The organism is Flavisolibacter ginsengisoli DSM 18119, assembly GCF_900129295.1.
Classification (GTDB): Bacteria; Bacteroidota; Bacteroidia; order Chitinophagales; family Chitinophagaceae; genus Flavisolibacter; species Flavisolibacter ginsengisoli.
The window spans coordinates 57,672-173,014 of sequence record NZ_FQUU01000009.1; the positions used below are offsets into that span (position 1 = coordinate 57,672).

At 40.9% G+C, this 115,343-nt stretch carries 107 protein-coding genes and 2 tRNA genes (2 of these 109 cut by a window edge); 49 read left to right on the forward strand and 60 right to left on the reverse strand.

The window, feature by feature from the left end; genetic code table 11:
* Together BUA53_RS11485 and BUA53_RS11490 are read right to left on the reverse strand one after the other, a co-directional pair.
* On the reverse strand, positions 1 to 719 hold the 5' portion of the coding sequence (locus BUA53_RS11485) for an acetyl-CoA C-acyltransferase (RefSeq protein ID WP_072835521.1). It extends 478 nt beyond the left edge of the window; the window shows 719 of its 1,197 coding nt (coding positions 1-719); its start codon is at positions 717 to 719; its stop codon lies off the left edge, out of view.
* A gap of 96 nt (positions 720 to 815) precedes the next feature.
* Positions 816 to 1,187 (reverse strand): hypothetical protein, encoded by a 372-nt coding sequence (locus BUA53_RS11490; RefSeq protein WP_072835522.1) that lies wholly within the window; start codon positions 1,185 to 1,187, stop codon positions 816 to 818.
* A 93-nt stretch (positions 1,188 to 1,280) separates the two neighbouring features.
* Between BUA53_RS11490 and rlmN the strand changes: the two genes are divergently transcribed.
* From rlmN to BUA53_RS11510, 4 genes are all read left to right on the forward strand, one after another.
* Positions 1,281 to 2,345 carry a dual-specificity RNA methyltransferase RlmN gene (gene rlmN, locus BUA53_RS11495; RefSeq protein WP_072835523.1) on the forward strand — a complete coding sequence of 355 codons (1,065 nt, stop codon included), beginning with the start codon at positions 1,281 to 1,283 and terminating at the stop codon, positions 2,343 to 2,345.
* A gap of 142 nt (positions 2,346 to 2,487) precedes the next feature.
* Positions 2,488 to 3,162, forward strand: a complete 675-nt coding sequence (locus tag BUA53_RS11500) for a Spy/CpxP family protein refolding chaperone (RefSeq protein ID WP_072835524.1) — start codon at positions 2,488 to 2,490, stop codon at positions 3,160 to 3,162.
* A gap of 73 nt (positions 3,163 to 3,235) precedes the next feature.
* Positions 3,236 to 4,159: a pseudouridine synthase gene (locus BUA53_RS11505; protein ID WP_072835525.1), complete on the forward strand. Its 924-nt coding sequence runs from the start codon at positions 3,236 to 3,238 to the stop codon at positions 4,157 to 4,159.
* A 25-nt stretch (positions 4,160 to 4,184) separates the two neighbouring features.
* A complete protein-coding gene (locus BUA53_RS11510) occupies positions 4,185 to 4,958 on the forward strand; it encodes an RluA family pseudouridine synthase (RefSeq protein ID WP_262494398.1) in 774 nt (257 codons plus the stop codon).
* 58 nt (positions 4,959 to 5,016) lie between these two features.
* On the opposite strand, the gene BUA53_RS11515 is transcribed toward BUA53_RS11510, so the two are convergent.
* From BUA53_RS11515 to BUA53_RS11535, 5 genes are read right to left on the reverse strand one after another with little or no spacing between them, the layout of a single operon-like run.
* Positions 5,017 to 5,664, reverse strand: coding sequence for a peroxiredoxin (locus BUA53_RS11515; protein ID WP_072835527.1), 648 nt, complete (start codon positions 5,662 to 5,664; stop codon positions 5,017 to 5,019).
* A gap of 50 nt (positions 5,665 to 5,714) precedes the next feature.
* On the reverse strand, positions 5,715 to 6,104 hold the full coding sequence (locus BUA53_RS11520) for an OsmC family protein (RefSeq protein WP_072835528.1): 390 nt from the start codon (positions 6,102 to 6,104) through the stop codon (positions 5,715 to 5,717).
* Positions 6,101 to 7,120: a cation diffusion facilitator family transporter gene (locus BUA53_RS11525; RefSeq protein WP_072835529.1), complete on the reverse strand. Its 1,020-nt coding sequence runs from the start codon at positions 7,118 to 7,120 to the stop codon at positions 6,101 to 6,103. The genes BUA53_RS11520 and BUA53_RS11525 overlap by 4 nt, the downstream gene beginning before the upstream one ends.
* A gap of 27 nt (positions 7,121 to 7,147) precedes the next feature.
* Complete coding sequence (locus tag BUA53_RS11530) at positions 7,148 to 7,888, reverse strand: superoxide dismutase (RefSeq protein WP_072835530.1); 741 nt, start codon at positions 7,886 to 7,888, stop codon at positions 7,148 to 7,150.
* Between the two features lie 35 nt (positions 7,889 to 7,923).
* On the reverse strand, positions 7,924 to 9,387 hold the full coding sequence (locus BUA53_RS11535) for an LptF/LptG family permease (protein ID WP_245793097.1): 1,464 nt from the start codon (positions 9,385 to 9,387) through the stop codon (positions 7,924 to 7,926).
* Between BUA53_RS11535 and BUA53_RS11540 the strand changes: the two genes are divergently transcribed.
* Positions 9,375 to 9,965, forward strand: a complete 591-nt coding sequence (locus BUA53_RS11540; protein WP_072835531.1) for a hypothetical protein — start codon at positions 9,375 to 9,377, stop codon at positions 9,963 to 9,965. The two genes, BUA53_RS11535 and BUA53_RS11540, sit on opposite strands and share 13 nt — an antisense overlap.
* Here BUA53_RS11540 and BUA53_RS11545 read toward each other — a convergent pair.
* A complete protein-coding gene (locus BUA53_RS11545) occupies positions 9,954 to 10,334 on the reverse strand; it encodes an START-like domain-containing protein (RefSeq protein WP_072835532.1) in 381 nt (126 codons plus the stop codon). The two genes, BUA53_RS11540 and BUA53_RS11545, sit on opposite strands and share 12 nt — an antisense overlap.
* 274 nt (positions 10,335 to 10,608) lie before the next feature.
* Here BUA53_RS11545 and BUA53_RS11550 point away from each other — a divergent pair, with 274 nt between their 5' ends.
* The 7 genes from BUA53_RS11550 (at position 10,609) to BUA53_RS11580 (ending at position 20,718) form a co-directional block, all read left to right on the forward strand.
* Positions 10,609 to 11,478 carry a sigma-70 family RNA polymerase sigma factor gene (locus tag BUA53_RS11550; protein ID WP_072835633.1) on the forward strand — a complete coding sequence of 290 codons (870 nt, stop codon included), beginning with the start codon at positions 10,609 to 10,611 and terminating at the stop codon, positions 11,476 to 11,478.
* A gap of 272 nt (positions 11,479 to 11,750) precedes the next feature.
* A complete protein-coding gene (ffh, locus tag BUA53_RS11555) occupies positions 11,751 to 13,073 on the forward strand; it encodes a signal recognition particle protein (protein ID WP_072835533.1) in 1,323 nt (440 codons plus the stop codon).
* A 314-nt stretch (positions 13,074 to 13,387) separates the two neighbouring features.
* Positions 13,388 to 13,834 carry a 30S ribosomal protein S16 gene (rpsP, locus tag BUA53_RS21710; RefSeq protein WP_072835534.1) on the forward strand — a complete coding sequence of 149 codons (447 nt, stop codon included), beginning with the start codon at positions 13,388 to 13,390 and terminating at the stop codon, positions 13,832 to 13,834.
* A 256-nt stretch (positions 13,835 to 14,090) separates the two neighbouring features.
* Positions 14,091 to 16,943: a class I adenylate-forming enzyme family protein gene (locus BUA53_RS11565; RefSeq protein ID WP_072835535.1), complete on the forward strand. Its 2,853-nt coding sequence runs from the start codon at positions 14,091 to 14,093 to the stop codon at positions 16,941 to 16,943.
* Positions 16,944 to 16,950: 7 nt separating this feature from the next.
* Positions 16,951 to 18,777, forward strand: coding sequence for an AMP-binding protein (locus tag BUA53_RS11570; RefSeq protein ID WP_072835536.1), 1,827 nt, complete (start codon positions 16,951 to 16,953; stop codon positions 18,775 to 18,777).
* A complete protein-coding gene (locus BUA53_RS11575) occupies positions 18,758 to 19,609 on the forward strand; it encodes a hypothetical protein (protein WP_072835537.1) in 852 nt (283 codons plus the stop codon). The genes BUA53_RS11570 and BUA53_RS11575 overlap by 20 nt, the downstream gene beginning before the upstream one ends.
* The gene (locus BUA53_RS11580; RefSeq protein ID WP_072835538.1) at positions 19,606 to 20,718 is read left to right on the forward strand and encodes an MBOAT family O-acyltransferase; all 1,113 of its coding nucleotides are present in this window, start codon (positions 19,606 to 19,608) and stop codon (positions 20,716 to 20,718) included. Before BUA53_RS11575 ends, BUA53_RS11580 begins: the two co-directional genes overlap by 4 nt.
* 163 nt (positions 20,719 to 20,881) lie before the next feature.
* Here the strand turns inward: BUA53_RS11580 and BUA53_RS11585 are convergent.
* From BUA53_RS11585 to BUA53_RS11660, 16 genes are all read right to left on the reverse strand, one after another.
* Positions 20,882 to 20,957 (reverse strand) — tRNA-Lys (locus BUA53_RS11585).
* 73 nt (positions 20,958 to 21,030) lie between these two features.
* Positions 21,031 to 21,990, reverse strand: coding sequence for an alpha/beta hydrolase (locus BUA53_RS11590; RefSeq protein ID WP_072835539.1), 960 nt, complete (start codon positions 21,988 to 21,990; stop codon positions 21,031 to 21,033).
* A gap of 53 nt (positions 21,991 to 22,043) precedes the next feature.
* On the reverse strand, positions 22,044 to 22,682 hold the full coding sequence (locus tag BUA53_RS11595) for a response regulator (RefSeq protein ID WP_072835540.1): 639 nt from the start codon (positions 22,680 to 22,682) through the stop codon (positions 22,044 to 22,046).
* 1 nt (position 22,683) lies between these two features.
* Complete coding sequence (locus tag BUA53_RS11600) at positions 22,684 to 24,612, reverse strand: sensor histidine kinase (protein WP_217652989.1); 1,929 nt, start codon at positions 24,610 to 24,612, stop codon at positions 22,684 to 22,686.
* A gap of 18 nt (positions 24,613 to 24,630) precedes the next feature.
* Complete coding sequence (locus BUA53_RS11605; RefSeq protein ID WP_072835542.1) at positions 24,631 to 25,530, reverse strand: sensor histidine kinase; 900 nt, start codon at positions 25,528 to 25,530, stop codon at positions 24,631 to 24,633.
* 70 nt (positions 25,531 to 25,600) lie between these two features.
* Positions 25,601 to 26,152, reverse strand: a complete 552-nt coding sequence (locus tag BUA53_RS11610) for a hypothetical protein (RefSeq protein WP_072835543.1) — start codon at positions 26,150 to 26,152, stop codon at positions 25,601 to 25,603.
* Between the two features lie 260 nt (positions 26,153 to 26,412).
* Positions 26,413 to 27,687: an OmpA family protein gene (locus BUA53_RS11615; protein WP_072835544.1), complete on the reverse strand. Its 1,275-nt coding sequence runs from the start codon at positions 27,685 to 27,687 to the stop codon at positions 26,413 to 26,415.
* Between the two features lie 35 nt (positions 27,688 to 27,722).
* Positions 27,723 to 28,523, reverse strand: a complete 801-nt coding sequence (locus BUA53_RS11620) for a hypothetical protein (RefSeq protein ID WP_072835545.1) — start codon at positions 28,521 to 28,523, stop codon at positions 27,723 to 27,725.
* Positions 28,524 to 28,627: 104 nt separating this feature from the next.
* Complete coding sequence (locus BUA53_RS11625) at positions 28,628 to 29,005, reverse strand: iron chaperone (RefSeq protein ID WP_072835546.1); 378 nt, start codon at positions 29,003 to 29,005, stop codon at positions 28,628 to 28,630.
* 60 nt (positions 29,006 to 29,065) lie between these two features.
* Positions 29,066 to 29,506: a carboxymuconolactone decarboxylase family protein gene (locus BUA53_RS11630; protein ID WP_072835547.1), complete on the reverse strand. Its 441-nt coding sequence runs from the start codon at positions 29,504 to 29,506 to the stop codon at positions 29,066 to 29,068.
* Positions 29,499 to 30,353, reverse strand: a complete 855-nt coding sequence (locus BUA53_RS11635) for an isocitrate lyase/PEP mutase family protein (protein WP_072835548.1) — start codon at positions 30,351 to 30,353, stop codon at positions 29,499 to 29,501. Before BUA53_RS11635 ends, BUA53_RS11630 begins: the two co-directional genes overlap by 8 nt.
* A 126-nt stretch (positions 30,354 to 30,479) precedes the next feature.
* Positions 30,480 to 30,965, reverse strand: coding sequence for a GyrI-like domain-containing protein (locus BUA53_RS11640; protein WP_072835634.1), 486 nt, complete (start codon positions 30,963 to 30,965; stop codon positions 30,480 to 30,482).
* An 87-nt stretch (positions 30,966 to 31,052) separates the two neighbouring features.
* Positions 31,053 to 31,376, reverse strand: coding sequence for a hypothetical protein (locus BUA53_RS21030; protein ID WP_139256416.1), 324 nt, complete (start codon positions 31,374 to 31,376; stop codon positions 31,053 to 31,055).
* Between the two features lie 224 nt (positions 31,377 to 31,600).
* Positions 31,601 to 31,993 carry a hypothetical protein gene (locus BUA53_RS11650; RefSeq protein WP_084080022.1) on the reverse strand — a complete coding sequence of 131 codons (393 nt, stop codon included), beginning with the start codon at positions 31,991 to 31,993 and terminating at the stop codon, positions 31,601 to 31,603.
* Between the two features lie 123 nt (positions 31,994 to 32,116).
* Positions 32,117 to 32,719 carry a GNAT family N-acetyltransferase gene (locus tag BUA53_RS11655; RefSeq protein WP_072835550.1) on the reverse strand — a complete coding sequence of 201 codons (603 nt, stop codon included), beginning with the start codon at positions 32,717 to 32,719 and terminating at the stop codon, positions 32,117 to 32,119.
* A 90-nt stretch (positions 32,720 to 32,809) separates the two neighbouring features.
* Positions 32,810 to 33,373: a class I SAM-dependent methyltransferase gene (locus BUA53_RS11660; RefSeq protein ID WP_175546065.1), complete on the reverse strand. Its 564-nt coding sequence runs from the start codon at positions 33,371 to 33,373 to the stop codon at positions 32,810 to 32,812.
* A 239-nt stretch (positions 33,374 to 33,612) separates the two neighbouring features.
* Here BUA53_RS11660 and rimM point away from each other — a divergent pair, with 239 nt between their 5' ends.
* Positions 33,613 to 34,191 (forward strand): ribosome maturation factor RimM, encoded by a 579-nt coding sequence (gene rimM / locus BUA53_RS11665; RefSeq protein WP_245793099.1) that lies wholly within the window; start codon positions 33,613 to 33,615, stop codon positions 34,189 to 34,191.
* Here the strand turns inward: rimM and BUA53_RS11670 are convergent.
* Both BUA53_RS11670 and BUA53_RS11675 read right to left on the reverse strand, forming a co-directional pair.
* The gene (locus tag BUA53_RS11670) at positions 34,148 to 34,756 is read right to left on the reverse strand and encodes a DinB family protein (protein WP_072835552.1); all 609 of its coding nucleotides are present in this window, start codon (positions 34,754 to 34,756) and stop codon (positions 34,148 to 34,150) included. The genes rimM and BUA53_RS11670 overlap by 44 nt on opposite strands.
* 63 nt (positions 34,757 to 34,819) lie before the next feature.
* The gene (locus BUA53_RS11675; RefSeq protein WP_072835553.1) at positions 34,820 to 35,407 is read right to left on the reverse strand and encodes a Crp/Fnr family transcriptional regulator; all 588 of its coding nucleotides are present in this window, start codon (positions 35,405 to 35,407) and stop codon (positions 34,820 to 34,822) included.
* Between the two features lie 48 nt (positions 35,408 to 35,455).
* On the opposite strand from BUA53_RS11675, the gene dinB reads away from it, so the two are divergent.
* From dinB to BUA53_RS11695, 3 genes are all read left to right on the forward strand, one after another.
* Positions 35,456 to 36,622: a DNA polymerase IV gene (dinB, locus tag BUA53_RS11680; RefSeq protein WP_072835637.1), complete on the forward strand. Its 1,167-nt coding sequence runs from the start codon at positions 35,456 to 35,458 to the stop codon at positions 36,620 to 36,622.
* Positions 36,623 to 37,238: 616 nt separating this feature from the next.
* Complete coding sequence (locus BUA53_RS11690) at positions 37,239 to 38,606, forward strand: dipeptidase (protein ID WP_072835555.1); 1,368 nt, start codon at positions 37,239 to 37,241, stop codon at positions 38,604 to 38,606.
* A gap of 184 nt (positions 38,607 to 38,790) precedes the next feature.
* On the forward strand, positions 38,791 to 39,177 hold the full coding sequence (locus BUA53_RS11695) for an RNA-binding S4 domain-containing protein (protein WP_072835556.1): 387 nt from the start codon (positions 38,791 to 38,793) through the stop codon (positions 39,175 to 39,177).
* A 257-nt stretch (positions 39,178 to 39,434) separates the two neighbouring features.
* Here BUA53_RS11695 and hemN read toward each other — a convergent pair whose 3' ends face one another.
* Complete coding sequence (gene hemN, locus BUA53_RS11700) at positions 39,435 to 40,805, reverse strand: oxygen-independent coproporphyrinogen III oxidase (RefSeq protein ID WP_072835557.1); 1,371 nt, start codon at positions 40,803 to 40,805, stop codon at positions 39,435 to 39,437.
* Positions 40,806 to 41,092: 287 nt separating this feature from the next.
* Between hemN and ubiE the strand changes: the two genes are divergently transcribed.
* Both ubiE and porT read left to right on the forward strand, forming a co-directional pair.
* Positions 41,093 to 41,842 carry a bifunctional demethylmenaquinone methyltransferase/2-methoxy-6-polyprenyl-1,4-benzoquinol methylase UbiE gene (gene ubiE, locus BUA53_RS11705; RefSeq protein WP_072835558.1) on the forward strand — a complete coding sequence of 250 codons (750 nt, stop codon included), beginning with the start codon at positions 41,093 to 41,095 and terminating at the stop codon, positions 41,840 to 41,842.
* Entirely contained in the window at positions 41,806 to 42,543 is a 738-nt protein-coding gene (gene porT, locus BUA53_RS11710; protein WP_072835559.1) for a type IX secretion/gliding motility protein PorT/SprT, read from the forward strand. Before ubiE ends, porT begins: the two co-directional genes overlap by 37 nt.
* A 43-nt stretch (positions 42,544 to 42,586) precedes the next feature.
* On the opposite strand, the gene BUA53_RS11715 is transcribed toward porT, so the two are convergent.
* Both BUA53_RS11715 and BUA53_RS11720 read right to left on the reverse strand, forming a co-directional pair.
* The gene (locus BUA53_RS11715) at positions 42,587 to 42,997 is read right to left on the reverse strand and encodes a hypothetical protein (protein ID WP_072835560.1); all 411 of its coding nucleotides are present in this window, start codon (positions 42,995 to 42,997) and stop codon (positions 42,587 to 42,589) included.
* A 29-nt stretch (positions 42,998 to 43,026) separates the two neighbouring features.
* Positions 43,027 to 44,400 carry a M20/M25/M40 family metallo-hydrolase gene (locus tag BUA53_RS11720; RefSeq protein WP_072835561.1) on the reverse strand — a complete coding sequence of 458 codons (1,374 nt, stop codon included), beginning with the start codon at positions 44,398 to 44,400 and terminating at the stop codon, positions 43,027 to 43,029.
* Positions 44,401 to 44,506: 106 nt separating this feature from the next.
* Between BUA53_RS11720 and bshA the strand changes: the two genes are divergently transcribed.
* Positions 44,507 to 45,640 carry an N-acetyl-alpha-D-glucosaminyl L-malate synthase BshA gene (gene bshA / locus BUA53_RS11725; RefSeq protein ID WP_072835562.1) on the forward strand — a complete coding sequence of 378 codons (1,134 nt, stop codon included), beginning with the start codon at positions 44,507 to 44,509 and terminating at the stop codon, positions 45,638 to 45,640.
* 147 nt (positions 45,641 to 45,787) lie between these two features.
* Here bshA and BUA53_RS11730 read toward each other — a convergent pair whose 3' ends face one another.
* From BUA53_RS11730 to porU, 6 genes are all read right to left on the reverse strand, one after another.
* Positions 45,788 to 47,080, reverse strand: a complete 1,293-nt coding sequence (locus BUA53_RS11730) for a murein hydrolase activator EnvC family protein (protein ID WP_072835563.1) — start codon at positions 47,078 to 47,080, stop codon at positions 45,788 to 45,790.
* Positions 47,081 to 47,128: 48 nt separating this feature from the next.
* A complete protein-coding gene (locus tag BUA53_RS11735; protein ID WP_072835564.1) occupies positions 47,129 to 47,938 on the reverse strand; it encodes a lipoprotein insertase outer membrane protein LolB1 in 810 nt (269 codons plus the stop codon).
* A gap of 3 nt (positions 47,939 to 47,941) precedes the next feature.
* Positions 47,942 to 48,382, reverse strand: a complete 441-nt coding sequence (dut, locus tag BUA53_RS11740) for a dUTP diphosphatase (RefSeq protein WP_072835565.1) — start codon at positions 48,380 to 48,382, stop codon at positions 47,942 to 47,944.
* Positions 48,383 to 48,417: 35 nt separating this feature from the next.
* Complete coding sequence (gene ispF, locus BUA53_RS11745) at positions 48,418 to 48,897, reverse strand: 2-C-methyl-D-erythritol 2,4-cyclodiphosphate synthase (RefSeq protein WP_072835566.1); 480 nt, start codon at positions 48,895 to 48,897, stop codon at positions 48,418 to 48,420.
* Positions 48,898 to 49,038: 141 nt separating this feature from the next.
* Entirely contained in the window at positions 49,039 to 50,211 is a 1,173-nt protein-coding gene (gene porV / locus BUA53_RS11750) for a type IX secretion system outer membrane channel protein PorV (protein WP_072835567.1), read from the reverse strand.
* 73 nt (positions 50,212 to 50,284) lie between these two features.
* Positions 50,285 to 53,704, reverse strand: coding sequence for a type IX secretion system sortase PorU (gene porU, locus BUA53_RS11755; protein ID WP_072835568.1), 3,420 nt, complete (start codon positions 53,702 to 53,704; stop codon positions 50,285 to 50,287).
* Between the two features lie 214 nt (positions 53,705 to 53,918).
* Here porU and BUA53_RS11760 point away from each other — a divergent pair, with 214 nt between their 5' ends.
* The 4 genes from BUA53_RS11760 to BUA53_RS11775 all read left to right on the forward strand — a co-directional run bounded on the left by BUA53_RS11760 (position 53,919) and on the right by BUA53_RS11775 (position 58,526).
* Complete coding sequence (locus tag BUA53_RS11760) at positions 53,919 to 55,505, forward strand: SUMF1/EgtB/PvdO family nonheme iron enzyme (RefSeq protein WP_072835638.1); 1,587 nt, start codon at positions 53,919 to 53,921, stop codon at positions 55,503 to 55,505.
* A gap of 85 nt (positions 55,506 to 55,590) precedes the next feature.
* Positions 55,591 to 56,865, forward strand: coding sequence for a UDP-N-acetylmuramoyl-tripeptide--D-alanyl-D-alanine ligase (locus tag BUA53_RS11765; protein ID WP_072835569.1), 1,275 nt, complete (start codon positions 55,591 to 55,593; stop codon positions 56,863 to 56,865).
* Between the two features lie 128 nt (positions 56,866 to 56,993).
* Positions 56,994 to 57,326, forward strand: a complete 333-nt coding sequence (locus BUA53_RS11770) for a DUF983 domain-containing protein (RefSeq protein ID WP_245793101.1) — start codon at positions 56,994 to 56,996, stop codon at positions 57,324 to 57,326.
* A 327-nt stretch (positions 57,327 to 57,653) separates the two neighbouring features.
* Complete coding sequence (locus BUA53_RS11775; protein ID WP_072835570.1) at positions 57,654 to 58,526, forward strand: helix-turn-helix domain-containing protein; 873 nt, start codon at positions 57,654 to 57,656, stop codon at positions 58,524 to 58,526.
* 354 nt (positions 58,527 to 58,880) lie between these two features.
* Here BUA53_RS11775 and BUA53_RS11780 read toward each other — a convergent pair whose 3' ends face one another.
* Together BUA53_RS11780 and BUA53_RS11785 are read right to left on the reverse strand one after the other, a co-directional pair.
* Entirely contained in the window at positions 58,881 to 60,311 is a 1,431-nt protein-coding gene (locus tag BUA53_RS11780; protein WP_072835571.1) for a RagB/SusD family nutrient uptake outer membrane protein, read from the reverse strand.
* Positions 60,312 to 60,347: 36 nt separating this feature from the next.
* Positions 60,348 to 63,356, reverse strand: a complete 3,009-nt coding sequence (locus BUA53_RS11785; RefSeq protein WP_084080032.1) for a SusC/RagA family TonB-linked outer membrane protein — start codon at positions 63,354 to 63,356, stop codon at positions 60,348 to 60,350.
* 324 nt (positions 63,357 to 63,680) lie between these two features.
* On the opposite strand from BUA53_RS11785, the gene BUA53_RS11790 reads away from it, so the two are divergent.
* Entirely contained in the window at positions 63,681 to 64,052 is a 372-nt protein-coding gene (locus BUA53_RS11790) for a LytR/AlgR family response regulator transcription factor (protein WP_072835573.1), read from the forward strand.
* A gap of 483 nt (positions 64,053 to 64,535) precedes the next feature.
* On the opposite strand, the gene BUA53_RS11795 is transcribed toward BUA53_RS11790, so the two are convergent.
* A tRNA-Ser gene (locus BUA53_RS11795) sits at positions 64,536 to 64,626 on the reverse strand.
* A gap of 38 nt (positions 64,627 to 64,664) precedes the next feature.
* Entirely contained in the window at positions 64,665 to 65,423 is a 759-nt protein-coding gene (locus BUA53_RS11800; RefSeq protein WP_175546066.1) for a TatD family hydrolase, read from the reverse strand.
* Between the two features lie 113 nt (positions 65,424 to 65,536).
* Between BUA53_RS11800 and BUA53_RS11805 the strand changes: the two genes are divergently transcribed.
* The gene (locus tag BUA53_RS11805; protein ID WP_072835574.1) at positions 65,537 to 66,469 is read left to right on the forward strand and encodes a hypothetical protein; all 933 of its coding nucleotides are present in this window, start codon (positions 65,537 to 65,539) and stop codon (positions 66,467 to 66,469) included.
* A 130-nt stretch (positions 66,470 to 66,599) separates the two neighbouring features.
* Here BUA53_RS11805 and BUA53_RS11810 read toward each other — a convergent pair whose 3' ends face one another.
* The gene (locus tag BUA53_RS11810; RefSeq protein WP_072835575.1) at positions 66,600 to 67,241 is read right to left on the reverse strand and encodes a polysaccharide deacetylase family protein; all 642 of its coding nucleotides are present in this window, start codon (positions 67,239 to 67,241) and stop codon (positions 66,600 to 66,602) included.
* 118 nt (positions 67,242 to 67,359) lie between these two features.
* Between BUA53_RS11810 and gltX the strand changes: the two genes are divergently transcribed.
* Together gltX and BUA53_RS11820 are read left to right on the forward strand one after the other, a co-directional pair.
* A complete protein-coding gene (gene gltX, locus BUA53_RS11815) occupies positions 67,360 to 68,886 on the forward strand; it encodes a glutamate--tRNA ligase (protein WP_072835576.1) in 1,527 nt (508 codons plus the stop codon).
* 20 nt (positions 68,887 to 68,906) lie between these two features.
* Positions 68,907 to 70,439: a glycosyltransferase family 39 protein gene (locus tag BUA53_RS11820; RefSeq protein ID WP_072835577.1), complete on the forward strand. Its 1,533-nt coding sequence runs from the start codon at positions 68,907 to 68,909 to the stop codon at positions 70,437 to 70,439.
* Here BUA53_RS11820 and BUA53_RS11825 read toward each other — a convergent pair.
* Complete coding sequence (locus tag BUA53_RS11825) at positions 70,436 to 71,422, reverse strand: aldo/keto reductase (RefSeq protein ID WP_072835578.1); 987 nt, start codon at positions 71,420 to 71,422, stop codon at positions 70,436 to 70,438. The two genes, BUA53_RS11820 and BUA53_RS11825, sit on opposite strands and share 4 nt — an antisense overlap.
* 46 nt (positions 71,423 to 71,468) lie before the next feature.
* Between BUA53_RS11825 and BUA53_RS11830 the strand changes: the two genes are divergently transcribed.
* Together BUA53_RS11830 and BUA53_RS11835 are read left to right on the forward strand one after the other, a co-directional pair.
* A complete protein-coding gene (locus BUA53_RS11830; RefSeq protein ID WP_072835641.1) occupies positions 71,469 to 71,888 on the forward strand; it encodes a cobalamin B12-binding domain-containing protein in 420 nt (139 codons plus the stop codon).
* A gap of 9 nt (positions 71,889 to 71,897) precedes the next feature.
* Positions 71,898 to 72,671, forward strand: coding sequence for an enoyl-CoA hydratase/isomerase family protein (locus BUA53_RS11835; RefSeq protein ID WP_072835579.1), 774 nt, complete (start codon positions 71,898 to 71,900; stop codon positions 72,669 to 72,671).
* On the opposite strand, the gene BUA53_RS11840 is transcribed toward BUA53_RS11835, so the two are convergent.
* Positions 72,672 to 73,331: a C40 family peptidase gene (locus tag BUA53_RS11840; protein WP_139256417.1), complete on the reverse strand. Its 660-nt coding sequence runs from the start codon at positions 73,329 to 73,331 to the stop codon at positions 72,672 to 72,674.
* 75 nt (positions 73,332 to 73,406) lie between these two features.
* On the opposite strand from BUA53_RS11840, the gene fumC reads away from it, so the two are divergent.
* Both fumC and BUA53_RS11850 read left to right on the forward strand, forming a co-directional pair.
* The gene (gene fumC, locus BUA53_RS11845; RefSeq protein ID WP_072835580.1) at positions 73,407 to 74,813 is read left to right on the forward strand and encodes a class II fumarate hydratase; all 1,407 of its coding nucleotides are present in this window, start codon (positions 73,407 to 73,409) and stop codon (positions 74,811 to 74,813) included.
* Positions 74,814 to 74,967: 154 nt separating this feature from the next.
* Complete coding sequence (locus BUA53_RS11850) at positions 74,968 to 75,165, forward strand: hypothetical protein (RefSeq protein ID WP_072835581.1); 198 nt, start codon at positions 74,968 to 74,970, stop codon at positions 75,163 to 75,165.
* Positions 75,166 to 75,171: 6 nt separating this feature from the next.
* Here BUA53_RS11850 and BUA53_RS11855 read toward each other — a convergent pair whose 3' ends face one another.
* The 7 genes from BUA53_RS11855 to BUA53_RS11885 all read right to left on the reverse strand — a co-directional run bounded on the left by BUA53_RS11855 (position 75,172) and on the right by BUA53_RS11885 (position 83,662).
* Positions 75,172 to 75,840, reverse strand: coding sequence for a lipoprotein signal peptidase (locus BUA53_RS11855; RefSeq protein WP_217652990.1), 669 nt, complete (start codon positions 75,838 to 75,840; stop codon positions 75,172 to 75,174).
* Between the two features lie 177 nt (positions 75,841 to 76,017).
* The gene (locus tag BUA53_RS11860) at positions 76,018 to 78,468 is read right to left on the reverse strand and encodes a bifunctional UDP-N-acetylmuramoyl-tripeptide:D-alanyl-D-alanine ligase/alanine racemase (protein WP_245793103.1); all 2,451 of its coding nucleotides are present in this window, start codon (positions 78,466 to 78,468) and stop codon (positions 76,018 to 76,020) included.
* A gap of 5 nt (positions 78,469 to 78,473) precedes the next feature.
* Positions 78,474 to 79,406, reverse strand: coding sequence for a TerC/Alx family metal homeostasis membrane protein (locus BUA53_RS11865; protein ID WP_072835583.1), 933 nt, complete (start codon positions 79,404 to 79,406; stop codon positions 78,474 to 78,476).
* A 54-nt stretch (positions 79,407 to 79,460) separates the two neighbouring features.
* Positions 79,461 to 81,155: a gliding motility-associated ABC transporter substrate-binding protein GldG gene (gene gldG / locus BUA53_RS11870; RefSeq protein ID WP_175546067.1), complete on the reverse strand. Its 1,695-nt coding sequence runs from the start codon at positions 81,153 to 81,155 to the stop codon at positions 79,461 to 79,463.
* Positions 81,152 to 81,871: a gliding motility-associated ABC transporter permease subunit GldF gene (gldF, locus tag BUA53_RS11875; protein WP_072835644.1), complete on the reverse strand. Its 720-nt coding sequence runs from the start codon at positions 81,869 to 81,871 to the stop codon at positions 81,152 to 81,154. Before gldF ends, gldG begins: the two co-directional genes overlap by 4 nt.
* Positions 81,872 to 82,002: 131 nt before the next feature.
* Positions 82,003 to 82,353, reverse strand: a complete 351-nt coding sequence (locus BUA53_RS11880) for a HesB/IscA family protein (RefSeq protein WP_072835585.1) — start codon at positions 82,351 to 82,353, stop codon at positions 82,003 to 82,005.
* A gap of 124 nt (positions 82,354 to 82,477) precedes the next feature.
* On the reverse strand, positions 82,478 to 83,662 hold the full coding sequence (locus BUA53_RS11885; RefSeq protein WP_317041269.1) for an IscS subfamily cysteine desulfurase: 1,185 nt from the start codon (positions 83,660 to 83,662) through the stop codon (positions 82,478 to 82,480).
* A gap of 111 nt (positions 83,663 to 83,773) precedes the next feature.
* Between BUA53_RS11885 and mce the strand changes: the two genes are divergently transcribed.
* Entirely contained in the window at positions 83,774 to 84,184 is a 411-nt protein-coding gene (gene mce / locus BUA53_RS11890; RefSeq protein ID WP_072835586.1) for a methylmalonyl-CoA epimerase, read from the forward strand.
* A 29-nt stretch (positions 84,185 to 84,213) separates the two neighbouring features.
* Here the strand turns inward: mce and BUA53_RS11895 are convergent, their stop codons facing one another.
* Positions 84,214 to 85,176 carry a G8 domain-containing protein gene (locus BUA53_RS11895; RefSeq protein ID WP_072835587.1) on the reverse strand — a complete coding sequence of 321 codons (963 nt, stop codon included), beginning with the start codon at positions 85,174 to 85,176 and terminating at the stop codon, positions 84,214 to 84,216.
* A gap of 347 nt (positions 85,177 to 85,523) precedes the next feature.
* On the opposite strand from BUA53_RS11895, the gene BUA53_RS11900 reads away from it, so the two are divergent.
* Complete coding sequence (locus tag BUA53_RS11900; protein WP_084080038.1) at positions 85,524 to 86,717, forward strand: PQQ-dependent sugar dehydrogenase; 1,194 nt, start codon at positions 85,524 to 85,526, stop codon at positions 86,715 to 86,717.
* A gap of 25 nt (positions 86,718 to 86,742) precedes the next feature.
* Here BUA53_RS11900 and rnc read toward each other — a convergent pair whose 3' ends face one another.
* The 3 genes from rnc to BUA53_RS11915 form a co-directional block, all read right to left on the reverse strand.
* Positions 86,743 to 87,480, reverse strand: a complete 738-nt coding sequence (rnc, locus tag BUA53_RS11905) for a ribonuclease III (RefSeq protein ID WP_072835588.1) — start codon at positions 87,478 to 87,480, stop codon at positions 86,743 to 86,745.
* Between the two features lie 46 nt (positions 87,481 to 87,526).
* Positions 87,527 to 88,780, reverse strand: coding sequence for a beta-ketoacyl-ACP synthase II (gene fabF, locus BUA53_RS11910; RefSeq protein ID WP_072835647.1), 1,254 nt, complete (start codon positions 88,778 to 88,780; stop codon positions 87,527 to 87,529).
* 99 nt (positions 88,781 to 88,879) lie between these two features.
* A complete protein-coding gene (locus BUA53_RS11915) occupies positions 88,880 to 89,116 on the reverse strand; it encodes an acyl carrier protein (protein ID WP_072835589.1) in 237 nt (78 codons plus the stop codon).
* 180 nt (positions 89,117 to 89,296) lie between these two features.
* Between BUA53_RS11915 and BUA53_RS11920 the strand changes: the two genes are divergently transcribed.
* Positions 89,297 to 89,725, forward strand: a complete 429-nt coding sequence (locus tag BUA53_RS11920; protein ID WP_072835590.1) for a GNAT family N-acetyltransferase — start codon at positions 89,297 to 89,299, stop codon at positions 89,723 to 89,725.
* Positions 89,726 to 90,107: 382 nt separating this feature from the next.
* Here the strand turns inward: BUA53_RS11920 and BUA53_RS11925 are convergent, their stop codons facing one another.
* The 3 genes from BUA53_RS11925 to ileS all read right to left on the reverse strand — a co-directional run bounded on the left by BUA53_RS11925 (position 90,108) and on the right by ileS (position 95,024).
* Positions 90,108 to 90,599: a YcxB family protein gene (locus tag BUA53_RS11925; protein WP_245793104.1), complete on the reverse strand. Its 492-nt coding sequence runs from the start codon at positions 90,597 to 90,599 to the stop codon at positions 90,108 to 90,110.
* A gap of 122 nt (positions 90,600 to 90,721) precedes the next feature.
* The gene (locus BUA53_RS21035) at positions 90,722 to 91,666 is read right to left on the reverse strand and encodes a TraR/DksA family transcriptional regulator (protein WP_139256418.1); all 945 of its coding nucleotides are present in this window, start codon (positions 91,664 to 91,666) and stop codon (positions 90,722 to 90,724) included.
* 7 nt (positions 91,667 to 91,673) lie between these two features.
* Entirely contained in the window at positions 91,674 to 95,024 is a 3,351-nt protein-coding gene (gene ileS / locus BUA53_RS11935; protein ID WP_072835592.1) for an isoleucine--tRNA ligase, read from the reverse strand.
* A gap of 242 nt (positions 95,025 to 95,266) precedes the next feature.
* Here ileS and BUA53_RS11940 point away from each other — a divergent pair, with 242 nt between their 5' ends.
* From BUA53_RS11940 to BUA53_RS11965, 6 genes are all read left to right on the forward strand, one after another.
* Complete coding sequence (locus BUA53_RS11940) at positions 95,267 to 97,732, forward strand: TonB-dependent receptor (protein WP_245793105.1); 2,466 nt, start codon at positions 95,267 to 95,269, stop codon at positions 97,730 to 97,732.
* A gap of 537 nt (positions 97,733 to 98,269) precedes the next feature.
* Positions 98,270 to 99,838: a serine hydrolase gene (locus tag BUA53_RS11945; RefSeq protein ID WP_072835593.1), complete on the forward strand. Its 1,569-nt coding sequence runs from the start codon at positions 98,270 to 98,272 to the stop codon at positions 99,836 to 99,838.
* A 207-nt stretch (positions 99,839 to 100,045) separates the two neighbouring features.
* Positions 100,046 to 100,984 carry a DNRLRE domain-containing protein gene (locus BUA53_RS11950; RefSeq protein WP_072835594.1) on the forward strand — a complete coding sequence of 313 codons (939 nt, stop codon included), beginning with the start codon at positions 100,046 to 100,048 and terminating at the stop codon, positions 100,982 to 100,984.
* A gap of 371 nt (positions 100,985 to 101,355) precedes the next feature.
* On the forward strand, positions 101,356 to 101,826 hold the full coding sequence (locus BUA53_RS11955) for a DUF1801 domain-containing protein (RefSeq protein ID WP_072835595.1): 471 nt from the start codon (positions 101,356 to 101,358) through the stop codon (positions 101,824 to 101,826).
* A gap of 91 nt (positions 101,827 to 101,917) precedes the next feature.
* Positions 101,918 to 102,472 carry a dihydrofolate reductase family protein gene (locus tag BUA53_RS11960; RefSeq protein ID WP_072835596.1) on the forward strand — a complete coding sequence of 185 codons (555 nt, stop codon included), beginning with the start codon at positions 101,918 to 101,920 and terminating at the stop codon, positions 102,470 to 102,472.
* Between the two features lie 169 nt (positions 102,473 to 102,641).
* Complete coding sequence (locus BUA53_RS11965) at positions 102,642 to 103,043, forward strand: hypothetical protein (RefSeq protein WP_072835597.1); 402 nt, start codon at positions 102,642 to 102,644, stop codon at positions 103,041 to 103,043.
* 56 nt (positions 103,044 to 103,099) lie between these two features.
* On the opposite strand, the gene BUA53_RS11970 is transcribed toward BUA53_RS11965, so the two are convergent.
* A complete protein-coding gene (locus tag BUA53_RS11970; protein WP_072835598.1) occupies positions 103,100 to 103,645 on the reverse strand; it encodes a CopD family protein in 546 nt (181 codons plus the stop codon).
* Between the two features lie 34 nt (positions 103,646 to 103,679).
* A complete protein-coding gene (gene hemH / locus BUA53_RS11975; RefSeq protein WP_072835599.1) occupies positions 103,680 to 104,747 on the reverse strand; it encodes a ferrochelatase in 1,068 nt (355 codons plus the stop codon).
* A gap of 171 nt (positions 104,748 to 104,918) precedes the next feature.
* Between hemH and hemA the strand changes: the two genes are divergently transcribed.
* From hemA to hemL, 8 genes are read left to right on the forward strand one after another with little or no spacing between them, the layout of a single operon-like run.
* Positions 104,919 to 106,145: a glutamyl-tRNA reductase gene (gene hemA, locus BUA53_RS11980; protein ID WP_072835600.1), complete on the forward strand. Its 1,227-nt coding sequence runs from the start codon at positions 104,919 to 104,921 to the stop codon at positions 106,143 to 106,145.
* A complete protein-coding gene (hemC, locus tag BUA53_RS11985) occupies positions 106,145 to 107,125 on the forward strand; it encodes a hydroxymethylbilane synthase (protein WP_072835601.1) in 981 nt (326 codons plus the stop codon). Before hemA ends, hemC begins: the two co-directional genes overlap by 1 nt.
* A complete protein-coding gene (locus BUA53_RS11990) occupies positions 107,112 to 107,843 on the forward strand; it encodes a uroporphyrinogen-III synthase (protein ID WP_072835602.1) in 732 nt (243 codons plus the stop codon). Before hemC ends, BUA53_RS11990 begins: the two co-directional genes overlap by 14 nt.
* Before the next feature lie 4 nt (positions 107,844 to 107,847).
* Entirely contained in the window at positions 107,848 to 108,885 is a 1,038-nt protein-coding gene (gene hemE, locus BUA53_RS11995) for a uroporphyrinogen decarboxylase (RefSeq protein WP_072835603.1), read from the forward strand.
* A 41-nt stretch (positions 108,886 to 108,926) separates the two neighbouring features.
* A complete protein-coding gene (hemF, locus tag BUA53_RS12000) occupies positions 108,927 to 109,841 on the forward strand; it encodes an oxygen-dependent coproporphyrinogen oxidase (protein WP_072835604.1) in 915 nt (304 codons plus the stop codon).
* A gap of 11 nt (positions 109,842 to 109,852) precedes the next feature.
* Positions 109,853 to 110,401 (forward strand): cysteine hydrolase family protein, encoded by a 549-nt coding sequence (locus tag BUA53_RS12005; RefSeq protein WP_072835650.1) that lies wholly within the window; start codon positions 109,853 to 109,855, stop codon positions 110,399 to 110,401.
* Positions 110,402 to 110,411: 10 nt separating this feature from the next.
* Positions 110,412 to 111,386, forward strand: coding sequence for a porphobilinogen synthase (gene hemB / locus BUA53_RS12010; RefSeq protein ID WP_072835605.1), 975 nt, complete (start codon positions 110,412 to 110,414; stop codon positions 111,384 to 111,386).
* Between the two features lie 40 nt (positions 111,387 to 111,426).
* Positions 111,427 to 112,713 (forward strand): glutamate-1-semialdehyde 2,1-aminomutase, encoded by a 1,287-nt coding sequence (gene hemL, locus BUA53_RS12015; protein ID WP_072835606.1) that lies wholly within the window; start codon positions 111,427 to 111,429, stop codon positions 112,711 to 112,713.
* A gap of 66 nt (positions 112,714 to 112,779) precedes the next feature.
* On the opposite strand, the gene BUA53_RS12020 is transcribed toward hemL, so the two are convergent.
* Both BUA53_RS12020 and BUA53_RS12025 read right to left on the reverse strand, forming a co-directional pair.
* Positions 112,780 to 113,409, reverse strand: a complete 630-nt coding sequence (locus BUA53_RS12020) for a hypothetical protein (RefSeq protein WP_217652991.1) — start codon at positions 113,407 to 113,409, stop codon at positions 112,780 to 112,782.
* Between the two features lie 25 nt (positions 113,410 to 113,434).
* Positions 113,435 to 114,367, reverse strand: coding sequence for a helix-turn-helix domain-containing protein (locus tag BUA53_RS12025; RefSeq protein WP_072835608.1), 933 nt, complete (start codon positions 114,365 to 114,367; stop codon positions 113,435 to 113,437).
* 139 nt (positions 114,368 to 114,506) lie between these two features.
* Between BUA53_RS12025 and BUA53_RS12030 the strand changes: the two genes are divergently transcribed.
* Positions 114,507 to 115,343, forward strand: partial view of a bifunctional UDP-3-O-[3-hydroxymyristoyl] N-acetylglucosamine deacetylase/3-hydroxyacyl-ACP dehydratase gene (locus BUA53_RS12030; RefSeq protein WP_175546068.1) — the 5' portion only. 585 nt of this gene lie beyond the right edge of the window; 837 of the gene's 1,422 nt are visible here — the first part of the coding sequence; its start codon is at positions 114,507 to 114,509; its stop codon lies beyond the right edge, outside the window.

A 115,343-nucleotide genomic window follows, 5' to 3' on the forward strand; every position in this document is an offset into this window, starting at 1 on the left:
GCTGGCTTTAAGGAGCTTAGCTTCTCCATGGATGTTTGCCGCGGGTGCTCATCTTTCTCTACAAAGTGAATGGCACCCTTTTCGCCTTTTACTTCAACAGGTACAATTTCATCGCGCCATGTTCCTTTTTCCAGGGCAGCAAAATATTTCTGCTGGGAACTTAAGGCAAACTCATCCTGCTTTTGGCGTGATATGCCCCATTTTTTAGCAACGTTTTCGCCGGTTTCACCCATGCTGTAAGGATAATAGGCATCCTTCATTTGTTCATTAACAAACCGCCAGCCCAGTGTTGTATCATATATCTCAGCCTTTCTGTCAAATGGCGATTGGGATTTAGGCATCACAAAAGGCGCCCGGCTCATGCTTTCCACGCCACAGGCTATGATGATCTCAGCATCTTCACAAGCAATCTGCCTGGCACCATCCATAACAGCCTGTAAACCAGAGGCACACAACCGGTTTACGGTAGTGCCGGCAACGGTAACTGGTAACCCGGCCAGCAAGGCTGCCATTCGGGCTACATTCCTGTTGTCCTCTCCCGCCTGGTTGGCATCGCCCGCTATAACATCCTCTATAGCAGAATGATCTATGGTATTATTCCGCGCCAGTAATTCCTTTATAATATATGCTAACAGATCGTCCGGGCGTACAGCACTCAGTGCACCCCCATATTTTCCAATAGGTGTTCTTACTGCGTCAATTACAAATACATCTCTCATATTCATCTGTTTCAATAAATCTATGACCGGGAAGTAATAAAAGGTTAATGCCCGGGCCTAAAGCCAGCGCAATATACTATAAGCGGAAAATTGAAATTATTTGGAGAGATAGTACACTCTTTTTCGCCTGTTGATGGCCAGCGCAGGATCCTGCTTATCTCCTTCAAGAACAAGGTCTGCCACCTCCACCTTAATACTGTTTACCAATCCCTTATCACTGCGGTAGAAATAGGCCATACCATTATGGTCAGGGATACTGAAAGTATCCTTGCTTACCCATTTCATGGAAGCGGATCCAATACTGGAATTAGCATATAAGGCACCATTTTCAATAGTGATATCAACTGAAGGTGTTGGACTGCCTTCCCTGAATTTATACAAGCCTTTGTATTCATTTAGCGTTGAGTCCTGTGCAAACAGGGAAACACAGGAAATACATAAAAGCAGCAGCAGTGAAGTTATTTTCATGGCAATAAAATATTAAGTGAATATACTTAAAAGCATGGGTTCAAAACAGGGCTTTTAACAAAGCCATCGGGACAATAAATCTATCTTTGCGCGATGGCTGAAACAGCAACCCTCAAGATAAATGGTAGTAATAATATCCGCCAGCTCAGTCTGCCTGACCTGGAGCAATATTTCATTGCCATGAGAGAAAAGAAATTCAGGGCGCACCAGGTATGGGAATGGCTATGGCAAAAGCATGCACATTCGTTTGCCGACATGACCAACCTAAGTAAGGAACTGCGCCAGAAACTAGGTGAGAATTTTTCTCTTCCCGCCCTTATGGTTGATGCTTCACAGTACAGTGCCGATGGAACGGTGAAGTCACGCTTCAAAACGCATGAAGGCCATCTTTGCGAAGGCGTGTTAATACCTACGGATAATCGTTATACTGCCTGCGTTTCATCACAGATCGGCTGCTCATTAAGCTGTAAATTCTGCGCAACGGGATACATAGAAAGAAAGCGCAACCTTGATTTTGACGAGATCTACGATGAGGTAGTAATCCTTAACCAGCAATGTGAAAAGGTATACGATAAGAAGCTAAGTAATATCGTGTTCATGGGCATGGGGGAACCTTTGCTGAACTATAAGAATGTATTAAAAGCAATAGAACGCATTACCTCTCCTGATGGACTCGGCATGAGTCCAAAACGCATTACTGTGTCTACTGCCGGGGTGGCCAAGCAAATCAGGCAACTGGGGGATGATAAGGTGAAATTTAAGTTAGCCTTGTCCCTTCACGCTGCTAATGATAAAAAACGCCATGATATTATGCCCATCAATGACTCCAACAATATCCAGTCATTAGTGGAGGCGCTGAATCATTTTTATGCACAAACCAAGAACGAGATCACCTTTGAATACATTCTTTTTAAGGATTTTAATGATTCACTGAAAGATGCAGACGAGCTGATAAAGCTCTACCGTCGTGTGCCTGCAGATCTTATCAACCTGATAGAATACAACCCTATAGATGCGGCTAAGTTTGAGAAGCCGGAAGAATCAAAAGTGGAAGCATTTATGGAATACCTGGGCAGGCATAAAGTGAACGCACGTTTGCGTCGCAGCCGGGGAAAGGATATTGATGCTGCCTGCGGTCAACTGGCCAATAAAAACTAGTATCCTGCCTGACAATGGCTTTACTTCATATACATAATTTTACTTCTTTAAGAAGCTTCTAACCTTAATTAACCTACCTAGTTTAAACTACGCTTTCATACGCTGGTCTTTAATACAACAACAAAAAAAAGAACCAGGAAATATGAAAAAATTTATCACTTCAGCACTTGTTTTAGCATTAACAATAGGTGCTGCCCAGGCGCAAACTACTTCCACCCAGGAAGGTAAGAAACACGATAAGAAAGAACACAAAGGAGAAGCATTCAGGCAATTAAACCTTACAGCAGAGCAAAAAGCTAAATTGAAAACACTTCATCAAGAGCAGAAAAAAGAAATGCAGGCTTTAAAGAGCGGGGACCAGGCAAACAAAGAGCAAAGGAAAGCCATCCATGAAAAGTATAAAGCACAAATGGAGTCGATTCTTACTGCCGACCAGAAGCAGAAGTTAGCCAAACTGAAGGAAGAAAGAAAAGCTTCCTGGAAAAACGGCAACTACAAGAAAGAGGGCAAGTTTCGCCACAATGGAGATAGCACCCAAATGGGCGATAGAGGCAGATTTAAAAAAGGTGATGGCATGAGCAAAGAGCTTGGCCTTACGGCTACACAACAGGAGCAAATGAGCAAGATCAGGGCTGAATATTCCAGCCAGTTCCAGTCACTGCACAATGATAACAGCCTGACCAAAGATCAAAAGAAAGCTAAGATGCAGGAATTGAGAAAAGCACAGATGGATAAAATGAAAACCGTGCTTACTCCTGACCAAATTGATAAAATGAAATCCTTTAGAAAGGAGCATGCAAATAAGAACACAAAGTAATTATTGAGATAAGAATCTCAGCCTATTGGAAACAAAAGACCGTGTGCTGCACGGTCTTTTCTATTTTTGTACCATGAAGAAAAAATCAGGGTTTGAAAAGTTCATGTCCAAAGAGAAGTCCGGGGCAGCTAAAAAAGAGCAATTCAGGCAGGAGAAAAAGAAGCTGACAAAGGAAAGGAAGGAATATTTCGAAAAGAAAAGAGCTGAAGGCAGAAGCGAGGTGGTAGCCGGTGAAAAAGTTGGCAAAAAGCCCTTAATTACCAGGCCTGTGGAAGAAAAAATGCCCCTGAACAAATTCATTGCCCATAGCGGTGTTTGCTCGCGCCGGGATGCAGTTGATATTATCAAAAACGGAAAGGTTAAAGTAAATGGCACCATTGTTACGGAGCCAGGCTTTAAAATCTCACCCAATGATACAGTCAACTTCAATGGTAAAAAGCTTTTCCCTGTCAAAGACCTGGTATATATCCTGATCAACAAACCCAAAGATTACATTACCACCACGGAAGATGAAAAAGGACGTAAGACCGTACTGGACCTGATAAAGAATGCTACAAAAGAAAAAGTATACCCGGTAGGCCGCCTGGACAGGAATACATCTGGTGTGCTTTTACTGACCAATGATGGAGAGTTAACACAAAAGCTTACCCATCCCAGTAACGAAGTAAAGAAACTGTATGCAGTAACGTTGGACAAACCCTTAACGAAGGCTCATTTTGATGCTATACTGAAAGGGGTGCCACTTGAAGACGGGATAGCCAATGTAGACGTATTAGCCTTCACAGACAATGCTGACAAGACACAGGTGGGAATTGAAATACATAGTGGCCGCAACCGCATTGTTCGCCGGATATTTGAACATTATGGCTACGATGTAAAAAATCTCGATAGGGTGATCTTTGCAGGACTTACTAAAAAGAACGTTGAGCGTGGCAAATGGCGCTTTTTATCAGAAAAAGAAGTCAGGGACCTGAAATATTTCAAGAAAGGAAAGTAAGAGCTTCCCCCAATCCTGGCTTTTAATTTTTCATTCGCTTTTTACAGCAAACAATCACGAATACATGACCTTCAAGATCGATGAGCATATTATAATGGAAGATGCTGACCTGGTAGCTATTAACAAGCCCTCGGGCCTATTGACCATACCAGACAGGGAAGGAAAAGATATCTCTTTAAAACAATTGCTGAAAAACAAATACGGTGATATCTATACTGTTCACCGTTTAGATAAAGGCACCAGTGGCGTGGTAGTTTTTGCGAAACATGAAGCTGCCCACAAACAACTATCCCAGCAGTTTGAATCAAGAGAAACCAATAAGGTCTATAATGGACTGGTGATGGGTGTGCCAGCCGAAGTTTCGGGGGTTATCAATGAACCCATTTCAGAACATCCCTCCAAAAAGGGGGTAATGACTGTTTATAAAAAAGGCAAAGAAAGCATTACAGAGTATGAAGTGCTACAGCCATTCAGGATCTTTTCCTGGATGCAGTTCAGGATATTAACAGGCAGAACCCACCAGATCAGGGTGCATATGAAACATCTTGGACATCCTATAGTTTGTGATGACCTGTATGGTGACGGCAAACCAGTTTTTATTTCCCAGCTTAAATCTAATTACAAACTATCCCAATCTATGGATGAAGAACGGCCATTGTTAAATCGATTGGCTTTGCATTCGGCACAATTAAGCTTTACGGGCTTGCTGGGGAAGCCATATGTGCTTGAAGCACCACTTCCAAAAGACCTGAGAGCTATCCTGCAACAGTTGACCAAATGGTCTGAGCGAAGAAGATAAAAGTTTACACATAAAAAAAGAGTCTTCCATTTGGGGAAGACTCTTTAGTATTTTGAGATCATTTTTTAGCATCACCTTCAGGTACAGGTGTATATCTAAGGTAAGGTTTTACCTCTCTCACACCTTTAGGAAATCTCTTAATAGCATCTTCTGTGGAAATTGAAGGAACTACAATAACGTCTTCACCACGCTCCCAGTTGGCAGGGGTAGCTACGCTGTGATTGGCAGTTAACTGCAGTGAATCAATTACGCGTAATACCTCGTTGAAATTTCTTCCCGTGGAAGCAGGGTAAGTGATCGTTAATTTAAGCGTTTTATCTGGTCCAATTACATACAATGAACGCACTGTAGCTGTTGCTGATGCATTGGGGTGGATCATATCATATAATGTGGCTACTTCCCTGTTCTCATCTGCAATGATAGGGAAATCCACCTGGCAATTTTGAGTTTCATTGATATCCTTGACCCAGCCTTTATGTTTATCCAACGGATCAACACTAACGGCAAGCACCTTCACGTTACGCTTTGCAAATTCTTCTTTCAATAAAGCAGTTCTTCCCAGCTCGGTTGTGCACACAGGTGTATAGTCGGCAGGGTGAGAAAATAAAACGCCCCAGCTGTCACCGAGGTATTCATAAAAATCAATGTCTCCTTCTGTAGTTGATGCTTTGAAGTTGGGGACTTTGTCTCCAAGATGTAAACTCATAAAAAATAAATGTTTGGGCCTGCCATGTGCAGGCTGGTTAATAAAATAAATTACTCCGTAATCAGGATTTCATAATCGATACGGGAATTCTTATTTAGCATAGCAGCAACCCCACAATATTTTTCCAGTGACAAATCTATGGCCTTCTTTATCTTTTCCCTGTATTCTTCTTCCGTTTTTAACTTATACGTAAGATGAATGGTTTTAAAAACTCTTGGATGCTCATCAGTTTGCTCGGCTTCAGCATCTATTTCAAGGCTTGCGAATGGTACCCGCATTTTCTCGAGGATATCTACTACATCAATGCCGGTACATCCTGCCAGCCCGGTTAATAATAAAGCTTTCGGGCTAAAGCCTGTTGAGCCATCTATTTGAATGGTGGAACTATTCTGAACACTATCAAAAGCATGGGCTGTTTTCCAGGTAGTTATTGTTTTCATTTTGAAGCTTCCTCAAGGTCTTTTAAAGTATGTTTTTCATTCTGCAGGGAATTATCCAGGGTCCATTCAACAGTTTGTTTAAAGCTATGCTGCCTTACAGGACAATCATTCTTTTTACAGATATGACACTGAAAATATAGACAACCATCATTGTGAACAAAAAGTTCAAGCGATTCTCCAAAATTACCACGGATGAGTTTTCCCAATTCATCTATTTCAAAGTGCGCCTGGTGAATATTAAAATACCAGGGAACGGTAAGGTGACAGTCAAGGTGCAGCACATTACCATATTTAATGACCCTGAGGTTATGCAGGTCTACCCAATTGTCACGACGGTTCTTTTCAAGCAGTTCTACCATTTTATCCAGCAATTTCATATCTGCTTCATCCATGATGCCGGCAAGTGAAGCCCTAATGATCTTATACCCTGTATAAACTATAAAGATACCAAAGCCAATAGCTACCACACCGTCAATCCAAAGGAAATGAGTTACTGAAATAAGTATTAAACCTGCAATGATGCCTGCGGTTGAATAAGTGTCTGATTGAAGATGTTTCCCACTGGCGATCAGGGCCAAAGAATTATTTCTCTTTCCCTGGCTCAGCGATAAGTATCCTAATATCCAGTTGATGATAGCTGTACCTCCAATTAAATAGATACCAACATCAAGCTTTTGAATAGGTACAGGTGCAATAAAGTTTTTGGCAGCACTGTAGATGATCAGAATTCCGGCAGACAATACCAATGTTCCCTCTACTGCGGCTGAAATAAATTCTGCTTTACCATGGCCATAAGGATGGTCTATATCACGTGGTTTGGCAGAGACATATAAACTGTATAAACCAATAAATCCAGCCACTACATTCACAATACTTTCCAATGCATCTGTAAGCACCGAAACAGAATTGGTAAGGTAGTAAGCAACAAACTTGGCAACCAGTAATATTGAGGAAGCAATAGCTATAAGGCGTTGCAACCTGAGGTTGCTGTTACCAGTCTTCTGTGTTTCAGGCAAAATGGAAGCTTAAAAAGTTTCTAAAGATTAAATAGCACTTTGATACCTGTCCTGTATGTAATTCCAGTTTACCACTTTCCACCAATTATTGATATAATCAGCTCTTTTATTCTGATAACGCAGGTAATAGGCATGCTCCCAAACATCAAGACCTAATAATGGATATCCTTTTATTTCAGCTATATCCATTATGGGATTATCCTGGTTAGGCGTAGATCCTATGCGAAGTTTTTTATCATGGTCAAGAAAAAGCCAGGCCCATCCACTTCCGAATCGGTTCTTACCCGCATCTGAAAACTGGGTTCTAAAAGTCTCAAAGGAGCCAAAACTGTCTGCAATAGCAGCCCCCAATTTTCCTTCTGGGTTTCCACCACCCTTTGGTGACATGGATTTCCAGAATAATTCATGGTTGTAATGACCACCTGCATTGTTGCGCATCTTGGTGGAATATTTTTTTATGTTAGCCAGCACATCTTCCAATGGCTTATTCATATTCACTCCTTCTGTCTGTGCCGCATCCTGGAGGTTTTTGGCATATCCTGCCGCATGCTTCGTATAATGAATCTCCATTGTTTGTGCATCAATGGCTTCGGTCAAGGCATTGTAACCATAAGGCAATGGCTCCTGGTTGAATCCTATATTGTCCTTGCGGGAAGAATTTTTGGATAAAACGGAGCAGGCGGATAAAATGGTTGAACCCACACAAATTCCTAATCCTGCTTTTCCGGTTGTACTGATGAAATCTCGTCTTGTGGATAAGGGTGCCATAATTTTTTTTGTGAAATTACTAAAATTAGAAGAGGTCAGTTTTTTTCACGAAGCGCTTTTATTTTCCTGCTGATCCTGTTGTAAAATTCCTTACTGAATAATTGCGAATCACGCATAGCTTTATACGTAAGGAAGATTCCAATAGGAACAAGGAAAAAAGTTGACATCCACATGCCGATCCTTGGATCCATACTGCCTTCCTTTGCAAATTTTTCTCCCGTAGTGCTACTAAAATAAAATAGCATGAAGAAGATAATAGCGAAAACAAGTGGGCTACCTAAGCCACCTTTCCTGATGATGGAACCCAGGGGCGCACCGATGAGGAAAAGCACCAGGCAGGCAACAGAAAGAGATATTTTCCGGTGCCATTCTATCTGGTGCTGACGCAGGTTGCGCTGCAGATCTTCATATTGTGCTAAAATGATTTCATTGCTTCCTTTCAAAGAATTGATACGATTGCCTGCCTTTTGATGAACCAGCGCCTTGATGCTATCTGGAATTAGTTGTTCAAAACTGCGGGCCTTAACAGGTGTTGCTTTGCCTTTCCAGTTGCTGTCAAGAAACCTACTGAAAGGAAGAAAGCCAAAAACATCTGTCTTTACCCTGCCCGCCATTAGTTTGTTCACCTTTTCGATAGAATCAATAGCCACGCCCAATTGGCGCATACTAAGCATACGGGCATTATTCTTATTTACACTGTCGGCCGTTCGTTGCTGTAGTCCGAATGAGCCAAGGTCAAATTGTCTTTTATATTCTTTAAATCCCAGGCGTATAAAGTCAGAAGTTGCAGATGTGCCTGACCCCCTTTCTTCATAACGCCAGCCATTTTTAAGGATAAACTCCATATACCGCTTGTTTTCCGATATACGCATGACCCCATCTGAGGCAATAATGAAGTTATCCTGGATTCCATTGGATTGTTCGTAAATGATAATATTCTTAATGATACTGTCATTCTTTTCCTTTTGTCCAATTTTGATGGCAAAGCCACTTAGCTTATCATAAAATACTCCTTCCTTCAGATCAAAAGAAGGTTTTGCATATACAATATCAGCCAAAAGAGTACGTGATTTCAGGTTGGCTACCGGTATGATATAGTTGGAAAACAAGAAGGCTATGCCGCAAATAAAAAGCGTTACAACAAACAATGGTCTCATAAACCGAAGCAGTGATATGCCCGCAGACTTGATGGCTATAAGCTCATAGCTTTCCCCAAGGTTTCCAAATGTCATCAGGGAAGAGAGCAATACGGCCAGGGGAAGCGCTAACGGCACCAGCACTGCACTTTGGTACCAGATGAATTCGAGGATAATGCCAGTGCTCAGCCCTTTACCAACAAAATCATCTATATAAAGCCAGAAGAATTGCATGACCAACACCAGTACCGTAATAAAGAAGGTAGCGACAAAAGGGCCAATGAATGCCTTAATAATAAGTTTGTCAAGTTTTTTGATCACTATGGCAACTGGTTTAAATAATTTTATAGATGCAAGGTTCAAAAATACAGCTTTCAGAGAGTGAGTTAGAACTGGCTTGTAATGCAGGTATCATCTTAACAAAAAATAGTATCATCAGCAAGACCATTGCATTACTTGGATCAGTAGAGGAATCTATCGCAGAACAAACGGACAGGGGGAGATTGTTCAGCATATCACCCAAGATCTCACGTGGTGAATATTATGAGGGCCTTCCTTATGTGGTTTTGGATTACCCGCGTTACTCAAGATCTCCGGACCTGTGTTTTATAAGGGCCATGTTCTGGTGGGGTCATTTTTTCAGCAGCACATTGCAACTTTCAGGCAATATCAAAACAAAATATATCCAGGCTATTGAAGCGTCATATGGTATACTGGCAGAAAAGGAATATTATATAGGCATCAACACTGACCCCTGGCAACATCACTTTGAGGATAACAATTATGTACCGATCCGAACCTTGTCTGCGGGTGCCTTCCAGGCAATACTTATGGAACAGGAACATATAAAAATTGCTGCAAAATTGCCATTATTGGAATGGCAACATGCAGCAGGCTTCATGATCAATAGCTGGAACCTCTTGGCTGGATTAATTACCTAAACGGTGAAAGAGGTCCTTCACCTGGTGATCCCATAACATGCTTTGATCCTTGATCTCTTTTTTCTCAGCGAAATCTTTAATGACCAAAATCGTCTGGTTGGTTACCTCAGATTTTTCTATAGCGAATTCAAAATATTCGTCCTTAGGTGCATGCGACCAATGAAAGCGTATAAATTTTTCTTCTTCCTGGTCTAATACTTCAGCCGTATCTTCTGAACCATTCCAGGAAAAGCTAAAAGTCCCATCTTCATCATCCACTTTATCAGCAAACCACTCCTGTAATCCGGAGGAGGTGGCCAGAAAGTCATAAAGGATAGTTGGTGAACATCTCACAGGATATTCTAAGGTGTAAAGTTGTTTTTTGCTCATCTTGCTTATCTAAGGCTGCAATAATAGAGAATTAATCAATTAAGCAAAATTTTTTTACCCCTATTTGGACTAGTTTACACAGTAATAATTTGGACAAATCCAAAAAAACTTGAAAAAATATTTTTTTCATATAGGCCTTTTTGTTAATTTGGATGAATAGATCAGCAATAGGCTGATATGAAGAACCAGAACTGTGATGGATATTTTGGGATAATTCCAAAACTAACTAAAACCTAAATCTTAAAAATAACCATCTAAAACCAATCCTATGAGTATGCGTCAACTCAAGATCACGAAGTCTATTACGAATCGTGAATCTCAAAGCCTCGAGAAGTACCTCCAAGAAATTGGCAAGGTAGAACTCATCACACCGGAAGAAGAAGTCCGACTAGCAAGATTGATCAAACAAGGCGACCAGCCTGCACTGGATCGTTTGACAAAAGCAAACCTGCGTTTCGTCGTGTCTGTTGCAAAACAGTATCAAAACCAGGGGCTGTCTCTTCCCGATCTCATCAATGAAGGAAACCTGGGACTGATCAAAGCAGCACAACGCTTTGATGAAACCAAGGGTTTCAAGTTTATCTCTTATGCTGTTTGGTGGATCCGTCAATCCATTCTCCAGGCATTGGCTGAGCAAGCCCGGATTGTTCGCCTTCCTTTAAACAAGGTAGGTTTGACCAATCGTATTCAAAAGGCTTTCTCCCAACTGGAACAGGAATTTGAACGTGAGCCCTCAGCTGAAGAATTAGCAGACCTGCTCAATATGGAGCTGGAGGAAGTTACTTCTTCACTGGGTATCAATGCACGTCACGTAAGTGTTGACACTCCTTTATCTGAAGGCGAGGAAAGCACTTTACTGGATGTGTTGGAAAACACCAATGCTGAAAAAACAGATGCCGCGCTTGATCACCACCAGTCTTTAAAAACTGAGATCGACCGCTCCCTTACAACACTTACCGAAAGGCAAAAGGAAGTCATCTGCTATTTCTTTGGTATTGGAGTAGACCATCCACTGAGCCTTGAAGACATTGGTGAGAAATTTAACCTGACCAGGGAAAGAGTTCGCCAGATCAAGGACAAGGCCATTACCAAACTTAGGTCTACCCAAAAGTGCAATTTATTGCGTAGTTATTTAGGGGCTTAAGCGTTTTCCATCCATCATCCTTGTTATCTTTGCGCAAACTTGTTTAGAGTGAACTTAGGTTCACTCTTTTTTTATCACTTAAATCCCCGATTTTACCGGGGTAGTAAGTTGATAAAAAGCTCTTTTAACCAAATTGTTAATTACTTAAAAATATTTGATTTAGAGTAAGGATTGTTATTATGCTTTACAACTGGGGGCTGTATTTCCAAAAGGTTTAAGAACATGCATAAGGATAACCTAATAATCTATCCTAAATCATTAAATACACGATTATGTTTGAAAGTTTAAGTGACCGGCTCGACTCGGCGTTTAAGAATCTGAAAGGTGAAGGGCGAATTACAGACCTGAATATAGCTGCCACCGTGAAGGAGATCCGAAGAGCCCTTGTAGATGCAGACGTAAACTATAAGATTGCCAAAGAATTCACGGACACGGTAAAGGATAAAGCCCTGGGTGAAAAAGTGCTTACTGCCATTAGTCCCAGCCAGTTGATGGTAAAGATCGTGAAGGACGAACTGGTACACCTTATGGGCGACGATGCGGCGGACTTTAATGCAAAGGGAGCCCCGGCAGTTATCCTGATAGCAGGTTTACAAGGTAGCGGTAAGACCACTTTTAGCGGTAAACTTGCCAATTATCTTAAAAAGCAGAAAAAATTATCTCCATTGTTGGTAGCAGCCGATGTGTACCGCCCAGCGGCCATGGAGCAGCTTAGAGTGCTGGGTGAGCAGATCGGTGTGGAAGTATACCTGGAACTTGAAAATAAGAACCCTGTAGAAATAGCTCAAAATGCTATTAGGGATGCGCGCAGCAAGAATAAGAATGTGGTTATTATTGACACAGCAGGTCGACTGGCTATCGATGAAGCCATGATGACCGAGGTGGCAAACATTAAAAATGCTGTAAACCCGCAGGAAATCCTGTTTGTGGTCGATAGCATGACAGGGCAGGATGCTGTAAACACTGCCAAGGCATTCAATGACCGCCTGGATTTCAGCGGTGTGGTATTGACCAAGTTAGATGGTGATACACGGGGCGGGGCCGCTCTTTCTATCAAATACACGGTCAATAAGCCCATTAAATTCATCAGCAGCGGTGAAAAGCTTGATACACTGGATGTCTTTTACCCTGAGCGGATGGCCCAGCGGATATTAGGGATGGGAGATATAACCACTCTTGTGGAGAAAGCCCAGGCCCAGTTTGATGAAGAACAGGCCCGAAAGCTGGAAAAGAAGATCCGCAAGAACCAGTTTGACTTTGCTGATTTCAAGCAGCAATTGGAGCAGATCAAAAAAATGGGAAATATCAAGGATTTAATGGCCATGATCCCAGGGGTAGGTAAAGCCATAAAGGATATAGATATTAGTGATGATGCCTTTAAAGGCATTGAAGCAATCATTAACTCCATGACACCGGAAGAGAGAGCCAATCCAGACCTGATTGATGGAAGCCGCCGTAAGCGGATATCCAAAGGAAGTGGCAAAGACATTACTGAGGTCAATGCCTTCATGAAACAGTTTGAGCAAATGAGGGAAATGATGAAAATGATGAACAAAATGCCTATGGGGCGCATGATGCCTGGCATGCGCAAGTAAAATGGCCATCTTTATTTATAAAAGCTCCTAAATATTGAATTTTGGGAGCTTTTTAGTTTAGGAATATATTGAACCATACTGGCAACCGGGGTAATATCCGGAAAAAGGGGTAGCTATTGGCATTCATTCAATAGAAGGTGCCTTATGCTTACTTATTTCCGGGAAAATAGCTTACTTATGGCTGGAAAGGCTTTTTATACATGGAATATTGGCCACTTAACCTTTTTATCAATTCTTTATTGCCTTTTTCCGATCCAACACTTAGATTTGCAGCTTAATAATTATTGTTTCACGCATTTAAATTTCTATTTAAGATGCCAGTTAAAATCCGTTTACAAAGGCACGGGTCTAAGAAAAGACCCTTCTACTTCATTGTTGTTGCAGATGCACGCAGTCCCCGCGATGGTAAATTCATTCAAAAGTTAGGAACCTACAATCCTTTGACAACACCTGCCACTGTGCAGCTGGATCGTCAAAAGTCATTGGAGTGGTTGCACAAAGGTGCGCAGCCTACCGATACTGTTCGTAAGATTTTATCGTACAAAGGTGTTTTATTCCTTAAGCATTTATTGCGCGGAGTATCACTGGGCTTGTTTGACGAAGCTACGGCTATGACAAAATTCCAAAGTTGGCATTCTGAGCATGAAGCTCAAATCAGAAAACGCCAGGAAGAAGCTCAACGTGAAAGAAGAGGCAGAAGAAATCCTCCTTACCAGCGCCGTGAAAGAAGACCGGCTCCTGGTGCAGGTTCTGAAGGCTAATTCCTCATCCAAGACCTTCAAAAGATTAAGGTGGTCCGTTTGTCGGATCACCTTTTTTTATGCCTTGAATTTTTCTGTTACTCTTTTCTTATTCAATTATTGTTCTTATTTTACCCCCCGGCTTACACTTACCAGTTCCTTAATTACCAATGCTTATGACGACCCGCCCTACCAGTTAAGGTGAAATATTATTTTGTTTTCCTTGCTGTTGTTTATCCTTCCCTCCTTTTGAAAAACAATAACCATAACTGACCATATGAATAATTCAAACCAATTTTCATCCTTATATAATCAGTGTAGTTTAAATGTCCAGGGTTATAAAGCCTTTCCAACCCAGTGTGCTTCCATACCGTACTATGGACATTTATATTTTGGAGATAAGAAAGACCTGATACTTCCTAATCAACAGGACAAACTGGAAAAAGTAGTTGAGTACCTTTCTTCCAGCCGGCATAAGTATCAACAATTCTTAAGACAAAAAGGGCGCTATCCTTCTTTAGATATTTATGCTTGTTTTCAACCTTTTAATGAGGCCTTTAAAGCATTTTACCCATTTATCAATTTGATAAAAGCATCAGTAAAGGATGGTGATGTGATAGTCAACCTATGGGACAGGAGTGGCTGGACCGCAAATTTTTTAGCCGGGCTGTTTCCTAAACAACATATCATAACTGTATGGGAAGGTGATAAAGATATCCTTGGCTACAGGGGATTTGATTACTGGATGTCGCCTCTAAGACAAACGAACCAAACTGTTTTGTTTGCTGATTTCTTAAGACCGTTACCTATTGAAGATGGTATTGCTGCAGCAGTAATTGGCTTTGACCTCTTGCATAGGTTTCACCAGCCTGAATTATTAAGTGATATTAATAGAATTGCACAACCTGATGCACCTGTTATTTTCCCCCATGTGCACTTGACCAATAATATGCCTGAACCTTTCTTTGAAAGAGGATGTCGTCAATTACATGGAAACGATTACCAGCATCTGTTTGACACGCTATCAAAAACTACCAACAGGAAAGGTTACATTTTTTCAGAACCATTTCTATTTAATTGGAATGACAAGAGCCTGGAATTGGAAATGAAGGCCCAATCAGAGCCTGCACATACTGATTACAATGCATGTATTGCCTGGTTACCCAAAGGTGAAATTGTGCTCGAGGCCTGGCGAGGCCATTTAGAACCCGGATGGGAAAAAATGTATCTGTTGCAAAATCCTTTATTGGAAATAAACAACAGCTCTAAAACTATTGAACTAAATGAAAGGTCATTTGATAATACATTACTTTCCTTCCTGGACCGGCATCCGGTGTACGCCAATAGGATAAAAGAAACAATAGGCAGTTCAGTTACAACGCAAGTTATAGAGGTACTTTACTGGTCAAAACATGGCTTGCCACTCTGCGACATTATACAGAAAACAGGTGTGACAAAAGAAGAAATGATCCAGATGCTTCAAAAGTTCTGGGATATGGACCTTGCACAGGCTGTACCTGTCAATGAAGCTGGATTCAGATTACAAACACTGCTGGGACAACAACAATACATCTTAGAAAGGTCTGAAGACAACTTACAAGCTTTTTGGAAGCAATCTGTAAACTTTTATGGACAGCAGCAATGGGTTCAGGTTGCAGGTGAAGAAGGGCTAACCTATGATCAGGCGGATGAACTAATAGAGTTGCTCAAGAAAGCTTTAACAGCCCAGGGGTTGAAAAAAGGCGACCGTTTATTACTTTGCACAGGTCTTCATACAGAAACACTGCTATTATTTTGGGCAGCTGTTTCTATAGGCATTGTTGTAATCCCTATCTCTCCAAAAGAATCGCCTTATCGCATAAAAGCTTTTATAGATTCACTTAAACCTTCATTCGCTTTAGTAGATCCAGGTCTATTGGATACATTCTCAGGTGCAGGATGTAATTCAGTGATAATGACAGACCTTATTGCTGACCCATTATATAAGGAAGAAACATCTTTTCAAACCTGGCTGGAGCTTTCCATGGTAAAAGAAGTGCAGGTAGATGTTATTGATCCCTTATATAATGATGTTGCGGTTATATTGTGGACGACAGGATCCACCGGCAATCCCAAGGGTATACCTCTTACCCATCAACAGTTGATCCGGTCTGGCCGGTTAATGACTGAAACCTACCACTGGAAGAAAAATGACCGTTATTATGCGCTAGGTGGATTGGAAGCTATGAGCGGATTACGACATGCAACTGTAAGCGTAGCTGAAGCAGGAGCCTGTTGCGTCATACCCAATAAGCATGAAACCATTTTTGATCATCTTGATACTATTATACAAGAAAAGATATCAATCATTACAGGCAACCCTGTTTTCTTCAGGCAATTGCTGTTAAGCGCAAAAGGCAAATTGAATAACAAGTCAATACGACTGGCTCTTTGCACAGGCAATCAGCTATCAGCAGAATTAAGAGCATCCTGGAAAAAGGATACTGGCATACACATGTATAATTATTATGGGTTGACCGAAACTTCCGGAATTTGTATTGCAGAACCTCTGAAATCTGAAATAATACATAAGGATAGTATTGGCATTCCGATAGACTCATTGATAAAGATCATTGATGAAAATGGACAAACAGTAGAAAATGAACAGGTCGGGGAACTGTGTATCTATGGTGAAGGTGTATTCAATGGATATTACGAAAATGAAGAAGCAACCAACAATGCATTAAAGGATGGCTGGTTCTATACTAAGGATATGGCAATTCAACATAAGGATGGTACCATAAGCCTTTGCGGCCGTATATCAAATATGGTTAAACTTCCTACTGGTGAACGGGTTGATATTTCAGCCATAGAGGAAACATTAGTAAATCTAAAACAGCTTAAGGACTGGGCAGTTTGTGTTATTTCAAAAGAAGAGAAGGAAGACATTGGAGTTTTCTTTGTCCCGGAGGATGGCACTCAATACAAAGAGCAAACTGACATTATAAAAGAGCTCATAAGAAGTAAAATTGGCCAATATGCAGTTCCTGCTTTAATACAACCTGTCAATTTCATCCCCAGGGGCAATCATAACAAGGTGCTCCATAAACAATTGATTGATCAATATTTTCAAAATATCAAAATAAAATAGACCCCTGATGTTTCAACAGTTATTTGTACAACCGCCTGCAAAAACTTTCCTTCAGACAGAAGATAAAACTTATTCTTATAAATGGCTGCAGCAAAGGATACTTCAAATAGCAGGGTTGTTTGATTCCCTTTCTCTTAAACAAGGTCAGCGCCTTGTATTGGCAATTTCAGACGACGTAGAAATGAGTACCCTTTTCTTAGCAGCACTGGCCAATGGTATTACAGTGGTAGTAGCTGATCCTGAATGGAAAGCTGCCAGGGCAAATGCAATCATAGGAAGGAGTGAACCTGCATGTATTATTGCAGACAAATCTTCGCTTGATACTTGGAAATTGCAGTTAAACAGTAACTGCATTATTATACCTTTTTCAAAAACAAATGCAAACCGGCCAGCCTTATTATCAAGGTTTCTTCAAAAGAATAAAGCAGAAGCCAAAGAAGATAGCTTTAGCACTTTATTAGAGAAATCAGTTCCTGTTGCATCCCTACCCGCCTCTATAGATCCTGAAACAATAGCCTATATAATATTCACGTCGGGAACTACTGCAGATTCAAAAGGCGTTGCTATTTCGCACAACAATCTTAACGCACATCTATCTACTCTTCAAAAAGTTTATGGACTAACACAGGAAAGCAGCATACTGAATCAACTTTTATTATGCCATGCTGATGGGTGCATCCAGGGACCGCTGTTATCCGTATATGCAGGTTGCACATGGCACCGGCCATTCAGATTCACAATTGAAAAAATACCTGCGCTCCTTGACTACTGCTATGCCAATAACGTATCTCATCTATTCATGGTACCTGCCATGCTTAATATGCTAATACAGTTTTCTGAAAATTATGAAGACAGCTTTAGTTACCCGGCCTTTAATGCCTTAATATCAGTATCTGCACATCTTGAAGGTCCGCTATGGGATAAATTTGAATCCATTTTTAAAGTACCCGTTTCCAATGTCTACGGGCTAACCGAAACGGTTGCTGGAAGCCTTTTTTCAGGCCCTTTACAAGAAACTTCATGCAAGTATACAGTAGGCAAGCCTGTTGACTGTGAAATAAGGATAATTAATGAACAGGGTGAGGATGTTGGCAATGGAACGCCAGGTGAACTTCTTTTAAAAGGCCCCCATATTATGAAGTCCTACTGGCAGGATGAGAACCTTACGAATAATTATATAAAAGATGGCTGGTTCTATACAGGTGACCTAGCCGCCATTGACGCCGAAGGATTTGTAAAAATCTGTGGACGTAAAAAGAATCTCATTATTTCAGGGGGGATAAATATTCAACCGGAAGAAGTTACAGAATGTCTTTTACGTCATCCTTCTGTTTCAGAAGCCTGTGCTATAGGGCTACCTGACCATGTTTTTGGCGAAAAGCTGATAGCTGCAATAGTATTGAAACCAGGCAGCAATGATTCATCCTTAGACCTGGTTAACTTCTGCAGGGAATACCTTGAAGAAAAAAAGGTACCTACTAAAATATTTATAGTCCCGGAATTACCTAAAGGTGTCTCTGGCAAGGTTCAATTAAATGTATTGAAAGAGCAGCTTCTCCAGCTACATCCAAAAACGCATGAGATAAATGGTGAATACCTTGACCAGGTATTAAACATTGCTTCAGAAGTCTTCCAGGTTCCAGTTTCTAATTTATCAGTGAATGATAATTCCAATACGGTAGCTGGCTGGGATTCAATGGCACACCTGGTATTTATAACAACATTGGAAGAAAATTTCAGCATCAGCTTTTCAACAGCAGAAGTCATAACTATGAACAGTATTCAAAAAGCCCTCAAACTTATAGAGCAAAAACATGTACCGGCCACAGCGTGATACTATGCCACCTTTAGGGTTATGGGCATTAGTAGGGGTGGCAACCATATTGATCTTTTTAGCAACCTATCGTTTTATTGTTCTGGAGAAAGAAAAAGATTTTGACTCCAGGATAGCCTATATACAACACAAATCGGAAACTGCAGGAAACAGACCAGTAGTATTAATGCTGGGCACATCTTTATCAGAATACGGACTGGATAGTACAACGGAAATAGAAAAGCAAGTTAGCTGTATTAACAGGCAAAACCCCGTGATCATCAAGATCTGGAAGCCAGCGATACAGGTAAACCAAATGGTTGACAACCTTAATTATATAGCTTCTAAGCCTCCGCAATTATTGGTTATTGAAGCTAACATGTTTTGCTATGCTCCACGCATAACCATGCTGAATCAAACCCTGAGAGCGTTTTACAGCGCTTTCAGATTCGAACCTTTACATGAACCTTATTTTCCCGATAAAACACCAGAAGTTTACACACCTCATACAGGGAACATCGGGGACTTCCGGGATAAAACAGTTGACACCCTCCAATTGATCTCATTCAGAAAATGGGCCAACCAACTACAGGCTTCAGGAACAAAGATCCTCCTGGTAAATTTTCCAATTGAAATGCAGGAGGAAATAAAGAAATGGAACAGCAGTGATACTATTGCATTCAACCGGAACATCAGGTTTTTACAACAACAGTTAAAGTTTTTCTATTACAAACCATCATGTTACCTGGATTCAACAAACTTTATAGACAAGGCACATATGAATAAAAAAGGATCAAAGTTGTTCACTGCCATGATATGTAACTCTATAGCAAAAGCCCTGCAAGATCAATGAATATTGAGTTTGTCTTACTCGCCATTATCTTAATAACTGCTCCAGTACTATGGAATGTATCCAGGTTCTGGCAAGGGAAGGTTATGATGATCTGCACCCTTCTTGTTTTTGCCTGGCTTGCTCCCTGGTCATTGCTCATCATGGTGCTTACCGCTTGCGCACAATGGCTAATCTGGAAGTATATGCCACCGGCATTAAAAACTACCGGGGTTCTATTAACTATATGCCTTCCGCTGCTGGTGTTGTTATCATATAAGTTAGGACATAAGACTATCAATTGGATCATCCCCCTGGGTCTTTCCTATTATACTTTCAGACAAATACATGCGGCATTTGAATGTTACAAAGGCATAATAAAGGTGCCCACCTTAGAGGAATACCTGCAGTACCTGCTGTTTTTACCAGTCATCCTTGTTGGCCCCATTCATCGCATGCCTGAATTTCAGCGCAGCCTGCGCCGCTTAAAATGGCAGCCCTCTGTTTTTTCAGATGGTATGGAGCGCATTTTGTATGGATTGATTAAGATTAGTTTCCTTGGCAATTATTTATTTAGTGTCAAGTTCCCTCAATTAGCAGAGCATACTGACTCTGTTTTTATTAAACTATATATACAAACCATCGCCTTTACCGGTAATGCTTATGTGCAGTTTGCAGGGTTCTCCGACCTTGCCATTGGAATGGGATTAATATGGGGCATCAGGGTGATTGAAAATTTCAACCGTCCTTTTCTCGCTACTAATATGCAGGATTTCTGGACACGTTGGCATATCTCTTTATCTAGCTGGTGCAGGGATTATATCTTCCAGCCTATTATAGCTTTGTCCCGTAATCGCTGGATAGCCCTTATAATTTCAATGCTTGTACTTTCATTATGGCATGAAATATCACTTCGTTATATTATCTGGGGCATGGTACAGGCAGCGCTTGTTTTATTAACTGTTCAATCCAGGAAAACATTTCCCTCTCTTTCACGCTTTGTTAACCAACATCCAATAGGAAAATGGATGGGCCGTATATGGGTATTTCATTTATTTGCCTTTAGCTGTATTTTCATCGGGTATGAAAACATACATGCTGCAGGTGCACTGTTTAAACAACTATTTGGATAATGTATAGCTGGCTATTAAAACATACTTCAAAAAGAATGGCTAACCTGCTCATATTTGCATGGTACCTGTTATTGGTATTGCTGGTACTTTTCTCCTTAAACTTTGAACCAGGAAGGTTCCGTTATTTGCAGTGGTAACAGATAAAAATTGATTATAATTGTTTTGGTGACCCCGCAGGGACTCGAACCCTGGACCCGCTGATTAAGAGTCAGCTGCTCTACCAGCTGAGCTACGGAGTCTTATAAATTTGCACAAGCAGCAATCATTATTCAGGAACCTTCTAGTAATTGTTTTCAGTTAAAGTTAGCAGTTCTATGGTTTCAATTTCCTGATAAAACTCACTATGCTATTAGTCAATGCTTCTGCTATGGGAAGTAATGCATCATTGTAGGTGGCAATATTAGCATTCCTGTCACCATACACAATTCTGAAAATATGGTTCATGTTTTGTATCTCCACTAATTGTGCTCTACCATTTGCTTTTTCAAGCGACCTGGCATCTTCCAGTGATACCTGTATATCATTGGTGCCCTGGATGATCAATACAGGGATCGTAAGCTTTTTGATCTCCACAGATGGATCATACTTAAACCAGGAGATTATATAAGGTTGTACACTAGGCCTGAATAATGAAAACAACATGGGATTGACATTGGAAACTGTCTTACCCGCTACAAGGCTATCAATAATGGGAAATGAGAGATCTTTAACAGCCTGTGGTTGTTTGTCCAATTGTTCTTTTAATATTTTATCTGCAGGTCTTCCCGCCCCGGCTATAGATACATAGCCATCTGCATTATTGTTAGCAGCCATCATACCAATAAGAGAACCTTCGCTATGACCAATTACAATTAACTTAGAAAACCTCTTATCCTTTCTTAACAAACCGACCCAGCCCTTTGCATCATTTACATAATCATCAAACCTGAGATCGGCTTCGGATTTAGCAGCAGCTTTGCTTTCAGCTATTGCTCTTTTATCATACCGCAATGATGCAATCCCACTGTCTGCCAATGCAATAGCCAACTTATGGAGGCTTTCATTCTTCATCATAGGATTATTACCATTCCGGTCAGTAGGTCCCGAGCCCGCAATGATGAGTGCTACAGGAACAGCGCCATTACTTTTTGGCAACGTTAAGGTTCCAAAAATATCGCCTGTTGATGTATGAAGTGTAAGAGGTGATTCCTGGTAGCTACTATCCTGCAATGGTGCAGCCTTCATAATTGTACAGCACAATACTACAAAACAGCTGAAAATGATATTTTTCATAACCTCAAAGTAATCAATAAGAAGCTTAAAGAAGATGAGTGCCCTTAATTAGGTTAAATCAGTCCTCTTTTAATTGCTTCTTTTACAAGTCCTGCAGTATTCTTTACATCAAGTTTCTGGTTAATGTTTAACCGGTGGGTTTCTACGGTACGGAGGCTTATAAAAAGCTTGTCAGCTATTTCCTGGCTGGAGAATCCTTCTGCAATCAATTGAACCAATTCCTTTTCTCTCTTGGTCAACGGCACTTCGTAGATAGAACGACGCTGCCCGGTCAGGCTTTCCTGCAACAATATTTTTTTAATGGTCTCATCCATATAATCTTCGCCATTCATTACAGTTTCAATGGCGGTTAAAATGGTTTGCTTATCTGCATTCTTTAATAAATAACCCTTTGCCCCACTTCGAAAGATCTGCTTTACATAATTACTATCATCAAAGCTGCTGAAAGCAATAACTTTTGTTTGAGGGTAATGCCTTGTTATTTGTTTGCATAAATCAATGCCATTAGTTTCCGGCATCTGGATATCCATTAGCAACACATCCAGGCAAGATGCTTGCAGGAAATTCAAAAGTTCGTTACCATATTGCGTGGTATATGCCACCTGCAAATGAGGGTAAGTCCCAAGCATTGTTTTCAATCCATCAATGACCACAGCATGGTCATCAACTATCCCTAAGCGGATCTGGTTCATATTAGATGGTTCGTATTTTAAGTTCAGCAATTTCAAACTCCAGGTATGCACTTACTCCTTTTCCCGGCGCAGACTCGATCTCCATTTTGCCATTGATAGATTCTACCCTGGATCGCAAGCTCTTTAAGCCCATTCCATCCTTTTCCAGGGAATTAACATTAAATCCCACACCATTATCTTCCAATGTGATGGTTAAAAGATCTGCCTGTTGGCAGACTTGTACAATTGCCTTCTTTGCCTGTGAATGCTTCAGTATATTATTCAACAATTCCTGTACTATACGATAAACAGTTAATTCAAAACTTTCAATGAATCTATCTATTTTCCCCAACGAATCATATTGAATAGTAATTGAATTATTACTAATGGATCTACAATACCGATCAAGGGCTTCATCCAATCCATGCATGATCAAAACTTCGGGCATTAAGTTGTGAGAAGTTTTCCTAATCTCACCTGAGGCAATATCAAGAAGCTCCATTCCACGCCGGAAGCTATCATCCTGATAAATATTTATAGCTTTGACATCCACACTACTGAAATGCATTTTAACTGCTGCAAGCAGCCCGGCTACTCCATCATGCAGATCTTTCGCAATGCGACTTCTTTCCTTTTCCTCACCATGCATTAATGCCTGAATCAGTTGTAATTCTTTCTCTTTTTGAATAGTATCAAGTTTTCTTTTATGAACTTGCCTTTTATACCTGAAGTTGACGAATACAAGCGCTGCTACTAACAAAGCAGCTAATGTGGCCCCAATACTATACAAGGTGTATTGCCTTGCCTTTTGTAATTCAAGGTTCTTTCTTGTAATCTGCAATTCCTGTATGGATATTTCCTTTTCTTTTTGGGCAGTATTGAACTTTACTTCTAATTCCTGTGCTGCCAGTTGTATCTTTTCGCTGCTGATACTGTCCCTATATACCTGTGCCAATCGCATATACTGTAAAGCACTTTTATAATCCCCTGCTTCATTTTTCAGGAGACTCAGCGTGTCATAGCACCTTTGTAATACAGAGATTAGATGTAATCGTTTAGCCAGGGGAAGTGCTGCTTTTAGGCTTTGCTCGGCTAATACTGGCAGATGTATTTCCCGGTACAAGAAACCTGAAACCATTAATGACTCAGTCGCAAAGGATTGGTCATTTGACAGGGTTACATCCCTTTCCAGCAATTTTATGTTTCGAATTGTATTAACACGATTCTGTTTCATGGCATAACAGGCTGCAAGGTTCATATGTATATATCCTCTTATCGTCCGGTCATTGATCTTTTCAGCTGCTGGGAGAATGGACTGATGTAGCGCTATAGCCTCGTCTGGTCTTTGTTCCCAACTGTAAGCCATCGCTTTATTTCCAATGGCCTTTATCAACAATAGTTCATTATGTGCCCTTTTGGCACGCTCAATACCCTTATCCAGGTAATGATACGACTGATCGAATTTTCTTTTTACTTTATAATAGCTACCAAGTCCCTGGCAAGCCATTGATATCAAACTATCATTCTTTAACTGCTCACCTATAGATAGTGCCTTAAAGAAATAAAACAAACAAGAATCACCATTTCCCTGCTTAAAGAAGAGGAGGCCCAATTTTATTGATATATTGCTTTGCCAACCTGGTAATGAATGGACCTGGCTTAACTGGTATGCCTCGCTAAATACCAATCTTGCATTGACCAGGTCCGATCTGTGCTGATAATACATGCCGTATTGGAACAGAGCATTTACCAGTGCTTCATTATTTTGCTCAGCCCTGTATCTTGAAATATTGTTTTTGTAAATACCTTCTTCGGCATTACCAGGATCATTTTTACCAATCTGGCTATAGCAAACATTGCATAAAAGAGATGGTAAGAAATAAAAAATAAGCAAGAATAAGTAATGCTTCATCCTGGTTGGTAGCTTGGTATTACAAATGTAGCTTGCCACAGCTTTTTTTCCTATAGCCTAAAGAGTAGTGGCCGCTTTATCAGTCATTTTCAATTCTGAAACATCAAATTCAAGGTAAGCGTTAACACCTTTTTGTAACGAAACTTCTATATCTATTTTCCCACTTATAGCAAGGATCCAGGTTTTCAGACGCATCAATTCCCTCTCATCATCCAAATTATTACCGGTCATAAGTCCAACGCCATCATCTTCAATGGAGACAGAGAGGTAATCTTCCTGCTGTGTTAATTGCACAATTACCTGGGAGGCTTTAGAATGTTTTACTGCATAATTCAGTATTTGTGATACAATACGAAATACAGATAGTTCAAAACTACCTTCATACTTGTCAATCTCACCCCAGGAATCATATTCCACCCTGATAGTTTTATTATTGTTGAAGCTTCTGCATAATCTGCATAGGGCATCATCAAGGCCACCTTGCATTAATGCTTCAGGCACCAGGTTATGAGCAGTTCTGCGAATCTCATGGGCTACCTCATTAAGAAGATGCATCCCTTGTTGACCTTCTGCTGTATGTCCCAAAAGATCACTTTGTGTTCCGGTACTGAAATGCATTTTTACAGCCGCCAGCATTCCTGCTATGCCATCATGTAGTTCCTTTGCAATGCGGGTTCGTTCCTTTTGTTCTGCCTGTATCATCACCTGCAGCAATTTGAGTTCCTTCTCTTTCCGCAAGTTGGTGAGCTCTTTAGCTTGCATTCTTTTATTTAGCCGGTATTGCATAGTAAAAATTACCGCAACCAACGCAACTATCAGTGCCAATAAACCATAATACATATAATAGTTGCTCTTTAAATTTAAAATAAAAGAATTGGTAATGGCTTGCCAGCAATAGTATTGGCGTTCATAATTATTTTCCTTTAGTCGGCATACATCTGTAATAACTAATGCCAAACAATAATTAATACCGGGCTTTCTGTTTAATATAAGAAGGGTAGTACCAAATGCACTACCCTTCTTTAACTTAAAATTTAAAAGTCAAACCCAATTGAAGCGGAGAGATCCCATAACCTAATTCAGCGTATGCACCTATGTTTGTGCCAAACAGGTATCGTGCCCCGGCATGTAGTTCAAAATCCAGGTCTCCACCAGATGAATTATAATTGAAATCACCCTCGCCTGTCGCATCTGTATACTTAAAACTGAAATGCCTGTAAAAAAGCCCAGCTCCACCATAAACATCCAGCTTAGGATTACTTACTTTCAATGCTTCATTGAAATGGTAAGAACCCCTTGCTCCAAATAGCAGGTAAGTGTACTTCCAGTCACTCACATACTTCTTCTGGATAAAACCTAATCCTAAACCGGCAGTGATGTTTTTAGTGAATCCATGCTCAAAAGAAGCTGTAACAGGAAGGCCCCCTGTACCCGAAAGCCCATAGCTTCCCAGGCCAATACCTGCATTAAAAAAGTTCACACCTTTAACATCTGTAAATCCGGTTACTTTGGCACCCTGCGCTAACAAACTGCCTTGCATTACAACTGTGATCAGTAATCCTAATAATAACTTTTTCATTTTCTAATAATTCGTATTTAGTTGGTTAATGATGATGTAAAACTAACATGCCGTTTGTAGGAGTTTCTTTGTACAACTACCGGTATTTAAATATCAGTAGTAGTACTTACCCTGCTTGTAAAAACCGTGAAACATTTGACCTTACATAAAAAGCCCGCAAATGCGGGCCTTTTCTGATAAGAGTAACACTGCTAATGATGAACTGTGCATGAGTACACAGCAGGCAATAGCTTAATTATTGCTTGCTGTGTCTATCGCATCTATAGTTTAATAAATTCCACACGCCTGTTTTTTGCCCGTCCTTCTTTAGTCAAATTATCTGCTACAGGTAAAGCTTCTCCCATACCATCACTTTGCATCCTTGATCCTTCCACCTGGAAATCATGTATGAGTGCTTGCTTCACGGCAGCCGCCCTGCGTTTTGAAAGTTCTTTGTTGGCAACATCCGCTCCTTCATTATCTGTGTGTCCAACGATATTCACCTTAACTGTAGGATTTTCATTTAATATGCCGGCAATTTCTCTCAATACTCCCGCAGATTCCGGTTTTAGATGATCAGAACCGCTATCAAATAAAATTCCGTTAGTTACCCATTTTCCTTCTGTCAGCAACTTGTGCCGGGCATCTGCTGCACCTTCCGCTACCCGTATATTTGAAATATATACACCAACTTTTTCTTCATCATAATATGAATTGGCTACTTCAAGGGCCAGGCGGTTATAACTTCCGGTTGCTGGTATAGCCTGTGGTACATCATAGATCTTTTCACCATTGATCCAAAGCCGTAGCCTCGTTTTTTGTACCCACATGGCAACGTGAAAAGGGGTACCATAATTTGCATCCAGTTTTTTTAAATTCTTTTGACCTGAGTTAAAATAATTCTCTCCATTATGATCTGTGGATAGGTTAATAGTAGAATTGCCTCCCTCCGCTGGAGCAATGGTTATTCCGGTATTTGCAAAGGCATTAGGATCGGCCAGGTATTTGCGTCCATCTTTACCTTGCTCAATAGGCTCCAGCAATTTGAATAGTATGGAGGGATAGACATATCCTTCTTCAGCAAAATTGAGCACCATATCAAATTCAACGGTGAAATTGTCTGGAAGCTTTTTGACTTCAGGCGCTATAAAATGCCCGCCCTGGAACATACGCAACCATTTACCAGGCTGGCTTTTAATAGTAACTACTTCGCCGCGGTTATTGGTACTCCACAACAAAGGAAACTCACCAACTATATCTTGAGAAAAATCTTCCGTATATACTAACTGTGCACCAGGTAAGAAGTCATAACGACTATAGCTTTCAAAAGCTGGTGCATCTTTAGCTCCCCGCTGTTTCTCTTCCACTGTTACATTAACATCAGGCGTATCAACAGGGTTCCTGTTTTTGCCGGCGACATCAATTTCTTTATCCATTCCTTCATTTGTACGCTGCTCCAATCGGTCCTTTACTTTCTGTTTAAACTTGTTTAAAGCTCCCTGGGAGAATCCCTGGAAGGGAATGGCAATGAGCATGCAAAAAAGGATCTTCTTCATATCGTATGGTTTAGGGTGCTATTTGAGTTTATCGATTATTGCATACCGGACAACCATTGTTGGGCATATTGCCTTGCTGCGGTGATGGTTTCTTTTCCGGACCGGAAGCAATACTTCCAGTAGCCGTCTTTAGCCTCCAATGCCGGGTCAGCAAATACCATCTTGCTACCTCTTTTGACCAGTTTTGCATTGAAATCTATATCCTTAGTAAATTCCAGGAATTGCACCAGCCTTTTATGGATCAATTCTTTTACTGTTGGAGGAAATTCTTCTTTCCAGGATTTAATGTCTTCTGCATACATATTCTTTTCCGACTCCTTCAATTCCGTAGCTTCCTGCATATAATATTTATGAGCTGGGTCATTGGGGTTCTTTAGGGCTTTGAGTTCTTTATTTAATTCAAGCAGGCTGGCTTCATAAAGTTTCTTCATGTCACCAGTTTTTGATTTCATATCAGCTTTCGTAGTTTCGATATCAGCCTCGATCTCGCTTATTCTCGATTTCAATTTTTCTTCATTACTGGCTAATCCCTGCGGTTTTGCCTGTTCCCTTGCCACCTTGTACTTTTCTGCAAATTCATTACCTGAGGTGTAGGCTTTAATATAATCTCCTATTTCCTTTACAGCATCGGCCCGTTTATTTAACGCTAGCTTCCTGATCACGGTTGAATAGGGAAAGTTTAGCGTACCATCCTGGAAATTGAAGAATATGGTCTCCGTAGCCTCCGCTTTTTCTATTCCCAGCTGACCAAATATGTCTGTATACTTTTTTATGGTTGTAAAGGCAAAGATGCCTGTCAATAATGAGATTGTAATTACTGCTAACAGCTTTTTCATGGCAGCAAATCTAGCCTGCCCTAAATGCCTGTTTCTAAGTAGAGATACTTAATTTTAAAAATACGTGGGGTTTGAAGGAATTGCGTTTTGCTATGCTTGAATCACTATTTAACACCCTTCTTGTTTTTAGCCTTTGCAATATTTTGCGCCACCCTGTATTTCACAATCTTGCTTATCAATTGCAGTGGCATGGGTTGATCGAGTGGAAACTGCACTGAACCCTTAGCACCTTTATAAGCTGACAATTCTTTTTCAAAAGCCTCAATACCATGTGGTGTAGGATAAAAGCCGATATGATTTTTGAATGCAGCAAAATGAACCAGGTTTGCTCCATTAAGTGTAAATGTGGGCATGGCATATTTTATCGTTTCTTCAGCTTCCGGGGCTGCAGTTTTAATGGTTGATCTTACCTCCTTCAGCAGCTTTTGAATTCCTGGTGGAAAGCCTTTAATATATTCATCAATGCTGCTTGCTCTTTCCATAATTCTATTACGATTATTGTATTTAGAAAAAGGATAACACGGTTATAAATTGATACTGCCTCATTTTTTATAAATAGCCTTAGTGGTTACAGCTATACGGTTCCATGCATTTATAACCACTATTTGCATGATCAGTTTGGCTGTTTGCTGCTCACCAAAAATAGCAACCACATGATCATAGGTTTCATCAGTCACACCTTCTTTTGATAACAGCGTCACTTCCTCCGTTAATTGTAAAGCTGCCCGCTCAGCTTCTGAAAAAAGATGGGACTCTTTCCACACAGCCAAAGCAAATAAACGCCTTTCAGATTCACCCAGCTTTATCGCATCCTCTGTATGCATATCAACACAATAGGCACACCCATTTAACTGTGAAGCCCTGGTCTTTATCAATTCTTTCAACAAAGGATCTATGGTGGTTTCCTTAGTATAATTCTCCAGGGCCATCATAGCCTTATAGGCCCCGGGCTCTTTTTCATACATTGATAATCTTTTATTCATCTGTTTTACTTGATTTACTGATCAAAGCTTTAAGGTAATCGCTGGTCACTTCATTAGCTGTTATTGTTTCCAGGCCTTTATAACTTTTTAATTCTTCGGCCAGGTTTTTCATAGCACGCAGAGCGACCTTTAAAAATGAAGGTCCAAGACTGAGCCTGGCTACTCCCATAGACTGCAGGACTTCAATTTCCGGAATTCCAGGTATAGTAATAATATTTATTGGCAATTGCACATGTCTCACTACTTGTTCAATATCTCCTGGCTGACTCATTACAATAGGATAGAAACCATCTGCACCCGCATCTTTATAGGCCTTCCCTCTTTCTATTGTTTCTTTCAGTTTTTCTTCCGCAGTGGAAAATAAACCGGCATGAATAAAAACATCCGTCCTGGCATTTATAAAAAGAGGAATGCCCTTTTCATCCGCCAGTTTTCGAATAAGCGAGATCTTCCTGCATTGCACATCTGTACCATTCAGTGTATGTGTCCTGGTATCAGTATCTTCTATGTTGATGCCAACAATTCCTGTATCCAATAACTGTATGATATTCTCTTGCAATTGCTCCTCATTGCTAGCGTAGCCCGATTCAAAGTCGGCGGTAACAGGCACGCTCACACTGTTAACTATTTTGCGGAAGAGGTCTAAGAGGGCTGTCAGAGGAATATGTTCACCATCGTAATATCCATTGCTATAAGCAATAGAGGCGCTGGCTGTGGCTACAGCCTTATACCCTATTGATTCCAATAAAAGTGCCCCTAAAGGATCCCATATATTAGGCAGTATTAGCAGCTCCCCATTATGGTGCAGTTGATGAAATATGACAGCTTTTTCTTTTTGTGTAACCATTAGTATAACCTGTTACATGGATTAACTTTTAGAACTCCTGCGTGGAAGAAAAATCCCAATCTTAAGATGGCACAAGCAATTAAAGGTACAATGATTAACACCACGCGCCAACGCAGGTAAATGAGCCTATGAAGCCAGTGGCCGTACTGGTATCCATATCTCCTCTTCAGATGCATCGTCATCACGCTTGTAGTTTTCTCCCATCACCGCAAAATGCGGCCTGTTATCCAACTCATATCCTGATCCAGGCAACCAGTCCATAAAAATATACCGGTAGGTTTCAGCACCCTTTGACGCAGTGCCCTTATGAATAAAAACAGCATACAAACCAGCTGGAAATACAATTGCTTCCATTCCAGGAGGTATGCTATCGTGGTCTGCAACTTCCACAGCCGCCCATTTTTCAAAGTTCGTATTGACGTTGTAATGCTGAAAGAATAAAGGAGGGTATACTTCAGCAGAAAACAACTCCATACCTATCCTGTTGGTGACCTGTTTTAATCCTGGCATAAAAGATTGCCATAATTCCTTTGTTGTGTTGATGGCAAATGACATTTGAACCCGCTTACCCACTAATTTCTTCTCGTTCAGGATTTCTATTCTAGCATTCACTTGTACAAACAATTAGTTGAAGGCCAAAAATAATAATGAATAAAGGGCCTCACGAGAAATCTTTAATCCTACAAACCATTCATTATTTTACATCATCGAGAAAAGATCCAGAAATCCAATGAGTGATCCGGCAATGACAATCAACCATGAGATTGACCTCAAACCCAGGTTTGGATTTTTAAGGTTATTTGCATTTAGACTGATAGCCGCAATGCAAAACACTACGGATACTATAGACGTAAGAGAATTTCCTCTTAAGGAATCAGGCAAAAAGCTATTATACAATTTTACATTTTCAGGATACCCATCAGCCACCTGGCAAGCGTACACCCACAATACAAATAATATTACAGGAAGAGTAATTAAAATCAATCCAATTATTAGTTTGGTCCTGGAAGTTGAATGATTCATGGAAGATGGTTTTGTTTGTGTTAGATTAATAACAAATAGGTTCAGGGCAAGGAAACTTTTATAAATATATAAAATAATAATATATTATTATTCTCTTTATTAAGATATCATCCAAAGCTCTAAGCTTTTGATCTATAGCTTTTTACAAATCAATAAATTAAGTGCAGGAAAATAATACTTGATACCTGCATTTATGGAAGGGATGTTATTGCTTTTACATGCTTCTAAGAAGGTACCGGGTTGCGGTAAAAAATAAATCCATATAGAAAAGCAAAAATCAAATAAAATGCTGCAAGTATCCAAAACACCATAGGAAGATCCGCTTTTCCCAATAAAAGCTTCCCTGATGCCAGTGTGCCGATGAGATAATGTGTGTAATTAGTAATAGACACAGGCCTGTTATATATTCCACCTATCACGCTTGTCCTTTTCATCCAGTTCAATAATGCCATGGCAAAATATTGAGCACCTGCAATCTGCAATATCAATTGAATGGTTTTGGAACTTTGTAGCCCAATGAATTCAGCCACCTCATTTGGCATAAAGCTTAATATAATTCCCATAAGTGCAAGAAAAATTGCACTAACGGTCATAATTACACGTGTATTCAGTATCATTTTGGCGTTTTTTAATAGCCGGCTAATATACTAATTTACATATCTCATCAATTATTAAACTGGTTCTATGACCAAATATCTATGGCAGTCAATATTCATCTCCTGGCAGTGAAATCATACCTGTTATTTTCCCGTATAATAGCGAACCATTGGCCGGTGTTTAGAAGTAGTATCAACGATTTTAAAGCCTGCCCGTTCAAAAGATTTATATAAACCAATCCAGGCAAATGAATCAGGAATGGTATCAGTAGTAGGTATGGTTGGGTAGGCTTCTATAATACTTATCCCTTTCGTTTTGGCATACCTTATCACTCCTTTTAAAAGTTCAACCGATACACCCTGCCGCCTGAAATGCTTATCTATAAATAAACAGGGAATCGACCATACAGGTTTATCATCAATGCGTTTATGTACCCTGGAGTTTTCCAACTTTATAAAGTCCTCTCTTGGTGCAAATGCACACCAGGCTATAGGCTGTCCATCATAAATGGCCATAAGCCCTGCTGGCCTGTCATCAAAAATGATCTCCTTTAGTGCATGCTTATTTATATCATTTATTTTGCCTTCCTGGAAGTCTGCCTTTTTCAACCTGAAATACATACACCAGCAATTACCACATGCACCTCTTTCACCAAAAAGCTGAACCAGTTTATTCCAGTTACTCCTGGTTACAGGCTCAATGGATAGTTCTTTTAAAAAAATGAAGTCTATAGGTTCACTTTTCATAGCATTAGTAATTGATTAACATTGATCGGGCAAATATCCCAATTAATAAAAAGCACGAACAATTTGTTCCCAAAAACAGCGAAGCAATAGTTAATTCTTTCTGGCAATAAATATCATTTCTGTAAATGGCCTGCCATTTATATTTGAATTTTTGTATAGCACTTTTAATAAACTGAACCTATTTTCAAATAGCAATGCCTGAAGGATATCTTCGTCATAGTAATAAACGTACGCTTCATCACCACTACTTCCCTTCATATATCCTGAAGTATGATAGTCCCCTTTTATTGCGCTGAAGTAAAGAACACCTTCTGGTAGTAGCAATTTGGCGCAATCTTTAAAAAACCCTGAAGTTTCTTCACGAGATAAATAAGGAATACAAAAACCGGAAATAACCGCATCAAATATTGCTTGTATTTCGCCCATATATCTGCAATCCATAATACTACATTGAACACCCGGATTATTTATTCGTGCCAGTTCAACCATTTTAGGGGCATAGTCAATAGCATGAATCTGGAAGTCTGGACGTTTGTTCATTAAATACCTGGTAATATTTCCTGGTCCGCAACCTACTTCAAACACGGCTGCACCTTGTTTCTCTACTAATTCACAAAATTTGTCATAGCTGTCATTGTATTGTTCCAGGTTCATGAACTTCTCATGGTAAAGTGAAGCTACCTTATTCCACGTCTCAAATGTTACCTGGTTTCTATCCATATTAATGACAAATTATTTGGGGTTATTCACCACAATTTTACATTACTAAACTATACCTGACTGAAAAATTTGCAACAACTAATCTGATTAAGTCATAGATCCTAATCAGCCTATATTAAAATATTCGCCTCCGGAATTAATGCTATTTGGTTAGTGATCCATTAATGCATATTATGCCTGTATTTACCTGTCTACATGAGCGCTCTCCCTATTTCCTGCCTATTTTTGCCAACTGCATGACAGAATATTTTAAAATAGGAAAACTCGTGGCTGCCTTTGGATTAACGGGTGAATTAATACTGAAGCATAACCTTGGAAAGAAAACTTCTCTTAAAGATTTGAAAGCAATTTTTATAGAAGAAAAAAAAGAAAGCTTCATTCCCTGGTTTATCGAACGCACCCGGATAAAGAACGAAGAAGAGATCTACATCAAGCTGGAAAGTGTAAGCTCAAGGGAGGCAGCGATCAGGCTTACCCAAAAAGAGGTATGGCTGCCTGAGGCAGACTTTAAGAAATTTGCAGCTTCCTCCTCACCTATCAACCTCCTTGGTTACGAGATAGTAGAAGAAGGTAACATCCTGGGCAAGATCTTGGAAGTGATAGAACAGCCGCACCAGCTTCTTTGCCGCATAGAAGTTAAGGGCAAAGAAGCCTTGATACCGCTGCACGAAGAAACCATCGTGAAGATCGATAAGAAAAAACAGCAGGTTATAGTCGAGCTGCCTCCAGGATTACTGGAAATTTATCTGTAGATACACCTGTAGCTTTTATCGCATTCCTCGCCTGGATCATGTGCCTTTGTTCATGTGCCACCAGGAAGCGGAATACATCTCCCAACTTCAGGCGGATCATTTTACTGATAGTAGTAGGTATGCGAATCTGCTCCAGGTTGCGTTTACGGGCCATCTCCAGCAATTGCAATAACTTTTGCTGGTGCTCTTTGAATTCTTTGAAAACACCTTCCACACTCACCCCCCTTTCAGGACGATAGCCCTTCATGGTCTTCATTTTATTCTTCACCTCGTACACGTTCTTAGGCATCATGGCATTGGTGAAATAATTACCAAAGAATCCTGGAACAAACCAGGCATTGACCTCTTTAGGAATATGCACCATTGCTTTTTCTATAGCGGGCAAATAGTAGCGGTTATACATATTTAAATGTTCCAATGCCTGGGCTGCACTCCACTTGCCTTCGGCAGGAGGATAACCCAGTTTTACATTATCTGCCATTTGCAGGTGGTCGGCAGCAGCCATCAATTGCCTGACATCCGCTTCTAATTGATTTATAAGTTCTTCGGTTTTAAACTTTTTCATTGTCGGTTGTTTTTTCAAAACTATTTCTATACCTGTTGCAAAATCTTTGCCTGCACCAAGATTTTATAACCGCACCCTGCCAAGCAGCTTACTGAATGTAGTAGCATCAAGGCCCAGGTAGGAAGCCAGGTACTTATGAGGAATAAGGTTTAACACTTGTGGACTTCGGGTCAATAATTGGCGAAACTTTTCCTCTGCACTAAAGCTTTGCAGCTCCACCTGTCTTTCAAGCACCCCTTTTAAAGCCCAGGACGTAGATTTTAATACCATCCGGTGAATACCAGGATGTTGGTCCATTAGCCGCTCCAGCTGTTTATAAGTTGTTCTCAAAAAACTGGAAGCAGTAAGCGTTTCAAGGAAATAGAAAGAAGGAGTTTGGGTAAGAAAAGAATCAGCTACCCCGGAAAAAGAATAAGGATAGGTGAAAACAATAGTTACCTCAGCTCCGTTTTTGTCAAGGTAATAGCTGCGCTGCACACCTTCCAATACAAAATACAGGTATCGTTCTGTTTCACCGGCTGAAGTAAGTATGATTTTTCGCTTGCATGTAAATGGCTCCCATATTTCCACAAAAGATTCCCACTCCTTGTCCTTCAAAGGATAAATAGCAGTAATGAACTTGTGTAGTAACTCCTCCTCTGGTAGTTGCATTTGGTTAAAGTTAGGGGCAAAGCGGGCAATAAGATTAATTTTGAATATATGGCTGAAACGCCACGTCATATTGCCCATTTCGACCTCGATGCCTTCTTTGTTTCGGTAGAATTATTAAAGCGCCCGGAACTGAGAGGAAAACCGCTCATTGTGGGGGGCGATGGGCAACGGGGCATAGTAGCTGCCTGTAGTTATGAAGCCAGGAAATTTGGTATACAAAGCGCTATGCCGGCCATGACTGCAAAAAAGCTATGTCCACAGGCCATCTTCCTCAAAGGAAGCTACCATGAATACAGTAAGTACTCACGCATGGTCACAGATATCATTGCCGCGGCGGTACCAGTGTATGAAAAAGCTTCTATAGACGAATTTTATGTTGACCTTACGGGAATGGATAAGTTCTTTGGTGTAAGCCAATATACCCGTGAACTAAGGACAAGGATCATAAAAGAAACAGGCCTGCCAATATCTTATGGCCTGTCTACCAGTAAGCTGGTAAGCAAAATGGCCACCAACGAAGCCAAACCCAATGGTTACCTGGAAATACCAGCCGGAAGGGAAACTGCCTTTCTCTGGCCCCTTACTGTAGATAAAATACCCATGGTGGGTAAGCAAACGCAACAGCAATTGTATAGCATGGGCATACATACCATTGAGCAACTGGCAAAAACACCCGTTGAGCAACTGGAATATGCTTTTGGCAAATGGGGTAAAAGCCTTTGGGAAAAAGCACATGGCCTGTCTGATTCGCCAGTAGAACCTTACAGTGAACAAAAGTCCCTGTCGCACGAAAACACTTTCCAGGAGGACCATAATGATATTTCCTTTCTTAAAAAGGAACTGGTACGCCTAACAGAAGAAACAGCCTACGACCTGCGCCAGGAAGAAAAGCTTACCGGCTGCGTTACCATTAAATTACGCTACTCAGACTTCAAAACTGTATCACGCCAGGAAGTAATTGACTACACAGCGCTTGACAATGTGCTGATGCAAAAGGTTCATGACCTTTTTGATAAATTATACCACAAGGGGGAAAAAGTTCGCTTATTGGGTGTACGCTTCAGCCATCTTGTTCCCATGACCATTCAAATGAGTCTTTTTGATGATTCTGTGGAAAAGCTGGAACTATTCAAGGCTGTTGATGGCATTAAAAACCAGTTTGGATCCGGCGCTGTAATGAAGGCCACTTCGCTTGGCAATAAGAAGAAGAACTAAGATGGAGAGGATTTATTAGGATTTTTGAGGAGAATGAAGCAGCTACCAATGGTATTGATTTTACTTTAGATCCATATAATTATTTCTTAATACCTGCTCTTTTACCCTTATTTTGAACCATTATTTCAGCCAGGCTCCTTGTGTTATGCAACGGCTATGTAACGCCTATGTGCCGCCTATGTAACGGCTCTGCAACGGCTCTTTAAAGAGGCGGAACAAAGCCGGTATATACATGAAAGAAACATATAATACAGGCAGGTATTAAAAGAACTTACCCCGAATGATGCATGTATTGTGGCGAGCCTATGGAATTATATCCTTTCAATTAACCAGGGATCAAAGAAAAGAGATTAAGATTAAGGATGTTACCTATCAGGCTTCAAAGCCTGGAAGGCTCGTGTATAAAAGAACGGGTTTTATAAGGAAAGCCCTGCTCCATTCCTGTCAACTCATTAACCTTTCAACTTTTTATCTTACTTCTCTACCCATCTCTCTTTTTTAGTTTTGATTTTTGTGTTTTGCCTAATCCATCCTTCCTAATCATTAATTTTACGAACTTTCAAAGCAGGGAGGCCTGCTGAATAGAGAAATTTATCCATTCAACTAAATAACGATTATGCAAACAGCCTGGAAAGAGTATCAGGAGAAAAATCAACAACGCTTTTTGGATGAGATGCTTGAATTATTGCGAATACCTTCTATCAGCGCAAAGAGTGAATGTAAAGATGATATGCGGAAATGCGCGGAAATGGTGAAGCAACGCCTGCTGGATTCGGGAGCCGACAAGGCTGAGGTTATGGAAACTGAAGGGCACCCGGTAGTTTATGGTGAAAAGATCATTGACCCTTCCAAACCAACTGTTTTAGTGTATGGCCATTATGATGTGCAACCTCCGGAACCTCTTGAGCTCTGGCACAGCGGGCCTTTTGACCCCGTAATAAAGGATGGTAAGGTATATGCCCGTGGCAGTGCTGATGACAAAGGCCAGTTTTACATGCATGTAAAAGCTCTAGAGACCATGGTTAAGACCAATACCATGGCTACAAATATTAAATTCCTGATTGAAGGTGAAGAAGAAGTAGGATCACCCAACCTGGGAAAATTTGTTAGCCAGCATAAAGAAAAGCTAAAGGCGGATGTTATTCTTATCTCCGATAGTTCCATGATCTCTATGGAAAATCCTTCCCTTGATATTGGCGTCAGGGGTCTTTCTTATATAGAGGTGGAAGTAACGGGTGCTAATCGTGACCTGCATAGTGGAACTTATGGCGGAGCAGTAGCCAACCCCATCATTATACTGGCTAAAATGATCGCATCATTGCATGATGAGAATAATCATGTGACCATCCCGGGATTTTATGATGATGTAGTAAATGCATCAAAAGAAGAAAGGGAACTGATGGCCAAGGCTCCTTACAATGAACAGGAATATAAAGATGAATTGGGCATTAAGGAAACCTGGGGAGAAAAAGGTTTTACTACAGGTGAAAGAACAGGAATACGCCCAACTATTGAAGTTAATGGCATCTGGGGTGGTTATTTAGGCGAAGGTGCTAAAACAGTATTGCCCTCAAAAGCTACCGCTAAGATATCTGCACGCCTGGTACCTAACCAGTCATCCAGGAAGATCACGGATATGCTGCTGGAGCATTTTAAAAAGATAGCCCCGCCTTCAGTGAAAGTGGAAGCTTTTGAACACCATGGAGGCGAACCATATATGACCCCTATTGACAGCAAGGGTTATAAGGCTGCAGCCAAGGCAGTTCAAACCACGTTTGGCAAAGAACCTATTCCTGTGCGGGGTGGTGGCAGTATTCCCATTTGTTCTATACTTGAAAAAGAGCTTGGTATCAAGATCGTATTTATGGGCTTTGGACTGGACAATGATAACCTGCACTCACCAAACGAGAAATATAACCTGGAGAATTACTATAAAGGCATTGAAACAATTCCTTATTTCCATAAGTTCTTTGCACAAGAATAGAAAGGTTTCTGGTTTATTGAATTTTGTTACTGGTTCTTTAGGTCAAAATGGCCTAAAGAACTTTTTATATACGGCATAAAGGTTGAAGGAGAAAAGTGGAAAAAGCTTTCTGAGTTTGCGAGATAGTCAGAAGGTTGAGTAACACCTTTGATAATTTGATGTTTTTATATTTTGCTTTTGCAATATGGCTGAAAAAGAAAAGCTACGCATAGATAAATACCTCTGGGCCATTCGTCTTTTTAAAACAAGGACGCTGGCTGCGGCTGCCTGCGATTCGGGGAAAGTAAAGCAAAATGGCACCGCAGTAAAGGCAGCAAAAAATGTGAGTGTTGGTGACGAATACGAAGTAAAAACAGAAGCTAAGAAATGGCGTATTAAGGTTACCGATCTTTTACATAACAGGCAGGCATATGCTGAAGCCATCAAATACTACCTGGATATTACGCCGCAGGAAGAACTGGACCGTATGCAATTTCATGCTGCCTCCTTCCATACCGGTAAGCGGCAGAGCAAGATAGGACGCCCGACAAAGAAACAAAGAAGAGAACTGGATGAATTCAAGGAAGACTAATTGAGAACTATGATTGAAAGGATTGTATAGGATTTTTGAGGAGGAGGGGAATTACGAACATTTGAACAAGGAATATCGAATTTGGAAGTATTTAGGTTGGCAAGGCTTTTTGATAGCAGATGTTCTTTGGTTGAGGGCTGAAAAATTTTCAATGATCAACACGCAATGCTCAATTTTCAGGTGAGAGAATGATGGGCACAAATAATTCTCTTCAACCTAAAGAACAAGAAACAATAAACAAGAAACTATAAACCTCCCTATATGGCTTTACTGAATATCTGCTTTCCAGGTGCAGAGCGGTGCAGGTAAAGGTCGAAAGCACTGCAGATATTGCGAAGGAAATAATGTCCCTGGTCTGTAAGGCTTAATCCTTTCCTGTTCCATTCTATGAGGCCATCTTTGGCCAGGTCGGCAAGAACCGGAAAAGTATATTGTTCCAATAAAGGAATGTGCTCTTCCTTAAAACTCGTTTCGCCCTTACAACAGATATCCAGGATATATTTTCTGAAAGCAATGTCTTCATCAGTTAAGATATAACCCCTTTTTATAGCAAATTTCCCTTCATTGATACTGGTGTAATAATCGTGTAATGCCTTTTGATTCTGGGCAAAAGCATTTCCTGTATCGCTAATGCTTGAAACACCCAATCCCAATAACAAGCCTGAATTTTGTGTTGTATATCCCATAAAATTCCTGTGCAGTCTTCCTGCCTTCCATGCAAGGTATAATTCGTCAGTAGGAAGGGCAAAATGATCCATGCCGATATCTACATAACCATTCTTCATCAACAGCTCTTTTCCTTTCAGGTACAACAATATCTTTTCTTCTGCACCAGGCAGGTCAGATTCATCAAACAGGCGTTGGGCCTTACTGGTCCAGGGGACATGAGCATAACTATAAAAAGCAATGCGGTCAGGCTTTAATTCAATGATCTTGTTGATGGTCCTTTCAATGCTTTCCAATGTTTGTTTGGGAAGCCCATAAATAAGGTCAAAATTGATGGAAGTAAATCCAATTGAACGGGCATTTTCTGTTGCAGCCTTTACATTTTCAAAAGGTTGGATGCGGTTGATGATACGTTGTACTTCAGGGTCATTATCCTGAACCCCATAGCTTATGCGCCTGAAGCCATTGTTATATAATGTTTTCAGGTGTTCAGGTGTTGTATTATTAGGATGACCTTCAATACTGAATTCATGTTTGGGATGAAGAATACTGGATTTTAAAATAAACTTCAGAAGCCGTTGAAGATTGCGGGGAGAGAAAAATGTAGGTGTGCCACCTCCCAGGTGAAGCTCCCTGATCACAGGGGTCTGCTTCATCAGCTTGCGATACATAGCCCACTCCTTTTCCAGTACATCAATGTACTCTTCCTCTACCTTATGATTGGTGGTTATTTTTTTGTTGCAGCCACAATAAGTACATAATGATTCACAAAATGGCAAGTGTATATAAAGGCTGATCCCGTTAATATGATTTTGTTCACTGAATTTATTCCTGAATGCTTCTTTCCATTGCTCAATATCAAGCTCATCTTTCCAGAAAGGTACAGTTGGATAGCTGGTATACCTGGGCACCGGCTGGTTGTACTTTCGTATGAGTATGGAATTGACTGCTTCACTTTTCATATTACGAAAGTATCAAGATGCCAAAGGGTTAAATATGACCTTTGTTAGAAAATCACAGGAGTTTTATCAGTGGTAAACTTGATAACCAACCCATTTATATAGAATAATGGCAAGGTGCTACCCTACTTAGTTAAAAAATAATAAAATGTCATAAAACTGTAAGTCTATTGGGATAAAATCCCATTGACATTTTAAATGAATACATGTGGACAAGGAACTGATTCCTGGTTTGAATAAGACCTAAATCATAAATATGTAATTCCTCTCCCGGTTACCTTTGCAGCCTTATGACCGAATTTTCACATGACAGGATCAAGCCCTTTTCTGAACAGGGCTCCAAGAAAGAACAGGTAAGTGAGATGTTTGACCATATAGCACCGCGTTATGATTTCATGAACCGTTTTCTCAGTGCTGGTATTGATGTAAGCTGGCGAAAGAAAGCCATTAAACGCTTTCAAAAGGATAATCCAAAGATCCTGTTAGATGTGGCAACGGGAACAGCAGATATGTCCATCATGGCAATGAGGATATTGCACCCGGAAAAGATCATAGGCATAGATATTTCAGAAAAAATGCTGGAGATAGGCCGCAAAAAGATTGATAAAGAAGGGCTTGGAACGAAAATTGAGTTGTTCAGTGGCGATGGTGAAACAATAAATTTCCCAAAGGATTCGTTTGATGGCGTGATGGTGGCCTTTGGGGTAAGGAATTTTGAAAACCTGGAGAAAGGGATGGCTGAGATATTAAGGGTTATGAGGCCCGGATCTCAGTTGATCGTCCTGGAATTCAGCAAACCAAAATTACCTGGTGTGAAAACCCTGTATAATTTTTATATGGGTGTGATAGCACCGCAAATGGCTAAATGGTTTAATCAAAATAAGAAGGCTTACCAGTATTTGAATGAATCTGCAAAGGCCTTCCCCGACCGCCAGTTATTTATTGATGTACTAAACAAAACAGGTTATTCCGATACCTCATTTAAACCACTAAGCTTAGGAATATGTTGCATATACAGCGGACGAAAGCCAAAAACCTGAAAAGCCGGGCCTTTTTCTTAGTGCTCTTTTTTACTGTTTCCTATACTTCCTTTTCTCAAAAAGTATTATACCAGGAGGACCATGATAATAAGGCCTATTATTTTGGTATTTCTTTAGGCATAAGCAAAGCCAGTTTCCATACACACCTGAGCCCTGGCTTTATGGAGCAGGATAGCATTATGGTAGCTGAACCCATGAACAATGGTGGTTTTAACCTTGGCTTACTGGCCACTATGAATCTTACCCGCAGGTTTGAACTCCGGTTCAATCCACAGTTGATGTTCACGGAAAGGAATATACGCTACCAGCTAAAATATAAGGACCAGGATTTTGGCTACCAGGTTGATAAAAAAGTTGAGTCTGTTATCACCAGTTTTCCATTACAGGTGAAGTTCAATTCCGACCGCATAGGTAACTTTCGTGTATATATGCTGGGCGGCGGCAAGGTGGATATTGACCTTGCATCTAATGCAAAGGCCAGGAAGGCAGATGATATGATCCGCATCAATCGTTTTGATTATGGTATTGAAGCGGGAGTAGGTTTTAACTTTTACTTTCCCAGCTTTATTCTTTCTCCGGAGATCAAGATCAGTAATGGCTTAAGCAACCTGCATGACCGCAATGAAAATTTGAATTACAGCCGCATACTGGAAGCCATTCAATCAAGGATGATCGTATTTACCATTCACCTGGAAGGATAAAAATAATTCACTTACTACATAAGTGAATTATTCATGTTGGCACTTATTTATCTACCTGCACGCTATCAACTATATATTCTGTGTCTCCTCGCCATGAAAGCGTTCCATTCTTTTGTTTATAATGTACAGTAACAAATTTTCCCTGTGCATTCATTAGTTCATCCGCAACATTTTTCTTAGTAACAGAAAAGAAAAACTTTTCTGAAGCCAGGGATACGTTGGCATTACTTCTAATGCTGCTGAGTACCATCTCTCCTTCATAGGTCTTAAAAAGATTGCCCTTGTGGGAAAATTTCTGGAGAAGTCCATACCTGTTACCACTGCTATAAGTAAAGTAATACTTCCAGTAGAAATAAATGCCCCCTCCTAGTAAAAGAAAGAGAATAATAACGGTAAATACTTTTCCAAACCCGCTTCGCTTTCTTTGAACGAAGGAACCAGAACTGTTATCCATATTCCTAAGTTAGTTATGATTGCCAAGATTTACAATCCATATTTATCTACCAGGTAGATGAGGCCTGCCATGTTCACTGCCCCTAATTCCAGTTCACGCTTGTTCACCGCCTCGAAAACATCATTTCGGGCATGGTGGTAATCAAAATAGCGTTGTGAATCAGGCATGAAGCCGGCAAGCGGTGTCTTTTGGGTTTTAGCCAATGGTCCTATGTCAGAACCACCACCACCCCGAATCCATTCGCAGGAACCATATGGCGCCAGGAGGTCCTTCCATCCCTGCATCTTTTGGAACTGGCTATCAGAAACAGTGGCACTGAATCCCCGGGGTGTAAAGCCACCTTCATCGCTTTCCAGAGCAAAAATGTGTTTTTCTCCCTTAGACAAAGCTTCTTCGGCATATTTTGCACCTCCACGTCCTCCATTCTCTTCGTTAGCAAAAAGCACGAAGCGGATGGTTCTTTTGGGTTTATATCCTAATGCCTTGAATGTGCGTAGCAACTCGATGGTTTGTACACAACCGGCACCATCATCATGCGCTCCTTCTGCAGGATCCCATGAATCAAGATGACCGCCGATGGTGATAAATTCATTAGGGAATTCTGAGCCCCGCAATTCACCAATAACATTATGACCTATGGTATCAGGTAAGAATTTACCATGAGTATGTATGGTTACAGATACCTTACCATTCGCAGCCTGGCTACTTAACCAATCTGCATCTTTTAATCCAATAGCTACGGCAGGTATTTTAGCAAGGGAATCAACATAATTGGTAGCACCGGTGTGTGGATTGTTGTCCGTACTGTGAGACATACTCCTGACTATCACCCCAACAGCACCATAAGCGGCAGCATGACTTGGTCCGCCTCCGCGGTAACGTACTGCGTCACCATAAGAACCGAAAGTATGAATGAACGTGGGAACGAATTTGTAATTATAGAAAACGATCTTGCCTTTTACCTCATCCTTTCTTTTGTCCAGCTCGTCAAAACTGTTCACAACAATTACAGGTGCTGTAAGTGGCTTCATTGATCCCACAGAATTTCCAAGAGCTATCACATCAAGTTTATGTACCTGCTTTTTGTCGCCAGATGTATAAGAAGCACTTGCTTCATCCGTGCCACCCCTTACCCAATGAGGCACCATACATTCTTGTAACCATGCCTTATCTGCCCCTGCATCCTGCATGGCTTTCAGGCCCCATTTTTCGGCCTTTACCATTTGGGGTGAACCTGATAAACGACCGCCAACCTGCTTGGTTAAAACACGGAGGTCATCGTAGGCCTTACCATTGGTTAAGATTTGGTTAGATATTCTGTTGATAAAAAGAGAGTCTGAATCCTGGGAAAATGATACAAAAGCTTGTAAACTAAAGGAAAGGAATAGGATAAATGTCTTCATTGTTTAAAAATAAAAGTAATCTGGTTTCCAAAGCCAATTTTTTAACGTTACCCGCAAAGAAGCAAACGCTTTTTTGTAACTACCTTCATTTATCTAAATTGATTTAATGAGAATAGGTATAGTTTGTTACCCTACGTTTGGGGGTAGCGGTGTATTAGCAACAGAATTGGGAAAGGCGTTAGCGCAGCTTGGGCACCAGGTGCACTTTATCACTTACCAGCAACCGGTAAGATTAAATGGATTTATTCCTAATATATTCTACCACGAGGTACAGGTTCCAACCTACCCTTTGTTTGATTATCCTCCGTATGAAACAGCACTTGCCAGCACCATGGTGGACGTGATAAAAAATAACCATTTGCAATTGCTGCATGTGCATTATGCCATTCCACATGCTTCCGCAGCCTATATGGCAAAGAAGATCTTAGAACAGGAAGGGATACATATTCCTTTTATCACCACATTACATGGTACTGATATTACCCTGGTGGGCAGGGATAAAATGTATGCACCCGTTGTTGCTTTTTCTATCAACCAGAGTGATGCCATCACGGCCGTATCGCATAACCTGAGGGATGAAACATTTACTCACTTCAAAATAGAAAAGAACATCGAAGTGATCCACAACTTTGTAGATGTACAAAGGTTCTCACGAAAACCTATAGATGCTTTTAGAAAGGTGATTGCCCCTGAGGGTGAACGCATTCTTTTACATGCTTCCAATTTTAGAAAAATTAAACGTGTAGAAGATGTGGTGCTGATATTTAACGAGGTGAAAAAAGAAATACCGAGCAAATTGTTGTTTGTGGGTGATGGACCCGAAAGAGGCACTGCAGAAGAATTATCGCGTAAGTTGGGTATATGCGATGATATTCGCTTTGTTGGAAAGCAGGAACAAATGGAAGATATATTAGCCATTGCAGATCTGTTCCTGTTGACATCAGAATATGAAAGCTTCGGATTGGCAGCTCTTGAAGCTATGGCTTCGGGTGTGCCTGTAATATCTACCAATGCGGGTGGTTTGCCTGAAATAATGATACAAGGCGTTACCGGTTATATGGGTAATGTGGGTGATGTTGATACTATGAGTAAACAGGCTATTGATATTTTGAAAGATGATGACCGATTGCAACAATTTAAGGCCAATGCATTTGAGCAGGCGAAAGCCTTTGATATTTCAAGCATTGTACCCATGTATGTGAAATTGTATGAAGAAGTGTTGAGCAGTGTGATGGTATGAAAAGGTTTTAAGTGAATGCCTGGTTTTGTTTCACTAAAATTCACTAACCAAATATATTATAGAATAGCCTCCTGGTGGAGGCTATTCTGGCTTTATAGATGTAGACTGTTAAGAGACAAGATTATGGATTCACCACGAGCATACTGGCTATCTTCTTAGCCACGGCTGGGGGTTCACATTCTGAGATTCTATCATGAGCATGAAGTCGAGCTGGCCTCCACTGCCATCATCAGCTTGAGCAGTTCTTCCGATAGCCTGGCCTGTACGCACATTATCGCCCCTGCTTACTGAAGCACTGGAAAGATTGCTGTATACAGTAAAGTATTTACCATGGCGGATCATCACCATCATTCCATCACCGGTATTGGATACAGCACTTACTTCACCATCAAACACTGCTTTAACGGTAGCACCTGCATTGGGAGTACTTATGGTAATACCAGGGTTATCCATACTGAGGCCCTCCACCCTGCTGGTACCAAAAGGAATACTGACATTTCCATTATCTACCGGCCAGGGAAGACTACCCCTGTTACTTGCAAAATTGGCCGCCAGCTTAGCCTGGCCTTCATTCAATACCAGGTAATCCTGTTTTTTAGCGGGGGCAGACTTTTTTACCGGTGCTGAAACGGTACCAGAAGATGCGTTAGACTTACTGGCATCTGCTTCCTTTTTCCGAATGGCAGCCAGTCTTGCTTCTTCTTCCTTCTTTGCCTTTTCTATCTCACGGCGCACAATAGCCGCAATCTGACCCCTTAATATCTTGTCACGTTTACGCTTAATGGCCATTTGCTGTGCCAGGTCTTTTTCCTGCGACTTTAGCTTAGATACTACTGCATCCTTTTCTTTTTTCTGAACCTCCAGTGATGCCATTTCATGGCGTTGGTTCTCCAATGCAGATTTCTTTTGGGATTGCTTGCCTAATAGTTGTTGCTTACGATCCTGTATCAGCTTTTGGGTTTCTTCAATATTTGCTACCTGCTGCTGACGGTAAGAACGGTAAGCTTTGAGATAGGAAACCCTCTTTAGGGCATCATTAAAGCTACTCGCAGAGAAAATAAAGTTCAGGTAGTCATAGCTGCTTTTATTCTTATAAGCATAAACCACACTTTTGGCATATTCTATCTTGAGGGTATCCAATTGTTTTTGCAGCCGGTTGATCTCAAGGTTACTTGTATAGATATCCCCGGATATAATATTGATTTCTTTATTGATATTCGCAATGAGCCTGTCCTGCAACTCCAGTTTACGTTCCAGCATCCTCAGCTTTGCCAAATTAGCCTTGGTTTGACCTTTGACCTTACTCAAACTATTTTGTAAATCCCTGATCTCCTGTTGAATTTCCTTACGTTCACTTTCCATTTTGGCTTTGTCGGCGGATTGTGCGAAGCCACTGTGAACGCAGAAAAAAAGAATGAATACAAACAGAAGTTTTTGCATGGCCGGTCTTATTAGGATTGTATCTAACGCTTTCAACTAAAATAAATTTTAATTACGATCATAATTTTTAGGTATGGAGAATGGGAAACTCACCTGTTCATTCAATTCGTACTGTTTAAAATCAAGAATGATATCCAGGCGTGTTTTCTCCGTTACGCTTACTCGTCTTTTGGTTGAAAATAAAAAACCTTTTTTGTTTTCATATTCACTGTAGTTAAGATCAGCAGTTCTGTTCCTGGCTATATTGACATCATCAAGCTTCAGATGCAGCAGGCTATTATTGCCAGCATCAAGTGTAGCGAGGTTTTTAAACCAGTTGCCTATACTCAATAAAGTGATCGTATTATTCTTTTTAGAAAATGCCACTACATTAGGATCAATATATACAGGATTGCCTATGATAATATCCTGCAATGTAAAGAGGTCAAGGGGTAGTGATGTTATCTCCTGCAGGTAGTCCACACTGCGGGCAGTATAAGTCTTTTCCAGCTTATTTAAGAGTTTGACCGAATCCTTTGTAATGAGCACTCGCATAGCTTCAATGCCCAATAAGGCATTGGCAGAGATCCAGATAGCACTATCCCTATACATTCTGATATTGGCATTGATGTTATACTTCTTACCATCGCTGCCTTCATAATCAATGTTTACCTTACTGGTGAAAGTATTATACTGGATTCTGTTAGCATTGATCTCAGAAACCATTTTCCGGAAGTACTGCATTGAATCTTCCCTCACGCCCTGCAGCACAACCTTTGCTGAAGTATCTTTTTTTGAAATGGCCGTTTGTATCTTTTTAGTGGAACGACAGGAAGCTATCAATACAATAGAAAGTATAATAATTAAAAGTCTGTGCATTCATTAATTTTTTCCGGTTGAACCAAAGCCACCTTCACTGCGTGAAGTTTCCGACAATATCTCTACCTGGTGCCAGGAAATCTTTTCTATCTTTTGAACCACCAGCTGTGCGATCCTGTCACCATGTTGTATGACCTGCAGTTCACCTGACAGGTTTATCAATAGAATCTTAATTTCTCCCCTGTAATCACTGTCAATTGTTCCAGGTGTATTCAGGCAGGTCAATCCTTGTTTAATGGCCAGCCCACTTCGTGGCCTTACCTGTGCTTCAAATCCCTGGGGCAATTCTATAAATAATCCCGTTGGGATCATTTGCCTTTCCATCGGTTTTAATACCATTGTGCCTTGGAGATTGGCCCTGAGATCCAGCCCTGAAGAACCTTCCGTAGCATAGGTAGGTAAAGGATTGGAAGATGTATTAATGATCTTAACTGCAATGCTCATTGTTTCAAAGATAGGTTTGGGAGGTTCCAAAGATGTTAAATAGTTTCCAATAAAGCTGAGGCATAGGCAACCACACCTTCTTTCCGGCCCACAAAACCCATTTGCTCGGTAGTGGTGGCTTTTACTGAAATATCTCTTTTCCCAATGCCCGCAATAGTAGAAATTACCTCTTGCATCTGTTCTATATAAGGTTTAATCTTTGGCTCCTGGAGGCATAAAGTACTGTCGATATTTATAACGCGGTAGCCTTCAGCCCTGATCAACTCAATGCTTTGCTGCAACAATATCTTGCTGTCAATGTTTTTATATTGCTGGTCTGTATCCGGAAAGTGCACGCCAATATCACCCAGGCAAGCTGCACCCAGCAAAGCATCGCAAATGGCATGTAATAAGACATCAGCATCGCTGTGCCCAAGACCTCCTTTATGATAAGGTATTAAAACACCACCTATCCATAATTCCCTGCCTTCTGCCAATTGATGAAAATCAACTCCTAAACCTATACGGATGCCCATATTATTTTTTGGCAAATGTAGGAAGGCTATGTGATGATAATACGACCTGCTCAATAGACAATTACCGCTACTGTACCTGGCAATAAATAAAAAAGCGGCCTGAATAAACAGAGCCGCTTGTATGATTATAATGATTTCTTATTATTCTGTTGTAGTTCCTTCACCACTAAGATCAAATACAAGTGAGAAACGAAGTGTATTGGCTAATGGGTTTTGGTTCACACCACTATTAACAGGAATAAGGTAAGAGAAGTTCAATCCAAAAACATTGTACTTGATACCTACACCTGTTGTAAAATAACGGCGGTTACCCTTTGTTTTATCTTCATAAAAATAGCCGGCACGCAGTGCGAACTGGTTATTATACCAATATTCTGCACCTAGAGAAGCCTGGAATTCTTTGATCTCTTCAGACATGCCGCCTGGAGCATCTCCAAACGAACTAAACCAGCTACCAACTACACTCTTGGTCCGGTAGTTATTAAAGTTGATCGTATCCTGTTGTGTTGGCGGATTGGAAGGTACTGGTGGAGTAGGAACCATCAATTTATTCAAATCAACACCAAATGTGATCTTATTGCTTTCATCTATGACCTTAGTATAAGTGGTACCAATGCCAAAGTTGGCAGGAATGAAATCTTTCTGTTCTGCATTATCCGTGTAAGATATTTTTGAACCCAGGTTGGTCAATGCCAATCCAAAGGCCCATCCCTGGCCAGCTTCAGTAAGTGCCCTGTAATACAAACCAATATCACCAGCTACAGCACTTCCTGCCTTATATGTATTGCCATTGCCACTGTAACCACTGGCAAGATTGGAATAGATATATTTTAATCCAACACCTATACCCATCTTTTCAGAAAGCTTACGGGAATACCCAAGGTCAAATCCAAATTCGCGTGGATTTGAAGTATTTAAAGGATTGCCATTATTATCGGTGAACTGGATACTACCTAAATTGAAATAACGCAATGAACCAGAAACCGCCTGGTTTTCGTCTAATTTATAATAACCGGCTAGTGAAGCCAGGTACACATCATTAACCAGTTTTTTCAACCATGGAGTGTAGGTTACATTCACACCTGCTACCGATTCATTAAATGGAACTTTTCCGAGATTGAAAAACGAAGCACTTGCATCAGGACTGGTAGCCAGTGATAATTCACCCATTGCACCTGCCCGGCCATCAGGTGAGATTCTTAAAAAAGGTACAGCGGTGGTTACAACATTAATTCTTTCCTGGGCATATGTGGGAAGGACGCCTGCGATCAATAGCGTAAGAGCAGTTGTCAGTCGTAATGCAGTTGATTTCATAGTTCTTGTTTATAAAGTGCGTGAAAATATACAGTTTTGGTTATAAAAGGAAAATGTTTGGTTGTTTATACAGCTAAAGAATGACGAGTCGTTCCCACTTTTCGGCCGTAGTTCCATATGATGTTCTGATCTTAATACGGTATACATAGACACCTCTTCCTAATTTATTACCGTACTCATCCCGGCCATCCCATAGAATGTCATTGGAACGGTTTCCTTCAGAATTTATTGTCTGTGTGAGGGTTTTTATAAGCTTGCCACTGATGGTAAAGACCTCAACTTTAGCATACAGATCTTCGAATGGATGGTTATGTTCAAACCAAAAACTGGTGGAAGTAGTAAAAGGATTAGGATAATTCAATACGTGTTCCAATTTTAGTTCACCTGTTGCAATGACAGTAAATTCCAGTACATATTCGCTGGAGTTATTGGTAACATCCCATGCTTTTATTTTTAATGTATGATGCCCCGCAGCAAGTTCAGGTAATTGAAAGCGAACAGTTCCTTTTTGGAAGTTATCTAGGTCTGTTTCATAAAAGTTGTTTAATACATAGTATTTATTGTTATCATTATCCAGGGTAGCTACCAGGTCATGGCCTATTCCGGAACTTACCGTATTAATACCAGATGAATCCACCAGCTTCACCAACAATATAGGTATTGCATTGGTAATGCTGCCATTGACAAACTTTTCATCATTAAGATAAGCCCTGATCTCTGGTCCCTCGTGATCTTTATTAGCTGTTGTATCTATTCCACCTATGATAACATTAGAAGAATAGCCACCTCCCCCTATGTTACCATTTTCCGCATAGAGACTTAGCTTACCCTTTCCATATTGGTAATTAATATCCTTTGGCAGCCTGAAGCGAAAAAAGAAACGCCCATTCTCTACTGAAGCCTTTCCTTTAAAAAGAATGTTGGCCTGCTGTGTAAAACCTACGGGAAAACTACCAGGGTCATTGCCAAGAGTAGTAATGGTTTCCGGCTTATCAAATAAAGATAAATAAGCTGTACCACTAAAGCTGCTTAAAGGATCATCATGCAGGTCAGTAATAAAGCCTTCGACAGACACAAACTCTCCGGCACTTAAAGTATCTATGGAGCCCTGGATATCCCTGCCATTAATGGCTTTGACTACAGGTTTCAATTCCGGGAATCCCAAACGCATGGCCGGATCCCCTAGTAATACAAACTTCCTGTTATTAATCACATCTCCGGAATTTAAATAGGTGAAATTCTTGGCATCCATTAAGGCTGCTCCCAAAGATTTGTAATGACCATTGCTATCAGGTTTAAGGGCTGCCTTGAGGTAGTTTTCATTAATGATCCTGTTGCTATAGGCAAACACTACCCTTGATGTGGTCATTAACCCTATTCCACCTGTTTTAGGCCTCACAAGAATATTTTCTCCCAGGGAGTTTACCAGTGGATTATCATAAGGCGCAAAATCACAAGTAGCCGTAATAAACAAGGGCAGTTTAGTTGAGTTTTCCCATTTATTAACTATAGACTGGTCAAGCACCACTTCTTCTGCCAGCCTTTGAGACCCTCCATGTCCGCTATAATTCCATATCAGGGTGCCAGTATAAATGGAATTGTCCACCTGGATGTTGGCTTGTGGATAACGCCCTCCTGCTGACCCACTCTCCTGCCTGAATGCATCAAGGTAAATCTTCTGTGTATTAAAAAGGGGAGCTTCAGTAGCGATGGCAGTTGCAAGGGTTTCAGCATCCTGCAGGTGCAGGTTATTATCCTCATCGTCCGCTACAAGGTCTATATTATTTCGCCAGGGACCCAGGGAGGCAGCGGAATGATAAGTGAATACCTTTTCTACAAAATTCTTTGCTTCAACTAAATTCTTTGCAGGTACTCTCCCAATTCCAATATCAAGGGTATTGATGATCAAACCCGAGTTTATATCCTCATTCTCATCTAAAAAACCGTAAAAATCATCTGATGTATAGGTGCTCAAAGGATCTAAAGAGGAATTACTTTCATACACCGGAACTAAGGCCGTATTATTAGGTACCCGGTTTTTATAATCGAAAGATCCTTTCCCAAAAAGTAAGAGATACTTTCCGGAATCTTTCCAGGAAGTCCTGTAACGGTCATAGAACATCTTGACGAAATTGCGCAACGCAGACGGGTCAGGAGATCCACCAGAGAATTCATTGTATACCTGCTCTGTAGTAACCACAATGGTCTTTAATTGATCATGCTGCTCATGAAATGCCGCTAAACGCTTTGCTTCGGACAGGAATTCTGGGGGAGTAATGATGAAATAGTCCGCGGGACCGCTAGCATGAAGGTTTTGATTGGCCACCTTTCCTTCCACCAATGGCGACAAATAATTATTTGAAAAGGCAAAATATTCTTTTAATTGTATGGCATCATTCGTAAACCACAATTGATTACCTGATAAGACACTTTTCATAGTTACGGGCTGGGCCATGTCGGTAACATCCCAAACCTGTGTACGCGCATCTGTATTGGATATTACATATTCAACAGAAGGTGTCCCTACACTTCCCAGGTCTCTGAATGGCAATTGTCCGGAGGGGGGCATTTCCAGGCTGCGCCGGTAAAATAGTTCAAACCAGTTCAGCCATCCCTGGCTATTGAAACTCCCGGGCGTAAAGTTGAGTGTCACAACCGGGTTGGGAGAGGCAGTGAAATTATCTTTTTTCTCCACCTGCTGGGCAAAAGGGTCTAAGATACCAGTACCTACTCCTGGAACAGGTATTTGTTGGACAGGTATGCCATTTACAGATATTGAAAATGATGAGCCAACGTTTAAAGAACGGGCCACTACATTAGATGTTATCCTTGCAGGTTGGCCTGGAATAATGCCTGGTATGGCAATATTATAGTTTAGTGCCAGGGTTTTACCCGGGGCGTTGGCCATTTCTTCTCCAAACCATTCCTTACCACTTGCCAGGAAATTGATCGTGTCAAGCTCATGAAAATAATGGTCATCAAATGAACTTATAGTCTTCTGTGGAACAGGAGAACTGATTTGCTGTTTGACCCTTTTACCAACTCCACCTACAGTGATAAAAAAATAAGCCTTATCGCTGTATAGGTTCTTAATATGGTGATATTGCCCGCTAGTGGAATCCAGTGACCACGGGTTGGGACCCCTGGTATAGAATAATATTTGATCCTGGGCATCAAACACTCCATCTCCTCCATCATTAACCATAATGGCTATTTCCTCCAGGTCGTCAATTGAACTTCCGGCATTTGATTCCGGAAGCATACCTCCCCCATTCCCAAAAATTCTTACCTGGCCAGAGGGGATGGAACCCTGGATGCCTAAAGCTGCCAGGAATGAGGGGTCAATCTTATAAATTCCCTCCCTGTCAACGCTGAATTTATACCAGTTTCCAGTAGCTAAAACAGATGAAGATTTGTACGTTCTTTGGGCCTTTACCCATAGCATTGAAGCTGTCAAAACACTCAGGATCAGTAGCTTTGGAATGGAGAACATGGTGGTGGCTATCGTAGAATTAACATGTAAAAAACGTAAAACCCCTTAAACAATTCATATCATTCTATCTATATTCGCACATCTGTCTTATAAAACTATTTGGGTTTACAATAATTCCAATCAGATGGCGTTAAAGTTATTCCAAACAATGGTTAAACCAAGGCAGACACATGAAAAATCCATGTGTTCCTTTAGAAAGACAAAAAACGCAACCATGCAAGTAAGAAATTTTTTAATCCTATTATCCTGTGCCGCAGCGCTCACCTCGTGTAAAAACGGCCTATTCGGCAAAAACAAAAAAGACAAATCCGATGTAACAGGTTGGAACTACAATGACAAAAACCAGGGTGGCTACCAGGTAGCTAAATCCCAGGAACAGGGCCTTGGGCCAGGTTTGGTGTTTGTTCAGGGTGGTACCTTTACTATGGGTCAAACTGAAGAAGACGTGATGGGCAACTGGGATAATATCCCCCGCCGGGTTACGGTTCCATCATTTTATATTGACCGTACCGAGGTAGCCAATGTGCACTACCGCGAGTATATCTTCTGGCTTAACAGGGTTTTCAATCCGGAAGACGATCCCAACAACCAAAAAATAATTGATGCTGCTCTGCCCGATACGCTGGTATGGCGTAGCGAGTTAAGCTATAATGAACCGCTGGTTGAATATTACTTCCGCCACCCCGGTTTTAATTACTATCCAGTAGTAGGTGTTAGCTGGAAGCAGGCCCACGATTTTTGTCTTTGGAGAAGCGATAGGGTTAATGAAGGTATCCTGATGCAAAAAGGATATGTTTCTACCCAGGGCGTACAGGGTCAGCAAGGACAGGAAAACTTTACTACTAAATCTTACTTACTTGGACTTTACCAGGCTCAGCCAGGCAAAGGAGCTACTTCTAAAAAGAATCCTTTAAAAACTCCACAGGGCACGCCGCGTACAACGGTGACTATGGAAGATGGTTTATTATTACCTGATTACCGTTTGCCCTTTGAAGCTGAGTGGGAATATGCAGCCTATGGTTTAATCAATCAAAACCCTCGTCCTTCTACCAAAGAAGGTAAAAGAGGAGAGGAATTGCAATCCAATAAGCAGGTTTACCCTTGGACGCATAATATGAACTCAAGTGGCTTGCGTGATACGAAACATGGCAGCTGGCAAGGTCAGTTCCTGGCCAACTTTAAAAGAGGATCAGGTGACAATGCTGGTGTGGCTGGTGGTTTGAACGACCGTGCAGTTTATACCTCTGAGGTAACTTCTTTCTATCCTAATGGTTTCGGCATATACAATATGGCTGGTAACGTTAGTGAGTGGGTGGCTGATGTGTACAGACCTCTTACGGGTCTGGATGTTGCAGGCAACCAGGATGATGTAGCCCCTTACCGTGGTAATAAATACCAGAAACTATATGTTAAGGATCCTGCTGCTACTGATCCAAACGAAAGATATGAAAGAGACAGCACAGGTCGTGTAAAGATGACCGATGTAACTGACGAAGAAAGCAAGAACCGCCGTAACTACCAGCGTGGTAACGTTATCAACTTCCTTGATGGTGATAGCCTGTCAAACGCTTCTTATGGTTATGGAGTTACTACCCTGATCTCTGATAAGTCAAGAGTTTATAAGGGTGGAAGCTGGAATGACCGTGCCTACTGGCTGGTACCAGGAACCCGCAGGTACCTCGAAGAAGACCAGGCGTCCAGCACCATTGGATTCCGTTGCGCTATGGATCGCATGGGTAGCCCTGAAGGCAACAAGAGGAAAACCGGTAACTTCTGGAAAACTAAAAAGCAAAAAAGATAATCCTGAAAAACATCATAGACACCCCTTCCAGTCATACTGGAGGGGGTTTTTTATTCAATAGACTTTCACCTATTACTTTTGCCAAATGAATATAGAAGAACTATATACTCTATACCTGCAAAATCCTTCTATCCAGACAGATACCCGCAAACTGAAGAAAGGAGATTTGTTTTTTGCCCTGAAAGGTCCAAGCTTTAATGGCAACGAGTTCGCGGCCAAAGCCATTGATGCAGGCGCGTCTTATGTTATAATAGATGATCCAAAGTATGCAATGGACCGTACCATTGTAGTAGGCGATGTATTGAAAACATTACAGGAACTGGCACGTCATCACAGGTTACAATTTGATATACCTTTTATAGCCATCACAGGCAGTAATGGCAAAACAACTACAAAAGAGCTGATACATGCTGTTCTATCTTCTTCTTTTACAACCTATACTACAGAAGGCAATCTAAACAACCACATAGGTGTTCCACTAACAATATTAAAGATCAGGAAGGATGCTCAAATGGCTGTAATAGAAATGGGAGCAAACCACCAAAAAGAGATAGATTCCTATTGCCAATATGCAATGCCTACGCATGGATTAATAACCAATGTAGGAAAGGCACACCTGGAAGGTTTTGGCGGTGAAGAAGGAGTTAAAAAAGGTAAAGGCGAACTATTTGATTATTTAAGGCAGCATAAGGGAACTGTCTTTATAATGTCAGACTATGATTACCTGCAGGAAATGAGCAAAGGAATACCTGTTGTATATACTTATGGAACAAAAGAGGCTCAAGTAACAGGTAATATTTACCAGACAGACCCTTTTGTAGCGGTTCAATTTAGCAAAGGCTATGAAGGAATAATACAAACTCACCTTGTAGGTAGTTACAACCTGCCTAATATATTATCGGCTGTGGCTATAGGCCATTACTTTAAAGTACCACCTGGAAAAATAAGAGCTGCCATTGAAAGCTATATGCCTTCTAATAGTCGTTCACAATTGATGCAAAAAGGGAACAACCAGATCATTTTGGATGCTTACAATGCAAATCCCAGTAGCATGAAGGCAGCCATTGAAAACTTTGGCAGCATGAAAGCGGATGATAAGGTGCTGGCCCTTGGAGCTATGGCCGAGTTGGGAACCAGCAGTATAAAAGAACATGAAATGCTAATTGAACAAATCCAAAAGTACCCCTGGAAAGATGTCATCCTGGTTGGTGGCGATTTCATGCAAATAAAACACCCTTTTCATCAATTTACTTCGTCAAAAGAAGCGGGTGAATGGATGAAAGGAAAATACAAAAACGCCTGCCTGTTGATCAAAGGATCAAGGAGTATTCAAATGGAGAAAGTATTAGATTATTTATAATGATCATGTCCACTGAAATACCCCATAGGAATTATTTAATTACCATAATTACCTGTCGTTGCCCAAGATGCAGAGAAGGAAAACTTTTTAAATACCCCCTCACCTTTCGCTTTAACAAAAACATGGAAATGAATGAAAGCTGTCCTGTATGTGGACAGGTGACAGACATAGAAGTAGGATTTTATTATGGTACAGGATATGTAAGTTACCTGGTTGCCTTATTGCTCACTGTTATCAGTTTTATTTTGTGGCTATTGATCATTGGATTCTCTTTTAAGGATAGACGTTTTTTATATTGGATCAGTTTTAATTCCCTATCTCTTTTATTGCTACAGCCCTGGCTCATGCGTTTTGCTCGTAGCTTATGGTTATCCTGTTTTGTAAGTTATGATCCTGAATGGCCTGATCATAAACCTGATGACCCAGAGCGTGTCATTAAGGAACAAATGAATAATTGGTAGTTATCCAATCAAAATAAAGCAGGTCCTGTAGAAACAGGACCTGGATATGTACATTTAAACATGCACATGAGAAAAATATCTTAATGCTGCAAAATTACCTTATTGTCCCGGGAGGAATTAAAACTAAAATCACAAAATTTTACCTCTTTACATGATCCATCTCATCAATTAATTGATACCAGAAATGAAATTAGTGATTATGTAGTTCAGGAGCTTTCTAGTGTAAGGAGAAACCATCATATTAATTGATAGGTGGTCAAATGCCATTATAGGGAATGCAGCAATAGATGGATTTAAATCTATCTTAAAGATGGAAACCAACAGCTAATGTTCCAGAAAATAACCGAATCAAATAAACTGGTTTTAAACAAACCAATGGATATAGACATGATCTATTATTCAGAACTGGAAGAATGGTACACCACGAATGCATTCAGAAGTTTTAGCGTTAAATATGTCGTAGATAATTGCATATATTATAAGATAGATGGGAAAGAACATGCTGTGAATGCAGGCACTTATATGACTGCCTGTAAATATGATAATGTATATGCTTATAATAAACTGCCTATAAAAAGTATCTGTATTGACATTTGTCCTGATACAGTTTTAGAGACCTTCACTGTTCTTACTACCGGACACGAAGATTTTGATAACTTTCTTTCCGGGCACTTTAAATATCCTGAGTTTTTTGAGAGCCTGCATTCGGTAACCAATACTACCATTGGTGCAAAACTCCAGCAACTACTTTCCAGGATAGAAAAGGAAAAAACGCCTGATATCAACAAGGAATGGTTCATGGACCTGTCAGAAAGGATCATCTACCAGGAATATGGCAATTACCTGGCACTAAACGAAATAAATTCTGTGAAAGCAACTACCAGAAAAGAAGTGCTGCACCGATTGCAGCTGGCTAAAGAATTTATGGATTCCAACTACCTTGAGATAGCAGAGATCAAGGAAATTGCAGATCACTGTAACATGTCAGAATACCATTTCTTCCGCAGGTTTAAGGAAGTGTATAAAAAAACGCCTTACCAGTATATCACTGAACATAAAATGCAGAAAGCCCGGCAACTTTTATCAGAGAAGAAACATACTGTTTCTGAAGTAGCCCTTCTTTGCAGCTTTCCTGATGTATTTACTTTTAGCAAAAGCTTTAAAAAATTCTTTGGCATCCCTCCTTCCCTGGTAAAATAGCATTGTAGGATATTTTTCCTGTATCAGAAAAGATTACAGATCTCCGCTTATATACTTCAACCACCTTCAAAAACAAGCAGGCGGTAGAAACCGCCTGCGACTACTTAATAATTTTTTTATCTATTGACAGACTGAGAACAGTCTCTCGCACATGAGAATAATTCAATAACAAATTAAGATATTTATCACCCACTAATTGGTCATGATATGCGAGGCATGAAGTATCTGTTTTGAAACGTGAATAACCTTAATAAATGTGTATACGAATGAATTTGAATTTGCACTTTGCAAGAAAAAAAGCAGTGATCTTCCACTGCTTTTTTTTGATTCCTCCATTCAACAAATGTCATGCATTCAATATCCTGGATTTTGTTGTTCTCTTATTGCGGGGTTTGCATCCAGTTCTTCCTGGGGTATTGGCAATATCCGTCTAAAACTATTGGCAGCAATAACAAGTGGAACATTTCCGGGATAGTTACCAGCCAGGTTTACCCTTACAACGTCCATATTATACCTTGCCAGGTCCCAATAACGATGCCCTTCAAAAGCAAGCTCCTTTCTCCTTTCCAGAAGTATATCCGATAAGAGTGCAGCTCCTGAAGATGAATAGCCAGCAAACGATGGATCTCTTTCTTTAGCTACAGCATTTAGATAATCAAGAGCAAGCGATTCATTTCCTGTCTGGTAGGCAGCTTCTGCAGCAATCAAATAAACTTCCGACATCCTGATAACCTTGTATTCATCCTTATCTGCAGATCCTGCATTTGGAAATTTATTTACCACTTTAGCGTTGGCACCCCTGGTTGGACTTCCTACTACTATCAGATCTTTTCTTACATCTGTATTACTGTAGGTATTATACAACGATTCAGTTGCCAGGGCATCTCCATATCCATTTTGATCATAGAAATAAGCAAGGGATGAATTGCCTGCATTATTATTGGCATCAAATACCACTTCGAACAGGACCTCCATTTTATCATTCCGATCTTTATTGTTTTCCCAGAAAGACAATACCTCGTTCAACTTCAACAAGGAATAACCGCTGTTATTGATCACATCTTCTGCTGTGTTTAAGGCCTTTGGCCAGTCACCTTTATACTCATATACCCTGGCAAGCAATGCCTTTGCGGCATATTTTGTAAAAAATCCGGAGGATTTCTCAATGGTCAACAAACCTGTTGCTTCGGTAAGATCTTTCTCTATCTGCGCATAGACCTCTTTTAGCGTATTCCTTGGTGGCTTCACTATTGGATTATATTCAAGTATTACAGGCACTCCAGGAGCATTAGGATCTACTGTGTATGGCTTAGCAAAATGCCTGGCCAATTCAAAATACATAAGGGCCCTGATAGATAGCGCTTCTCCCCTTATTTGATCAATTTCTGCTGTCCCCTTCAATGGACTATTTATAACATTATTGGAACGAAGTATCGTACTATAGGCAGATTCCCAAACACCCTGTGCATTGGAATTAGTGACAGTATAATTGACCTGGAAAAAATCAAGGTAACGATTACTGTTAACCGTGGAAATATATACGTTATCTGCAAGCAGATCGGCAAACAAGGGAATAGTTCTTCCATATAGATTTACACTTCCCAGGTTTGCATAGGCCCCGCTCAATGCCGCTTTCATGTCAGATACATTGGAAATTGCTACATCTGAACCTATACTATCATAAGGTCTCAGGTCAAGGAAATCCTTTTTGCAGGATGTGATGACCAATCCAATCATCAATACTCCCAACGTTGCAGCTTTATTGAAATAACTTCTTGTAGTCATATAGAAAGATAATTTTATTATAAAAGAATGAATACCCTATAACTGGATGTTAACTCCTACTGTAAAAGACTTAGGTATAAAGAACTGCAGGTCGTTAGCACCATTGATGCCTTGCTCGGGATCCATAGTTATGTTTTTATCAAAAGTCTTGGTCCACAGGTTGGTCCCACGCACATATAAGCTGAATTGCGAAAGCATCAATTTTTCTGCAATGGAAGCAGGCAAATCAAATCGCAACGTGAGGTTTCGCAAGCGTATAAAATCACCCTTATAGAAGTACCGGCTTGATGCAGCGTTAGATGTTGTTGAATTAAAGAAATCATAGCGTGGTACATCTGTTATATCACCAGGTTTCTGCCAACGCTGCAATTGTTTGCGGTTGTGGTTCAAGGATGCAAAAGCTCCATCGCCTGTAAATAAAAAACCCCATTGATCATACAGCAAATTGCCGTATTGGTAGTTTAGCTGGGCATCAAGACTTATAAATTTATATGACAACGTGGTATTGAAGCCACCGAAACCCTTTGGTGATGCTGAACCAATAATGGTGCGGTTAGCCTTACTGAAATCAGAGGTAGTTTCATTCTTGCTCTCATTTGTATACCATAAAGGATCACCAGTCTGTGGATCAGCACCGGCCCATAAACGCGTGAATATGGATTGTACATCTTCACCCACGCGGATGATATATGGCAATGAGCGTATCTCTGTTTGGCCTTCTCTCAGGCGGGTTACCTTATTCTTATTCCAGCTTCCGTTTAAAGAAAGAGACCAGGTAAAATCTTTAGTTTTAACAGGTGTGGCATTCAAAGTAACCTCATATCCCTTATTTTCCATTGCACCCACATTGTTGTTGAATGAAGTAAACCCACTGGTAGGAGATAATGGCTCATTGAGCAACAATTGGTCTGTTTTCCTTTTGTAATAATCAGCTTCAATAGAGATTCGATTCTTTAGCAATCCAATTTCAATACCGATATCCAATGGTTTGTTTTGCTCCCATGTAAGATCAGGATTGCCAACATTATTAGGAAAGCTTGCAGGCAAACTATTATAGGTGCCAGTAAAAGAATAGGTTGCACGCCAGTTGTAATTACCAATTCCAGCATTACCATTAACCCCATAAGATCCCCTTAACTTTAACAGGGAGATCACATCAACTCCATCCATAAATGCTTCCTGGTCAATATTCCAGGCTGCTCCCACACTCCAGAAAGTGCCATAACGACTATTTGCTCCAAACCGTGAAGAACCATCCCTGCGCAGACTTCCGGATATTGTATACTTATTTAAAAAACTGACATCAGCTTTTGACAACCATGAAACAAAAGAATAATCAGATCCGGCAAATACAGGTGTCAATGGAGTGACTGGTGAAGGATATTTAATTGATGTTGTTAAAGGAAATCCATTCCCGGAACCATTCTGTGTCAGCAACTGTGATTTCTGAGCCTCATAACCACCTGTTACATGAACATCCAGTTTATCCCGGAGCGTACGAAAGCTATAATCTGCAAGGTTGGTCCATACCCAATTGAATAAACGGTTGTAACTATTAAAGAATAAGCCTGTAGTGGCTGGATCATTGGTGGAATAATCACCAAAGAAAGGATTGTAATAGGCATTCTCTTCAATATTACTATAGTCTATACCATACCGTGAGGATATCTTCAAATTATCCAGGATCTTAAACTCGCCATTTACTGAGCCTAATAATTTAGAGGTTTGATTATGAAGCCTGTCATATTTTCTTATGGCCAGTGGATTAAATATCTGGTTGAATATTGCAGGATCATAATTAGGTGTGCCGTCAGCATTATAAGCTTCAAGTGTAGGAAGTAAGGCCATCCCGGCAATGATTGGGTTTCTGAAATTGGAGCTTTCCGATTCGCCTTCCTGGTTAAAAGAAGATAGATTTAAATTAGAACCAATTGTTAAACGTTTACTCACCTGGTGCTTCAGGCTTGTATTGAAGCTATATCGTTTGAAGCTTGACCCAATGATCTCGCTTAACTGTTTGAAATATCCCCCCGAAACAAAGAACTGGGTTTTAGCATCTCCGCCAGAAGCAGAAAGATTCACCTGCTGTTGTTGTCCTTTTCTTTTCACAAGATCAAGCCAGTTATAATTCGCTGTTGAGTTGTAGCCCAATTGTCCTAATATATCTTCCACATCAGCTTGTGTACCTCCAACATGCAGAATGCCTTCTGTCGTCAACTCTTTGAATTCATCTTTTGTCAATGGCTTCGCCAGGTCAGGGAAGTACGCTATATCATTTTTCCCAAATTCTCCATCCACCCTTATTTTGGTTTTACCTGCAGCACCCTTTTTAGTGTTTATAAGTATCACCCCATTTGCTGCACGGGATCCATATATGGAAGCAGAAGATGCGTCCTTTAACACACTGATGCTTTCAATATCATTAGGATTTATTCCGGCCAATAGATTGCTCGAATTGGTTGCATTGGAAAAATCTCCAGTGTTCACCGGAATTCCGTCAATCACAAATAAAGGGGAGGATGTGGCATTGATAGATCCTATTCCCCTTATTCTTATTTCCTGGAAGCTTCCGGGTTGACCACTGGGTGATACTGATTGCAAACCAGCTATCTTTCCCTGCAGCATTTGATCTACAGATGGCATTGGGATATTTTCCACCGCACTACCGGATATCTTGCTTACAGCCCCGGTCACCTTTCTTCGTTGCTGAGTGCCATAGGCCACAACAACTACCTCATCCAACCCGGTTTTGACACCCGGAACAAGAGCCACGCTATAATTGGACTCATTGGTAAGGGCCACTTCCCTGTCACTAAGACCTATATAAGAAATGACAAGTGCTGTAGCATTTGAAGGAAGTGATAAAGAGAATGATCCATCTGCGGAAGTGCTTGTTCCAATGTTGGTACCCTTAACAATAACTGAAGCATTGGCAAGACCGTTACCCTTGTCATCTGTAACTCTGCCGCTAATATTCCTGGCCTGGGCCATTACCTGCATACTAACAAGGAACAATCCGAAGCATAGTAAAAATAATTTTCTCATCAGCTTTACATTTAACTGCAAGACCAATAAAAGCAGGATATTGCTTCAGTAATTGCTGATTGAAATAATGAAGCATGAATATTAAAATGTAAAGCCCTGAAAATAACTTCTGAAGTGACGACCGATTTAACAATAGAATATTCGTTTAAAGCAGAAAGAATAATAGTAAAAATGCAGGCTCCTATTTAGCCAAACTGTTTCTACTACCCACCTGCACCTTGTAGCCGGTGCATTTAACCATGATAGTTTCCGTTCATCATTTTAGCAATCATTGACAAACGCTTTAAAGGTTTAATATATAATTTACGAAACAAATCGTGGATCATGGAAGCACTAACAACTATGAAGAAAAAGAAAACCCGCCTGGTCGTACGGAAAGGCAATGAGAACATTGCTTTAAAAGTGGAAGATATTGCCTTTATATACAGGGATAATACCATTATTGTTGCTGTGGACAAAGAAGAGAAAAAGTATCTCTGCGACAGGAATCTTTCGGCTCTTGAAGAAGAATTGGATGAATCCATGTTTTTTAGGGCTAATCGCAAATACCTGGTTAATATTCAATATATAAGAGGATTCAAAAGCTTTGAGAAAGTAAAGCTGGAAGTCAGCCTGTTAATACCTACCTGCAATCATAGCATCATAATCAGCCAGGAGACAGCCCCTCTCTTCAAAAAATGGATCAACGAGGAATAGCTCGTTATGGGCTGGAAATCTCCCTCAGCTTCCGTAATGGGAAGATTTTTATCCAATATATTATATTTTTATTTACAGCCTGGAACACGCCCTTTTGATATAAATGTCAGTCTGCCAACCTACTTATCAACTGAATGGCTTCTTCTGTGCTTATCCCTATCCACCCCCTATCTACTCCCTAGCTACTGTATAGATACTGCGTGATGATCACGCACTATCTATAGCGCAGGTAGGCAGGAAGTCGGGAGAAGGTAAGGAGGAGGTAGGGAAAAGTAATAACATATACAGAACGAAAGAACCTACAGTTTAACTTATTCATTTAGGTGGGAACTGAAGAGTGTTATAAACCTCCTTTTTGCCCACACTACACCATTGGTTATAGGTTTTAGCCCCTTCGGCACGCTGCGTCTGCTAAAACCTACAGGGATTACAAATAAAGTGTAAATAAAAGAAGCCCGCCTAAGCTTTTGCTTAGGCGGGCTTTGGCGGAGACTGAGGGATTCGAACCCTCGATACCCTTTAGAGGTATACACACTTTCCAGGCGTGCTCCTTCAACCACTCGGACAAGTCTCCTGTTATTTTGAAAGAGGCAGCAAATTTAGGCTTTAGAGCTATAGCTTGAACAGCTGCCTGGCATTTTCTGTGGTTATTTCTGCAACCTGGTCTAAACTTAGACCGGTAATGTCAGCCAATTTCTCAGCAACAAGCCTGGTATAGGCAGGCTCGTTGCGTTTCCCCCTGAAAGGAACCGGGGCTAAGTAAGGGGCATCTGTTTCAAGGATCACTCTTTCGATGCCCGTCTTTTCCAGGATCTTATCCAACCCGCCATTTTTAAAGGTAGCTACTCCCCCTATTCCCATCATAAAATGGGTATCCATTAAAGAAACAGCTTGCTCATAAGTACCGGAGAAACAATGAAATACTCCTTTCAATGCTGGATATTGCCGAATAACCTCTATACATTCGTCGGTGGCATTGCGGGAATGGATGGCAATAGGAATGTCATATTGTAAAGCCAGTTCTACCTGGGCATGAAAGCATTGGAATTGCTGGTCAGTATATGTTTTATCCCAATAAAAGTCCAGTCCTATTTCACCGATAGCACAAAATTTTCTTCTCTGGAGGTATTCCCTAACGATGGCCAGTTCCTTTTCAAAAGTTTCATTAACGGAACAGGGATGCAACCCTATCATTGCCAAACATTGGGTATACGTAGATTCCGTTAGCAACATAGCCTCGTGCGTAGTGCTGTCAATAGCAGGCATAAGGATAGAGTCTACCCCAGCCTCTAAAGCTCTTTTAATACAATCATCCCTGTCACTATCAAATTCTTGCAAATAAATATGGGCATGAGTATCAATCAAATACATTGTAAAGAAGAATTACAGGGCAAAACTGGTTAAAAAAAGATTAAGAAGGTTTTAAACTTACAGCAAAACTACCGTTCTTAGGTGTGTTAAAAGGCCGCAATCAAAACTAAGTCATGAAAACTACTCCTTTCCTTACCCGGGTGATCACTTTAGCCTACCTGGCAGTATTTATAATCTCTGGTTGTAAAAAAGAAACCAGCAGTTCTAATCTTACTTCTCAACAGGAAGAAGAAATAGCCAGCTTTTCCGCTGAGTCAGAAACTAATAACGAAGTGATTTTCAATGATGTATTTGATAATGTCCTTGGTGTGAATAATGAGGTGGGAATGGCCGGGCTGGGAGTTTTTGGCAGGAAAAGTAATACACTCACAGGAGGCCGTGAGTCGGGTATGGATTCCATTACCTGTTATACCATTTCAATAACCCATTTAAATGCTCCTGATATATTCCCTATGAAAATAGAAATTGATTTTCGTGGCGGATGCCAGGGAAAGGATGGCCATATAAGATCGGGTAAAATGATCAGCACCTATACTGGTCGCTTAACCATACCTGGGAAATCAGTAACTACAGTATTTGAAGGGTTCAGGTTTGATAGTCTTACCGTAGAAGGCATTCAAACGATCACTAATAGTACAAATGCAGGCTCAATCAGGAGACAATTCACAATTGATATTAAGGATGGAAAACTTACAACTCCTTCGGGCTCCTATTCTGCCTGGACCAGCCACCGGGTAATTACTCAAATAGAAGGAAATGGGACCCCGGACCTTCCCCTTGATGATATTTTCTCCATTACCGGGAATGCCCATGGAAAGCTAAAACGTGGGGATATTTTAAATGCCTGGCAATCCGAGATCCTTGATCCATTGATCAAGAGGTTCACCTGCCACTGGATATCCAAGGGTACTTTGAAAGTGTGGAGAGAAACCTTACAAAGCACATCCCCATGGGCAGGAACCCTGAACTATGGAGACGGAACCTGTGATTACATTGGGATGCTGACCATAAATGGCATTTCACGGACTGTGAAGCTTCCTCATTAAATTATTTATTGACAAAGCCGAAATAGAATTTTATATTCCAAAAAAGTTTTTACCTTTAAACCAGTTTTCATAGGGTACGGATTAAAAACGGGCCAGGGTTTCTACCCAGGCCCTAATTATTTATAGCCATTTATCTTACATATTCAATATTTCTGCATGTATAACCCCGGCTATGCAGATGTTTTAACACTAACGGTAAAGTATATTTTAAATGCGTGAAGGCTTTTTCACTATCATGAAAAACGATAACAGAGCCTTGAGTATAATGTTGTAAAACATTTTGAAGGCATTGTTCAGCGCTAATAGAAAGATCAAAGTCTGCACTTAAAACATCCCACATGACTATTCTTGCTTTTTGCAGATGCATGGCTGAGGAAATTTGCCTGGATTGTGAAAGTTTTATTTTACCATAAGGGGGCCTAAACAAATTGCTGTGGATGAATTTGCTTGCTTTACTAACATCACCAATATATTCCTGGGTAGTAACTTTCCATCCATTCATATGGTTGTGAGTATGATTACCTACAGCATGTCCTTCAGCTAATATCCGATCATAAATATCAGGATGCGCCACTACATTCTTACCAATGCAAAAAAATGTAGCCCTTGCATTGTATTGTTTTAACTGATCCAGAACCCAGGGAGTTACTACTTCATGTGGACCATCATCAAAAGTCAGGTACACTTCTTTTTGTTTGGTATTTACCCGCCATAAAAAAGAAGGAAATAATACCCTTGCCAACCATGGAGTTTTGATAAAATACCTGTGCATACTTAACGAAGGTAAAAAGCACAATGGATGTTATGGTAATCAAATTAATTTATTGATAGTAGTTGCAAGTTGTAGCTGGATTTATCCAGTTGGTTAAGTACGTTGTATTTTTGCCAATATGAACAATAAAGTTAGAGTACGCTTTGCGCCAAGTCCGACAGGAGGATTGCACCTGGGTGGAGTACGTACAGTGTTGTATAATTATTTATTTGCGAAGCATCATGGCGGTGAATTTATATTGCGCATTGAAGATACAGATCAAAGCAGGTATGTATCAGGTGCTGAGGAATATATATTTGAAACATTGAAATGGTGTGGTCTGGAGCCTGATGAAAGTGCAGTACATGGTGGAAACTTTGGGCCTTACCGTCAAAGCGAAAGAAAAGAATTATACAGGAAATATGGCGAAGAACTGGTGAATAAAGGGCTGGCCTATTATGCTTTTGATACTGCACAGGAGCTGGATGAAATGCGTAATCGTTTGCGTACAGACACCAACCCAAACCCACAATACGACCACAGTGTGCGCATGCAAATGCGAAACTCTCTTTCACTTTCAAAAGAAGAAACTGATTCGTTATTACAGTCAAATACACCTCACGTTATCAGAATAAAAATACCCGATAATGAAACAATAAGTTTTACAGACATGATAAGAGGTGAGGTGAGTTTTGACACTTCAATTGTAGATGATAAGGTCCTATTAAAAGGTGATGGTATGCCAACGTACCACCTGGCAGTTGTGGTAGATGATTACCTGATGCAGATAACCCATGCTTTCAGGGGAGAAGAATGGTTACCAAGTTCCCCGGTACACATATTACTCTGGCGCTATTTATTTGGGGAAGAAGCTATGCCACAATGGGCACACCTCCCACTGATATTGGGCCCTAATGGAAAACTGAGCAAACGGGATGGCGCCAAATATGGATTCCCGGTATTTTCGATGAACTGGCAGGATCCCAAAACAGGAGAAGTGACTGAAGGTTTTAAAGAAAGAGGTTTTCTTCCACAGGCCTTCATCAATATGCTTGCAGTGTTGGGATGGAATGATGGCACAGAACAGGAAATATTTACATTGGATGAACTGGCTGCTAAATTTACCATTGAAAAAGTACATAAGGGAGGCGCTAAATTCGACTACGAAAAAGCTAAATGGTTCAACCATGAGTGGATTAAAAAACTACCCGCTTCACAGTATATAAATGAGGTAAAGAAAGAATTTGAAAACAAGGGCCTGAGTAATATCAACCATGACTATTTTGAAAGGATATTAAACCTGGTAAAAGAACGCTGCACACTGCTTTCCGATTTCTATCCCCAATCTTATTTCTTTTTTAAAAGTCCAGTAGAAATTGACAATACACCAATAAAAGCAAAATGGAACCAGGACAAATCTGCTTTCTTTTCAACATTTGCTAAAGCACTGACCAGTATAAGTGATTGGAATGCTACTTCTATTGAAACGCTATTTAAACAGTTAGCAGAGCAGGCCTCTATAAAAGCAGGTGAATTACAGCTACCTCTTCGACTAATGTTGGTTGGTGGCAAGTTTGGTCCGCCGGTTTTTGAAATTGCCGACATATTGGGTAAAGAAGAAACAGTTGCAAGAATTCATTACGCAGTTGATCTATTTGACAAATAATAGTAGTTTTAAAAACTGCTATGACGAAAAAAACAGACCCCGTAATTATATTCCTGGCAGTACTAAAATTAGTACTGCCTTTTTTGTTGATCAACTCTACGTATGAACTACAACGTGATGAATATTTATATTTCGAGCAGGGTCAACACCTTGACCTTGGATTCCTGGAGAACCCCCCACTTATAGGCCTGCTTTCATGGGTCTCTTCTTTAGCTGGAGGTTCTATCATTACCATAAAATTCTGGCCTGCCCTGTTTGGCGCTTTAACATTGCTGCTTACGGCCGGCATTACAAAGGAATTAGGAGGTGGCAGATTTGCGCAATTCCTGGCAGCACTTTCCATGTTGCTAACAGCCTACCTGCGCATACATATTCTTTATCAACCCAATTGCCTGGAAATATTTGCATGGTGCTTAAGCATCTATTTCCTGGTGCGGTATTGCAACAGTAAACAGGATATATACCTTTATTTTATTGCCATTGCAATGGCTTTGGGATGGTGGGGTAAATATTCTATCCTTTTTCTTGTCATCGCCTTTTTGCTGGCAGTCTTATTAAGCAATTACAGGAAGCTTTATTTGAATAAACATTTTTGGTTTGCTTTTGCACTGGGTATTTTTCTTATTCTTCCCAATATTATTTGGCAATGGAATCACAACTGGCCATTGGTACATCACATGGATGAACTACGTGACACACAATTAAAATATATTAACAAGGCTGATTTTATCAAGGACCAGCTATTAATGTTGTTACCTTATTTGCCGGTGTGGATATGGGGATTGATATGGCTGCTAAGGCACAAGACGTATGCGATCATCGCTTATATCTATATCCTGTTTATTTCATTATTAATGTTTGGCAGTGGTAAAGGTTATTACGCCTTAGGAGCTTACCCTATGCTTATAGCGGCTGGTGGTGTGGCAATTGAAAGATTTAGTTTCAACAAATACTGGTTCAGGTATGGTATAACTGCTTTAGTATTGGTTCTGGGATTACCGGTTATTCCATTATTGTTACCCATGTATCCTCCTATGGAAATGGCGCAGTTCAACAAAAAGTATAATATAGAAGCACTGGGTTTATTGAAATGGGAGGACCAGCAAAATCATCCTTTGCAGCAGGACTATGCAGACATGATCGGCTGGAAAGAATTAGCAACTAAAGCCAATAGAGCGTACCAGCAATTGCCGGATAGTACCAGGGCTGCTACTGTGATCTATTGCCGAAATTACGGACAGGCAGGAGCATTAAAATTCTATGGACCTGAAGACTTCAGTAAGAAAGTGATCAGCGATAACGGAACATTTTTATTATGGATACCTGATCATCTTTCATTCCAAAACCTGCTTTTTATAGGAAGCCATATGCCCGAAAAAGATGATGTGGTATTTCAACATTTTAAAAAAGTAAGTACAATAGATTCAGTTACCAATACGCTGTTCAGGCAATTGGGTGATAAGATCATATTATTTGAGCAGGCAGATTCTTTAGTATCCCCTTTAGCCAACAAGGGTCTTAAAGAAATGAAAAAGAATTATTCAAGACATTAGCCCTGTTTTTCAATAACTGAAAGTAATGAAGCCAGGGTTGCCTGTCCTTCCCTTTCTATGAAGTTTATATCCTCCGGTGCCAGCTTTACCAGCCCCGAGGTATTAAGCTGAACATGTTCAGGAGTGCGGATACCAGGAATGACTGTCGAAACCTGGTTATAGCTTAAGATATAACTTAAGGCCAATTGAGTCTTTGATACCTGGTACTTATTGCATAATTCCCATGTATTTTGCAAAGCTTCATTACTGCTTTTAATGATAGCCGGTGTCAACCTGTTGCGACGGTGGTCTGTAATCTCAAAATGACTATCGACAGAAAACTTTCCTGTGAGCAGGCCAAACTGCAATGGCATACGGGCTATGATACCATAACCCCTGGCAGCAGCATTTTTAACCAATGATAAACTACGTTGGTTGATAAGATTCAATACCAGCTGGAAACCACTTCCTAAATTATTATTTAAAAAGAAATCCGCCTCGGGAAAGGGGTCAAAAGTATTAAGGGAAATGCCCCAATACCGGATCTTTCCTTGATGTTGCAGCAACTGCATGGCTTCTATACAGGCCCCATTCTCGAGATGCTGTACCCTTGCTGTATGAAGCTGGTAATAATCAATTACATCTCGCTTCAGCCTTTTCAAACTTTGCTCACAAGCTGACAGGATATGTTCTTTACTATAGTCTACAGTGAACTGATCATTCCTTGAAACATTTCCAACCTTTGAGGCAATAATCACATTACTTCCCTGTAGGGCAGCCCCTAACAATTCTTCTGAATGCCCAAGGCCGTAAATATCAGCAGTATCAAAAAAATTAATGCCTGCATCGAGGGCAGCTTTAATTGCCTGCTTCGAAGTGGCATCATCAGCGGGTCCCCAGCCAATAGCTGTGCTGCCAATGGTGGCGTCACCACCTATGGCCCAGGCGCCAAATCCCACCTCGCTTACCTGCAGGTCAGTAGTTCCAAAGTTTCTGTATTGCATGTTCTTCCTGAAGTTTAGTAAAGTAAGTTATTTTTGGATTCAGGTTATGGATAAAAAAATCAAAAGGCCAATAAGAGTATTGGTTGCCAAAGTAGGACTGGATGGACATGACAGGGGAGCGAAAGTTATTGCTACTGCGCTTAGAGATGCCGGAATGGAAGTGATCTATACAGGCCTGCGGCAAACACCGGAAATGGTAGTCAACGCTGCACTGCAGGAAGATGTAGATGCCATAGGCATAAGTATTCTCTCCGGTGCCCATATGACCGTATTTCCCAAAGTTGCCCACCTGATGAAAGAGAAAGGAATGGATGATGTACTGCTCACAGGCGGAGGTATCATACCGGAAGAAGATATGAAGCAACTACAGCAAAAAGGTGTAGGCAATTTATTTCCACCTGGCACTTCAACAAACGAAATAGCTTCCTATATTAATAACTGGGTGCAAGAGCACCGATCATTTTAATAAGCCACTATGTATACTACCTTATTGACCTCTCTTGAGAATGGAATATTCATTGTTACCATAAATCGTCCTGATAAACTAAATGCCTTAAATAAAGATGTATTCACTGACCTGGATGCTATGCTCAAAGAGGTGGAAAACAATGCTGGAATCAGGGGAGTAATTATTACAGGGGCAGGTCAAAAAGCATTCGTGGCAGGAGCAGATATCACTGAATTTTTAGGATTACATGGCAGCCAGGGAATGGAACTTGCCAGGAGGGGACAGGAAATATTTTCCAGGATCGAGGGCTGTACGAAACCAGTCATTGCTGCAGTAAATGGTTTTGCTCTTGGGGGCGGATGCGAACTGGCTATGGCCTGCCATATCAGGATTGCCAGTGAAAATGCAAAGTTTGGTCAACCGGAAGTAAACCTTGGTTTAATCCCAGGTTATGGTGGCACACAGCGACTGGTCCAGTTAATTGGAAAAGGAAGGGCGCTTGAGTTGTTAATGACTGCCGGAATGATCGATGCTACTACTGCTTTGCAATTTGGCCTGGTCAATCACATGGTACAGCAGGAACAACTATTACCTAAAGCTATAGAGATTCTCAGTGTCATCACTTCAAAAGCACCATTGGCTATCAGCAGGTGTATCACTGCAGCTAATGCAGTATTTGGACAGGAGAATGGTTACCAGGTAGAGTTGGAATCATTTGGGCAATGCTTTGACACAGAAGATATGAAAGAGGGTACTACTGCCTTCCTTGAAAAGCGAAAAGCCAACTTCAAGGGGAAGTAGTTACTTATCATTTTGTGGGAAGACACGAATGGTTTTCACAAACCTTCCCAGGTAATACTTATTTAGTGGGGTAATGGTTACACCATTGGCTTTACCGGAACTGGAGTGAATAAAACGTAAACTATCTGAATTGGAAACAACTATACCCATATGCCCTACAAATCTTTCTTTGGGATTAGTACCTGTAAATAAAATGATATCACCTCTCCTGGCATTGGCTACCAGTATTTCCTTTCCCACCCCAGTAAAGTCAATAGAAGACCTGGGCACAGGAATACCAAAATGATTGAATACATAAGTAATGAAACCGGAACAGTCAAACCCTTTATTGGGATTGGTAGAACCATATAAATAAGGAGTACCTACAAGGCTTTGGGCAAAGTTTACAAGCTTATTGGGGTCAACATTCTTTGTATTGATATTCCTGGAAGGGATCAAAGCCAGCGTATCGTTATTTTTTGTCTGGTCCTTTCTGAAACTGTCCACCGTAAGGTTATCCTTCAGTAAACTATCAGGCAATCTTTGCGCATTGTCCCTTTTAGCCTGCAACGAATCTGAGGAAATTGTTTCCACCAGGCCTTCATTGCTGGTTTTAGGTTCCCAATTGCAGGCATATAGTCCTCCGGCAATGGCAATTAATATCATTACAATAGATCTCACAGGGTTTAACAATCAAAAACAAAACCAACCTTGCTTTTTAAGGCTGCGTATCTTTGCCCCGCAAAATTTAAGCTTATGGACTATCGTATAGAAAAAGACACAATGGGCGAAGTGCAGGTACCTGTAAATGCCTTATTTGGCGCTCAAACCCAACGGAGTATTGAGAATTTTAAGATCGCACAGGACATTAACAGAATGCCAAAAGAGATCATCCGTGCTTTTGCTTATTTAAAAAAAGCGGCTGCATTGACCAATTTCGATGCAGGCGTGTTACCCAAAGAAAAACTAGATCTTATCTCCAGGGTTTGTGATGAAATACTTGAGGGAAAACTGGATGAAGCTTTTCCATTAGTGGTTTGGCAAACAGGTAGTGGCACCCAAAGCAATATGAATGTAAATGAAGTAATAGCTTACCGTGCTCATGTGCTGAATGGCGGACAACTTTCTGATAAAGACAAGGTATTACATCCAAACGATGACGTAAATAAATCTCAATCTTCCAACGATACGTTCCCAACTGCCATGCACATCGCTGCTTACAAGATGCTGGTAGAAACAACAATTCCAGGATTGGAAAAACTAAGAAATACACTTGCTCAAAAAAGCAAGGATTTCATGAGTGTGGTTAAAATAGGACGCACCCATTTTATGGATGCCACACCTCTTACCCTCGGCCAGGAATTCAGTGGTTATGTTTCCCAATTGGACCATGGCATTAAGGCCATTAAAAATACACTTGAGCATTTATCAGAATTAGCCTTGGGTGGAACTGCAGTGGGAACAGGCATCAACACGCCTCCAGGTTATTCTGAAAACGTGGCTAAACACATTGCACAATTAACCGGCCTTCCTTTTATAACAGCAAAGAACAAGTTTGAATCACTGGCAGCACATGATGCCATAGTAGAAGCCCATGGTGCCTTAAAGACAGTTGCAGTAAGCCTGATGAAAATTGCTAATGACATACGTATGCTATCTTCAGGACCCCGCAGTGGTATTGGCGAGATATTCATTCCGGACAATGAACCAGGATCATCCATTATGCCCGGCAAAGTCAACCCTACACAGTGTGAAGCCATGACCATGATTTCTGCACAGGTTATGGGCAATGATGTCAGTATCAATATCGGTGGTTCCATGGGCCATTTTGAATTGAATGTTTTTAAGCCCATGATGATCTATAATTTCCTCCATAGTGCCCGGCTTATTGGTGAAGGATGTGTAAGCTTTAATGATAAATGCGCAGTTGGTATTGAACCCATTGAGGCCAATATCAAAAAACACGTAGACAATTCATTGATGCTTGTCACTTCATTGAATACTAAAATTGGTTATTATAAAGCAGCGGAAATAGCACAGAAAGCACATAAGGAAGGAACCACATTAAAGGAAATGGCTGTCAAACTGGGATATGTAACTCCAGAGCAATTTGACGAATGGGTGATCCCGGCAAAAATGGTGGGTGAGTTACCTAAAAATTAAACATATATAATCTTGATTCATAAAAGGCCATTCTTAAGGGAATGGCCTTTTTGCTTGTATAAGTATCGTGTTTACCCTATTGCAATTAAAGAACAGAAGTTATATTTTAACACTGGCTTTGTAACCTAAATCCATTATCCTAAATCCAACCAGTATGAAACACTCTGCCAATGAATCACTCTATTTTAGTGGATACCCTCTAAAAGTAGCTAAAGAAGAAACAATTGTAGTTGATAATACAAAAGCTCTTCTTGTTGTGGTAAAACACAACACTTCTATCCGCGATGCTATTAAGGAAATAACGGATAACCCGTTGAACTGGGACCTTCACTGGTTTAGTAACTACGAATAAACCTTGTTACATCACCTGGGCCTGGTCACTGATTCCGGTACTTGTAGTAACCGTGTGAGGCTCTTCTGTATGATCTTTCTTCAATAAGCGCTTTTGGAATAGCAATAATGCTATCACTCCAATGGAAATGGATGCATCTGCAATATTGAAAATTGGGCTGAAGAATTCAAATTCATTCCCCCCAATAAAAGGTATCCAAGTCGGAAATGTAGAATGAATCATAGGGAAGTATAACATATCCACTACTTTTCCATGGAGAAAGCTGCCGTATCCATGAGCAGGAAAAATGGCTGCGATATGTGAATAAGTGCTTTCCTCAAAAATAAGCCCATAGAAAAGACTATCAATTAAGTTTCCCAATGCACCTGCATATATCAGTGAGGCGCAAATGATAAAACCCCGGGAGTAATTTTGCTTTACGATCCTTCCCAGGTACCAGGAACCAAATATTACCGCAGCAAGACGAAATAATGTAAGCAACATTTTACCCCACTCTCCTCCCAGCTTCCATCCCCAGGCCATGCCTTCATTTTCAATAAAATATAATTTAGCCCAGGGCAAGCCCAGGATATTGGTAACAGGTCCTAAAGGATAGTTGGTCTTTATCCAGATCTTAAGTACCTGGTCAATAATGATCACTACAGCGATTATAAGTATAGAAGAACGGAGCTTCACAATTATTTTTTTAAAGGCAACAAAGATAAGGGGCCAATGCTCAAACCCAACTGAATAGCCCTGGTAAGCGCATGACAAAGAGAGAGTTTAAAGAATCTTTATAATATAGGGTTTCAGATCTGTGGTAGCGGCTGAGTAAATGTATAAAACCTGCCATACTCAATTCCCGGGGTGGTATTACTCATGAAAATAGATGCGTTTCACTCTTTGCGATACTCCCGTCATGATCTCATATGGGATTGTATTGGCCCAGGAAGCCACTTTTTCTACATCCAGGCCTGGCCCGAATATGATCACCTCATCTCCTTCTTTCACACCAGGAATATCGGTAACATCAACCATGGTCATATCCATACATATTGTTCCTATTACAGGTGCCAGTTTCCCCCTAATCAGCATATTACCTTTCCCATTTCCAAATTGCCTGGAATATCCATCTGCATAACCCACCCTTATGGTAGCAATTAAAGAGTCGCGATGGACTACTCCTCGCCTGTTATAGCTAATGGAATCGCCGGCCTTTACCTTTTTCAATTGGGCAATGGTTGAACGCAAAGTGGCAACTACCTGCAGGTTTAATACTTCCTTATGACCAGTTTCAATTCCATACAACCCAATCCCAAGTCGCACCATATCCATTTGCAGACCCGGATGCCTTACAATGGCAGCAGAATTTGAAATATGCCGGAGGAATGAATAGGATATATGATGCTGCAGAATAGTACATGCCTCATCAAATCTTTGCGCCTGCAAAAATGTAAAGGCATCCTGCTCCTGTTCTTCGCTGGCAGCTAAGTGACTAAAAACAGAGGCTACATAAAACCTATTGTCCCCTGCCAGCTTACTGCCAAGTTCCTCCAGTTCTGTCAGTGCAAAGCCCAGGCGGTTCATACCTGTTTCAATTTCTATGTGCACAGGATATTCAATCATAGCCTGCTGCTCCAGGTAGGCTTTGAATTTCGACAGAAGCTCAAAGGAAAAAATAACAGGTTGCAGGTTATAATCAACAATAGACTGAAAAGAAGACTCCTCTGCATTCATCACCATTACCGGTGTATTGATACCTGCTTTGATCAACTCCACCCCTTCATCAGCATATGCTACCCCCAAATAATCAATATTATGATACTGTAGAACACTGGCTATTTCGGCTCCTCCACTTCCATAAGCAAAGGCCTTAACCATGGCCATTATTTTAGTTCCAGGGTTTATAATATGTTTATATTCCTTAAGGTTATGAGCCAGCGCATTCAAATTGATTTCCAGTACTGTTTGATGCATTTTCTTTTCGAATAGCTGTACAATACGCTCAAATCCAAACTTCCGCGCCCCTTTAATTAATATGATCTCTTTATAAAATAAGGAAGAGCGGAATTCGAGGAGAAAATCCTCAACAGTAGCAAAAGACCGTATATCAATATTCCTGGTAAAGGCTGGCAACAGCTCACCCATCTCCTTACCTATCGTGATCAGTTTTTCTACTTTATATTCCTGCAACAGCCGGGCAATAACCTCATACAGATCTTCTTTTGAACGTCCCGTTTCAAAAAAATCTGACAGAATAGCTGTACGCCTCAATCCCGAGCTTTGCTGTTGCATAAAGTCCAGGGCTATTTTAAGGGATACGGTATCCGCACTGTAGCTATCGTTGACCACCAGGCATTCGTTGATGCCATGCATTAACTGGAGACGCATGTCAACGGGGTGAAGATGAACAAATCTCTTTTTAATGACTGCCTCGTCTATTCCCAAATGCAGCAATACACCCAGGCAGCTTATAGCATTTTCTATAGAAGCATCATCAGTAAAAGGAATATCAATATTCACTTCTTTACCCTTGTACTTTGCTGTAATAGCCGTTCTTATTGCAAATCGCTGAATGCTACTTATAAAAAGATCTGCCTCTTCCTGGTATCCCCAGGTGAATAATAAACTGTCATCCAATTTCCCTTTCAACAAGTCCAAAGGGCCAAATACTATTTTCGCGTCCTCAAAAAGCTTAAGCTTTTCTGATAATTTTTGATCTCTTGAGGTAAAACCCTCATCATGTGCTTCACCCAAATTGGTGATAAGGCCAATGGTAGGCTGGATCATTGCCTTAAGCTGCTCCATCTCCCCGGGCTTTGAAATACCAGCCTCAAACAATCCCAGGTTATTATCATGCCTCATCAGCCACACACTCAGTGCAACACCTATTTGAGAATTAAAACTTTTAGGGCTTCTGACTAAATTATATTCTTCATGCAGCAATTGGTACAGCCATTCTTTGACAATGGTTTTGCCATTACTACCTGTAATGCCGATGACAGGGTAATGAAAATGTTTCCTGTGGTGTGCTGCTATTTGCTGCAGTGCTGCAAGTACATCTTCAACGATCAGAATGTTGGAATGAGTGAACTGTATAGTATCAACCGCTGTTGAAACAATAAAGTTTCGCACTCCTTTTTTGTAGGCTGTAACCAGGAATTTATGGCCGTCATTGTGTTCAGTCTTCAGTGCAAAGAACAAAGAAGTAGCGGGTTGTTGCAGGCGCCTGGTATCAAAAGCCAGGTGCTCAATATTTGCTTCACCTTCCTGCAGCAGGAAAGTGCCGTTGATGACATTGCAAAGTTCTTGAACAGTGTACACGATAATTATTTTTTCTCTTCCCTGTCATTATCCATCTGGATGGAATAAATAACTGAACCAACCAGGCAAACTACGATTACTATCAGTGAAATATAAACAGGTACCTTGATGCCAAAATATTCTGCAAGCATCTTTCCCCCAATAAAGATCAGTACTATCGCGATGCCCTGTTGCAAATAGTCGAACTTATTGACCGCCCCCTTCAACAAAAAGAATAAGGATCGCAATCCTAACACAGCAAAAATATTACTGGTATAAATGACCAGTTTATTCTGCGAAATGGCAAAAACAGCTGGAATACTATCCAGTGCAAATACGATATCAGTTGTGGCCAATAACACCACTACGACAAACATATTGGTATAAAACCTTTTGCCATCTTTCCTTACGGTTAATTTGCCGCTGACATCATGGTGAATGATCGGAAAGAACCTGTTAAGGAATTTATATACGGGGTTATTGCCCGGGTCAAATCCATCATCATGTTTTACAGTAAATATTTTAATGCCTGTATATACAAGGAAAGCCCCGAATAAATACAATATCCAGTGAAAGTTTTCTACCAGCGCCACCCCGATGGATATAAAAATGATCCTGAAAACAATAGCCATCATTATACCAATCATCAACGCCCTTGCCACATGGTCTTTACGAATCCTGAAGAATGTGAAAATGAGTATGAAAACAAATATATTATCAATACTAAGGCTCCATTCCATGAGGTAAGCACTTATGTATTCAATGGCAACATTGGTTCTTTCATAGAACCACAAAAAGCCAAAGAAAGCAAATGCAAGCGAAACCCAGAAAGCTGTTTGAATCAAGGCTTTTTTGATAGTGATCTCAGTAGAAGTCTTACTAACTAACCCCAGGTCAATAATCACAGCGATCAATAAAACAATTCCAAACACCAGGTAAGTTATCTGATCCGTCGTCATACTTCTTTAATATCCTTTAAACCGATAAAGATAATGAAGGCAAAATATAGCCTGCTATGAAGCGAACCGCCTTTTACGCACAAGCTGGTATAACCATCCGAATATGATCACCAGCAAAATGGGCAATACTATAGTGATAAGCTGCCATTTGGTCTTTTCGGCTTCCACTTTTTTACTATCCAGCAATCTTAAAACGATCTCTTTATTGCGTGTAGCAATAATGGTGCTTTTACTGGTAAGGTATTCAAGACTATTCAATAAAAAATCGCGGTTGGCAAACTGGTATTCATACTGTGAGCCCATGGTATAAAGATTCATTCCCATTGGCAAAGGCCCCTGTTTTGGAGAAACATCATTCAAAACAATATCACCATCAGCTACAACGATCATTTTATTCTCGGTAGCATTGGCATCCCTGAATCCACCGTAAGCAGCAAGGCTGTCTCTTTGCACCTTTCCTACCCGGCCCCGGTAAAAGGAGGTAAATCTTCCTTCCAGCAGTACGGCAGCCGGAACATCCTTCATCTTATACTGGGCATCCTCTGGGGCATTTCGGTTCTCATTGGGGCTTATCAAAACCGGGGTGGCCATGATACGTGAATTGGCAGAACTCTGTAATAAAAAGGTTTTCCTTATACCCGCTGTTTCTATAGTATCTATTGTATTCACAAACCTGCCGGCCACAAGCCCCAGGTTCTTATTAATGATATGGTTGTTATGTGATTCAAATAATGGATAGTAATTCCAATGCAGGAATTCATACTGAGGATTAGAAGCGTTGCCTCCTACAGCAAAAGGCATGAAATCGCACTGCAGGTCCATCAACAGGTCAGGATTGATGCGCACCCCATAATTAAACAGCAGATCCTGTATGTTCAGGTTGCGGTCGTAGGCTATCAATTCAGATTTAAAGCTCAGGCTATCTTGTTCTGCATGCAGCGCGTCAATGAACCAAAGCACTTTTCCACCCCTCATAATGTATTGATCGATCTTCAGTTTCTCCGCATCAGTGAAAGATTCCTGGGGCTTTACCACCATTAAGGCCTTCATGGTATCAGGAATAGATGCCTGGCTTTTGAGGTCAAATGTGAAAAGCTTATACCCATTATTGACCACCTGTTGCAGGTCATAGGTACGTGCATCAACAGGTTCACCATTTCCTGTAGCATAGGCAATAAATGGCTTTTCGGGGTGTATCATTTTGTCAATTGTTTTGACAAACTGGTATTCCATCATGGCCTCTGCATTATTTAATTCTGCAGGAGAAATATTTCTTTTGCTGCTTTGAAACAGGTTTACAAGAGCGCTTTCACCATTATAGTGCAATAACGCATACGGATAAACGATCTTGTTCTCTTCTCCCGATTTCACCTGTACATTCAAATTTATTGGTGCAGCGCCCATAGCCTGGAGGGAATCTCCCCAGCTTTTCCCCGTCCCTGCTTCAGTTTCAGGAGATATAAAATGATATTGAAGTTTGGAGCCGCTGTTATCCCTAAGTACACTTAAAAACTCATTGGTGGAAGTGCTTAATCTTCGGAATTCAGCCGGAAAATCACCCTTTAAAAAAACATCCACAGTGAGTGGCTTCTCCAATCCGCGAAGAAGTTCCTTTGTAGTAGGTGTTACCGAATACCTTTTATCTTCCGTCAGGTCAACACGAAAATGTGCAAAAGCTGCTATAATGTTGATGACCACTACACTTAACACCAGTCCTATCCACCAGGCTATATGTCTGTTATTTCTCACCGCTTTTGTAAGTTTTGTCTTGTAACCAATAAAAAGAATATGACCAGGCTGGCAAAATAAACTATGTCTCTGGTATCTATCACACCCCTGCTGATGCTTTGATAGTGGCTGTTGATCCCTACCAGGCTGATATAATATCCGGCACTTCCACTAAACATTGGCAGTTGACTGATGGCATCAAACCCAAAGTATAGTAAAATGCAGGCTACCAGGGTTATAATGAATGACACCACAGAGTTGGTAGTAAAACTGCTCACGCAAATACCGATTGAAGTAAAAACAGCTGTAAGCAATAAAAGCCCAATGTAAGATCCTGCCGCCGCACCCGAATCAATGCCTGTAGAAGAGGCAAGGTGATTGATGGTAAAATAATACACCAGCGTTGGAATAAGTGCTATCACTGCTACTACCAGGCTTCCCAGGAACTTCCCGGAAACAATTTGCCATTGGCTTAATGGACGTGTTTGCAGAATCTCAAAAGTACCCCCCTTAAATTCTTCCGAAAAGCTGCGCATGGTAATGGCGGCCACCAAAAAAAGGAGTATCCACGGCGCAAAAGAAAAGAAATCGTCCAGCGTTGCATACCCACTTTCAAATATGTTATTTCTAAAAACAAATAGCACCAGTCCGTTCACCAGCAAAAAAACTATGATGGCAATATAGCCGGTCAGGCTACTAAAAAACTGTCGTAATTCCTTTTTACAAATTGGCCACATGTAAATGAAAATGAAAAATGTAAAATGCAAAATAAGCATTCTGCCTTAACTCTACCGTAAATTAGGAGGTATAAAAAAAGCTCCCGGGAGGAGCTTATAATTTTTTTAATAACAGGAATACAAAGTACATACTAGACAGCAAAGCTTTCCCCACAACCACAGGTCCTGGTGGCATTTGGATTATTAAAGTAAAATCCTTTGCCATTTAATCCTTCTGAAAATTCAAGCGTTGTATTTACCAGGTATAAAAAACTTTTCAGGTCAGTCACCACTTTCACACCTTCATTATCAAACACCTGGTCCATAGGCTTTGATACATTATCAAAATCAAGCTTATAGCTTAGTCCAGAACAACCACCACCTACCACGCTCACCCTGATGAAATAGGAAGGGTCTTTATCATAACCTTCTTCTTTCATGATCTGTGCTATTCTTTCCTTAGCCTTTTCACTTATAAATATTGCATTATCCGTGTTTACCATAATTCGTATTCAGTATGTAAAATTAGAAAACGCTGCAACAATTAAACCTATTTCTCTATTTTTTAACGTAACAGTAGCTCTTACCTGTATTATATTACTAATTCCAGGTAATTAGCCGATTTTATTATCTGGAATTCCTGTTTTCCCATAGCGGGCTCATTTCACGAAGGTTATTGACTACTCCGGAAACTTTTTCTATCGTGTATGCGATTTCCTCTTCGGTGGTATTCCTTCCAAGCCCAAATCTTAAGGAACTATGGGCCAGTTCATCACTTAATCCCAAAGCCTTTAATACATAAGATGGTTCAATAGAAGCAGAAGTACAGGCAGATCCGGAAGAAATAGCAATTTCCTTATTGATTCCCATCAAAAGGGCTTCTCCTTCCACATGCTGAAATGAAATATTCGTCATATGAGGTAACCTGTTTTCAGTATCCCCATTTACAAAAGTTTGATCCAGTAGCAGCAATTCATGTTCTAAAAGGTCTCTCATTTTCCTGAGTCGATTACTTTCTTCCAGCATTTCCAACTGCGCTAGTTCAGCCGCCTTGCCGAGACCTACAATGCCGGGCACATTCAGTGTTCCGCTTCGCATACCCCGCTCATGCCCACCACCATCCATTTGACACGCCAGCCGAACTCTTGGGTCCCTCCTCCTTACATACAAAGCCCCTACACCCTTTGGACCATACATTTTATGAGCAGTTAAAGCCAACAGGTCTATTTGATCCTTATTGACATCAACAGGTATTTTTCCTACGGCTTGCGTGGCATCCGTAAAAAATAATATACCGTGCTTTCTTGCCAGTTCGCTGATGGCTTTTACAGGCATTATTGTACCAATTTCATTATTGGCATACATAATAGATATAAGTATGGTACCTGGCCTTATAGCAGCTTCCAGGTCCTTTAGGTCTATGGACCCGTTAGGAAGCACGGGCAAATAACTTACCTCAATGCCAAGCTTTTCCAGGTGCTTACAGGTATCGAGTACCGCTTTATGTTCAATAGCGCATGTAATGATATGGTTACCTTTTGAAGCATACATTTCGCAGGCTCCTTTAATTGCCAGGTTATCTGCCTCCGTGGCTCCAGAGGTAAATACAATCTCCTTTGGTTCTGCCCCTATCAAATTTGCCACTTGCTCCCTGGCATAGTCCACCGCTGCTTCTGCCCGCCAGCCAAATGCATGGTGACGGCTTGCGGCATTGCCAAAATGTTCTGAAAAATAAGGCAACATGGCTTCCACCACCCGTGGATCACAGGGTGTAGTTGCATTATGGTCAAGGTATATGGGCAATTCCAGCATAAGTTATTCTCTCTTTACAAATTTACCGCATCTCCTGTTTAACCATAATCAACTTAAATATATACTTTTAAAAAGCCTTGCTTACTTAACAATAAAATCCTGCAAAGTATCATGTTGAAAGTTGAACATATAGGAATTGCTGTACAATCACTCTCCGGTTCCATCCCATTATTTGAAAGCCTGCTGAACACTGAATGCTACAAAAAAGAAAATGTTGCCTCCGAAAAAGTGATCACGGCCTTTTTCAGGCAGGGAGACACGAAGATCGAATTACTGGAATCTGAAACAGAGGACGGGGTCATCAAAAAATTTATTGATAAAAAAGGAGAAGGCATCCACCATATCGCCTTTGAGGTGACAGATATTAACCAGGAGATGGAGAGGCTTGAGAAGGCCGGGTTTATATTATTGAATCAAACCCCTAAACGTGGCGCGGATAATAAACTGGTTTGCTTCATTCATCCTAAAACTGCCAATGGTGTTTTAATTGAACTGTGCCAGGAAATAAAGGATCCTTTATAATATAGGGATCACATTCCGTTCAGAGCTCTTTATAAAACCACTTGTTTAGCTATATTGATATCTTGCCCGTTAGAAATGGAAACTATATAATTGCCTTTTATAGAGGTTGACACTAATACCTGGCCTTGAGGCTGATTGATGGTTTTCTCTTTTAATATTTGCCCCGAAAGTGATACAATACGCACAGATACAGCATTATTGATTCCTCCGGGAAATTGCAGTACAATATTGTTTGACATGGAGGCAACCCTGATCATTTCAGTATCCCTGCCTTTTATGGACTGTATAGATGTAAAGGCAAAACGACCATCGCGATCTACTTCTTTTATCCTGTAATACACTACCCTTGAACCAACAGCTCTATCAGTGTAAGAATAATTGTTTACTGACTGGGAAGTACCTGCAGCCTTCATTTGAGCAATAGATGCCCATGCGTTTCCATCGAAGCTGCGTTCTATCTCAAAATGATCTGAATTTATTTCAGTAGCTGTTGACCATTGCACCAGCACATTCCCTGACTTATAAGTAACATTAAAAGACAGGTTAGTAACAGGAAGGGGTGTTGCATTTACCCAGGAAAAGTAAGGCGCTGCAGCACTGGCGACCTGGAATCCTGATATAGAAGGCTCATTGCCCTTGAACACAATAGAATTTCCAATGAATATTTTTTGGGAGGCCGAACCACCACCATTAATGAAACCACCTGCGACCTCTATTGTACCCGCCGCCATCTTAAGGGTTGAATTATTTCCTTCAAAGTTAAGTACACCTTCTACCTTGATATAAACTGTGCCGCTAATCACTTCATCATCATTGATAATAACAGTTATGCCTTTTGGTATATTGATCGTATCTCCGGATTTAGGCAAACGGTTCAAGTCCCAGCTACTGGAAAGGTTCCAGTTAGCATTTGCTTTAGCTTTAATAACAGGAGTTGCAAAAGAGGAGGCACAAAAAAGGCTGAATACGAGCAGTGTGTATAAGTTTCTCATTGTTACGGATTAGTTAGTTCCTTTAGGGTTGCTAAATGAAAAGACTAAGGATTCATAAGTAATACCACTTAGTTATTTTCAGTAGCGGGAGCAAAACTAATCAGCATTTTTTTAAAATGCAAGTAGTAGTACGAATATTCTTCAGTAAAAACCACATATACAGAACAACACCTATAGGTAATAAACTATAAACCCCTTAGTAGTTTTCATTAATTCAGTTAAGAAAATCCCTCGTATTCACTTGTTTTCCACGCTGTTTATATATAATACCAAAGGATCTCATTTAAGATTCCCGGCTTGTATAAATAAGAATCTTACTAATTTCAGTCCTTCAATCCTTTACCAACATGTCTATAGTTTTGAATTCACGTCTTTTTTTAAAGGCTTGCCTGGCAAGTACTTTATTTCTTTTCCTGTTTTCATGTAAAGAAAAAGAAGCCTCTACTTCAATAAAGACTGCTGATACAACACAGGCAGCCATCACTTCTCCTGACAGCTTATTTGCTAAATACAGTCTTGATAAGATCAAGCTGCAACCAGGCTTTAAGATCAATGTATTTGCGGAAGTGCCCAATGCTCGCAGCATGTGCTGGGGTGCCAAAGGAACTTTATTTGTGGGCAATATGGGTGGCGGTAAGGTCTTTGCCGCAGTGGACAACGATAAAAACGGCGTAGCTGAAAAGGTATATACCATTGCTTCCGGATTGAACACACCTTGTGGGGTTGCCTTCAAAAACGGCAATTTATACGTCGCAGAGATCAATCGCATCCTGCGATATGATGATATTGAAAACCATCTTGATAATCCTCCTTCCTACAAGGTTATTTATGATAAGTATCCTACAGAAGGTTGGCATGGTTGGAAGTTCATTGCCTTTGGCCCTGATGGCAAATTATACGTACCCGTGGGTGCCCCGTGCAATGTTTGTGAACCCGATTCCATTCATGCATGTATTACCAGGATCAACGATGATGGCACCGGCCTGGAAGTATTCGCTAAAGGCATCCGCAACAGCGTCGGCTTAGCCTGGCATCCCCAAACAGGCCAGTTATGGTTCACCGATAATGGACGTGATGAATTAGGTGATAATGTACCCAGCGATGAACTCAATACAGCCCCTCAAAAAGGAATGCATTTCGGATTTCCTTATTGCCACCAGGGCGATATTCCTGACCCTAAATTCGGGCAAGGCAAGAATTGTGCTGATTATACACCCCCCGCTTTAAAACTTGGGCCTCACGTGGCATCTTTAGGCTTAAGATTCTATACAGGAAATATGTTCCCTGCTGAATATAAGAACCAGATGTTCATTGCTGAACATGGAAGCTGGAACCGGTCGCAGAAAATAGGCTACCAGGTTGTTATGGTAAAGCTGGAAAATAACAAAGTGGTTCAAAGTACACCATTTGCTTCTGGCTGGTTACAACCAGGCGACTCCGTTATAGGACGTCCAGTAGATGTGGAAGTAGCCGCTGATGGTGCCCTGCTGGTGAGCGATGATAGCAAGGGAGCCATCTACCGCATCAGCTATTCAAAATAATAATTAGGGAAAAGGTGTAAAGAATTTAATCTTCTGCCACAGTGGAATCTGAGTTGACTATGCCCAGCTTTTCCACTGCCAGTTGTGCAGCTATCTGGGAAGCATCTTTTTTATTGAAGGCCTTGCCCTGGGCAATTACTTTTCCATTGATCACGGCGCCTATGGTAAATAACCGGCGGCCGTTTTCCAGCTTTTCGTTGAGGGTCTCAAATTCCAGTTGCTTGCCATTTTTGTTGGCCCAGCCATAGAGTTTGTTCTTGTGGTTGATCTCCAGGTTCTCCAGGTCCTCCACAAACATATGCGGGATGATGATGCGCTCACTCACCCATTTACTTGTTTTCTTATATCCTTTGTCCAGGTACACAGCGCCTACCAGGGCTTCCAGTGTATTGCCAAAGATCTGGCTGGTCTTCAGTGAAGCATCCGCCTTATTATATACCGTTACTTTTTTAAGTCCCATTTTCACAGCAATATCATTCAATTGCTGGCGGTTCACCATTTTGCTTCTCATCTCGGTGAGAAAGCCTTCTTCCTTATAAGGATATCGTTTGAAAAGATAATCAGCAACAAGGGCGCTTAAAATGGCATCACCAAGGTATTCAAGACGTTCATTGTTCTCGTCAAGTGTTTCTTTTACGGAGCGGTGGGTTAAGGCAGTTTTATACAAAGCAGCATTTCCGGGCGAGTAGCCCAAAACACCTTTCAATTGTTTTTTGAAAGAAGGATCAGTATGATTTTTATAGAATGCTTTCCAAAAATCCACAAACTGTAAACTACAACTTTTTATGTGCAGAAAAAAAGACTATCCCTTAGGCTGAATATTTTTTAAATATGGTGCAGGCATTATGTCCTCCAAATCCAAAGGTGTTACTCAGGGCCGCATTAACTTCTCTTTTCTGAGCTTCCCAGAATGTAAAGTTCAACCTTGAGTCCAGTTCAGGATCGTCTGTAAAATGATTGATGGTAGGTGGAACAATGTCGTTCTGCACAGCCATGATACAGGCAATACCTTCAATGACACCAGCCGCACCCAGGCAATGCCCTGTCATGGATTTGGTGGAGCTGATATTGAGGTCAAAAGCATGTTCACCAAAGACATCTATGATGGCTTTCACTTCAGCAATATCACCTAATGGCGTAGAGGTACCATGCGTGTTAATGTAATCAATATCGGAGGGTTGCATTTCAGCATCTGCCAGGGCCTGTATCATCACATTTTTAGCGCCCAGTCCTTCCGGATGGGGTGCAGTGATGTGATGTGCATCAGCAGTGGCACCGCAGCCAGCTATTTCGCAATAGATCTTGGCGCCTCTTTTAATAGCATGCTCCAGTTCTTCAAAGATCAGGACACCTGCAGCTTCACCCATCACAAAGCCATCCCTGTCCTTATCATAAGGCCTGGAAGCAGTTTTAGGATCGTCATTACGCTCACTCAGGGCCTTCATGGCATTAAAACCACCCACACCTGCTTCGCTTACCACGCTTTCTGCACCACCCGTTACAATAACATCTGCCTTCCCCATTCGGATGAGGTTAAAAGCTTCCATCATAGCGTTCGTAGAAGAGGCGCAGGCACTTACTACAGCAAAGTTGGGTCCCCTGAAGCCATGCCTCATGGAAATATGTCCTGCTGCAATATCCAGGATCATCTTGGGAATAAAGAAAGGATTGAAGCGTGGAGTACCATCGCCATTGGCAAAATTGGTCACTTCTTCCTGGAAGGTGATCAAACCGCCAATACCACTGGCGAATATTACGCCTACTCGGTCCACATCCACATTGTCCCGGTCAATACCAGCATCCTTGACGGCCTGGTCACTGGCAACAACCGCAGTTTGGGTAAAGCGGTCAAGCTTACGGGCTTCTTTTCTATCTAAAAAATTAGTGGCGTCAAAATTCTTTATCTCGCAGGCAAACCGGGTTTTGAATTTTGATGCATCGAAATTGGTAATAAAGTCACAACCACTTACTCCATTGCGTAAATTATTCCAATACTCTGTTATCGAATTTCCCAAAGGCGTAATGGCCCCCATGCCCGTTACAACCACTCGTTTTAGCTCAATATGACGACCCACAATAATATTTTATGTAAGATAAAACCGCCTTCGCTGCCTAAACAGCCTGAAGGCGGATTTTTTATAGTGCTCCATAAGGAACAACAATTACTTTGCGTGCTCTTCAAGGTAAGATACAGCCTGGCCTACAGTGGTGATGGTTTCAGCCTGCTCATCCGGAATTGAAATATTGAATTCTTTTTCAAACTCCATGATCAATTCTACCGTGTCTAAAGAATCAGCTCCCAAATCGTTTGTGAAAGAAGCTTCGTTGGTAACCTCCGCTTCATCAACTCCTAATTTGTCTACGATGATCTTTTTTACTCTTGCTGCAATGTCTGACATTTTGTAAAAGTTTGGTTATAGTGGTGCAAAAATATAAGTTTTTGGTTTATCTATCGTTTTGATCATTCTTTATACCCAAATACAAAAACTTTTCTTTTTTTCTCCAAATACCATATAAAATTGGCATCTTGCCATCTGCACCAATATTTGTAAATTGAAACCATTCAACCCCAACTCCTAATGGCATTAAAGATTATAGATCATGGTACGAAGGAATATGAGCAGATGATCAAGCTGCGTGATACCATTTTGCGCAAACCGCTTGGACTGGGTTTTACTCAAGAAGAACTGGATTCTGAAAAGAATAATTTATTAATGGGGGCCTACGAAGACGACCAAATGCTGGGATGCTGTATGCTGGTGGAAGAAGAACCAGATACTGTCAGGCTACGCCAGATGGCCGTTTTGAACGACCTGCAGGGTAAAGGTATTGGTAAAGCCCTGATGCAGTTTGCCGAAAACCTGGCCAGGGATAGGGGTTATAAAAGAATCACTATGCATGCCCGCAAGAATGCACTGGGCTTCTACGAAAAAATGGGCTACAAAAAAACCGGTACTGAGTTTGAAGAAATCACAATACCGCATTATGTGATGGAAAAAGAATTGTAAGGGATAAGTAAAAAATCAAATAAAAAGTCAAAAGAGTAAACAGGTTAACGGGTTGACAAGTTGTCAAGGAGGGATTACAGCACCTAAAGGAGCAACAATCACCAATACAAACCTTCCCTATCTATAATTCCACAATAACCGCCATGAGTATCTAGGGCATGCTAAGTCATTCGCCATTACTTGTTCGATATTCTGCAGTTCTCTCCTTCTCTGCCTTGAACATTGAGCATTGAAAATTGATTATTGAAAATTTTCTTCCTTCAACCTAAGAAAGGACTGCTATCAAATGCCTATTCATCCAAAACACTTCGACATTCTATATTCCTTGTTCTATTGTTCGATATTCCCACCTCCTCAATAAACCTATTTAATCCTGCAAATCCTAGTTCTTTATCTTCTCCTTCAGCATATGCCGCATCTGGTATATTTCATCAGAATTGGAAAAACTATCCTTGGGCACCAGGAAAAAAGAACGGCTGTCAAAATAGAGATGGAAGAAATGAGGTGTTTCCAGGAAATTGCTAACGGCTTTCCATGGATAGCTTCGTGATCCTCTTTCATTGCCAACTGAAAAAGAATCCGGGTCGAAGGTCATTATAAAATGATCCTTAAATGTGGTGGCACGCCTGTAAACCATGCCTGGCAGGAAAAACCAAAAGCTCAGCATCAATATAAACCATAGAAAGGATCCAACTAAGAAGGCAAGCGGAAGTATCTTTTTAAAATAAAATAAAAAAGCTGATCCCAATGCAAAAACGTTGACCAGGATGATCATTAACCGTATCTCTTTCCTGCTCAGGAAATGATAGCGCAGGGCCTGCAATACCTGTTTCTTGTCGTATGTAAATGAAACCTTCATTGAACTTGTTTCCATATATCCTGCCTATAAAATTAATACTCTTGTTCTCCACCTGTAAAATAGCAGAAAATTTCCTTGATAATAAAAAAGCCTTGCTCCTCTTTAAGGGAACAAGGCTTTTAAACTATAAATTCCAATTATTTATTCATCATTTGCTTGGCTTCAATGCTAAGGGTAGCATGAGGCACAGCACGTAAACGCGCTTTGTCTATCAGCTTTCCTGTAACTCGGCAAATGCCATAGGTTTTATTTTCAATGCGCATCATTGCCTTCTCCAGGTGATCTATGAACTGAATCTGCCTGCTGGCCATCTGGCTCAATTGTTCTCTTTCCATGCTCATGCTGCCGTCTTCCATTGTCATATAGCGGCCATCTTCCATATCACCACCTTCATCTTTACGTGTGATCAATCCTTGCAAATAAGCAAGTTCCTTTTTGGCTGTTTCAAGTTTTTTTCCAATCAACTCACGAAACTCCATCAATTCTGCATCTGAATACCTCATAGTAGGACCAGTTTGTTCTTTTTGTTGTGAATCCAATACCGATTTTGTGAAATCTGGTTCGTACTTAACAGCCTTTGTTGTTGATGTTTTGGGGATCACCACCTTGGTAGGTTTAGGTGCTTCCTTTTTTGGTGCTTGTTGCAAAGGTTTAATTGCCGGCTTCACTTCCTGGTGCGATGGCCCTGTAACAGCCGGCTTTTTTACCGGGTCAGGGTGCTTTGCAGGCGCAGCCTTGGTGGGGGCAGGCGCTGCTTTCTTAGCAGGAACTTCAGCTTTCTTAGCCACTATGGGGGCAGTTTTTACAGAAGCGGCCTTTGGAGCAGGCTTCGCAGGAGCTTTGACTCCTTTTTTTGGGGTTACTTCTTTCACTGCTGATTTTTTAGTTGCCGGGGCAGACTTTTTTGGCGCTGCTTTTTTGGGCGCTGCCTTAGCAGCAGCTTTTTTAGGTGCGGTTTTTACCGCATTTTTGGCAGTCGCTTTAGCCACCGGGCGGGTAGCAGTTTTGGTTGGTTTTGATGCTTTCACAGCTTTCCCGCCATTGGCGCGGGCAGGTTTTGACGCTTGCTTTTTAGTAGCCATACAATTTTTACCCCTTTTTTAAGACGATGACCTTCAATGGGTTGTCATTAACCTCTATTTCAGTGCCCTCATCAATGTTTGATGTTAACTCTAGCTTATCTGCCAGAATTTCCGCGCAAATATAGTCATTATACTTAGCTAAAGATGAAGAGATACCATTATTGGCAGCTACTTTTACCTCGATCCTGTCCGTAACATCAAAGCCACTATCCTTCCTTATTTTTTGAATCCGGTTCACGAATTCACGGGCATCTCCTTCCTGTATTAATTCAGGTGTGATATTTATATCTAATGCAACCGTTAGTGGTCCTTTACTTGCTACTGTCCAGCCGGGAATATCTTCACTGCTAATCTCTACCTCACTTAATGCCAGGTCAACGAACTCATCATTGCCTACAGGGATTGAATATCTGCCTTCTTTTTCAAATAAAGAAATTTCATGCTGGGAAAAATTTGAAAGAGCAGTATTTACAGCTTTCATCAGGGGGCCAAGCTTCTTTCCTAAGGCTCCAAAATTGGGCTTGATCTTCTTTTTAATGAACCCTTCCGTATCAGATAGATATTCCAGTTCTTTTATATTCACTTCCGCTGTAATAAGATCTTCTACCTTGTGCAATTGTTGTTCCATCAAAGGGTTCAACACAGGTATCAGTGCTTTTTGAAGCGGCTGGCGCACCTTGATATTCGCTTTTTTACGCAGGGACAATATCAATGAAGAAGCATCCTGGGCGAGTCCCATCCTTTCCTCCAGTAGTATATCAATATATTCTTCTTTAGGAGTTGGGAACAGGATATGATGCACAGATTCTTCTTTATGCTTTTGGGTCACTGCATTCAGGTTAATGAACAGCTCATCACTGAAGAAAGGAGAAATGGGGGCCATCAGGCGCACCACTGTTTCCAGGCATTCATACAGTGTCTGGTAGGCCGCTATTTTATCCTGCTCATACTCCCCTTTCCAGAACCGGCGGCGGCAAAGCCTTACGTACCAGTTGCTGAGGTGTTCATCCACAAAATCTTCTATTAAACGACCTGCCTGTGTAGGTTCATAGTCATTAAAGGCAGCAGTCACTTTTTTGATCAGTGTCTGCAGCGAGGAAAGGATCCACCTGTCTATTTCAGGCCTTTCTTCCAATGGAATATAGGCCTCCTTAAAGCTAAACCTATCCACATTGGCATACAGCGCAAAGAACTGGTAGGTATTATATAAGGTACCAAAGAATTTACGCTGCACCTCCTTTATACCTTCCAGGTCAAACTTCAGGTTATCCCATGGTGAAGCATTGGTGATCAGGTACCACCTGGTAGCGTCGGCTCCAAATTTTTCAATAGTTTGAAATGGATCAACAACGTTTCCCAGTCGTTTGCTCATCTTATTGCCATTCTTATCCAGTACCAGCCCATTGGAAACGCAGGTTTTATAAGCCACGCTGTCAAAAAGCATCACACCAAGCGCATGGAGGGTATAAAACCAGCCACGGGTTTGGTCCACACCCTCGGCTATAAAGTCGGCAGGGAAATTTTCTTGGAATATTTCTTTATTCTCAAAGGGGAAATGCCATTGGGCATAAGGCATTGCACCACTGTCAAACCATACGTCAATTAGGTCGGGCTCCCTTTTCATAGGTTTGCCTGATTCAGATACCAGGATCACCTCATCCACATATGGCTTGTGCAGGTCCAGGATGCCGTCATGCAGGTAATGTGTATTAACATCACCCCCTAGAACCTGGCTGGCCTTTTTAATCTCGGCATTCAGTTCCTCAATAGATCCAATGCATTTCTCCTCAGATCCATCCTCTGTTCTCCATATTGGCAATGGCGTACCCCAATAACGGCTGCGGCTCAGGTTCCAATCCACCATGTTCTCTAACCAGTTACCAAAACGCCCTGTACCTGTAGATTCAGGTTTCCAGTTGATGGTCTTATTCAGCTCCACCATTCTTTCCCGCTTTGCAGTAGTCTTAATGAACCATGCATCCAGCGGGTAATACACTACCGGTTTGTCCGTTCTCCAGCAATGGGGATAGCTGTGCTCGTATTTTTCCACCTTAAAGGCGCGGTTCTCTTTCTTCAGTTTAACAGAGATGTCTACGTTGACATCCACGTAATCGGGCTCGTTCTTATAATCCTTGATAAAACGGCGGGAAAACTCTCCCAGTCCATCTACGAACTTCCCTTCCCTGTCCACCAGAGTGAGTATCCCTATATTATATTTCTTACCAACCTTATAGTCATCCGCGCCAAAGGCAGGAGCTGTGTGAACGATACCTGTACCATCTTCCGTGGTCACAAAATCGCCTAACAATACCCTGAACGGCTGGGCATCTGGCGTGATGGCCTGTATAGCTTCCAGCGAGTTAGCCTCATATGGCAGCAAGCGCTCATATTCCAGGCCTTCAAGTTCTTTTCCTTTAAATTCTGTAAGGATCTTCCAGGGAAGTAGCTTTTGATCCGGTGAATATTCTTCAAGATCTCCATTCTCCCCTTCTGGCTTAAAATACCTGTTGACAAGTGATTTAGCCAGTACTACATTCACGGGTAAGTGAGTATAAGGGTTGAAAGTTTTTACTAATACATAGTCTATGTTAGGGCCTACGGTAAGCCCCAGGTTGGAAGGAAGCGTCCAGGGAGTTGTGGTCCACGCCAGGAAAAATACCTCGTCATCTCCTGCAGCATCAAATAAAAATTGTGACCTGCCTGATTTAACAGCCTTAAACATGGCTACGGCACTGGTGTCCTTTACATTACGGTATGTTCCGGGCTGATTCAACTCATGTGAGCTCAAACCGGTACCGGCAGCCGGTGAATAAGGCTGAATGGAAACACTTTTATACAGCAGGCCTTTGTTGTAAAGCTCTTTCAGGCACCACCACAGTGTTTCTATATATTCATTAGTAAAGGTCACATAGGGATGTTCAAGGTCAACCCAATAACCCATTTTGGTGGTCAGGTCATCCCATTTGTCCTTATAACGCAAAACCGCCTCCCGGCACTTTTGATTGTACTCGGCCACCGATATTTTTTTGCCAATATCTTCCTTGGTAATACCCAATTCCTTCTCCACACCCAGCTCAATAGGCAATCCATGGGTATCCCATCCGCCCTTGCGCTGCACTTTATATCCCTGCATGGTCTTATACCGGCAGACAAGATCTTTCAATGTCCTGGATATAACATGGTGAATTCCAGGCATACCATTGGCGCTGGGCGGTCCTTCGTAAAAAACAAAAGGCTCAGCACCTTCTCTTACTTCTATACTTTTTTTAAAGGCATTTTCCCTTTCCCACCGCTGCAAAACCTCTTTTTCAATGGCAGGTAAATTCAGATGTTTAAACTCTTTATATCGATTGGCCATAAGGGGGCTTCTAAACTTGATTTGAAAATGGCTGCAAAGGTATGAAAATATAGCCCTTAAGGGCAAAACCCAATCGTTAGTGTTTATCGAAGCTTTCAATTATTACCAGGCCTGTAACCTGGAGCAAATCCTGGTGTTTCTTTGTATTTGACCTTGAGTTTTCCTCCATTCGTAACTGCTTTTCCCGATTCCGGTACCCATAAAACAGACTTCCACGTCTCTTTGCAGCAAATTGGTCAACTGTGAGGCATTTCTTTCTTGTTTTTTTACTGTTTACAGGCTTAGTGGGATTCACTAAAACAGATAGCTTATTGGTTTACAATCATTTGTCTTCCATACCCGAATTACCTACCGGTATTATTTCCGGGCTGGTGACAACTGCCGACCATCAGCCGGCAGCCTTTGTAACCATTTCTGTAAAGGGCGCCAATAAATTCACTACTACGGATGAGCAGGGACGTTTTCAATTGAGTGTCAGGGAAGGTTTGCACACCCTGGAGATTTCGCTCATTGGACAATTAACCCAGGAAAAGGTAGTGGAAGTAAAGAAAGACCAGACCACCTTCCTCCAGGTCTCACTAGTTCAAAATGCCAAACAACTGGAATTTGTTACCATCACGGCTCAAAGAACCCTGAATGAAAAACTAACGACCATAGGAAAACTCCCGGTGCAGGCCCGAGATCTGCCCCAAGCCATTTTAGTCCTTGATAAGAACATTCTTGAAAAGCAACAGGTGCTAACCATGAGTGATGCTTTGCAAAATATGAATGGAGTCTATATTATGGGAACTACCGGGGGGTTTCAGGAAGAAATTGCAGCAAGGGGTTATGCTTTTGGGAGCAGCAATACTTTTAAGAATGGTGCAAGGTTCAATAATGGCATCAAACCCGAGCTGAGTGCCGTGGAGAAAATGGAGGTACTAAAAGGTGGCAATGCCATTCTTTATGGAAATGTTGGCGCAGGTGGCATTTTAAATATTGTGACCAAGAAACCAAAATTCGAAAAAGGGGGAGAGATTTCCTTCCGTGCCGGTAGTTATGCTTTTTACAAACCCTCAATAGATATCTACGGGCCTGTAAATAATGGTGGACATGTCGCTTACAGGGTTAACGCCAGTTATGAGAATGCAGGTAGTTTTCGTAAAGGGGTAAAGTCAGATAGGATCTATATAAATCCCTCTATATCATACAAAGCAGGTGAAAACACAGAGGTCATCCTTGAAGGTGATTATTTAAAAGACCAACGCACACCGGATTATGGCACAGGCGCAATCAATTACGTAGTGGCAGCCATTCCACGTGACAGGTTTTTAAATGTTCCCTGGGCATATAACAATTCAACTCAGAAAACTGCAACAGGTACAGTTACGCATCGTATCAGCAATGTACTTGGTTTGCGGGGTGTAGTTTCTTTCCAGCAATACAAGAATGAACTGTTCAGCGCCAACAGGCCCAACGCTTCTGGTGCAATGGTAACTGCTGATGGCACCTGGACAAGGGGTCTTCAAAAAACAAGAACTGCTGAAAACTATTATTTCAGTTCCCTTGACCTGAATGCCAAATTGAAGACAGGTAATATTCAACATACTGTGCTTGCAGGAGCAGATGCCGATAGGTATAGAACGATCGCTACTACATTTAAGACCTATGCTAATCCAACTACCAGTAATAAGAATATCTACGACACGATCAACATATTTGATCCTTCCGGTTTCAATAAAAGAGGTGATATTCCCTTACTGCCAGAAGAGCGGATCACCACCTCGCCTATTTTGCGTTATGGCTTATATGCACAAGACCTTGTTTCCTTGTTTGACAACCTGAAAGTATTAGCTGGAGTACGCTACACCTACCAATTGAATCAAACTGCAACAGTGGATACCCTTTCAAAGAACACCAGGGGTAGAATAGCTTCCTTTTCCAATGATGCTTTCAGTCCAAAATTCGGCATTGTGTATCAGCCTTCTAAAGCCACCTCCTTATTTGCCAGCTATACCAATTCATTTGCTGTCAACAGCGGAGTGGATATATACAACAATGCCCTTTCACCTTCTATCATTGACCAATTTGAAGCAGGCATTAAGAATGATCTATTTAAAGGCGCCTTATCGCTCAATTTCACTGCCTACAGGATCGTCAACAGCAATTTTGCGCAGACCGCATTATTCCTGGCAGATGGCACCACTGCCAATAACAATAGCAATATAAAAGAACTATCCGGTGAAACCACCAGCAAGGGCATTGAGCTTGACATTCAAACAAGACCTGTAAACGGATTTAAAATCCTGGCCGGCTACAGCTATAATGACATGCGTTACACGGGAGTGAACGGCAATTCTGTAAATGGTAATAAAAAAGGTGACCGCCTGAGGTACAATCCTGCACATACGGCCAATGCCAGTGTGTATTATACTTTTTCAAAAGAATCACCATTAAATGGAGTTTATATTGGAGCAGGTGCTTTTTATATAGGTGACAGGCTGGCCGGTAGAAATCCTACCAATAGTCCTGGCAATACCTATAAGCTGATGCCTTTACCTGATTATATTACCGCGGATATCCATGCAGGCTACTCTCATAAAAATTTAAGCCTGAGGGTTAAGCTATCCAACCTGTTTGACCAGTTGAGCTATAATGCGCATGATGATAACAGTGTCAATCCCATTGCACCAAGACAGTTTGCAGCAACTGCAGCTTACAAGTTTTGAAAAGGTTGTAGGTAGCGCATTGTATTATGCCTTTAACTGGTTGTTCTAAAGAAATAATAACTTAAGAAAGTAGCCTGCAGGCTGGATCCCTTTCTCATTAGAAAGGCCTTGTCCTATGGCAAGGCTTTCCATTTCTACCCCAGGGTTACAATTACCTTATCCCAAGCTTTTTCCATACATAAGCCATAGATGTCCCGTGGATATCCCGACTCTATAAGAGTCGGCTTATCGTCGGCTTATCCTCGGGATATCCTCGGGATATCTTCGGGACATCCCGGAGGTTGGCAGGGTGTACCATAGGTGTAAATTGGGAGCCATCGCAGGGTGAGGATGTTTTAAACCTATACTTTGTTGGGATGACCATTAAATGGTTTTGGCAGCGTCAATTCTATCGGCTGGGTGGGAGTTGAGGGAGGGAATATTCTATATGTTTAATCGAGATTGTTTTGATAATGCTTTTAAAGAATAAGGGATTAAAAAATATTATATTAGTAAGTTGAGAAGAGTTGTACATAAGTATAGAAAGTAATAACCAAAATGAGCATATTTAAAATCAAACCAGTCTTACTGCTTTTTGCCTGCTTCGCCTTGTTCACCAATTCAACTTTTGCCCAGGTCTCCTCTGCTGAATTGGACGCCCTGGTTCAGAAAGCCATGGAGAAATTTAATGTTGCCGGAGTGGCAGTGGCCATCGTAAAGGACGGGAAAATCGTTCATGAAAAAGGTTATGGAGTGCGTTCCATTTCAACAAAGGAACCCGTAAACGAGCATACGAACTTCCAGATAGCATCCAACAGTAAGGCATTCACAACAGCTGCCCTTTCCATATTGGTGGATGAAGGCAAGCTAAATTGGAAAGACAAGGTGAGAACCTACCTGCCGGAGTTTAAAATGTATAATGATTATGTAACCGAGAATTTTTTAGTAGAAGATCTTTTGTGCCATAGAAGCGGCCTTGGTTTAGGTGCTGGTGATTTGATGGATTTTCCGGATGGAACCGACTTTACAATTAAGGACAAGCTTACTGCATTTCAATACTTTAAACCAAAATCCGCATTCAGAACACAATTTGATTATGACAACCAATTGTATGTTATTGCCGGTGAATTAATTGCAAGAATAAGTGGAATGACCTGGGAAAAATTTATTCAATCCAGGATCCTTGATCCTTTGCAAATGACCAATTCGTTTTCATCGCAGGATGCTATTAAAGACAAGGACAATCTTGCTTTACCTCATTCAACTGAAACCGGCACCATAAGGACCATTGCTATGTTTCGCGATCAGATCAATGGGGCAGCAGGTGGGATACTTTCGAATGTTGACGATATGAGCAAATGGATGATCGTGCAGCTAAACAAGGGCAAATATGGACCGGGCCAGGACAAGCAATTATTTAGCGAAAAAAGGCAGAGAGAAATGTGGACCATTCATACTATAACTGGTATTAATCCCAATCCGCGTTACAACCAGCATTTTGGTGGCTATGGATTAGGATGGGGCCTTGGCGATATCAAGGGCAACCTGATAGCATCACACACAGGTGGGCTCCCGGGCATGCTGACAAGCGTTGCCCTTATTCCCGATTTGAAATTGGGAGTTGTTATATTAACCAATACGGAAAGTGGTGGCGGTTATTTGTTTGGCGCCTTGCAGCAAACAATCATTGATAGTTACTTAGGACTTGATGACAATAACTGGATAGACAAATACAGCAAGTTTATGCAGACGAAGGGTAACAGTGCAGATTCAGTGGTAAAAAGCGTATGGCAAACAGTGGCAGCTGCCAAAAATATAAAGATCAATGCAACGGATTATACAGGCATATATGAAGACAAATGGTTTGGAAAGGTAGAAGTCTTTCTGAAAGGAAACCAGCTTTGGTTCAAAGCACTACGGTCACCCAGGTTGAATGGGCCTATGAGTTATTATAAGGCTAATACATTTGCCATAAAATGGGAATACCAGGATATGAACTGCGATGCTTTTGCAATGTTCAGCCTTGATGAAAATGGGAAGGCAGAAAGCATAAAGCTGAAAGGTATCTCACCAAACATAGACTTCAGTTTTGATTTTCAGGATTTAGACCTTCAACGAATACAGTAATAAAAACTCTTAGCTAAAAGAGAAAGTTTGTGCCAGCAGTTATCACAGGTTGACCATAATGGAATAAATCTGTACCAAAATAATTAAGGTGCTGATTATAACTGTTAAGCAAATACCCTTATCAAATAATTAAATAAAAAAAAATTTAAATTATCTATAATATTTTCATTCCGTATTATATCTTGACCCACTCAAAACTAACTGTTGATGAAGAATATCAAACAAGTATTGCTAATTGCTTTTACTATTTTGTCTTTTGTAGCCTGCAAAAAAGACACCCCTACTGAGAATAAACCCCCAATTGTAAATGCAGGTAATGACACTACCTTTCAATTGAGCCATGCACAAGGTGATACTATTCTTTTATCCGGCTCCGCTACAGATGCCGATGGACAAATAGCCGGTTATACGTGGACCCAGATTTCCGGACCCAATACCGCAAAAATTCATTACCCGGGCGCTGCTTCTACAAACGTTAGCTCAGTTATCGCAGGGAAATATGTCTTTCAATTAATGGCAACAGACAATAAAGGTGCAACCGGTGTCAAAACGGTAACCATCAACCTTACATTACCACCTGTAGTAACATTAAATTTACAACCTTCATCCAATCAAACTGAAGTAAGAATAGGTATTGTTGGAGGACAGGATATTTCAGGACAGAATTTTAAGAACATAGCAGCTGTAGCCTGGACTGTGAATGGCAGCATTGCTTACATTCGAGGCCTTTTTAAATTCGATTTATCTTCTATACCCGCTACTGCCAAAATTCTGACAGCCAAATTATCTCTTTATTCTGACCCTGCTCCAACAGAAGGAAACCTTGTTGATGCCAATTATGGGAATAACAATGCAATGATTTTACAGCGTGCTGTTACCAACTGGAATGTATCAACAGCATCATGGCAATCGCAACCAGCTGGAGATCTAGCCACACAAATCTCAATTCCTCACACCAATCAATCAACTTTAGATCTGATTGATTTGGATGTAACTGCCCAGGTAAAAAGCATGCAACAATATGGTAATTATGGATTTTTGTTAAAGCTGCAAGACGAAAATATTTATACATCCAGGATTTTCTGCTCAAGTACGGCCAACGATGCTTCAAAACATCCGAAATTGGTTGTACAATATTCCTATTAGGAGAAGCTTTTGTACATAGTTTTTAATGCTGTTACAATTTTTGAAAATGTTTGAGGAACCTTTAAATAATTGTTCCTGGATTCTGACATTTGACCTGGTTGCTTAAAGTTATCAGGCGCCTGAAATGACTTAATAATAGGAGGCTACCTGTTGTTTGGCTTTAGCATACCGGATGTTACAAGAAGCAGAATTTTATTGATCATTTCGCTATGGACAGGACGTACATTTAAGGTTATTAATTCTTAACTTCAGACAAATGTTATCCATCGGCAGCGATCATGCGTAGAGGGTATCTCAATGACCCTTTGCAAATACCTGCTTGCCGGATTTCATTTATAGAAATCCCTCAATTAGTAACCAATAATTGACGTATGCAATCAAAAGCAATAACTGTTGACCAATACATAGAGGAGATTCCCGAAGACCGGAAGCAGGCTGTCACAGAATTAAGAAAGGTCATTAAGAAAAATATTCCAAAGGGCTTCCAGGAATGCATGAGTTATGGCATGATAGGTTACGTAGTGCCTCATAGTAAATATCCTGCCGGCTATCACTGTGATCAAAAATTACCCCTGCCTTTCCTGGCCTTTGCCTCGCAGAAAAATTTCATTGCTGTCTATCACATGGGTATCTATGCGGAGCCCAGGCTACTAAAATGGTTTACTGAGGCCCACGCCAAAGCATCACCCAAAAAACTTGATATAGGCAAGAGTTGTATGCGGTATAAAAAAGCAGAGGACATTCCTTATCAACTAATAGGTGAACTGGTTTCTAAAATAACTCCAGATGAATGGATAGAAATGTATGAAAGGAATTATAAAAACCAAAGGAAAAGTAAATAACAAATTCACCATAGCAAATCATTCGGGAACTATAAAAACCTCCTTTTGGTCATATGAAATGGTATGGATCCCTAACAGGTAATTGCATAATATGAGAAAACTTATTGCAGCAATCAATATGACCCTTGATGGGTTTTGCGACCATACAGCTATAAATGCTGACGAAGAAATACATGAACATTACAGTGAGCTTTTACGCAATGCTGACACTATTTTATATGGAAGGGTAACATTCCAACTAATGCAATACTGGCAAACAATTCTCAAAAATCCTACTGGTAATAAAGCAATGGATGAATTTGCAGTGACTATAGACAAGATACCTAAGGTGGTTTTTTCCAATACCCTCAAAAGCACTGAATGGGAAACGGCAAGGCTTGCAAAGAAAGATCTTAAAGAAGAAATTTTGGCTCTGAAACAACAACCAGGCAAAGATATTTTGGTAGGCAGTCCGGGACTAATTGTGAGTGCCATGAATCTTAATTTAATTGATGAATACCAACTTTGCATTCACCCGGTTGTGACAGGCACAGGCCTGCCCTTATTTAATAATATCAACAGAAAAACCTTTTTTAATCTTCTGGGGACAAAAAACTTTAAGGGTGGTGCAGTCATTCATTACTATGTGCCTGTAAAAAATACATGACAATAAATATTTTGAAACAGGAAGGTGGTTCAGCAGGAATTAGAAGATCTTCAGGAATATCCAAAAAATCAGGCAGAACCCAGTTTCATTCATACATGCATCACAAGCGTGACCATTAGTGTATAATATCATGAATAATTTAGTTATATTTAGTAAAAGCTATTGATGTATGAAAACTTCCATAAGAATTATACTGAGCTTATTTGTGTTTGCTGCCAGTTTACTTTTTTGTATACTGGTTATTTCTTCCCTTGTGCCACAATTGCGTGAAAATAGATTACTGTCTATTTCAATTTCTATATTAATTGCTTTGGCTATTAGTTTACTGGCCTGGAAAAAGATGTCAATCAATACAGACCGTTTAGAAATTCATATGCTGGCCTGGGGAATCATTATTGGATCTATAGGTTTAATCGCAGGTTTTGTGGGTCCTATTATTTTTAACTGGGGTGGTAACCAGGGCCCGCTCCTTGGTATTTTATACACCGGTCCTTTAGGTTTTATCATCGGGTTGATAAGTGGCGCTATATATTGGAAATTTTACAGGACGCAAAAGTTGGCCAAATCCTGATTTGCTAAAAGACCCCCTGTAAATGAAAAACTGAATAACTGCAACTACTATGTACATTACTTTTTCCTTATTGCCTTGTAGATCTTAATGGCGCTCATTAAAACAATGACAAAAGCCAATAAACCTACTATGCCCCAGACCCAACTAATGCTTTCCTTTACTGATGCCAGCATTACAATAGGGACAAGAAAGATGGTAGCTACCTCATTCCATACACGCAACTTTTGAGAGGAGTATTTAAAAATTCCCTTAGCCTGTTGTTTATACAAACCATGCAAAGAGAAGTGGTACATATATAATAGTACAACGAAGATCAGTTTGATCAGCAGCCATTTGCCTGCATCATCCCAAATGGTCTTATACCAGTATCCCTTCCACATTACCAAAGGCCCAAGGATAAGGGTGAGTATTGCAGAAGGCCAGGTAATACCCAACCACAGTCGTTTTATCATTATCGAGAACTGCTGGTGAAGAATGGTCTTCTCCGGTTCTTTCTTTTCTTCTGCTTCAGTATTATATATAAAGAGCCTGACAATATAGAACATGCCGGCAAACCAGGTGACAATAAAAATGATGTGCAGAGCCTTAAGATATGCGTACATGTGGAGAACTAAAATACTTTAATGTAGATAACAATTAAGCCTGGGCGGTCTGTTTTGTTTCGTTAAGGATCATTTCCCTTTTTCCCTGGCCATATTCTCTTATCCATTTAGCCATGGCACTGATCCAGAGTGGATGTACATTCAGGCAGGGCACAAGGTCGAAGGATTCGCCACCAGCGTGTAAGAAGATCTCTCTTCCCTCCTCTCCCATTTCCTCAAGCGTTTCCAGGCAGTCACTTACAAAGGCAGGACACACGACCACTATTTTCTTGACGCCTTCATTTGGAAGCTCCTGCAGGCGCACTGCAGTATAAGGTTGCAGCCAGGGATCTCTTCCCAGTCGTGACTGGAAGGAAAAGCCTCTTTTTTCTTTGGGAATATTAAGCTTATCGGCCACCAAATGGGTTGTCACCCAGCATTGATGCCTGTAACAGAAATCATGTGCAGGAGAAGGCACTTCGCAACAATTATCCACCTTCAGGCAATGCTTCCCGGTAGGGTCACATTTTAAGATGTGTCTTTCAGGTATGCCATGGTATGAAAACAATACCTGGTCATATTCCTTATCTAAATGCGGTTGTATACTCTGACTAAGTGCTTCCACGTAGTCCTCCTCATCATAGAAAGGTTTGATGAAGGTGAGTCTAAAAGGATAAGCTTTCTTTTTATGTTGTTCTTTGGCATACTCCACTGCTGTTTCATAACTGCTCATGGCATAATGTGGATACATTGGCACTACCACGATCTCTTCCATGTCAGGATTTTTTTGAAGCAACAGGTCATAAGCCATCATGGGTGAAGGATTGCCGTAACGCATGGCAATGGTAACCGGTTCTTCTATTTCTTTTTGCAAGGCACGCTCCTGTTCCTTACTTATCACGATGAGCGGAGAGCCCTTTTCAGTCCAGATAGTTTTGTAGGCTTTGGCAGAATTGGGCGCCCTGAAAGGAACGATAATACCTTTTACCAACAAGGCCCGGAGCAGCCAGGGCTTGTCAATGACCCTTTCATCCATTAAGAATTCATCAAGGTATCGTTTGACATCTTTTACTTCCGTGGAATCAGGTGAACCGAGGTTCATGAGGATGATGGCTCTTTTCATATCAAGGCAACAAATGTAGGTACAACTGGTTCAAGAATTTTATCAATTGATGCCCGTGAATCTGCAACCTGATGAAAATCAAGGAGTCAAATGACAGATAGATGACATTGTTTTTAGGAGCGTGCCTTCATCAAAACTACTTTTGCACTGGATCGGGATCATAATTGAAAAATGGACACTCCTTACTTCAAGAACATATCAAACTTTTACGTAGCCGGCATCAATTACAAAAAATCAGATGCTTCCGTACGCGGACAGTTTGCTATAAATAATGATCAATACCAATCCATTCTACAAAAAGCCGCCGAACAGGGGTTGAACGAGGTTTTCATACTATCAACCTGCAACCGCACAGAGATCTATGGATTTGCCTATTGCAGTTACCAACTGGTAGACCTACTGTGTTCTGAAACAGTTGGGGATATGGAAACATTTAAAAACTCTGCTTATATAAAAAATGGCATAGAGGCTATTGAGCATGTTTTTAGTGTTGGTGCCGGACTGGATTCCCAGATCCTGGGAGATTACGAGATCGTTGGCCAGTTAAAAAACGCTGTAAAGTTTGCCAAGGAGCAAAAATTCGTAGGCGCCTTTACAGAAAGACTGGTGAATAGTGTGCTCCAATCATCCAAATTGATCAAGAACAATACAGAGTTAAGCGGGGGAACAGTTTCTGTTTCTTTTGCAGCCGTTCAATATATCCGCAGGAAAGTTGTAAATCCTTCTTCCAAAAACATTTTATTATTAGGAGTTGGAAAAATTGGCCGCAACACCTGTAAGAACCTGGTTGACTACCTGGAAACTACTAATATCACCTTAATCAACAGGTCGCCCGAGAAGGCACACGAACTGGCTGGTGAATTGGGATTACATGCTGCTTCACTTGACAACCTTTCAGAGGAAGTTCAAAAAGCAGATATTATCCTGGTGGCTACAAATTCCCCTGAACCAGTGATTTTAAAGGAACATGTAGAGCATTCAGGAGACAAATTGATCATTGACCTGTCTATTCCCTATAATGTGGAGGAAGCAGCGCAACACCTGCAGAATGTAAGCCTTGTAAATGTGGATGAGCTTTCAAAGATGAAAGACGAAACATTGAAGATGCGCCTGGCTGAAGTGCCAAAGGCAAAAGCTATTATTAAAGAATTAATACAGGAATTTGAAGAGTGGTGTGAGATGCGCAAGCATGTACCCATGCTGAAAGCTCTGAAAGTAAAACTGAAAGAGCTGTATAGCCATCCCCACTATACTAAGGCCACTACTACCTGCCCCAAAACTATTGATACACACATTCAAAGGGTATTGAATGAAACTGCGGGGAAGATAAAAATTCAAAATCAACGCGGTTGCCAATACATTGCAGCGCTGAATGATTTTATAAGTACAAGAAATTAATGTCTACAGTTTTAAGAATTGGCACAAGAGACAGTGAACTGGCTGTGTGGCAGGCTACCCTGGTTCAAAACCAGTTAAAGGAACTAGGTGTTCAATCGGAATTGGTGTATCTAAAAAGCGAAGGTGACATTGACACCATTACCCCTTTGTATGCCCTTGGCGTGCAAGGAGTTTTTACAAAAGTATTAGATGCTGCACTGCTTAATAACCGCATTGACATTGCCGTTCATTCTATGAAAGATGTGCCTACACAAATGGCACAAGGACTGCAACAGGCGGCAGTACTAAAGAGAGCTAATTACAAAGACATTTTTGTATATAAGGAGGAGTCAACCCCTGCGGCATTGGGATACAATAATGGCAAATGGAACGGGGATAATGATGACAATTCCCTGGATTTTACCATTGCAACAGGTTCTGTACGGCGCATTGCACAATGGCTGCACAGGTACCCTTCTCATAAGGTAGAAAATCTACGTGGCAATGTAAATACAAGGCTTAGGAAAGTGAAAGAACATAACTGGAAGGGAGCCATATTTGCTGCTGCAGGCTTAGAGAGAATTGGTTTACGTCCTGCAACATCCATTGACCTCGACTGGATGCTGCCTGCCCCAGCACAAGGTGCCATAATGATTGCCTGCCGTGAAGGAGATGAATTTGCATTGGAAAGTTGCAGGTCATTAGATGATGAATCCACTGCAATTTGCACATGTGTTGAAAGGGATTTCCTAAGTGCCCTGATGGGTGGTTGCTCCACTCCTATTTCCGCCCTTGCTGAATTAAATAATGGAGAGATCTATTTTAAAGGAAATATTGTAAGCCCGGATGGTAAATATAAAGCTGTCGTTGAGAAGCGGTTGCTAAAAGAACAATGGCATGAGGCAGGTCGCCTGGCTGCTGCATCTATACTTGCCAATGGAGGCCAGGCAATTATTAACAGCATTAGAAAAACCGGCTTAACTACCAATGGAAACGATTAGGGTCTTAAGCACTAAAAAGTTGTTGCCTGAGATCGTGGAGGAAGCGAAAGAGAATGGTATTGAAATAACAGAACAGGAAGCAATAGCTGTTCATCCTATATTGAAGGAAGAAAAGCAAGAGCAGTTGTTATCATGGTTCCATAGGTACACATCGCAACCCATTGTTTTTACAAGTGCCAATGCTGTATCCAGCCTTGAACACTACCTGGGGAAATACCTACGGGGAGATAAGACGCGGCTGCAGGTATTTTGTCTTTCAGGACGAACAAAAGAGGCAGTACTGGAAGCTTTCCCTATAGCAAACATTGCAGGCGTTGCCCCTTCAGCAAGGGCGCTTGCAAAATTAATCCTGGCAAAGGGTATCAATGAAGTGTTTTTCTTTTGCGGTAATAAAAGAAGGGATGAACTACCAGGTCTTTTAAAACAAAATGGTGTAGTGGCACATGAGATAGTAGTATATGAAACAGTACCCACTCCATGTATTGCAACGGAAGAAATGGATGCCATTTTATTTTTCAGTCCCAGCGCCGCAGATAGTTTTTTCTCAGTGAACCAACCAAAGAAGAACATTATTTGTTTCGCCGTAGGTGAAACAACAGCTGATAGTATTTTAAAGTATTCCGGTAATACTATCATCATTAGTGATACCCCTTCGCAGGAAGGCATGTTAAAAGCTTTAATAGCATATAAAAATTTAAACACACATCCGGATAATTAAACTAATGAGCCAATTACAGAATGATCTTTTATTAAAAGCTTTAAGAAAGGAAAAAGTAGAGCGCCCGCCCGTATGGATGATGCGGCAGGCTGGCAGGTACCTGCCTGATTATATTAAATTAAGGAACAAATACGATTTCTTTACCCGTGTGCAAACACCTGAACTGGCTACGGCCATTACACTGCAGCCAGTTGACCAGGTTGGAGTGGATGCAGCAATTATCTTTTCTGATATATTAGTCATACCCCAGGCTATGGGCCTTGAAGTATTAATGGAAGAAGGAAAAGGTCCTTCTTTACCAAAGACCATAATGACCCAACAGGATGTTGATGCATTGAATACTGAAAATGCCGCCGAACATTTAAAATATGTGTTGGATGCATTGTCTCTCACTAAAAAAGAATTGAACGGAAGGGTCCCACTGATCGGTTTTGCAGGTGCCCCATGGACCTTGCTTTGCTACATGATTGAAGGCAAGGGAAGCAAGACATGGGATAAGGCAAAGCAGTTTGCCTATACAGAGCCAAAACTTGCACATTCCTTATTGCAAAAGATCACTACCATAACCATAGAGTACCTTAAAGCACAGGTTCGGGCAGGTGCAGATACAGTGCAGGTATTTGATAGTTGGGCAGGTTCTTTGTCACCCGCAGATTTTAAACAATTTGCGCAGCCTTATTTATTACAAATTGCGGATGCTTTAAAAGATGATGCCCCTGTGATCTTATTTCCAAAGGGCACCTGGTATGCTTTAAAGGAATTAAGTGAAAGTAGTGCTTCAGGTATTGGCATTGATTGGACCATAACTCCACAGGTGGCAAGACAGCTAACCAACAATAACATAACCCTTCAAGGTAATTTTGACCCTGCAAAACTGCTGGCCCCTATACCCCAGATCAAGCAATGGGTAAAAGAAATGATCGATGACTTTGGTGCCCAGAATTATATAGCCAACCTGGGTCATGGCATTACTCCTAATGTTCCGGTGGACCATGCAAAGGCCTTTGTTGAAGCAGTGAAAGAATATAAAACAGGAAACTAAAAAGAAAGAGCTTAAGGCTCTTTTTGTTTTTACAATAGAAAATGAATATCAAACAGAACTGGATAGAATACATTGATGAACTGCAAGATAAAATTTGTCATGCCCTTGAGCAGGCAGATGGTTTAGCCAGGTTTATTGAAGACAAGTGGGAAAGACCAGAAGGCGGTGGAGGAAAAACCCGTGTGATTGCGAATGGAAAGGTATTTGAGAAGGGAGGTGTGAACACTTCCACAGTATTTGGCGAGGTAACAGATGCCATGCGCTCTCAACTTAAGATCAATGGAGATAAATGGTTTGCCTGTGGTTTATCACTGGTCATCCATCCCTTAAATCCTTTTGTGCCTACAGTACATTGCAATTACCGGATGTTTGAATTGTATAATGAAAATGATGAAGTCATTGACCGCTGGTTTGGCGGAGGTACTGACCTTACTCCATACTATTTATTTGAAGAAGACGCCAGGCATTTTCACCAGGTGTATAAAGATGTGTGCGATAGTTTTGACGAAAGCTTTTATCCCAACTTCAAGCAGGTATGTGATAACTATTTTGTGAACACACACAGGGGAAATGAAAGAAGAGGCATAGGTGGTATATTCTATGATCACCAGCGTCCTGGTGAAAAGCATGATGTGAACTTCTGGATGAATTTTGGCAAGGCATGTGGCAATGCTTTTATTGAGGCCTATATACCAATAGTAGAAAGAAGAAAGAACATGCCTTTTACTCCTGAACACAAACACTGGCAGGAAATCAGGCGGGGCCGGTATGTGGAGTTTAACCTTGTACATGATAGAGGGACTATCTTCGGATTAAAGACCAATGGAAGGATAGAAAGTATTTTGATGAGCCTTCCACCTACGGTTCGGTTTGAATATAATTATCTACCCGGGGAAGGAACTTCGGAATCAGACTTACTGGATGCCTGCCTGCATCCAAGAGAATGGATCAAGTAACACCATATAAAATGAAAACAGCTCTAGTTATAATAGATATTCAAAATGATTATTTCCCAGGGGGAAATAATGAATTGGTAAACAGCGGGGATGCCAGTTTGAAAGCACGCCAATTGTTGAATGCCTTTAGAGAAAAAGATTTACCTGTTATACATATACAGCATTTGTCTATAAGACCAGGTGCAGGTTTTTTCATACCCGGCACAAAGGGTGCAGCCATTCATGACAATGTATTGCCATTGGAAAATGAAAAGGTGTTTACCAAGAACTTCCCTAACAGCTTTAGAGATACAGGCTTACTAAATTACCTGCAACAAATGGAGATAGAACATCTTGTGATTGCAGGAATGATGTCGCATATGTGTGTGGATGCTACCGCCCGTGCGGCAAAGGACCTTGGTTATTCCATTTCAATTGCTTCGGATGCCTGCGCCACCAAAGACCTGGTAATTGAAAATAATACAGTAAAAGCAAATGATGTTCATAATGCTTTTATGGCTGCCCTGAGTTATTTCTATGCAGATGTCAGGCATACGCATGAATTGATTAAACAACTTTAAACATATTATAATGTACCAGCAAAGAAGAAACAGGATATTAAGAGCAACACCTGCCATCCGCAGTATGGTTGCTGAAACCATTCTTACACCCAATGATTTCATTGTTCCTTTGTTCATTGATGAAGGAGAGAATATAGAAACCGAGATTGCTTCAATGCCTGATTATTACAGGAGGAGCATTGATCTTACTATAAAAGAAGTTAAAGAGTTGTGGAACCTTGGCATCAAAAGCGTATTGCTTTTTATTAAGTGTAAAGATGAGTTGAAAGATAATACAGGAAAGGAAGCCTGGAACAAGGATGGCTTGATGCAGCGAAGCATAAAGGCCATTAAAGATGCGGTACCGGAAATGTATGTGATGACCGATGTGGCTCTTGACCCCTATTCTTCTTATGGCCATGATGGCATAGTTGAAAATGGAGAGATAGTGAATGACCCTACGGTGGAAGCACTTGTGAAAATGAGCATCAGCCATGCCAAAGCAGGAGCAGATATGGTAGCGCCCAGTGACATGATGGATGGAAGGATCTTTGCCATTCGTGAAGGACTGGAGAAAGAAGGTTATACAAAAACAGGGATCATGGCCTACAGCGCCAAATATGCTTCTTGTTTTTATGGACCATTCAGAGATGCACTTGACAGTGCACCTGGTTTTGGTGATAAAAAAACTTACCAGATGGATTATGCCAACCGTACAGAGGCTATAAGAGAAGGGCAAATGGATGTGGAAGAAGGCGCCGATATTGTGATGGTTAAACCAGGTCTGCCCTACCTTGATATTCTCAGAGAAGTAAAAAATGCTGTGAATGTGCCTGTAAGTGTTTATAATATTAGTGGTGAATATGCCATGATAAAAGCAGCCGCTAAAATGGGATGGATCAATGAGGAAAAAGCTATTTTAGAAACCCTTACATCCTTTAAAAGAGCAGGCGCTGATCTTATTGCCACTTATTTTGCAAAAGATGCTGCAAGGTTATTGAGCTAATTTTGATTATAAAGTTTTATAATTTTCTCAACATCCCTTTATGAATATAGACAGAAGTAAAGAGTTATTTAATAGAGCACAGGCGAGTATACCGGGAGGTGTCAATTCTCCTGTACGTGCATTTAAAAGTGTGGGGGGAACGCCTATCTTTTTAAAGAAAGCAAAGGGAGCTTATTTATATGATGCTGATGGTAACCGCTATATTGATTATATCAATAGTTGGGGGCCAATGATACTGGGACATGCTTTTGAACCTGTGGTAAAAGCCATCCAGGAAATAGCAGAAGATTCTACTTCCTTTGGTGCGCCAACTGAGCTGGAAATAGAAATGGCCGAATTGATCAAATCCATGGTACCCAATGTAGATCTCATACGCATGGTTAGCAGTGGTACCGAAGCTTGTATGAGTGCTATTCGTCTGGCAAGAGGGTATACAGGAAGAAATAAGATCCTGAAGTTTGAAGGGTGCTATCATGGTCATGCAGATAGTTTTTTAGTTAAGGCAGGAAGCGGGGTAGCCACATTTAATATTCAAACAGTGCCTGGAGTTACTGCTGGTGTAGCAAATGATACACTTACTGCACCCTATAATGATATTGATGCGGTTAAACAACAGGTGGACCAACATAAAGGTGAGATAGCTGCGATCATTGTAGAACCCGTTGCAGGTAATATGGGTTGCATATTGCCACAGCCTGGCTTCCTGGAAGGTCTTCGACAACTTTGTACACAGGAAGGCATTGTATTTATTTTCGATGAAGTGATGACTGGTTTCAGGTTAGCCAAAGGTGGTGCACAGGAAAGATTGGGCATTGATGCTGACCTGGTCACCTATGGTAAAGTGATTGGTGCCGGTATGCCTGTAGGTGCCTTTGGTGGTAAGCTGGAGATCATGAATCATATTGCTCCTTTGGGTAACGTTTACCAGGCAGGCACCCTTAGTGGTAATCCATTGGCCATGATAGCAGGGTTTACTTTATTGACCCATTTAAAAAATAACCCAACGGTCTATAAAGAGCTGGAAGAAAAAGGGACTTATTTAGAGAAAGGTTTGCACAATGTATTGAAAGCTTCAGGCATTCCCTATGTGATCAATCATTTGGGAAGTATGATATCCATTCATTTCAGTAATAAACCTGTTATTGATTTTGCCTCTGCATCAACTGCTAAAAACAACCTTTTCAATACCTTATTTCATAAAATGCTTGACAGGGGAATTTACCTTCCCCCTTCTGCTTTTGAATCCTGGTTCCTTTCAAATGCATTGACTTATGAAGACCTGGATAAAACCATAGAAGCATTGGATGAAAGTCTAAAAGAATTATAATTAATATTTTAAATAAGAGAACTCTGGCCCAGGCCGGAGTTTTTTTATGTACTGACTTATCCTAAATTAATGCAAAAAGAACGAAAGAATACCAACAAGGATCAGCACTGTGCCGCTAATCCTTTTTTCATTGTGTTCAATGAATTGGGCACTCAGCAGGTTAATGCCCTTGTATCCAAGGTTGACAAGCAATAGTATACCAGAAATGCTCACAATGGCGTAAATCACGGAAAGAAGTATCACTAACCTCATTCCATAAGCACCTGCAGAGAGAAACAGGCTTTCCACTTCCAGACAGGGAGAAAGAAACATCATGAATATGAAAATCAATATCCATTTCCTTTTACTTCGTTTGAACTGGGCAACATCTTTTTGAGAGCTATGATGATGGTGGGGAAGATTCACTGTGTAATAGATCAAACCAAATACGATCAATACTACCGAAGAAACAACGTAGATAATGCTGCCATATTTTTCCTGCAATTCTTTACCAATAGTGCCCAGTACCAGGCCTAAGGCAACTGTACCAAGCACATGGGCCAGGGCTGCCATAAATGTTATAGAAGTAATATCTTTTTGCTTCCACTTCTCTGCTTTTGCCACAGCCACCAGGGGAAGCCAATGATTAGGTATGAGCGCATGAACCATGGCCAATAAAACAGTGCCGGCAATAACAGTGAACATGGAAGTATGCAAATAATAAATTGAAAGGTGAAGGTAATTAGCGTAGTAGCAATTCGCAGGGTTTTATTCCTGTATGCTTTTTAAACGCTGTGGAAAAATGAGAAATGGAAGAATAGCCAAGGAGAACAGAAACTTCTGTCACTGTTAATCCCTTCTCATATAAAAGGTATTTGGCATGTTCCATTCTTTGACTTTGATAAAAATCAAAGATGGTGCTACCAAACATTTCCTTGAAGCCCTTCTTCAGGTAGCATTCATTCATTGCTACTTTACGGCTTAATTCTTTAATGGTTATTGGTTCGCCAATGGACTGTATCAATACTTCCCTTGCTTTGAGTATCTTTTCCCTGTCAGCTTCATTTGCCAGGAATTTACAATTGATCACATCAATTTCCTTTTCATCCAGGCAGTCAAGACTATACAGTAATAGCATCTGTGTCTGTGCATTGACATAGATATTCTCCAGGCTTTCAGAATAATTATGATTTAGAAGCCCTTCCAGTACCATCCTGGTTCTGCCGCAAATAGATACTGTTTTGCTGAACGAGGACCGGTGCTTAAATGATAGGATATCTTCACTTAAAGTATTATTCTCTATCCGTGATTTGACAAATTGCTCCAGCAAAGTGGAAGAAAAAACAAAGCTAACAAGGTCAACACTTTCTATTTTCTCCTCGCAGTGAAAGCTTACCTGCGCTTTACACTGGCTGCATTCCGTTCCATTTTTCCGGCAATACATATTCCCGGCTATACAAAACTTCAGCTCAAGGTGGTTACGCTCCGGTTTTGAGGATTCGAAATGGTAGTTCAATACCCCTATATCATCCGCCATCCAGTTCCCGGGACGGGTATAGCGCTTGATGGAATAATGAACCGAGCCAGGAATTTGCTGCCCGGCCTCATATACAAGGTCTGCTTTCAATCCCAAGTGCTCGGGCAATAAACCTCCGGATGAAATCTGGTACTGCATGAAGCTTGCAAAATTACCTTATAAACATTGAAAACAGTAAGTATCTGTTTCACAGTTTGGTCATATTTGAAAGCACTTTAGGACTTATTAGGGGAGCGTAGTTTTGGTTTATAGAGCGATAGTTTCATACTTTCGCCGAATGCAGTCGTCCAATATTTATTCTGATTTCCAACACACTCTGGCATCTGAGGCTAAGATCAGCGGTGTAGGCATCCATACAGGTCAAATGGTGGAAATGACCCTGAAGCCTGCTGATCCCAATACAGGTATTGTATTCAAAAGAGTTGACCTTCCCAACAGTCCAACAGTTAAGGCAGATGTAGATAATGTGGTGGATACCACCAGAAGCACCATTATTGAAGCTAACGGGGCAAGAGTTGGCACTATTGAACATTTAATGGCAGCCCTTGCTGGCAATATGGTTGATAATGTGCTTATAGAGATCAATGGCAACGAGGTTCCTATTTTGGACGGCAGTTCCCAGCCATTTGTGCAGGTGATCAGGCAGGCTGGGGTGCAACAACAAGAGGCTCCCAAAATCTATTATAACCTTCAACACAACATCAGTTTTTCCGATGACAGGAAGAAGGTGGAGATGGTAGCCTTGCCCTATAATGAATTTCGTATCAATACATTAATTGATTTCAATTCACCTGTTTTAGGCACCCAGCATGCTTCATTGAAAAACCTGTCTGAATTTGATGAACAAATAGCTCCATGCCGCACATTTTGTTTTTTCCACGAGTTGGAATACCTCCTGGAAAACAACCTCATTAAGGGCGGCGATATCAATAATGCTATCGTAGTAGTTGACAAACCTGTAAGCGAGGAGGATGTAAAAAGAATAGCTAAGGTATTTAAGAAAGAAAATGTAAAGGTTAGTGAAGGTGGTTTGTTAAACAACCTTGACCTACGCTTTCCCAATGAACCAGCCAGGCATAAATTACTGGATGTGATAGGAGACCTGGCATTGGTA

Bases quoted from the DNA above. Each gene is read 5' to 3' on its own strand.
- BUA53_RS11490 (WP_072835522.1), bottom strand. From the start codon at position 1,187: ATGAAAATAACTTCACTGCTGCTGCTTTTATGTATTTCCTGTGTTTCC.
- rlmN (WP_072835523.1), top strand. From the start codon at position 1,281: ATGGCTGAAACAGCAACCCTCAAGATAAATGGTAGTAATAATATCCGC.
- BUA53_RS11500 (WP_072835524.1), top strand. From the start codon at position 2,488: ATGAAAAAATTTATCACTTCAGCACTTGTTTTAGCATTAACAATAGGT.
- BUA53_RS11505 (WP_072835525.1), top strand. From the start codon at position 3,236: ATGAAGAAAAAATCAGGGTTTGAAAAGTTCATGTCCAAAGAGAAGTCC.
- BUA53_RS11515 (WP_072835527.1), bottom strand. From the start codon at position 5,664: ATGAGTTTACATCTTGGAGACAAAGTCCCCAACTTCAAAGCATCAACT.
- BUA53_RS11520 (WP_072835528.1), bottom strand. From the start codon at position 6,104: ATGAAAACAATAACTACCTGGAAAACAGCCCATGCTTTTGATAGTGTT.
- BUA53_RS11530 (WP_072835530.1), bottom strand. From the start codon at position 7,888: ATGGCACCCTTATCCACAAGACGAGATTTCATCAGTACAACCGGAAAA.
- BUA53_RS11540 (WP_072835531.1), top strand. From the start codon at position 9,375: ATGCAAGGTTCAAAAATACAGCTTTCAGAGAGTGAGTTAGAACTGGCT.
- BUA53_RS11545 (WP_072835532.1), bottom strand. From the start codon at position 10,334: ATGAGCAAAAAACAACTTTACACCTTAGAATATCCTGTGAGATGTTCA.
- BUA53_RS11550 (WP_072835633.1), top strand. From the start codon at position 10,609: ATGCGTCAACTCAAGATCACGAAGTCTATTACGAATCGTGAATCTCAA.
- ffh (WP_072835533.1), top strand. From the start codon at position 11,751: ATGTTTGAAAGTTTAAGTGACCGGCTCGACTCGGCGTTTAAGAATCTG.
- rpsP (WP_072835534.1), top strand. From the start codon at position 13,388: ATGCCAGTTAAAATCCGTTTACAAAGGCACGGGTCTAAGAAAAGACCC.
- BUA53_RS11565 (WP_072835535.1), top strand. From the start codon at position 14,091: ATGAATAATTCAAACCAATTTTCATCCTTATATAATCAGTGTAGTTTA.
- BUA53_RS11570 (WP_072835536.1), top strand. From the start codon at position 16,951: ATGTTTCAACAGTTATTTGTACAACCGCCTGCAAAAACTTTCCTTCAG.
- BUA53_RS11575 (WP_072835537.1), top strand. From the start codon at position 18,758: ATGTACCGGCCACAGCGTGATACTATGCCACCTTTAGGGTTATGGGCA.
- BUA53_RS11580 (WP_072835538.1), top strand. From the start codon at position 19,606: ATGAATATTGAGTTTGTCTTACTCGCCATTATCTTAATAACTGCTCCA.
- BUA53_RS11590 (WP_072835539.1), bottom strand. From the start codon at position 21,990: ATGAAAAATATCATTTTCAGCTGTTTTGTAGTATTGTGCTGTACAATT.
- BUA53_RS11595 (WP_072835540.1), bottom strand. From the start codon at position 22,682: ATGAACCAGATCCGCTTAGGGATAGTTGATGACCATGCTGTGGTCATT.
- BUA53_RS11610 (WP_072835543.1), bottom strand. From the start codon at position 26,152: ATGAAAAAGTTATTATTAGGATTACTGATCACAGTTGTAATGCAAGGC.
- BUA53_RS11615 (WP_072835544.1), bottom strand. From the start codon at position 27,687: ATGAAGAAGATCCTTTTTTGCATGCTCATTGCCATTCCCTTCCAGGGA.
- BUA53_RS11620 (WP_072835545.1), bottom strand. From the start codon at position 28,523: ATGAAAAAGCTGTTAGCAGTAATTACAATCTCATTATTGACAGGCATC.
- BUA53_RS11625 (WP_072835546.1), bottom strand. From the start codon at position 29,005: ATGGAAAGAGCAAGCAGCATTGATGAATATATTAAAGGCTTTCCACCA.
- BUA53_RS11630 (WP_072835547.1), bottom strand. From the start codon at position 29,506: ATGAATAAAAGATTATCAATGTATGAAAAAGAGCCCGGGGCCTATAAG.
- BUA53_RS11635 (WP_072835548.1), bottom strand. From the start codon at position 30,353: ATGGTTACACAAAAAGAAAAAGCTGTCATATTTCATCAACTGCACCAT.
- BUA53_RS21030 (WP_139256416.1), bottom strand. From the start codon at position 31,376: ATGAATCATTCAACTTCCAGGACCAAACTAATAATTGGATTGATTTTA.
- BUA53_RS11650 (WP_084080022.1), bottom strand. From the start codon at position 31,993: ATGATACTGAATACACGTGTAATTATGACCGTTAGTGCAATTTTTCTT.
- BUA53_RS11655 (WP_072835550.1), bottom strand. From the start codon at position 32,719: ATGAAAAGTGAACCTATAGACTTCATTTTTTTAAAAGAACTATCCATT.
- BUA53_RS11660 (WP_175546065.1), bottom strand. From the start codon at position 33,373: ATGAACCTGGAACAATACAATGACAGCTATGACAAATTTTGTGAATTA.
- rimM (WP_245793099.1), top strand. From the start codon at position 33,613: ATGCCTGTATTTACCTGTCTACATGAGCGCTCTCCCTATTTCCTGCCT.
- BUA53_RS11670 (WP_072835552.1), bottom strand. From the start codon at position 34,756: ATGAAAAAGTTTAAAACCGAAGAACTTATAAATCAATTAGAAGCGGAT.
- BUA53_RS11675 (WP_072835553.1), bottom strand. From the start codon at position 35,407: ATGCAACTACCAGAGGAGGAGTTACTACACAAGTTCATTACTGCTATT.
- dinB (WP_072835637.1), top strand. From the start codon at position 35,456: ATGGCTGAAACGCCACGTCATATTGCCCATTTCGACCTCGATGCCTTC.
- BUA53_RS11690 (WP_072835555.1), top strand. From the start codon at position 37,239: ATGCAAACAGCCTGGAAAGAGTATCAGGAGAAAAATCAACAACGCTTT.
- BUA53_RS11695 (WP_072835556.1), top strand. From the start codon at position 38,791: ATGGCTGAAAAAGAAAAGCTACGCATAGATAAATACCTCTGGGCCATT.
- hemN (WP_072835557.1), bottom strand. From the start codon at position 40,805: ATGAAAAGTGAAGCAGTCAATTCCATACTCATACGAAAGTACAACCAG.
- ubiE (WP_072835558.1), top strand. From the start codon at position 41,093: ATGACCGAATTTTCACATGACAGGATCAAGCCCTTTTCTGAACAGGGC.
- porT (WP_072835559.1), top strand. From the start codon at position 41,806: ATGTTGCATATACAGCGGACGAAAGCCAAAAACCTGAAAAGCCGGGCC.
- BUA53_RS11715 (WP_072835560.1), bottom strand. From the start codon at position 42,997: ATGGATAACAGTTCTGGTTCCTTCGTTCAAAGAAAGCGAAGCGGGTTT.
- BUA53_RS11720 (WP_072835561.1), bottom strand. From the start codon at position 44,400: ATGAAGACATTTATCCTATTCCTTTCCTTTAGTTTACAAGCTTTTGTA.
- bshA (WP_072835562.1), top strand. From the start codon at position 44,507: ATGAGAATAGGTATAGTTTGTTACCCTACGTTTGGGGGTAGCGGTGTA.
- BUA53_RS11730 (WP_072835563.1), bottom strand. From the start codon at position 47,080: ATGCAAAAACTTCTGTTTGTATTCATTCTTTTTTTCTGCGTTCACAGT.
- BUA53_RS11735 (WP_072835564.1), bottom strand. From the start codon at position 47,938: ATGCACAGACTTTTAATTATTATACTTTCTATTGTATTGATAGCTTCC.
- dut (WP_072835565.1), bottom strand. From the start codon at position 48,382: ATGAGCATTGCAGTTAAGATCATTAATACATCTTCCAATCCTTTACCT.
- ispF (WP_072835566.1), bottom strand. From the start codon at position 48,897: ATGGGCATCCGTATAGGTTTAGGAGTTGATTTTCATCAATTGGCAGAA.
- porV (WP_072835567.1), bottom strand. From the start codon at position 50,211: ATGAAATCAACTGCATTACGACTGACAACTGCTCTTACGCTATTGATC.
- porU (WP_072835568.1), bottom strand. From the start codon at position 53,704: ATGTTCTCCATTCCAAAGCTACTGATCCTGAGTGTTTTGACAGCTTCA.
- BUA53_RS11760 (WP_072835638.1), top strand. From the start codon at position 53,919: ATGCAAGTAAGAAATTTTTTAATCCTATTATCCTGTGCCGCAGCGCTC.
- BUA53_RS11765 (WP_072835569.1), top strand. From the start codon at position 55,591: ATGAATATAGAAGAACTATATACTCTATACCTGCAAAATCCTTCTATC.
- BUA53_RS11770 (WP_245793101.1), top strand. From the start codon at position 56,994: ATGAATGAAAGCTGTCCTGTATGTGGACAGGTGACAGACATAGAAGTA.
- BUA53_RS11775 (WP_072835570.1), top strand. From the start codon at position 57,654: ATGTTCCAGAAAATAACCGAATCAAATAAACTGGTTTTAAACAAACCA.
- BUA53_RS11780 (WP_072835571.1), bottom strand. From the start codon at position 60,311: ATGACTACAAGAAGTTATTTCAATAAAGCTGCAACGTTGGGAGTATTG.
- BUA53_RS11785 (WP_084080032.1), bottom strand. From the start codon at position 63,356: ATGAGAAAATTATTTTTACTATGCTTCGGATTGTTCCTTGTTAGTATG.
- BUA53_RS11790 (WP_072835573.1), top strand. From the start codon at position 63,681: ATGGAAGCACTAACAACTATGAAGAAAAAGAAAACCCGCCTGGTCGTA.
- BUA53_RS11800 (WP_175546066.1), bottom strand. From the start codon at position 65,423: ATGTATTTGATTGATACTCATGCCCATATTTATTTGCAAGAATTTGAT.
- BUA53_RS11805 (WP_072835574.1), top strand. From the start codon at position 65,537: ATGAAAACTACTCCTTTCCTTACCCGGGTGATCACTTTAGCCTACCTG.
- BUA53_RS11810 (WP_072835575.1), bottom strand. From the start codon at position 67,241: ATGCACAGGTATTTTATCAAAACTCCATGGTTGGCAAGGGTATTATTT.
- gltX (WP_072835576.1), top strand. From the start codon at position 67,360: ATGAACAATAAAGTTAGAGTACGCTTTGCGCCAAGTCCGACAGGAGGA.
- BUA53_RS11820 (WP_072835577.1), top strand. From the start codon at position 68,907: ATGACGAAAAAAACAGACCCCGTAATTATATTCCTGGCAGTACTAAAA.
- BUA53_RS11825 (WP_072835578.1), bottom strand. From the start codon at position 71,422: ATGCAATACAGAAACTTTGGAACTACTGACCTGCAGGTAAGCGAGGTG.
- BUA53_RS11830 (WP_072835641.1), top strand. From the start codon at position 71,469: ATGGATAAAAAAATCAAAAGGCCAATAAGAGTATTGGTTGCCAAAGTA.
- BUA53_RS11835 (WP_072835579.1), top strand. From the start codon at position 71,898: ATGTATACTACCTTATTGACCTCTCTTGAGAATGGAATATTCATTGTT.
- fumC (WP_072835580.1), top strand. From the start codon at position 73,407: ATGGACTATCGTATAGAAAAAGACACAATGGGCGAAGTGCAGGTACCT.
- BUA53_RS11850 (WP_072835581.1), top strand. From the start codon at position 74,968: ATGAAACACTCTGCCAATGAATCACTCTATTTTAGTGGATACCCTCTA.
- BUA53_RS11865 (WP_072835583.1), bottom strand. From the start codon at position 79,406: ATGACGACGGATCAGATAACTTACCTGGTGTTTGGAATTGTTTTATTG.
- gldF (WP_072835644.1), bottom strand. From the start codon at position 81,871: ATGTGGCCAATTTGTAAAAAGGAATTACGACAGTTTTTTAGTAGCCTG.
- BUA53_RS11880 (WP_072835585.1), bottom strand. From the start codon at position 82,353: ATGGTAAACACGGATAATGCAATATTTATAAGTGAAAAGGCTAAGGAA.
- BUA53_RS11885 (WP_317041269.1), bottom strand. From the start codon at position 83,662: ATGCTGGAATTGCCCATATACCTTGACCATAATGCAACTACACCCTGT.
- mce (WP_072835586.1), top strand. From the start codon at position 83,774: ATGTTGAAAGTTGAACATATAGGAATTGCTGTACAATCACTCTCCGGT.
- BUA53_RS11895 (WP_072835587.1), bottom strand. From the start codon at position 85,176: ATGAGAAACTTATACACACTGCTCGTATTCAGCCTTTTTTGTGCCTCC.
- BUA53_RS11900 (WP_084080038.1), top strand. From the start codon at position 85,524: ATGTCTATAGTTTTGAATTCACGTCTTTTTTTAAAGGCTTGCCTGGCA.
- BUA53_RS11915 (WP_072835589.1), bottom strand. From the start codon at position 89,116: ATGTCAGACATTGCAGCAAGAGTAAAAAAGATCATCGTAGACAAATTA.
- BUA53_RS11920 (WP_072835590.1), top strand. From the start codon at position 89,297: ATGGCATTAAAGATTATAGATCATGGTACGAAGGAATATGAGCAGATG.
- BUA53_RS11925 (WP_245793104.1), bottom strand. From the start codon at position 90,599: ATGGAAACAAGTTCAATGAAGGTTTCATTTACATACGACAAGAAACAG.
- BUA53_RS21035 (WP_139256418.1), bottom strand. From the start codon at position 91,666: ATGGCTACTAAAAAGCAAGCGTCAAAACCTGCCCGCGCCAATGGCGGG.
- ileS (WP_072835592.1), bottom strand. From the start codon at position 95,024: ATGGCCAATCGATATAAAGAGTTTAAACATCTGAATTTACCTGCCATT.
- BUA53_RS11945 (WP_072835593.1), top strand. From the start codon at position 98,270: ATGAGCATATTTAAAATCAAACCAGTCTTACTGCTTTTTGCCTGCTTC.
- BUA53_RS11950 (WP_072835594.1), top strand. From the start codon at position 100,046: ATGAAGAATATCAAACAAGTATTGCTAATTGCTTTTACTATTTTGTCT.
- BUA53_RS11955 (WP_072835595.1), top strand. From the start codon at position 101,356: ATGCAATCAAAAGCAATAACTGTTGACCAATACATAGAGGAGATTCCC.
- BUA53_RS11960 (WP_072835596.1), top strand. From the start codon at position 101,918: ATGAGAAAACTTATTGCAGCAATCAATATGACCCTTGATGGGTTTTGC.
- BUA53_RS11965 (WP_072835597.1), top strand. From the start codon at position 102,642: ATGAAAACTTCCATAAGAATTATACTGAGCTTATTTGTGTTTGCTGCC.
- BUA53_RS11970 (WP_072835598.1), bottom strand. From the start codon at position 103,645: ATGTACGCATATCTTAAGGCTCTGCACATCATTTTTATTGTCACCTGG.
- hemH (WP_072835599.1), bottom strand. From the start codon at position 104,747: ATGAAAAGAGCCATCATCCTCATGAACCTCGGTTCACCTGATTCCACG.
- hemA (WP_072835600.1), top strand. From the start codon at position 104,919: ATGGACACTCCTTACTTCAAGAACATATCAAACTTTTACGTAGCCGGC.
- hemC (WP_072835601.1), top strand. From the start codon at position 106,145: ATGTCTACAGTTTTAAGAATTGGCACAAGAGACAGTGAACTGGCTGTG.
- BUA53_RS11990 (WP_072835602.1), top strand. From the start codon at position 107,112: ATGGAAACGATTAGGGTCTTAAGCACTAAAAAGTTGTTGCCTGAGATC.
- hemE (WP_072835603.1), top strand. From the start codon at position 107,848: ATGAGCCAATTACAGAATGATCTTTTATTAAAAGCTTTAAGAAAGGAA.
- hemF (WP_072835604.1), top strand. From the start codon at position 108,927: ATGAATATCAAACAGAACTGGATAGAATACATTGATGAACTGCAAGAT.
- BUA53_RS12005 (WP_072835650.1), top strand. From the start codon at position 109,853: ATGAAAACAGCTCTAGTTATAATAGATATTCAAAATGATTATTTCCCA.
- hemB (WP_072835605.1), top strand. From the start codon at position 110,412: ATGTACCAGCAAAGAAGAAACAGGATATTAAGAGCAACACCTGCCATC.
- hemL (WP_072835606.1), top strand. From the start codon at position 111,427: ATGAATATAGACAGAAGTAAAGAGTTATTTAATAGAGCACAGGCGAGT.
- BUA53_RS12025 (WP_072835608.1), bottom strand. From the start codon at position 114,367: ATGCAGTACCAGATTTCATCCGGAGGTTTATTGCCCGAGCACTTGGGA.